Origin of the sequence: Roseateles depolymerans, assembly GCF_003387155.1 — a bacterium.
Classification (GTDB): Bacteria; Pseudomonadota; Gammaproteobacteria; order Burkholderiales; family Burkholderiaceae_C; genus Roseateles; species Roseateles depolymerans.
Genome location: NZ_QUMT01000001.1, coordinates 1 through 114,451, shown reverse-complemented (window position 1 = coordinate 114,451; position 114,451 = coordinate 1). Strand labels below are relative to the sequence as shown.

At 67.5% G+C, this 114,451-nt stretch carries 96 protein-coding genes, 1 rRNA gene, 1 pseudogene and 1 riboswitch (1 of these 99 cut by a window edge); of the genes and pseudogenes, 46 read left to right on the top strand and 52 right to left on the bottom strand.

All coding sequences use genetic code 11. The features are described from left to right. The 10 genes from DES44_RS00480 to DES44_RS00435 form a co-directional block, all read right to left on the bottom strand. Positions 1–855, bottom strand: partial view of a hydroxymethylglutaryl-CoA lyase gene (locus tag DES44_RS00480; protein ID WP_269465239.1) — the 5' portion only. Its footprint begins 81 nt before the window's first position; 855 of the gene's 936 nt are visible here — the first part of the coding sequence; its start codon is at positions 853–855; its stop codon lies off the left edge, out of view. An 11-nt stretch (positions 856–866) separates the two neighbouring features. Then, the gene (locus DES44_RS00475; RefSeq protein WP_058936675.1) at positions 867–2,855 is read right to left on the bottom strand and encodes an acetyl/propionyl/methylcrotonyl-CoA carboxylase subunit alpha; all 1,989 of its coding nucleotides are present in this window, start codon (positions 2,853–2,855) and stop codon (positions 867–869) included. Positions 2,856–2,984: 129 nt separating this feature from the next. Then, positions 2,985–4,091 carry a biotin synthase BioB gene (gene bioB / locus DES44_RS00470; RefSeq protein WP_083525886.1) on the bottom strand — a complete coding sequence of 369 codons (1,107 nt, stop codon included), beginning with the start codon at positions 4,089–4,091 and terminating at the stop codon, positions 2,985–2,987. Further along, on the bottom strand, positions 4,088–4,819 hold the full coding sequence (bioD, locus tag DES44_RS00465; protein ID WP_058936676.1) for a dethiobiotin synthase: 732 nt from the start codon (positions 4,817–4,819) through the stop codon (positions 4,088–4,090). Before bioD ends, bioB begins: the two co-directional genes overlap by 4 nt. Continuing rightward, positions 4,816–6,021: an 8-amino-7-oxononanoate synthase gene (gene bioF, locus DES44_RS00460; RefSeq protein ID WP_058936677.1), complete on the bottom strand. Its 1,206-nt coding sequence runs from the start codon at positions 6,019–6,021 to the stop codon at positions 4,816–4,818. Before bioF ends, bioD begins: the two co-directional genes overlap by 4 nt. Next, complete coding sequence (bioA, locus tag DES44_RS00455; RefSeq protein WP_058936678.1) at positions 6,011–7,330, bottom strand: adenosylmethionine--8-amino-7-oxononanoate transaminase; 1,320 nt, start codon at positions 7,328–7,330, stop codon at positions 6,011–6,013. The genes bioF and bioA overlap by 11 nt, the downstream gene beginning before the upstream one ends. A 71-nt stretch (positions 7,331–7,401) precedes the next feature. Continuing rightward, entirely contained in the window at positions 7,402–8,205 is an 804-nt protein-coding gene (locus tag DES44_RS00450) for an enoyl-CoA hydratase/isomerase family protein (RefSeq protein ID WP_058936679.1), read from the bottom strand. Next, positions 8,202–9,491 carry a dienelactone hydrolase family protein gene (locus DES44_RS00445; protein WP_147306907.1) on the bottom strand — a complete coding sequence of 430 codons (1,290 nt, stop codon included), beginning with the start codon at positions 9,489–9,491 and terminating at the stop codon, positions 8,202–8,204. Before DES44_RS00445 ends, DES44_RS00450 begins: the two co-directional genes overlap by 4 nt. Next, positions 9,488–10,090, bottom strand: coding sequence for a GNAT family N-acetyltransferase (locus tag DES44_RS00440; RefSeq protein WP_083526116.1), 603 nt, complete (start codon positions 10,088–10,090; stop codon positions 9,488–9,490). The genes DES44_RS00445 and DES44_RS00440 overlap by 4 nt, the downstream gene beginning before the upstream one ends. Positions 10,091–10,190: 100 nt before the next feature. Further along, positions 10,191–11,798: a carboxyl transferase domain-containing protein gene (locus DES44_RS00435; RefSeq protein WP_058936682.1), complete on the bottom strand. Its 1,608-nt coding sequence runs from the start codon at positions 11,796–11,798 to the stop codon at positions 10,191–10,193. Positions 11,799–12,028: 230 nt separating this feature from the next. Here DES44_RS00435 and DES44_RS00430 point away from each other — a divergent pair, with 230 nt between their 5' ends. Beyond that, positions 12,029–12,874, top strand: a complete 846-nt coding sequence (locus DES44_RS00430; protein ID WP_083525887.1) for a TetR/AcrR family transcriptional regulator — start codon at positions 12,029–12,031, stop codon at positions 12,872–12,874. A gap of 23 nt (positions 12,875–12,897) precedes the next feature. On the opposite strand, the gene DES44_RS00425 is transcribed toward DES44_RS00430, so the two are convergent. Next, positions 12,898–13,344 (bottom strand): helix-turn-helix domain-containing protein, encoded by a 447-nt coding sequence (locus DES44_RS00425; RefSeq protein WP_083525888.1) that lies wholly within the window; start codon positions 13,342–13,344, stop codon positions 12,898–12,900. Continuing rightward, complete coding sequence (locus DES44_RS00420) at positions 13,341–13,793, bottom strand: type II toxin-antitoxin system RelE/ParE family toxin (RefSeq protein ID WP_232309855.1); 453 nt, start codon at positions 13,791–13,793, stop codon at positions 13,341–13,343. Before DES44_RS00420 ends, DES44_RS00425 begins: the two co-directional genes overlap by 4 nt. Positions 13,794–13,948: 155 nt before the next feature. Here DES44_RS00420 and DES44_RS00415 point away from each other — a divergent pair, with 155 nt between their 5' ends. The 3 genes from DES44_RS00415 to DES44_RS00405 all read left to right on the top strand — a co-directional run bounded on the left by DES44_RS00415 (position 13,949) and on the right by DES44_RS00405 (position 17,006). Next, positions 13,949–14,188, top strand: a complete 240-nt coding sequence (locus tag DES44_RS00415; RefSeq protein WP_058936684.1) for a hypothetical protein — start codon at positions 13,949–13,951, stop codon at positions 14,186–14,188. 182 nt (positions 14,189–14,370) lie between these two features. Continuing rightward, positions 14,371–14,847 (top strand): (2Fe-2S)-binding protein, encoded by a 477-nt coding sequence (locus tag DES44_RS00410; RefSeq protein WP_058936685.1) that lies wholly within the window; start codon positions 14,371–14,373, stop codon positions 14,845–14,847. Further along, entirely contained in the window at positions 14,844–17,006 is a 2,163-nt protein-coding gene (locus DES44_RS00405; protein WP_058936686.1) for a xanthine dehydrogenase family protein molybdopterin-binding subunit, read from the top strand. The genes DES44_RS00410 and DES44_RS00405 overlap by 4 nt, the downstream gene beginning before the upstream one ends. A 167-nt stretch (positions 17,007–17,173) precedes the next feature. Here DES44_RS00405 and DES44_RS00400 read toward each other — a convergent pair whose 3' ends face one another. Beyond that, positions 17,174–17,368, bottom strand: a complete 195-nt coding sequence (locus DES44_RS00400; RefSeq protein WP_058936687.1) for a heavy-metal-associated domain-containing protein — start codon at positions 17,366–17,368, stop codon at positions 17,174–17,176. Positions 17,369–17,508: 140 nt separating this feature from the next. Here DES44_RS00400 and DES44_RS00395 point away from each other — a divergent pair, with 140 nt between their 5' ends. Genes DES44_RS00395 through DES44_RS00385 form a run of 3 tightly spaced genes read left to right on the top strand, consistent with a single transcriptional unit; the run spans position 17,509 to position 21,388 of the window. Then, positions 17,509–19,980 (top strand): heavy metal translocating P-type ATPase, encoded by a 2,472-nt coding sequence (locus tag DES44_RS00395; protein WP_058936688.1) that lies wholly within the window; start codon positions 17,509–17,511, stop codon positions 19,978–19,980. 5 nt (positions 19,981–19,985) lie between these two features. Continuing rightward, positions 19,986–20,447: a Cu(I)-responsive transcriptional regulator gene (gene cueR / locus DES44_RS00390; RefSeq protein WP_083526118.1), complete on the top strand. Its 462-nt coding sequence runs from the start codon at positions 19,986–19,988 to the stop codon at positions 20,445–20,447. Beyond that, positions 20,444–21,388 (top strand): pirin family protein, encoded by a 945-nt coding sequence (locus DES44_RS00385; protein ID WP_058936690.1) that lies wholly within the window; start codon positions 20,444–20,446, stop codon positions 21,386–21,388. Before cueR ends, DES44_RS00385 begins: the two co-directional genes overlap by 4 nt. On the opposite strand, the gene DES44_RS00380 is transcribed toward DES44_RS00385, so the two are convergent. The 3 genes from DES44_RS00380 to DES44_RS00370 all read right to left on the bottom strand — a co-directional run bounded on the left by DES44_RS00380 (position 21,313) and on the right by DES44_RS00370 (position 24,254). Then, positions 21,313–22,647 carry a hypothetical protein gene (locus DES44_RS00380; RefSeq protein ID WP_147306906.1) on the bottom strand — a complete coding sequence of 445 codons (1,335 nt, stop codon included), beginning with the start codon at positions 22,645–22,647 and terminating at the stop codon, positions 21,313–21,315. The two genes, DES44_RS00385 and DES44_RS00380, sit on opposite strands and share 76 nt — an antisense overlap. Positions 22,648–22,703: 56 nt before the next feature. Beyond that, entirely contained in the window at positions 22,704–23,579 is an 876-nt protein-coding gene (locus DES44_RS00375) for a pirin family protein (protein ID WP_058936692.1), read from the bottom strand. Between the two features lie 63 nt (positions 23,580–23,642). Next, a complete protein-coding gene (locus tag DES44_RS00370) occupies positions 23,643–24,254 on the bottom strand; it encodes an FMN-dependent NADH-azoreductase (RefSeq protein WP_058936693.1) in 612 nt (203 codons plus the stop codon). Positions 24,255–24,387: 133 nt separating this feature from the next. Between DES44_RS00370 and DES44_RS00365 the strand changes: the two genes are divergently transcribed. Further along, complete coding sequence (locus DES44_RS00365; RefSeq protein WP_058936694.1) at positions 24,388–25,329, top strand: LysR family transcriptional regulator; 942 nt, start codon at positions 24,388–24,390, stop codon at positions 25,327–25,329. Positions 25,330–25,432: 103 nt separating this feature from the next. Here the strand turns inward: DES44_RS00365 and DES44_RS00360 are convergent, their stop codons facing one another. Continuing rightward, on the bottom strand, positions 25,433–26,275 hold the full coding sequence (locus tag DES44_RS00360) for an energy transducer TonB (RefSeq protein ID WP_058936695.1): 843 nt from the start codon (positions 26,273–26,275) through the stop codon (positions 25,433–25,435). 383 nt (positions 26,276–26,658) lie between these two features. Then, positions 26,659–26,781, top strand: a riboswitch (TPP riboswitch). Positions 26,782–26,919: 138 nt separating this feature from the next. Between DES44_RS00360 and thiC the strand changes: the two genes are divergently transcribed. The 8 genes from thiC to DES44_RS00320 all read left to right on the top strand — a co-directional run bounded on the left by thiC (position 26,920) and on the right by DES44_RS00320 (position 38,273). Next, complete coding sequence (gene thiC / locus DES44_RS00355; protein WP_058936696.1) at positions 26,920–28,851, top strand: phosphomethylpyrimidine synthase ThiC; 1,932 nt, start codon at positions 26,920–26,922, stop codon at positions 28,849–28,851. A gap of 3 nt (positions 28,852–28,854) precedes the next feature. After that, the gene (locus DES44_RS00350; RefSeq protein WP_058936697.1) at positions 28,855–29,952 is read left to right on the top strand and encodes an FAD-dependent oxidoreductase; all 1,098 of its coding nucleotides are present in this window, start codon (positions 28,855–28,857) and stop codon (positions 29,950–29,952) included. 6 nt (positions 29,953–29,958) lie between these two features. Further along, positions 29,959–30,183, top strand: a complete 225-nt coding sequence (gene thiS / locus DES44_RS00345; protein ID WP_198164835.1) for a sulfur carrier protein ThiS — start codon at positions 29,959–29,961, stop codon at positions 30,181–30,183. A gap of 1 nt (position 30,184) precedes the next feature. Next, entirely contained in the window at positions 30,185–31,027 is an 843-nt protein-coding gene (locus DES44_RS00340; RefSeq protein ID WP_083525890.1) for a thiazole synthase, read from the top strand. Beyond that, positions 31,027–32,673 (top strand): bifunctional hydroxymethylpyrimidine kinase/phosphomethylpyrimidine kinase, encoded by a 1,647-nt coding sequence (locus DES44_RS00335; protein ID WP_083525891.1) that lies wholly within the window; start codon positions 31,027–31,029, stop codon positions 32,671–32,673. Before DES44_RS00340 ends, DES44_RS00335 begins: the two co-directional genes overlap by 1 nt. Before the next feature lie 235 nt (positions 32,674–32,908). Next, positions 32,909–34,819 carry an efflux MFS transporter permease gene (locus tag DES44_RS00330; RefSeq protein ID WP_198164837.1) on the top strand — a complete coding sequence of 637 codons (1,911 nt, stop codon included), beginning with the start codon at positions 32,909–32,911 and terminating at the stop codon, positions 34,817–34,819. 698 nt (positions 34,820–35,517) lie between these two features. Continuing rightward, a complete protein-coding gene (locus DES44_RS00325) occupies positions 35,518–36,699 on the top strand; it encodes an HlyD family secretion protein (protein WP_232310072.1) in 1,182 nt (393 codons plus the stop codon). Continuing rightward, a complete protein-coding gene (locus DES44_RS00320; RefSeq protein ID WP_083525893.1) occupies positions 36,696–38,273 on the top strand; it encodes an efflux transporter outer membrane subunit in 1,578 nt (525 codons plus the stop codon). The genes DES44_RS00325 and DES44_RS00320 overlap by 4 nt, the downstream gene beginning before the upstream one ends. Positions 38,274–38,285: 12 nt before the next feature. On the opposite strand, the gene DES44_RS00315 is transcribed toward DES44_RS00320, so the two are convergent. Both DES44_RS00315 and DES44_RS00310 read right to left on the bottom strand, forming a co-directional pair. Continuing rightward, positions 38,286–40,325, bottom strand: a complete 2,040-nt coding sequence (locus DES44_RS00315; RefSeq protein WP_058936699.1) for an alkaline phosphatase — start codon at positions 40,323–40,325, stop codon at positions 38,286–38,288. A 79-nt stretch (positions 40,326–40,404) separates the two neighbouring features. Next, positions 40,405–40,986, bottom strand: coding sequence for a hypothetical protein (locus DES44_RS00310; protein WP_058936700.1), 582 nt, complete (start codon positions 40,984–40,986; stop codon positions 40,405–40,407). A gap of 254 nt (positions 40,987–41,240) precedes the next feature. Here DES44_RS00310 and DES44_RS00305 point away from each other — a divergent pair, with 254 nt between their 5' ends. Then, the gene (locus DES44_RS00305) at positions 41,241–41,876 is read left to right on the top strand and encodes a class I SAM-dependent methyltransferase (RefSeq protein ID WP_058936701.1); all 636 of its coding nucleotides are present in this window, start codon (positions 41,241–41,243) and stop codon (positions 41,874–41,876) included. 9 nt (positions 41,877–41,885) lie between these two features. On the opposite strand, the gene DES44_RS00300 is transcribed toward DES44_RS00305, so the two are convergent. Next, positions 41,886–42,296 carry a PspC domain-containing protein gene (locus tag DES44_RS00300; protein WP_058937638.1) on the bottom strand — a complete coding sequence of 137 codons (411 nt, stop codon included), beginning with the start codon at positions 42,294–42,296 and terminating at the stop codon, positions 41,886–41,888. 263 nt (positions 42,297–42,559) lie between these two features. Here DES44_RS00300 and DES44_RS00295 point away from each other — a divergent pair, with 263 nt between their 5' ends. Continuing rightward, entirely contained in the window at positions 42,560–43,246 is a 687-nt protein-coding gene (locus DES44_RS00295) for an alpha/beta hydrolase (RefSeq protein ID WP_058936702.1), read from the top strand. A gap of 279 nt (positions 43,247–43,525) precedes the next feature. After that, a pseudogene (locus DES44_RS00290) lies at positions 43,526–46,984 on the top strand (S9 family peptidase); the annotation flags it as partial. Between the two features lie 125 nt (positions 46,985–47,109). Here the strand turns inward: DES44_RS00290 and DES44_RS26110 are convergent. The 4 genes from DES44_RS26110 to DES44_RS00275 all read right to left on the bottom strand — a co-directional run bounded on the left by DES44_RS26110 (position 47,110) and on the right by DES44_RS00275 (position 49,864). Further along, positions 47,110–47,649, bottom strand: coding sequence for a DUF7092 domain-containing protein (locus DES44_RS26110; RefSeq protein ID WP_445677795.1), 540 nt, complete (start codon positions 47,647–47,649; stop codon positions 47,110–47,112). A gap of 10 nt (positions 47,650–47,659) precedes the next feature. Beyond that, the gene (locus tag DES44_RS00285; RefSeq protein WP_083525895.1) at positions 47,660–48,766 is read right to left on the bottom strand and encodes a DUF898 family protein; all 1,107 of its coding nucleotides are present in this window, start codon (positions 48,764–48,766) and stop codon (positions 47,660–47,662) included. A gap of 255 nt (positions 48,767–49,021) precedes the next feature. After that, positions 49,022–49,402, bottom strand: a complete 381-nt coding sequence (locus DES44_RS00280) for an S-adenosylmethionine decarboxylase family protein (RefSeq protein ID WP_058936705.1) — start codon at positions 49,400–49,402, stop codon at positions 49,022–49,024. Positions 49,403–49,450: 48 nt separating this feature from the next. After that, the gene (locus tag DES44_RS00275; protein ID WP_058937639.1) at positions 49,451–49,864 is read right to left on the bottom strand and encodes a MerR family transcriptional regulator; all 414 of its coding nucleotides are present in this window, start codon (positions 49,862–49,864) and stop codon (positions 49,451–49,453) included. A 158-nt stretch (positions 49,865–50,022) separates the two neighbouring features. Between DES44_RS00275 and DES44_RS00270 the strand changes: the two genes are divergently transcribed. Continuing rightward, positions 50,023–51,078 carry an MBL fold metallo-hydrolase gene (locus tag DES44_RS00270; RefSeq protein ID WP_058936706.1) on the top strand — a complete coding sequence of 352 codons (1,056 nt, stop codon included), beginning with the start codon at positions 50,023–50,025 and terminating at the stop codon, positions 51,076–51,078. A 469-nt stretch (positions 51,079–51,547) separates the two neighbouring features. Here the strand turns inward: DES44_RS00270 and DES44_RS00265 are convergent, their stop codons facing one another. The 7 genes from DES44_RS00265 to DES44_RS00235 all read right to left on the bottom strand — a co-directional run bounded on the left by DES44_RS00265 (position 51,548) and on the right by DES44_RS00235 (position 59,751). Continuing rightward, a complete protein-coding gene (locus DES44_RS00265) occupies positions 51,548–52,660 on the bottom strand; it encodes a M48 family metallopeptidase (protein ID WP_083525897.1) in 1,113 nt (370 codons plus the stop codon). A 15-nt stretch (positions 52,661–52,675) separates the two neighbouring features. After that, positions 52,676–53,461: a lysophospholipid acyltransferase family protein gene (locus tag DES44_RS00260; RefSeq protein WP_058936707.1), complete on the bottom strand. Its 786-nt coding sequence runs from the start codon at positions 53,459–53,461 to the stop codon at positions 52,676–52,678. Next, the gene (gmhB, locus tag DES44_RS00255; protein WP_232309856.1) at positions 53,461–54,111 is read right to left on the bottom strand and encodes a D-glycero-beta-D-manno-heptose 1,7-bisphosphate 7-phosphatase; all 651 of its coding nucleotides are present in this window, start codon (positions 54,109–54,111) and stop codon (positions 53,461–53,463) included. The genes DES44_RS00260 and gmhB overlap by 1 nt, the downstream gene beginning before the upstream one ends. 19 nt (positions 54,112–54,130) lie before the next feature. Continuing rightward, positions 54,131–56,281 (bottom strand): glycine--tRNA ligase subunit beta, encoded by a 2,151-nt coding sequence (gene glyS / locus DES44_RS00250; protein ID WP_058936708.1) that lies wholly within the window; start codon positions 56,279–56,281, stop codon positions 54,131–54,133. A 14-nt stretch (positions 56,282–56,295) separates the two neighbouring features. Next, positions 56,296–57,249 carry a glycine--tRNA ligase subunit alpha gene (gene glyQ, locus DES44_RS00245; RefSeq protein ID WP_058936709.1) on the bottom strand — a complete coding sequence of 318 codons (954 nt, stop codon included), beginning with the start codon at positions 57,247–57,249 and terminating at the stop codon, positions 56,296–56,298. A gap of 64 nt (positions 57,250–57,313) precedes the next feature. Further along, positions 57,314–58,867: an apolipoprotein N-acyltransferase gene (gene lnt / locus DES44_RS00240; RefSeq protein ID WP_083525898.1), complete on the bottom strand. Its 1,554-nt coding sequence runs from the start codon at positions 58,865–58,867 to the stop codon at positions 57,314–57,316. Further along, positions 58,867–59,751: a CorC family transporter gene (locus DES44_RS00235; protein WP_058937642.1), complete on the bottom strand. Its 885-nt coding sequence runs from the start codon at positions 59,749–59,751 to the stop codon at positions 58,867–58,869. The genes lnt and DES44_RS00235 overlap by 1 nt, the downstream gene beginning before the upstream one ends. A 120-nt stretch (positions 59,752–59,871) precedes the next feature. On the opposite strand from DES44_RS00235, the gene DES44_RS00230 reads away from it, so the two are divergent. The 6 genes from DES44_RS00230 (at position 59,872) to DES44_RS00205 (ending at position 66,693) form a co-directional block, all read left to right on the top strand. Further along, positions 59,872–61,014 carry a CobW family GTP-binding protein gene (locus DES44_RS00230; protein WP_083526119.1) on the top strand — a complete coding sequence of 381 codons (1,143 nt, stop codon included), beginning with the start codon at positions 59,872–59,874 and terminating at the stop codon, positions 61,012–61,014. Between the two features lie 108 nt (positions 61,015–61,122). After that, complete coding sequence (gene dksA / locus DES44_RS00225; RefSeq protein ID WP_232309857.1) at positions 61,123–61,776, top strand: RNA polymerase-binding protein DksA; 654 nt, start codon at positions 61,123–61,125, stop codon at positions 61,774–61,776. 59 nt (positions 61,777–61,835) lie between these two features. Further along, entirely contained in the window at positions 61,836–63,578 is a 1,743-nt protein-coding gene (locus DES44_RS00220; protein WP_058936710.1) for a hypothetical protein, read from the top strand. Positions 63,579–63,809: 231 nt separating this feature from the next. Continuing rightward, a complete protein-coding gene (gene hslV / locus DES44_RS00215; RefSeq protein ID WP_116001384.1) occupies positions 63,810–64,346 on the top strand; it encodes an ATP-dependent protease subunit HslV in 537 nt (178 codons plus the stop codon). After that, positions 64,343–65,689 (top strand): ATP-dependent protease ATPase subunit HslU, encoded by a 1,347-nt coding sequence (gene hslU / locus DES44_RS00210; protein ID WP_058936712.1) that lies wholly within the window; start codon positions 64,343–64,345, stop codon positions 65,687–65,689. Before hslV ends, hslU begins: the two co-directional genes overlap by 4 nt. A 215-nt stretch (positions 65,690–65,904) precedes the next feature. After that, positions 65,905–66,693 (top strand): nucleotidyltransferase domain-containing protein, encoded by a 789-nt coding sequence (locus tag DES44_RS00205; RefSeq protein WP_058936713.1) that lies wholly within the window; start codon positions 65,905–65,907, stop codon positions 66,691–66,693. A gap of 74 nt (positions 66,694–66,767) precedes the next feature. Here the strand turns inward: DES44_RS00205 and DES44_RS00200 are convergent, their stop codons facing one another. Continuing rightward, positions 66,768–67,547: a type III pantothenate kinase gene (locus DES44_RS00200; protein ID WP_058936714.1), complete on the bottom strand. Its 780-nt coding sequence runs from the start codon at positions 67,545–67,547 to the stop codon at positions 66,768–66,770. A gap of 180 nt (positions 67,548–67,727) precedes the next feature. Here DES44_RS00200 and DES44_RS25875 point away from each other — a divergent pair, with 180 nt between their 5' ends. Continuing rightward, positions 67,728–69,269, top strand: coding sequence for a methyl-accepting chemotaxis protein (locus DES44_RS25875; RefSeq protein ID WP_083525899.1), 1,542 nt, complete (start codon positions 67,728–67,730; stop codon positions 69,267–69,269). A gap of 324 nt (positions 69,270–69,593) precedes the next feature. On the opposite strand, the gene DES44_RS00190 is transcribed toward DES44_RS25875, so the two are convergent. After that, entirely contained in the window at positions 69,594–70,403 is an 810-nt protein-coding gene (locus DES44_RS00190) for a rhomboid family intramembrane serine protease (protein WP_211326915.1), read from the bottom strand. A gap of 502 nt (positions 70,404–70,905) precedes the next feature. Continuing rightward, positions 70,906–71,475: a DUF3617 domain-containing protein gene (locus DES44_RS00185; protein ID WP_058936717.1), complete on the bottom strand. Its 570-nt coding sequence runs from the start codon at positions 71,473–71,475 to the stop codon at positions 70,906–70,908. Between the two features lie 463 nt (positions 71,476–71,938). Here DES44_RS00185 and DES44_RS00180 point away from each other — a divergent pair, with 463 nt between their 5' ends. Further along, on the top strand, positions 71,939–73,111 hold the full coding sequence (locus tag DES44_RS00180; RefSeq protein ID WP_058937645.1) for a YbfB/YjiJ family MFS transporter: 1,173 nt from the start codon (positions 71,939–71,941) through the stop codon (positions 73,109–73,111). A gap of 36 nt (positions 73,112–73,147) precedes the next feature. On the opposite strand, the gene cobA is transcribed toward DES44_RS00180, so the two are convergent. The 8 genes from cobA to DES44_RS00140 all read right to left on the bottom strand — a co-directional run bounded on the left by cobA (position 73,148) and on the right by DES44_RS00140 (position 83,924). Beyond that, the gene (gene cobA / locus DES44_RS00175; RefSeq protein ID WP_058936718.1) at positions 73,148–73,963 is read right to left on the bottom strand and encodes a uroporphyrinogen-III C-methyltransferase; all 816 of its coding nucleotides are present in this window, start codon (positions 73,961–73,963) and stop codon (positions 73,148–73,150) included. Beyond that, on the bottom strand, positions 73,960–76,785 hold the full coding sequence (locus DES44_RS00170) for a nitrate reductase (protein WP_058936719.1): 2,826 nt from the start codon (positions 76,783–76,785) through the stop codon (positions 73,960–73,962). The genes cobA and DES44_RS00170 overlap by 4 nt, the downstream gene beginning before the upstream one ends. Positions 76,786–76,795: 10 nt before the next feature. Beyond that, the gene (nirD, locus tag DES44_RS00165) at positions 76,796–77,176 is read right to left on the bottom strand and encodes a nitrite reductase small subunit NirD (protein WP_058936720.1); all 381 of its coding nucleotides are present in this window, start codon (positions 77,174–77,176) and stop codon (positions 76,796–76,798) included. A gap of 9 nt (positions 77,177–77,185) precedes the next feature. Further along, entirely contained in the window at positions 77,186–79,696 is a 2,511-nt protein-coding gene (gene nirB, locus DES44_RS00160; protein ID WP_058936721.1) for a nitrite reductase large subunit NirB, read from the bottom strand. 58 nt (positions 79,697–79,754) lie between these two features. Further along, the gene (locus DES44_RS00155; RefSeq protein WP_058936722.1) at positions 79,755–80,558 is read right to left on the bottom strand and encodes an ABC transporter ATP-binding protein; all 804 of its coding nucleotides are present in this window, start codon (positions 80,556–80,558) and stop codon (positions 79,755–79,757) included. A 10-nt stretch (positions 80,559–80,568) separates the two neighbouring features. Beyond that, entirely contained in the window at positions 80,569–81,579 is a 1,011-nt protein-coding gene (ntrB, locus tag DES44_RS00150) for a nitrate ABC transporter permease (protein WP_058936723.1), read from the bottom strand. Positions 81,580–81,659: 80 nt separating this feature from the next. Further along, complete coding sequence (locus DES44_RS00145) at positions 81,660–82,877, bottom strand: CmpA/NrtA family ABC transporter substrate-binding protein (protein ID WP_116001382.1); 1,218 nt, start codon at positions 82,875–82,877, stop codon at positions 81,660–81,662. A gap of 450 nt (positions 82,878–83,327) precedes the next feature. Continuing rightward, the gene (locus tag DES44_RS00140; RefSeq protein WP_058936725.1) at positions 83,328–83,924 is read right to left on the bottom strand and encodes an ANTAR domain-containing response regulator; all 597 of its coding nucleotides are present in this window, start codon (positions 83,922–83,924) and stop codon (positions 83,328–83,330) included. Positions 83,925–84,175: 251 nt separating this feature from the next. Between DES44_RS00140 and icmF the strand changes: the two genes are divergently transcribed. The 3 genes from icmF to DES44_RS25865 all read left to right on the top strand — a co-directional run bounded on the left by icmF (position 84,176) and on the right by DES44_RS25865 (position 90,910). Next, positions 84,176–87,469 (top strand): fused isobutyryl-CoA mutase/GTPase IcmF, encoded by a 3,294-nt coding sequence (gene icmF / locus DES44_RS00135; RefSeq protein ID WP_058936726.1) that lies wholly within the window; start codon positions 84,176–84,178, stop codon positions 87,467–87,469. A gap of 153 nt (positions 87,470–87,622) precedes the next feature. After that, positions 87,623–89,167: a methyl-accepting chemotaxis protein gene (locus DES44_RS25870; protein WP_058936727.1), complete on the top strand. Its 1,545-nt coding sequence runs from the start codon at positions 87,623–87,625 to the stop codon at positions 89,165–89,167. A 186-nt stretch (positions 89,168–89,353) separates the two neighbouring features. Then, entirely contained in the window at positions 89,354–90,910 is a 1,557-nt protein-coding gene (locus DES44_RS25865; protein ID WP_058936728.1) for a methyl-accepting chemotaxis protein, read from the top strand. Between the two features lie 21 nt (positions 90,911–90,931). On the opposite strand, the gene DES44_RS00120 is transcribed toward DES44_RS25865, so the two are convergent. From DES44_RS00120 to DES44_RS00105, 4 genes are all read right to left on the bottom strand, one after another. Beyond that, positions 90,932–92,044, bottom strand: a complete 1,113-nt coding sequence (locus DES44_RS00120; protein ID WP_058937646.1) for a calcium:cation antiporter — start codon at positions 92,042–92,044, stop codon at positions 90,932–90,934. 48 nt (positions 92,045–92,092) lie between these two features. Further along, positions 92,093–93,322 carry a GGDEF domain-containing protein gene (locus DES44_RS00115; protein WP_083525902.1) on the bottom strand — a complete coding sequence of 410 codons (1,230 nt, stop codon included), beginning with the start codon at positions 93,320–93,322 and terminating at the stop codon, positions 92,093–92,095. A 184-nt stretch (positions 93,323–93,506) separates the two neighbouring features. After that, complete coding sequence (locus DES44_RS00110; protein WP_058936730.1) at positions 93,507–94,334, bottom strand: DUF72 domain-containing protein; 828 nt, start codon at positions 94,332–94,334, stop codon at positions 93,507–93,509. Continuing rightward, positions 94,331–95,029, bottom strand: a complete 699-nt coding sequence (locus DES44_RS00105) for an ArsR/SmtB family transcription factor (RefSeq protein ID WP_058936731.1) — start codon at positions 95,027–95,029, stop codon at positions 94,331–94,333. Before DES44_RS00105 ends, DES44_RS00110 begins: the two co-directional genes overlap by 4 nt. Before the next feature lie 85 nt (positions 95,030–95,114). Between DES44_RS00105 and DES44_RS00100 the strand changes: the two genes are divergently transcribed. The 3 genes from DES44_RS00100 (at position 95,115) to DES44_RS00090 (ending at position 97,070) form a co-directional block, all read left to right on the top strand. Further along, complete coding sequence (locus DES44_RS00100; RefSeq protein ID WP_116001238.1) at positions 95,115–96,104, top strand: cytochrome P450 family protein; 990 nt, start codon at positions 95,115–95,117, stop codon at positions 96,102–96,104. Then, positions 96,101–96,466, top strand: a complete 366-nt coding sequence (locus DES44_RS00095; RefSeq protein ID WP_058936733.1) for an antibiotic biosynthesis monooxygenase family protein — start codon at positions 96,101–96,103, stop codon at positions 96,464–96,466. Before DES44_RS00100 ends, DES44_RS00095 begins: the two co-directional genes overlap by 4 nt. A gap of 121 nt (positions 96,467–96,587) precedes the next feature. Further along, on the top strand, positions 96,588–97,070 hold the full coding sequence (locus tag DES44_RS00090) for a CreA family protein (protein ID WP_058937647.1): 483 nt from the start codon (positions 96,588–96,590) through the stop codon (positions 97,068–97,070). Positions 97,071–97,305: 235 nt separating this feature from the next. On the opposite strand, the gene DES44_RS00085 is transcribed toward DES44_RS00090, so the two are convergent. Next, on the bottom strand, positions 97,306–97,734 hold the full coding sequence (locus DES44_RS00085; RefSeq protein ID WP_058936734.1) for a rhodanese-like domain-containing protein: 429 nt from the start codon (positions 97,732–97,734) through the stop codon (positions 97,306–97,308). A 97-nt stretch (positions 97,735–97,831) separates the two neighbouring features. Between DES44_RS00085 and ftrA the strand changes: the two genes are divergently transcribed. The 4 genes from ftrA to DES44_RS00065 all read left to right on the top strand — a co-directional run bounded on the left by ftrA (position 97,832) and on the right by DES44_RS00065 (position 101,482). Further along, entirely contained in the window at positions 97,832–98,779 is a 948-nt protein-coding gene (gene ftrA / locus DES44_RS00080) for a transcriptional regulator FtrA (protein WP_058936735.1), read from the top strand. A gap of 102 nt (positions 98,780–98,881) precedes the next feature. Further along, positions 98,882–100,075 carry a GGDEF domain-containing protein gene (locus tag DES44_RS00075; RefSeq protein WP_058936736.1) on the top strand — a complete coding sequence of 398 codons (1,194 nt, stop codon included), beginning with the start codon at positions 98,882–98,884 and terminating at the stop codon, positions 100,073–100,075. Between the two features lie 136 nt (positions 100,076–100,211). Then, positions 100,212–100,844 carry a GNAT family N-acetyltransferase gene (locus DES44_RS00070; RefSeq protein ID WP_058936737.1) on the top strand — a complete coding sequence of 211 codons (633 nt, stop codon included), beginning with the start codon at positions 100,212–100,214 and terminating at the stop codon, positions 100,842–100,844. A gap of 128 nt (positions 100,845–100,972) precedes the next feature. After that, the gene (locus DES44_RS00065; RefSeq protein ID WP_058936738.1) at positions 100,973–101,482 is read left to right on the top strand and encodes a GNAT family N-acetyltransferase; all 510 of its coding nucleotides are present in this window, start codon (positions 100,973–100,975) and stop codon (positions 101,480–101,482) included. Positions 101,483–101,590: 108 nt separating this feature from the next. On the opposite strand, the gene DES44_RS00060 is transcribed toward DES44_RS00065, so the two are convergent. Next, entirely contained in the window at positions 101,591–102,772 is a 1,182-nt protein-coding gene (locus DES44_RS00060) for a PQQ-dependent sugar dehydrogenase (protein WP_198164847.1), read from the bottom strand. Positions 102,773–103,144: 372 nt separating this feature from the next. Here DES44_RS00060 and fusA point away from each other — a divergent pair, with 372 nt between their 5' ends. Further along, positions 103,145–105,238 (top strand): elongation factor G, encoded by a 2,094-nt coding sequence (gene fusA, locus DES44_RS00055; RefSeq protein ID WP_058936739.1) that lies wholly within the window; start codon positions 103,145–103,147, stop codon positions 105,236–105,238. Positions 105,239–105,339: 101 nt separating this feature from the next. Further along, on the top strand, positions 105,340–106,002 hold the full coding sequence (locus DES44_RS00050; RefSeq protein ID WP_058936740.1) for a hypothetical protein: 663 nt from the start codon (positions 105,340–105,342) through the stop codon (positions 106,000–106,002). A gap of 12 nt (positions 106,003–106,014) precedes the next feature. On the opposite strand, the gene DES44_RS00045 is transcribed toward DES44_RS00050, so the two are convergent. After that, a complete protein-coding gene (locus tag DES44_RS00045) occupies positions 106,015–106,446 on the bottom strand; it encodes a beta/gamma crystallin domain-containing protein (protein WP_058936741.1) in 432 nt (143 codons plus the stop codon). 499 nt (positions 106,447–106,945) lie between these two features. Between DES44_RS00045 and DES44_RS00040 the strand changes: the two genes are divergently transcribed. From DES44_RS00040 to DES44_RS00030, 3 genes are all read left to right on the top strand, one after another. Next, complete coding sequence (locus tag DES44_RS00040) at positions 106,946–107,131, top strand: hypothetical protein (protein ID WP_058936742.1); 186 nt, start codon at positions 106,946–106,948, stop codon at positions 107,129–107,131. A 67-nt stretch (positions 107,132–107,198) separates the two neighbouring features. Further along, positions 107,199–107,459, top strand: coding sequence for a hypothetical protein (locus DES44_RS00035; RefSeq protein WP_147306904.1), 261 nt, complete (start codon positions 107,199–107,201; stop codon positions 107,457–107,459). A gap of 117 nt (positions 107,460–107,576) precedes the next feature. After that, complete coding sequence (locus tag DES44_RS00030; protein ID WP_233441625.1) at positions 107,577–108,455, top strand: HDOD domain-containing protein; 879 nt, start codon at positions 107,577–107,579, stop codon at positions 108,453–108,455. Positions 108,456–108,532: 77 nt separating this feature from the next. On the opposite strand, the gene DES44_RS00025 is transcribed toward DES44_RS00030, so the two are convergent. Next, positions 108,533–109,015, bottom strand: coding sequence for an Lrp/AsnC family transcriptional regulator (locus DES44_RS00025; RefSeq protein WP_058936745.1), 483 nt, complete (start codon positions 109,013–109,015; stop codon positions 108,533–108,535). A 120-nt stretch (positions 109,016–109,135) separates the two neighbouring features. Between DES44_RS00025 and hppD the strand changes: the two genes are divergently transcribed. After that, positions 109,136–110,260, top strand: a complete 1,125-nt coding sequence (gene hppD, locus DES44_RS00020; RefSeq protein WP_058936746.1) for a 4-hydroxyphenylpyruvate dioxygenase — start codon at positions 109,136–109,138, stop codon at positions 110,258–110,260. Here the strand turns inward: hppD and DES44_RS00015 are convergent. Then, a complete protein-coding gene (locus DES44_RS00015; RefSeq protein WP_058936747.1) occupies positions 110,193–111,176 on the bottom strand; it encodes an esterase/lipase family protein in 984 nt (327 codons plus the stop codon). The genes hppD and DES44_RS00015 overlap by 68 nt on opposite strands. Positions 111,177–111,420: 244 nt before the next feature. Between DES44_RS00015 and DES44_RS00010 the strand changes: the two genes are divergently transcribed. After that, positions 111,421–113,148, top strand: coding sequence for a long-chain-fatty-acid--CoA ligase (locus DES44_RS00010; RefSeq protein WP_083525905.1), 1,728 nt, complete (start codon positions 111,421–111,423; stop codon positions 113,146–113,148). 18 nt (positions 113,149–113,166) lie between these two features. Then, complete coding sequence (locus tag DES44_RS00005; protein ID WP_058936748.1) at positions 113,167–114,177, top strand: MBL fold metallo-hydrolase; 1,011 nt, start codon at positions 113,167–113,169, stop codon at positions 114,175–114,177. A gap of 181 nt (positions 114,178–114,358) precedes the next feature. On the opposite strand, the gene rrf is transcribed toward DES44_RS00005, so the two are convergent. Then, positions 114,359–114,451 (bottom strand): 5S ribosomal RNA (gene rrf / locus DES44_RS26105); the annotation flags it as partial.

The following is a 114,451-nucleotide window of genomic DNA, read 5'->3' as shown; positions in this document are numbered from 1 at the left end:
AGCGTCCACCAGCAGATCGAGGTCAATGCCTGTCTCGATCCCCAACCCGTGGAGCATGAACACCACGTCCTCGGTCGCCACATTCCCTGTGGCGCCCTTTGCGTAAGGGCAGCCCCCCAGCCCTGCCACGCTAGCGTCGAAACTGTGAATGCCCATTTCCAGACAAGCGTAGATGTTGGTCAACGCCTGCCCATAGGTATCGTGGAAATGCCCGCTCACCTCCACCAACGGGAAGTGTTTGAGCGCCCGTTCCATCGCAGCCTGAACCTGACGCGGCGTCCCCACCCCGATGGTGTCGGCCACGCCGAGATGGTCCACCCCCACCGACCGGAGCAACCCCGCCACCCGGTCCACCTCATCGGGTGACACGGCGCCCTGATACGGGCACCCCACCGCGCAGGACAACGCCCCCCGCACCTTCAAGCCTGCCTCATGCGCAGCCGCCACCACCGGAGCGAACCGCTCGATGCTCTCCGCGATCGAGCAATTGATGTTCTTCTGCGAAAACGCCTCCGACGCCGCGGCAAACACCACCACCTCGTCCGGCCGCGTCGGCAGGGCGGCCTCCAGCCCTTTCATATTGGGCACCAGCACGCTGTAGCGCACGCCGGGCCGCCGCTCCACCGCCGCCATCACGGCGGTGTTGTCGGCCATCTGCGGGATCCACTTGGGCGACACGAAGCTGGTGACCTCGATCTCCTTCAGCCCTGCCGCCTGCAACATCCCCACGAGCTGCGCCTTCTCGGCCGTCCCGACCTGGGCCTTCTCGTTCTGCAGCCCATCCCGCGGCCCCACATCCACGAGTGTGACCCGGCTCGGTAGCGACCCGGACGAGCGATTGAACATCGCATTCATCGACGACTCCTTCAGCCCTGCGCCCGCAGACGAAGCAGCTCGGCACCGTCCCCGACCTGATCCCCGACTGCAAACAACAACTCGTCCACCACCCCATCCCGCGGTGCGGTGATCGTGTGTTCCATTTTCATGGCCTCCATCACCGCCAGCGGCTGACCCTTCGTCACGGCCTCCCCGGGCTGCGCCAGAAACGCAATCAGCTTGCCCGGCATCGGCGCACTCAGACGACCGCCCTCGCCGCTGCTCTGGCCCGCATGCGCCAGCACATCCACCTCGGTCACCAGGGCCGAGCCGTCCGCGCCGAACACCGCCACCTGCTCACCCACCTTGTAGGTCCGCACCCGAACCCGCTGGCCGTCCAGGAACAGCTCGTGGTGCTCAAGACCGTCCGAGCGCAGGCTCAGCGGCAAGGTCTGCCCCGCCACCGTCAGCGTCTGGCTACCGTGATGGTGACGCGCCAGCAGCACCGTCTGATGGTCGCCATGGATCTCCAGCTCAAACCGCCGCTGCGCCGCGCCAAACAGTCGCCAGCCATCACGACGACTCCAGGGATCGGCGCTTTCCGTCAGGCCTTCCTCGGCCAGCGTATGCGCCACCACGGCAGCAGCGGCTTGCACCACCGGCAGGCCGGGCTGATCGAACAGCACGTCCCGCTCCCGCTCGATCAAGGCGGTGTCCAGATCCGCGCCGGTGAACGACGCGGTCGCCGCACAGCGCCGCAAAAACGCCACATTCGTCTGCAGCCCCACGATATGCGTGTCCCGCAGCGCCGCATCCAACCGGGCCAGCGCCTGCTCACGCGTGTCGCCATGCACGATCAGCTTGGCGATCATCGAGTCGTAATAGGGGCTGATCTCATCGCCCTCCCCCACGCCCGAGTCGATGCGCACATCCGCCGGACGGAAGGCCACATGCTCGGGCCACCGCGCCACCGACAGCCGTCCAGTGGCCGGCAGGAAGCCGCCATCCGGATTTTCGGCGCAGATGCGCGCCTCGATCGCATGCCCCTGAATGCGCAGGTCCTGCTGCCGCATCGGCAGTGGCTCTCCCGCCGCCACGCGCAGTTGCCACTCCACCAGGTCCAGCCCGGTAATGGCCTCGGTCACCGGATGCTCCACCTGCAGCCGGGTGTTCATCTCCATGAAGTAAAAGCGCCCGTCCTGCTCCGCGATGAACTCCACGGTGCCTGCGCCCTGATACCCCACCGCACGCGCCGCCGCCACCGCGGCAGCACCCATCTCGGCGCGCCGCTCGGCCGTCATGCCGGGCGCCGGTGCTTCTTCCAGCACCTTCTGATGGCGCCGCTGCACCGAGCAATCGCGCTCGAAGAGATACACGCACTCGCCGTGCGCATCGCCAAACACCTGGATCTCGATGTGCCGCGGACGCTGCACATAACGCTCGATCAACACCGCGTCATCGCCGAAACTGCTGATCGCCTCACGCTTGCACGAAGCCAGCGCCGCATCGAACTCCTCATCGCGATGCACCGCCCGCATGCCCTTGCCACCGCCACCGGCGCTGGCCTTGATCAGCACCGGATACCCGATGCGCGCCGCCTCCCGACGCAGCAGCGCCGGGTCCTGGTCGGCCCCGTGATAACCGGGCACCAGCGGCACGCCGGCCTGTTCCATCAAACGCTTGGATTCCGCCTTCAGCCCCATCGCCCGGATGGCCGACGGCGGCGGGCCGATGAACACCAGGCCCGCCTCGGCGCAGGCCTGGGCGAATTCCTCGTTCTCGCTCAGGAAGCCATAGCCCGGATGCACCGCTTCCGCACCGGTGCTGCGGGCCGCCTCCAGGATGCGCTGCCATTGCAGATAACTGTCACGCGGCGCGGCGCCGCCCACGTGGACCGCTTCGTCACAGACCCGCACATGGCGGGCCTGCGCATCGGCGTCGCTGTAGACCGCAACGGTCTTCACGCCCAGGCGCCGGGCCGTGGCGGCCACGCGGCAGGCGATCTCGCCGCGGTTGGCAATCAGGATCTTCTTGAACAAGGTTGTCTCCTCAAGCCCCGGGTGCCTGGCGCGCCGCCGCTTGTGGCTGCGGCTGCCGGCACGCTCCGGTGGTGGTGGTCGGGAATCGGGCCGCCCGACGCGGCCTGGGTCGTTCGACCCGTTCAGCCCTCAGTGGCGGTGGCCGCAGGCGGCCGATGCGCCGGCACTGTCGGCCTTTGCACATGCGGCTGAGCCTGCGTCCGAATGCGATGCGTCCGCGCTCAAGTCCGCCTCGGTCGCGCAGTGCATGCCCAGCCGGTCGATCAGCTTGCGGTCCTTCTCCGCCTGCGGATTGCTGGTGGTCAGCAGCTTGTCGCCGTAGAACATGCTGTTGGCGCCGGCCAGGAAACACAGCGCCTGCATCGTCTCGGGCATCTCCTCGCGGCCGGCCGACAGGCGGACCATGGCACGCGGCATGGTGATGCGGGCCACGGCGATGGTGCGGATGAACTCGAACGGGTCCAGCGCCTCGGTGCCGGCCAGCGGCGTGCCTTCCACCTGCACCAGGTTGTTGATGGGCACCGATTCCGGATAGGGATCCAGATTGGCCAGTTGCGCAATCAGGCCGGCGCGCTGGCGACGGGTTTCGCCCATGCCCACGATGCCGCCCGAGCACACCTTCAGGCCCACGCCGCGCACACGGTCCAGCGTGTCCAGACGGTCCTGGTACGTGCGGGTGGTGATGATCTGGCCGTAGAACTCCGGCGAGGTGTCCAGGTTGTGGTTGTAGTAGTCCAGGCCCGCGTCACGCAGTTGCTCGGCCTGGCCGTCCCCCAGCATGCCGGCGGTCAGGCAGGTCTCCAGGCCCATGGCCTTGACCTCGGAGATCATCTCGCCGATGGCCTCCAGATGACGCTCCTTGGGCGAACGCCAGGCGGCCCCCATGCAAAAGCGCGTGGCGCCGCTGGCCTTGGCGGCCCGGGCGGCTTCCAGCACTTCCTCCAGCGGAATGAGCTTCTCCGCCTTCAGGCCGGTGTCGAAATGCGCCGACTGCGGGCAGTACTTGCAATCCTCCTCGCAGCCGCCGGTCTTGATGGACAGCAGCGTGGACAGCTGCACCGCATTCGCATCGAAATGCTCGCGGTGCACCTGCTGCGCGCGGAAGAGCAGGTCATTGAAGGGCAGCTCGAACAGGGCTGCGATCTCATTCACCGTCCAGGGCTTGGCGTTGCGGCGCTGCTCGTCGGTGGTGGGCGTCAGCGTCTGGATCTGGTTGACGGTCTGCTTCATCGTCATGCTTTCAAGGCGTTCAGCAGCCGAGGCTGCTGGAGATGCGCGGCCACGGCCGCAGGAGAGGGATCGGTCAGTCGGGGCACATGGCCCCAGCACGGCCCGCCCGCGATCGGGTCCAGGCGCGCGCTCAATGCGGACAGATTGTCCGCCACATGGGGTTGGTGCGGGTCGGCGGTGTTGGCCACCCAGCCTGCCAGGCGCAGGCCGCGCGCGAGGATGGCCTCGGCGGTGAGCAGCGCATGGTTGATGCAGCCCAGGCGCAGCCCCACCACCAGCACCACCGGCAGGCCCAGGTCCACGGCCAGGTCGGCGGTGTCCCAGGTGTCGGTGAGCGGCACGCGGAAGCCGCCGACGCCTTCGACAAGCGTCAGGTCGGCCTTGGCGGCGGTGGCCTGGAGGGCGGCGAGCAAGGCCTCGCGATCGATGCTCCGGCCTTCCAGCCGGGCGGCGATGTGCGGCGCGCAGGGTTCGCGGAATTGCAGCGGGCCGACTTCGTCCAGGGTCAGGCCCAGGGTCTGCGCGGCATGCAGCTGAGCCACATCCTCGTTGACCCAGTGCCCCTGCGCGTCCAGGGCCTGCCCGGCGGCCAGCGACTTGATCGGCGCCACGCGCCGGCCCAGTTGCTGGAAGGCATGGGTCAGGCCGGCGGTGATGCAGGTCTTGCCGATTTCCGTGTCGGTGCCGGTGATGAAGAACCCGTTGAAAAGTCCTTGGGATGGCGTGGCGCTCATGCGCAGTCCTCCAGAGCGGCCAGCAGCCGGTCAACGTCGTCGTTCGTGTGGGTGGCGCACAGGGTGACGCGCAGGCGCGCCTCGCCCTTGGGCACCGTCGGCGGACGGATGCCGGGCACTCGCAGGCCCTTCTGCTCCAGGGCCGCCGCCAGCGCCATGACCTCCGCATTGCCACCGATGATCAGCGGCTGGATGGGTGTACTGGAAGGCGCCAGGCGCCACGGCAGGGCCGGATGCCGGTCCAGCAGCGCCGTCATGCCCTGGCGCAGGCGCGCCTGCAGGGCCGTGAGCTGCTCGCGCCGCTGCTGCCCTTGCGAACCGCGAATCAGGGAAAAGCTGGTCAGCAGCGCATGCTCGACCGCAGGCGGTGAGGCGGTGGAAAAGATGTAGTTGCGGGCCGCTTGCAGCAGGTAGTCGGTGATGGTGGCATGGGCCACCACAAAGGCGCCCGCCAGCCCGGCCGACTTGCCCAGCGTCCCCATGACGATCAGCCGCTCACTGCGCAGACCGAAATGCTCCACCGCGCCCGCGCCGGAGGCGCCCAGCACGCCGAAGCCATGCGCATCGTCCACGATCAGCCAGGCATCGAATGCCTCGGCCAGGGCCAGCAGGCCCGGCAGCGGCGCGATGTCGCCGTCCATGCTGAACACGGCATCGGTGACGATCAGCTTGATGCGGGCGGTGCTGGCCGCCAGCCGTGCTCGCAGGTCCTCCAGGTCCACATGGGCATAGCGGGTCACCGTGGCCTTTGCCAGCCGGGTGCCGTCGATCAGCGACGCATGGTTCAGCGTCTCACTGAAGATCTCCGCCTGCGCATCCCCCAGGGTCGCCACCACCGCCAGATTGGCCATGTAGCCGGTGCAAAAGCCGATGGCCTTGGCGTTGGGGATCCAGGGCGAGAACCAATCGGCCAACTGGCTCTCCACCTCATGGTGCGCCCGCGAATGGCCGCTCACCAGCGGCGAGGCGCCGGAGCCGCCGCCATAGATCTGCGCGCCCTCGGCCAGCGCCTGCGCAATCTCGGGATGCGCGGCCAGACCCAGATAGTCATTGCTGCAGAACATCAGCAGCTCACGGGCCAGGCCATCTGCGCCGCGCACGATCTGGCGCGGCGCGGTGCCCGTCTCCGCCACCCGCGTGAAGCGCGTCAGGCTCTGCGCACGCAGGTCATCCAGCTTGGCCTGCAGGTGATCAAGCAGCATGCAGGACCTCCTCCAGCGAGGCCTGCACCGCACCGGCCAGGAAGGCCGCCGCGCCTTCATCGATGAGGTAGGGCGGCATCAGGTAGACGGTCTGGCCGATGGGGCGGATCAGCAGTTCGTGCTCGCGAGCGGCGAGGTGGAAGCGTTCGGAAAAACGCTCGACCTTCGTTGTGACGTCGAACGCCAGGATTGTGCCCCGCTGCCGCAGATGCGACACCTGCGGATGCGACGCCAGCGGCGCAAAGGCCGCAGTGAGCAGACCGGCCTGCTGCTGGTTGGCGGTGAGCTGGCCGGCATCGAAGCGGTCCAGCACCGCATTGGCCGCGGCGCAGGCCAGCGGGTTGCCGGTGTAGCTGTGGGAATGCAGGAAGCCGCGCGCCACGTCGTCCGACCAGAAGGCCTGGTAGACCTCGTCGGTGGTCAGCACCAGGGACAGCGGCATCGTCCCGCCGGTGATGCCTTTGGACAGCAGCAGGAAGTCGGGCCAGTCCTGTGCCGATGCCGGAGCCACCTGGTCCCACGCGAAGAAGGTGCCGGTGCGGCCGCAGCCCACGGCGATCTCATCGGCGATCAGGTGCACGTCGAATTCGCGGCACAGCGCCCGCACCTGGCGAAGATAGGACGGCGCATGCATCACCATGCCGGCGGCGCCTTGCACCAGCGGCTCGACGATCACCGCTGCGACATGGTGGGCCCGCTCGCTCAGCAGGGCCCGCAGGTCGTCCAGCGCCTGCTGCTCATTGCCCAGGCGCTGGTCCGGCGAGGTCACGATGTGGGCCTGCATCAGCAACGGGTCGTAGGCATCGCGGAAGACCGCGACATCGGTCACCGCCAGGGCGCCGATGGTCTCGCCGTGATAGCCGTTTTTCAGGCACACGAATTCGCGCTTGGTGTCCCGGCCCCGGTTGCGCCAGCTGTGAAAGCTCTGCTTCAGCGCGATCTCCACCGCACTGGCCCCGTCGCTGCCGAAGAACAGATGGCCCAGCACGCCGCCGGTGCGGGCGGACAGGCGTTCGGCCAGCCGCACGGCCGGCTCGTGGGTGCAGCCGGCCAGCATCACATGCGGCAGGGTGTCGAGCTGATGCTTGATGGCGGCGTTCAGCGCCGGATCCGCATGGCCGAAGAGATTCACCCACCAGGAGCTGTTGGCATCGAAATACCGGCGGCCCTGGTGGTCGTACAGCCAGGGCCCTTCGCCGCGAGCAATCGGCAGCGGTGGCACGCGCTCGGCGCGCGCCATCTGGGTGCAGGGATGCCACACCGCGCGGAGGCTGCGGCGTTGCCAGTCGTGTTGTACTGCTTCAGACATGGAAAACGGACATCAGAAGGTCACCGGTCCCGGGCGAGGCGCTGGGTCGCGACCTGCCAGAGGCCTGGACATCAGCCCAGCCAGGCGGGGCGGGACTTGTTGAGAAAGCTCTGCACACCGTCGCGGCCTTCCGCGCTGGCGCGGATATCGGCGATGCGGCGGGCGGTGTCGTCCCGCAGCGCCTGGGTCAGCGGCGCATGCGCCACGTCCTGCACCAGCCGCTTGCAGGCCCGCACGGCCATTGGGCCATTGGCCACCACGGCGTTGCACAGCCCCTGAACGGTCTCTTCCAGCGTCTCGGCGGTGGCCAGCGCATGCACCAGGCCCAGGCGGTGCGCCTCGGCCGCGGAGAACCGTTCAGCGGTGACGAAGTATCGCCGGGAAGCCTGTTCTCCCATCGCCCTCACGACATACGGGGCGATGGTCGCCGGCAGCAGACCCAGCTTGGCCTCGGAGAGGCAGAACCCCGCCGTGTCCACGGCCACCACGATGTCGCACACCGACACCAGGCCCACGCCGCCGGCGTAGACGTCGCCCTGCACCTGGGCGATCACCGGCACCGGGCAGTTGTAGAGGGTCCAGAGCATCTGCGCCAGGCGGGACGCATCGGCATGGTTGTCCTCCCAGCTGTAGCCGGCCATGGCCTTCATCCAGTTCAGGTCGGCGCCGGCGCAGAAGGCCTTGCCTTCCGCAGCCAGCACCACGGCGCGCAGCGAAGTGTCCTGGCCCAGCGCCTCGAAGGTCTGCGTCAGCTCCTGGATGACGACGTCGTTGAAGGCATTGCGCACATCGGGCCGGGCCAGGGTGACATGGGCCACCGCCCCCTCGCGGGACAGCCGCAGCGTGGTGGTGGGAGGCAGGGGGGGCAGGCTCATGGCTGGCTCCAGACAACGGTTCGGTTGATCGCGTAGAGGCGACAGGGTTCTTCGGCCTGGGCGCCCTCTTCGCAGCGGGCCAGGGCGCGGGACGGCGCGTCGTCCCCGGTGGCGAATGCGGAGCGCGACTGGCCGTTCATGGCGAAGGCCCGCGGTAGCGGCGCGGCAAGGAAGGCGCGATACAGGCGCTGCAGCTCCGGCGTCGGCACGGGCAAGGCGGAGAGGTCCGCCACATCCGCGCGGCCCGTGTCGTGGTCGGGCGGGTACAGCAGGGCGCCGGGCAGGTCCACGCCCAGGGGCCGCAGGAAGCTGTCCACGACGGGTTGCCACTGGTCGTTGGCATCGGTGAAGAGGCGGTGGCCTTCCTGGCCGACGGGTGGCAGCAGCTGCCAGCTCATCCGGCCACCGGCCGCCTGGTAGGCCTGTGCCCACTGACGGGGCCAGCGGGTGCCGAAGAGATGGTCGTTCTCGGCATAGAGCCAGAGCGTAGGGACGGCACGCGGCGCCAGCCGTTGCAGGCTGCCCAGGCGGGCGATTTCCTGCTCCAGCAGATCGGGGCGGCAGGGACTGGCGGCAGCATCGGGCCGGCCACCGTGGCCGCCGGAGACGTTGACGACGGCCAGGACCGACGCGCGGCCGCCAGCCGCCGAAGAGGCACCGGCATCACGCCCGGTGTCGGACAGCTGGGCCAGCGCCGCGAGCGAGGCCAGCCCACCCACGGACTGCCCGACCAGCACGGTGCGGGAGGCGTCGATGTCCGGCTGCGCGGCCATGAAGCGCAGCACTTCCGCCACCTGCTGGCCTGCGGCATTCAGCGCAGCGGTGTAGCGGGGCTGGTCACAGCGCAGGTTCGATTCAGGGTCACCGACCGAGGCCAGTTCTCCATATCCCAGCCGCAGGGGAACCGCCACCGCATAACCCTTGCGGACGAAGAAGCGCGCGGCCGATTCGTAGCGCTGCCGCTCATAGCGGGCGCGTTCGCGCCAGTCACGTCCGTGGTTGATGAGGGCCAGCGGGAAGGGGCCGCGGCCGGCAGGACGGAAGACGGTGACCGGCAGATCGCCACTCACCACACGGCCGGCCGAATCGGTGACCCGCACCGGCACTCGCTCGATGCGCTCACGCAGATCCGGCGCCCACGGGCCTGCGGTGCGTACGGGGACGGCTCGGGCGGAGGACGCTGGCACGGCTTCCGTCTGGGCGTGGACGGAACGCGCCGGGCCGAAGAGCGCGAGCAGCGCTCCCAGGAGGGTCGCCATCAGCAGGCCTGTCCGCTCGGACCTCATGCCTGACCCGCTCCTGCTTGCGGCGCGTGCCCCAGCGCCTTGCGCATCAGCACGCTGCGGTAGGTCTTGCCTTCCCACTGCACGTCCCCCAACAGGGCATAGCCGCGGCGCTCATAGCGCTGACGCAGAGCCATCGCCGGCATGGCGGTGTCCAGTGCGACGGCGGTGTAGCCCTCCCGCCGGGCCCAGTCCTCGGCCGCATCCATCAGGCGCTCGCCAAGGCCTTTGCCCCGGCAATCCGGATGAACCGCCAGTTGCGACAGGATGGCGGTTCCTGCCTCGGTGAAGCAGGGCGCATCCAGACTCCACGCGTCCACGCCGGGTCGATAGGGGCCGCGCACCATCACCGTGCCCACCAGACGCCACCGACCGGGCGCATTCCCGGACACAGTCTCGGGCACATGCTCCTGCTCGGCCACGATGCATTGCCCGACCGACACCCGCTTGGCAGTGAGAGACACCGGCTGATCGACTGCGGTGAAGTTCCAGCCTTGCGCCGCAAGCGACGCATAGGACTGATGCAGCAGCGCGGTCAGGGCTTCCAGCGAGTCGGCGGCGGTCAGCGGGCGCAGACGGATGTCTGACGTTGCGGCTGTCATTGCCACAGTGCTCGTAGAAGTGCTCGTGGCAGTGCGGGCGACGATGGGCGTGGAAGCAGCGGTCATGGAGGCCATCCAGGCAGTTCAAGTCCCGGGATCTTCACATGCGGAAGACCCCGAAACGGGTCTCCGGAATCTCCGCGTTCAGCGACGCGGACAGGCCCAGGGCCAGGACACGCCGCGTATCGGCGGGGTCGATCACACCGTCGTCCCACAGCCGCGCGCTGGCGTAGTAGGGATGCCCCTGCGATTCATACTGCTCGCGGATCGGTGACTTGAAGGCCTCTTCCTCCTCGGCGCTCCACTGCCCGCCCTTGGACTCGATGCCGTCGCGGCGCAGCGTCGCCAGCACCGAGGCGGCCTGCTCGCCGCCCATCACCGAGATGCGGGCATTCGGCCACATCCACAGGAAGCGTGGCGAATAGGCCCGGCCGCACATGCCGTAATTGCCGGCGCCGAAGCTGCCGCCGATGATCACGGTGAACTTGGGCACCTGCGCGCAGGCCACGGCGGTGACCATCTTGGCGCCGGCACGGGCGATGCCTTCGTTCTCGTACTTGCGGCCCACCATGAAGCCGGTAATGTTCTGCAGGAACACCAGCGGGATCTTGCGCTGGCAGCACAGTTCGATGAAGTGGGCGCCCTTGTTGGCACTCTCCGCAAACAAGATGCCGTTGTTGGCGACGATGCCCACCGGCATGCCCTCGATATGGGCGAATCCGCACACCAGCGTGTTGCCGTAGCGCGCCTTGAACTCATCGAATTCGCTGCCATCGACGATGCGGCTGATGACCTCGCGCACGTCGAAGGGCTTGCGGGTGTCGGTGGGAATGACGCCGTGCAATTCGGCGGGGTCGTGCAGCGGCGCCCGAGCGGGCTGCATTAGCAACTCGCCCTGCTTGCGCCAGTTCAGCCGGGCGACGGACTTGCGGGCAATCGCCAGCGCATGGGTGTCGTCTTCCGCCAGATGGTCCGCCACGCCGGACAGACGCGTGTGCACATCGCCGCCGCCCAGGTCTTCGGCGCTCACCACTTCGCCGGTCGCGGCCTTCACCAGGGGCGGGCCGCCCAGGAAGATGGTGCCCTGGTTGCGCACGATGACGGTTTCGTCGCTCATGGCCGGCACGTAGGCGCCGCCGGCGGTGCAGGAGCCCATCACCACGGCGATCTGCGGAATGCCCTTGGCGGAGAGGTTGGCCTGGTTGAAGAAGATGCGGCCGAAATGGTCGCGGTCCGGGAAGACCTCGTCCTGGTTGGGCAGGTTGGCGCCGCCGGAGTCCACCAGATAAATACAAGGCAGGCGGTTCTGGTCCGCAATCTCCTGCGCCCGCAGATGCTTCTTGACGGTAATCGGGTAGTAGGTGCCGCCCTTGACCGTCGCGTCATTGCAGACGATCACGCATTCCACGCCGGACACCCGGCCGATGCCAGCGATCACGCCGCCGCCCGGTGCCGCGTTGTCGTAGAGGTCCAGGCCCGCGAGCGGGGCGATTTCCAGGAAGGGGGTGCCCGGGTCCAGCAGCATTTCCACCCGGTCGCGCGGCAGCAGCTTGCCGCGCGCCACGTGCTTGGCGCGGGCCGCTTCACCGCCCCCCTGGGCGATGGTGGCCAGCTTCGCATTGAGATCGTCGATCAAGGCCTGCATGGCGGCGGCATTGGCCTTGAAGTCGGCCGAGCGGGCATTCAGCTGGGTGGACAGCACGGGCATGAAGTCTCCTGGGCGCCCGGCTCCGTCGGTGGGATCCGGGCTTTGTGAGTAAGGCTCAAATTTTTGCGGATACTCTTGCAGACACCGCCTTGTGGGCGATTTCCGCACCCAGCCTCCGGGGCCACCTGACGGAGCCGGAAGCGGGTCGCGGCGCGAAGCATACGCGAGAAGAGGGTAGGCCAACAACCACACTTGAGCTTGGCTCAATAACTGGCCACAATCCGGCCCTCATGAGCCCCCCTGCCCCCTTGCGTCCCTCCTGTGACGGCGTTCCCTCGCCTGACAGCGCCGCCAGCGTCTCCAGTGCCGCCGGCGTCGTCAGCGGCGCCAGCGCGCTCAGCACCTCCGGCAGCCTGCCGACGCAGCGGCGCTCACCGGTGGGCGCTAAGGCCGAGCAGCGGGTGCGGGACATCCTGCGGGCCAGCCGCGCGGTGTTTGCAGAACGTGGGTACGAGCGGGCCACCACGACGGAGATCGCCCAAAGGCTGGGGATCTCCGAGGCCACGGTGTTCACCTATTTCCGCGGCAAGCGCGAGCTGTGCATGCGGGTGATCGGGGACTGGTACGACGAGATCATCGACGCCATCGAGTCCGGGCTGCCACGGGAGCGGCCGGTGCGGGACCAGCTGGAATTCGTGGTCCACACCCACTTGCGGCTGTTCCTGATTCAAGGGACGGGGCTGTGCGAGCTGGTGCTGTCGGAGGGACGCAAACGCGAGGCGACGCTCACGCTCAGCCAGGATGAGGGTCAGTCCTTCGGCGCGGCATTCGTGGAACTGCAGCGTCGCTACACGGCGCCGCTGATGGACCTGCTGTCACGCGGCCAGAAAACTGGGGAAGTGCGGCAGGACATTCCGCTGCGCATGCTGCGGTCGCTGGTGTTCGGCCCGATGGAGCACCTGCTGTGGGAGGTGATCATCGCCGGCCGAGAGATCCAGGTGGACCGCGCCGCGCGTGATCTGGTCGCGCTGCTGTGGCCGGCGCTGCAGGCGCCGGACCATGAACTGCAGTCGCTGCGCAGACTCAAGGCCCAGGTGGGCGCCGCGCTGGCAGAAGCGGACAGCGGGGCGCGCTGAGGCCTGCCCCAGCACTCCGTTCGCTAGCGACCCCGCACTAACGGCTTCACAGCCGATCGTGATGCGGTGGACCGAGTCTTCAACGATACAGAGGGCGATCGAGGGCGTTTGAGCGAGGGCGTGTCCGCTGATTCTGATATCTGGGCCAATGAACTGAGACTGTCCAGCATGATCACGTTGCCAGCGCGCGTACGCACGGCGACTGCGAGCTCGCCGCCCATCGCTTCAACATATTTACGCAGAGTGGAGAGCAGCAGGTCCGACCGCTTCTCCAGCTGAGCCACTGCGTTTTGCTTGACGTTCAGGATCCGCGCCACTTCGTCTTGCGTCTTGAGAAACGCGGTCCGCACTTGGGCCAACGAGTCCGCGTGACTGATCATGTCTTGCGCCAATCGCTCGGCCTTTTCCTCAACGAACTGCTGGTCTTCGGGGGAGAGCTCTTCAATGAGGCTCTTCAGCGTGGTGGTCATAGACATCCCTTCTTGCTGCTGCCCAGTGCCTTCAAGTGGTGGTCAAAGCGTTGATCGGCCTTTTTAATCAATGCCCTGTAGAAAGCGGCTTCGTCGCGCCCTTGCTTGTCTCCTGCAACAAGCAGGCAGGCGTTGCGTTCAGAGTCAAAGGCAAATGCCGTTCGCCATACCTGTTGGCCTTGATGCGACTTAAAACGAAGCTCCTTCATGTTGCTATGTCTCGACCCATTCAATGTATCAACGTGAGGGCGTCCGAGCTTGGGGCCTGCTCGTTCCAGCGATCTGGCTGCCGCCAGCAACTCACGTCGGACTTCGGGGTCGAACAATCTGAACTCTGTCAGGAAATCCTCATGAAAGATGACTTGCCAATCGTTTCGGGGCGCGTCTGCTGTCGTCGATGGCCCAGGACGATTGGAGTCTGAAGTGCCTGATTTTGCCACGATCATCATTCCTACGTGATATCACTCTAAGATTATTCAGATCCATCCAGGAAAGCGCACCAGGAACGGTCAAAGTTCCTCCATCAGGCCGCTGGCTTTCGCGGGCCTGTGGGTGGGCCGCTCGACGCTGTTACCCTTGTGTCCACTCGAAGGTCTCTCTCCCGATGCAGAAGCTCTCCCCCGTCAAGGTCGTTGCCGCACTCACCGCCATCCTGATGGCCGTTGTCTTCCTGGTGGTCGCCACCCGGATGCGTGAAGGCGCCGCCGGCATGTTCTCGGCCGCGCGGGCCAACACGGCCAAACGTCCCCCGGCTTCGGCGCCTGCGGTGGAGCCAGGCGCCCGGGCCTCCGGAAGCCGCGTCATCCCCATCGGGGTGGTGCCAGCCTCCGCGCCGACGCGCTGACCCCGCCCTCCGCTCTCCGCCATCCGCCATCCGCCCTCTCCCGCCAGCCCGGGCGATCACGCAACCCGTCCGTAGGATCAGGCAAGCAAACCCATCCGTTTTTGGATACGCTTGCCCACCTTCGCCCCGGCGCCGCCGCCCATCCGGGAGGAACGACCGTGGCAATCCCCCGGAGGAGAGTCATGACAATCAAGCTGACGGTCAATGGAAAGCCGGTCTCGCTGGACGCGGACCCGCAAATGCCCCTGCTGTGGGCCCTCCGTGAGCAGCTTCAGCTCACCGGCACCAAATTCGGTTGCGGCATGGCCCTGTGCGGCGCCTGCACCGTGCATCTGGACGGCCAGCCCGTCCGCTCCTGCCAGACGCCGCTCGAAGCGGCCAACGGCAAGAAGATCACCACCATCGAAGGCGTCGGCGCCACACCGGCCGGCAAGGCGGTGCAATACGCCTGGCTCAAGATCGACGTGCCTCAGTGCGGCTACTGCCAGAGCGGCCAGATCATGAGCGCTTCGGCCCTGCTGGCCGGCAACCGCAAGCCCACCGACACCGACATCGACAACGCCATGAGCGGCAACATCTGCCGCTGCGGCACCTACAACCAGATCCGCGCTGCCATCCACGACGCGTCGGCCCAACTGAACAAGGGAGGCCGCGCATGAGCACCGACCTCCTCACCCCGGCCGGCGCCAGCCGCCGCTCGCTGCTCAAGGGCGGCGCCGCCCTGACCCTGTCCTTCACGCTTCCGCTGGCCGCCGGCCGCCTGGCCCAGGCCGCCCCAGCACCGGCCGGCACGCCCAGCAACACCTTCGCACCCAACGCCTGGCTGCGCATCACCCCGGACAACCGCGTCACCGTGGTCTGCGGCTCCGCGGAGATGGGCCAGGGCGTGCTCACCGCCATCCCGATGATGGTGGCGGAAGAGCTGGACGCCGACTGGTCGCAGGTCAGCGTTGAGCAGGCGCCGGTGGACCAGGCCTACAACAATCCGATGTTCGGCATGCAAGCCACCGGCGGCAGCACCACCGTGCGCGCCCACTGGACGCCGGTGCGCCAGGCCGGCGCCGCCGCGCGCCAGATGCTGGTGGCCGCTGCGGCCCAGCAATGGAAGGTGCCGGCTGGCGACCTGCGTGCCGAGCGCGGATTCGTCATCGGCCCGGGCGGCAAGAAAGCCAGCTACGGCTCGCTGGTCGGCACCGCCGCCACGCTGCCCGTGCCCGAGAAGCCCGCGCTGAAGGACCGCAAGGACTTCCGCATCATGGGCAAGCCGACCAAGCGGCTGGACAGCGCCGCCAAGATCAACGGCACCGCCAAGTTCGGCATCGACGCGCAGGTGGACGGCATGCTGATCGCCGTCATGGCCCGCGCCCCGATTGCCGGCGCCAAGCCCAAGGCCTTCGACGAGGCCAAGGCCAAGGCCGTGCCCGGCGTGCGCAAGGTCATCACCCTGCCCTCCGGCGTGGCCGTGCTGGCCGACGGCTATTGGGCCGCCCGCCAGGGGCGTGACGCCTTGGCCGTGGAATGGGACCTGGGCGCGCATGCGGATCTGTCGCAGGACAAGATCTCCACCACGCTGGACCAGGCCCTGGCGGACGCCAAGGCGGTCGCCCGCGAAGAGGGCCAGGCCCCCGATGCCGCCGCCACCCGCATCGAGGCGCAGTACGACGTGCCCTACCTGGCCCATGCCTGCATGGAGCCGCTGAACTGCCTGGCCTGGGTGCAGGGCGACTCGGTCACCATCTGGGCCGGCACGCAGAGCCAGGGCCCTGCGCAGGGCATCCTGGGCCAGGTGGCGCAGGTGACGCCGGCCAAGGTGAAAGTCAACACCCTGCTGCTGGGCGGCGGCTTCGGTCGGCGCTTCGCCCCAGACTTCACCATCGACGCCACGCTGCTCTCCAAGATCAGCGGAAGCCCGGTCAAGCTGATCTACGCCCGTGAAGACGACATGGGCGCCGGCTTCTACCGGCCCACCTCGCGAGTGCGGTTCGCCGCGGCGCTGGATGACCAGGGCCGTCCGTCGCAACTGAAGGCGACCGTGGCCAGCCCGTCCATCATGGCGGCGTCCGGCTTCATGAAGATTCCGGACACCGGCGTGGACAGCATGGCCGTGGAAGGCCTGGCGGACCACCCCTACAGCATCCCCAACCAGCGCATCCTCTACGGCCGCGCCGAGCCGGGACCGCAGGTGTGGTTCTGGCGGTCGGTGGGCCATTCGCAAAATGCCTTCTTCATCGAAAGCTTCATCGATGAACTGGCGCACACGGCCAAGGCCGACCCGCTGCAATACCGCCTGGCGCTGCTGGACAAGCAGCCTCGCGCCAAGCGGGTGCTGGAGCTGGCGGCCAGCAAGGCGGGCTGGAAGACCCCGGCGCCCAAGGGCCACTTCCGTGGCGTGGCGGTCGCGGAGAGCTTTGGCACCTTTGTGGCGGAAGTCGCCGAGGTGTCCGTGGGGGACGATGGCGCCATCCGCGTGCACAAGGTGACGGCGGCGGTGGACTGCGGACAGACCGTCAATCCGCAGACCATTGCCCGCCAGATCGAAGGCGCGGTGGTCTACGGGCTATCCGCCGCCCTGTATGGCCGCATCAGCTTCAAGGACGGCAAGGTCGAGCAGAGCAACTTCCACGACTACCCGGTGCTGCGCATGAACGAGATGCCCAAGGTTGACGTGCATATCGTGGACAGCAACGAAGCGCCCGGCGGCATCGGCGAACCCGGCACGCCGCCGATCGCGCCGGCGGTGGCCAATGCCATCTTCGCGGCCACCGGCAAGCGGCTGCGTGCGCTGCCGTTCGACACGGCGGCCTTGAAGAAGGCTTGATGCACGCACGGCGTCCCTGACCAGGTGACCCGCTGATCCGCTGACCGGGTTAACGGGCTACCAGGTTAACGGGCTGCCGGGTTACCGGGCGACCGGGACCAGTCGGCCAAGACCTAGGCGCCTCCTGCGTGGAGGCGCCTTTTTTTTCGGCCGCCAGTCCACGCGCTTCAGCCTGCGGGCGGGTAACCGGCTTCCGTCAGCACCGCCGCCAGTTGGTCACGCGGCAGGCCGCTCTGGACCTTGACCGTTTTCTGCTCCAGGCTCACCTGCACGTCCGCATGGCCGTCCGCGCTCTTGAGGGCCTCGGTGACGGCGGCCAGGCAGTGGCCGCAGCTCATGTCGGGCAGTTTGAATTCATGCATGGATCACTCCCGGCGTCAGTTCAACAAACAAGGCGCCAAGCCTAAACCTTTCCACCATGGGAAGGTCAAGCGCATCCGCCCCTCTCCCGGGAGGGGCATGGTCTTGACCTTCCCATCATGGCAAGCTTGAGACTTCCGCCATGAATACCGCTGCCCCTACCCTCCCCTCGCCGTCCGCCGGCGCCAACGCTGGCGTCCCCCTGGTGGAACTGCGCCTGCCCATCCAGGGCATGACCTGCGCCAGTTGCGTGCGACGCGTCGAAAAGCGGCTCAACGCGGTGCCCGGTGTGGCCGCGGCGGAAGTCAACCTGGCGACCGAGCAGGCCACCGTTCGGGCCGAGGCCGCGCTGCCGGTCCAGGCCCTGAGGGAGGCGGTGCAAGCCGCAGGCTTCCAGGTACCGGAGCAGTCGACGCAGCTCGTCATCACCGGCATGACCTGCGCCAGTTGCGTCGGCCGGGTGGAGCGCGCCCTGCGAAAAGTGCCTGGGGTGCAGCAGGCCGACGTGAACCTGGCCACCGAGACCGCGCATGTCAGCACCCTGGGCGGCGTCAGCCCGGACGCCTTGATCGCGGCGGTGACCCAGGCCGGCTATGCGGCGAGGGAGGCCGGTGGCGAGACCACCGGCGAAGCAGCAGCCCCCGCCCGGCCGCCGTGGTCCCACACCGGTGGGCCGGTGCTGGTGGCGGCGCTGCTGTCCGCCCCGCTGGTGCTGCCGATGCTGGGCATGCTCGTTGGGCAGCACTGGATGCTGAGCGGCGGCTGGCAATGGCTCCTGGCCACCCCGGTGCAGTTCTGGCTGGGCGCCCGTTTCTACCGGGCCGGCTGGGCCGCCCTCAAGGACCGCAGCGGCAACATGGACCTGCTGGTGGCCCTGGGCACGAGCGCGGCTTATGGGCTGAGCGTCTACAACCTCCTGACGGCCTCGCCCCACGCCGGGCACGACGGGGCCCCGCTCCCGCTGTACTTCGAATCGTCCGCCGTGGTCATCACCCTGGTGCTGCTGGGCAAATGGCTGGAAGCCCGGGCGAAGCGGCAGACGCTGGGCGCCTTGGCGGCGCTCAAGGCCCTCCGTCCGGAGACCGCCCGGGTGCGACGCAACGGTCAGGATCTGGACCTGCCGATGGCCCAGTTGCAGCAGGGAGACCTGCTGGTGGTCCGGCCCGGAGAGCGTATGCCCGCGGACGGCCGCATCACCGAAGGGCAGAGCCTGGTGGATGAGTCGATGATCACCGGCGAAAGCATGCCGCAGTCCCGCGGCCCCGGCGACCGGGTGGTCGGCGGCTCGGTGAATGGCGAAGGACTGCTGCTGGTGACGGTCACTGCGCTGGGCGCTGAATCCACCTTGTCGCGGATCGTGCGCATGGTCGAGAACGCACAGGCCGGCAAGGCGCCGATCCAGCGGATGGTGGACCAGGTCAGCGCGGTCTTCGTGCCGGTGGTGATCGCACTGGCGCTGCTGACCGCGGCGGCCTGGGGCCTGCTGGCTGGCGACGGGTCCCAAGCCGTGATCCACGCTGTGGCCGTCCTGGTAATCGCCTGCCCGTGCGCCCTCGGGCTGGCCACGCCGGCGGCGATCATGGTGGGCACCGGGGTGGCCGCCCGCCACGGCCTGCTGATCAAGGATGCACAAGCGCTGGAGCAGGCCCGCAGCGTCACCACCGTGGTCTTCGACAAGACCGGCACGCTCACCGAAGGGCGGCCGCAGCTCGAAGCGCTCAGGCCCTTGAATGGCCTGACGGAAGCGGACGCGCTGAGCCTGGCCGCGTCGCTGCAGCAAGGCAGTGAACATCCGCTGGGCCGCGCGGTGCGCGAGGCCGCTGCAGAGCGCGGCCTGCAGGGAGCGCCCGCCACGGACGTGCGGGCGGTCGCCGGCCGCGGCATAGAGGGGCTGGTGCAGGGACGCCGGCTGATACTGGGCAGCCGCCAGTGGCTGGTGTCGCTGGGAACACCCGCCGCCACGCTGGACGACGCGGCCGCCAGCGCCCACGCGCAGGGCATGACGGTGTCCTGGCTGGCCGAACACCCCGGCGACTCGGCGCCGTTGCCGCTGGCGCTGCTGGCCTTTGGCGACCGCCTCAAGCCCGAGGCCGCTGCGGCCGTGCGGCAGCTGCGCGAGATGGGCCTGCGCACCGTCATGCTGACCGGGGACAACCGTGCCGCCGCACAGACCGTGGCGGACACGCTGGGACTGGACGAAGTACACGCCGAGCTGCTGCCGGAAGACAAGGCCCGCCACGTGGCACAGCTGCGCAGCGCCGGTGCTCAGGTGGCAATGGTGGGAGACGGCATCAACGATGCCCCCGCGCTGGCCGCAGCGGATGTGGGGATGGCCATGGGCGGCGGCACGGATGTGGCGATGGAAACCGCCGGCATCACGCTGATGCGCGGTGACCCGCGTCTGGTGGCCCAGGCCATCGGCATCTCCCGGGCCACCGTGCGCAAGATCCGCCAGAACCTCTTCTGGGCCTTTGTGTACAACCTGCTGGGCATTCCGCTGGCCGCGCTGGGGCTGCTGAGCCCGGTGATCGCGGGCGCGGCCATGGCGCTGTCCAGCGTCTCGGTGCTGGGCAACGCGCTGCTGCTCAAGCGCTGGAAAGGAGACGCCCGATGAGCGCCATGCCGCCCGTCAAGGACTCCGGCACCGGCCCGGCCGGCGCGCCGGTCCACCCCGAGGCCCGCTGGACCATCAAGGAAGCGGCGGAGCGCTCCGGCGTTTCCGCCAAGATGCTGCGCCACTACGAGCAGCTCGGCCTGCTGCCGCCCGTCGCCCGCACCGAGGCGGGGTACCGCCTCTATGGCGAGCGGGAGGTCCACCTGCTGCGCTTCATCCGTCGCGCCCGGGACCTGGGGTTCTCGATGGCGGAGATCACCGAGCTGCTGGCCCTGTGGCGCAATCGCCGCCGCGCCAGTGCCCAGGTCAAGCGGATTGCGCAGACCCATATTGCCGACCTGGACCGTCGCCTGGCCGAGATGCAGGCGATGCGGCGCACACTGGCCGAGCTGGCCGACTGCTGCCGCGGGGACGACCGCCCCGACTGTCCCATTCTTGACGATCTTGCCGAAGGAGGCTCCCGATGACTCTCGACCCCGATGCCGTCCCTGCCCGCTGGGAGCGCCTGCAGGCGCACCTGGGCGATGTGGGGGGACTCACCATCCGCCGCGCCCTGCCCACGCCCAAGCACCGCATGGTGGGGGCCTGGTGTTTTCTGGACCATGCCGGCCCGGCGGACCTCGCACCGGACCGTCCGATGCGCGTGGGTCCGCATCCCCACACCGGGCTGCAGACCTTCAGCTGGTTGATCGAAGGCGAAATCCTGCATCGCGACAGCCTGGGCTCGGAGCAGGTGCTGCGTCCCGGACAGGTCAACCTGATGACAGCCGGACGCGGCATCAGTCACTCGGAAGAGTCGCTGACCTCACGCCTGCAACTGGCGCAGCTGTGGATTGCCCTGCCCGATGCGGTGCGGCACATGCCGCCCGCCTTTGAGCATTTCCCGGTCATGCCGCACTTCAAGACCGGCGACTTTGACACCATGCTGTTGATGGGTGAGTTCGGCGGTCACCGTTCTCCGGTGCCCAGCCACACGCCGCTGCTGGGCATGGATCTCAGCGCGACCCATGCGGCGCAGGCGGAGCTGCTGCTGCATCCCGACTATGAATATGGCTTGATGGTGCTGGAGGGCGAGATGGTCGTCACGGTGGGGGATGAATCCACCGGCCTGAGCACGCCCGGGCAACTGCTGTATGTGGCGCCGGGGGCCCGGTCGCTGAAGCTGCTGTCGGGTGGGGGCCGCAGCCGCGCGCTGTTGCTGGGCGGGCCGCCGTTCAATGAGCCGGTGTTGCTGTGGTGGAACTTCGTGGGCCGCAGCCGCGAGGAGATGCACGGCTATGCGGCCGAATGGAACCAGCATGAGGACGGCAGCGTCTTCGGGGCCGTGCACGGTTATGTGGGCCCACGCCTGTTGGCGCCGCCCGTGCCTGCACTGAAGGTGCCGGTGGCGCCGGAGCCCCTGTCCTGACGAGTGGCGCTTCGCAGCTCCATCTCCGGGGAGCTGTTGGCGGACGAACTGGTGGACCCATCGCCCTCGGACGGAGGCGCCAGCATCACCAGGGCATCCGCCAGGGGATTGATACCCGGCTCCCGATCGGGGGGCGACGGCGCGTGGGACAGCTCCGGCAACAGCTCCTTGATGCGCTGGGCCAATTGCGCCATGTCAACAAGGCTCCAGGATGAGCTCGAGGGCGTGTTGAAGGCGCGCAGGGTGGTCATGAGATCGACGCCCATCGCGTCCTGCAAGAACTTCAGGGTCTGCGTCAGCGCCGTCTGCTGTGCAGCGGACGGTGGCGTCGACGGCCCGAGCGGGTAGCGATAGGCGATCTCGAAGACGTCCCCGACACGGTTGAGGATGTCGTGGGCCACGGGCAAGACCAGCGAAGCGAGCCGGTTTTCGATGGCGCCGGCCGCCTGGTTCAGCTCTTCCGCCGTGACGGTCGGCAGCGGCCGGTTCAAACGAGCCCGGTCGGGGCTGAAGCCAAAACCGTCCAGCAGCGCAGCGACCATCCTGTCGGTGCCAAAATTCTGGACCCGCTGGGCCATATTGGCTTGTCCGGCAATCCAGATCGTCAGCGCGCGCTCTTGAAGCAGGGCGCGAAAGCCGTTCGCAGCGCTCCCCCCCGGGACTCGCGCCTGCAGCGCGTGGAGGGCGCAACCAAAGGCTCTGCCGGGCGGCATGCTATGGGTGACCAGCGCCCGGGTGAGCTCTCCACAGAGGTGGGCGCGATCGCTGCTGCTCACCGGGGCGGCGGACTCCAGCTGATGGATCAAACGTTCGAGCCAGCGTTTGCCGTGCCCCATCATTTCGGCATTGATCTTGTCGCTGCGTTCCATGTCCCGCCGCAGCTGGGCTGTGGCGGTCGTCAGCGACTGCTGCTGACCCGGGCCCGGCAGGACGTGCGCCAGCCTTTCCAGCGAAGCGTCCAACTGGGCTCTCACCTGCTCGGCATTCGCAGTGCGCAGGTAGGTGCACATGGGCATGTCGCCCGTGTAGTACTCGCCGCGCAGCAGGTCTGAACCGCCCGAGGAACGCCCGGCCGAAGAGGCCAGGGCCGCAGCCCCCGGTGACAGCGTGGACCGTTCCACGAGCGCAGCCGATGGGCCCGAACGAGTGTGGGAGCTGGGTCCCGGGTCGGTGGAGTCGCTGGGGTCGCTGGTGTTGTGGGGGGACGCAGGGTCCAGCCCCGACCCGGACGGTGCGCCCCCCGAGATCGGAAACGACATGAGCCGCCCTCCTGAAGTACCGAAAGTCCTTCAGTCAGGGCGGCGCCGTCAGAAGTTCAGGCGAAGCGACCCGCCTGGAAATCCCGAACCGCCTGCAGCAGCTCCCCTTCGGTGTTCATGACAAAGGGGCCGTACTGCGCAATCGGCTCGTTCAGCGGCTTGCCTGCGATCAGGATCAGCCGCGCGCCCTCCTCGCCCGCCTCGAAGCGCACGCCATCCGCGCCGGCCGTGTTGGCCAGGATGGCCATGCGGCCCGCGGGCACCTTGCAGCCGGTGTCAAAGCGCACGTCGCCCCGGTAGACATACAGGAAGGCGTTGTGCGTGGACGGAATCGCCTGCTCGAAAGACGTGCCGGGCTGCAGATGGATGTCCAGGTACAGCGGCTCGGTGGTCTCGCGCTGCATGGCGCCGTCCACCCCGTGGCTGCTGCCGGCAATCACGCGCACCGTGGCACCGGGCAGCCGGGCTTCCGGGATCTCGCTGCTGGTGATGTCGCGGTACCAGGGCTCGCACATCTTGTCCCGGCCCGCCAGGTTCAGCCACAGCTGGAAGCCCTCCATGCGGCCTTCCTGCTGCTCCGGCAGTTCCGAGTGGACCACGCCGCGGCCGGCCGTCATCCACTGCACGCCGCCGCTGCCCAGCAGGCCTTCATGGCCTGCCGAATCACGGTGGCGCATCTGGCCTTCGAGCATGTAGGTCACGGTCTCGAAGCCGCGGTGCGGATGGTCGGGGAAGCCGGCGATGTAGTCGTCGGCATTGTCGGTGCCGAAGGCGTCCAGCATCAGGAAGGGATCCAGCCGCCGCTGCAGGTCATGGGTCAGCACGCGGGTGAGCTTGACGCCCGCCCCATCGCTGGTGGCCATCCCCTGCACCAGGCGCTCGACCTGACGGGGCCTCGCAACGGTGAAGTTCGGGGAAACAACGGCAGACATGACAAGGTCCTTTCCTTCAGAGGAGTCGGTCAGACCGCCCAGCGGCGGGCGGTCGGGGAACGATCAGGCCAGCACCGAGGCGATTTCGGCGCGTGCACCCGCCAGGCCTTGGGCGGTGGCTTCAGGGCCCATGTTCAGGCCTTCGGCGTAGATGAAGTCCACGTCGGTCATGCCCAGGAAGCCCAGGGTGACCTTCAGGTAGGGCACGACGTTGTCGGTCGGCTGGCCACGATGCACGCCACCACGAGTGGTCACCACGATCACCTTCTTGCCGGTCACCAGGCCTTCAGGGCCGTTGGCGCCGTAGCGGAAGGTCACGCCGGCACGGGCCACGGCGTCGATCCAGTTCTTCAACTGCGAGCTCACGCCGAAGTTGATCATCGGCGCGGCCAGCACGATCACGTCGGCAGCCTGCAGTTCACCGATCAGGCTGTCGTTCAGGGCGACGCGGGCCTGCTGGTCGGTGCTGCGCTGCTCGCCCGGGGTGAACAGAGCGCCCAGCGTGGCTTCGTCCATCGGAGGCAGCGGATTGGCCGCCAGGTCATGCACGGTGGTCTTGGCGCCGGGGTTGCGGGCCACGAGGCCGGCCACGACTTCGTTGGCCAGCAGGGTGGAGACCGAACCTTGGCCGTCATGCAGGCGGCGGGCGCTGGAGTTGATTTGCAGAATGTTCATGGTGACTCTCCGGTTGCATCAGGGGTGTGAGGGAATGGCTTCACTGTATTGAGAACCCCGGAGCATCAGAAGCCCACCGATTGGATAAGATTGTTCCATTGAACGAACAATCGGGCCGAGCGCCCCTGTGGCCATGAGTCTGGATGCCGATGACCTGCTGGTGTTTGCCCGTGTGATGGAGGCCGGCAGCTTCAGCCGCGCGGCGGAGCGCCTGCATCTGCCCAAGTCCACCGTGTCGCGGCGCATTGCCGCGCTGGAGGAGCGCCTGGGAGAGAAGCTGCTCCAGCGCAGCACCCGTCGCCTCACGCTGACCGATTTCGGCCAGGGCGTGCTGGACCATGCCCGCGCGCTGGCCGGCGAGGTGGACAGCGCCCTGGCGCTGGCCCTGCACCGGCAAAAGCGCCCCACGGGTCGCCTGCGGGTGTCGATGCCGGCGGACTTTGCCCATCAGATGCTGCGCCCGATGCTCAGCCAGTTCGTGGGCGACTATCCGGAAGTGCAGCTGGAGCTGGACCTGTCTCCCCGCCGTGTCGACCTCATCGCCGAGGGCTTCGACCTGGCGGTGCGCATGGGAGAGTTGCCCGCAGACAGCCAACTGGCCGCCCGCCGCATGGCCGTTTTCGGCAGCGGGCTGTATGCCTCACCGGCGTATCTGCAGCGGCATGGCGAGCCGCAGATGCCCGAGGGCCTGATCAGCATGCATGGCCTGATGATCCTGAGCCGCGGTGGGGATGCCTTGCCATGGCGCCTGTTCGCCCATCACGAGGCCGCCCCGGAGGACCAGCGCACCTGGGTGGGCGTGCCGGAGCGGCGCACCCTGGCCAATGCGCCGGACATGCTGCTGCAGATGGCCCGGGACGGCCTGGGCATCACCTGGGTGGGCAACCAGTACGCGCAGACCTTTGTGGACAACGGGGAGCTGGTGCGGGTGTTGCCGCAGTGGTGTGCGGAACCCAGCACCTGCTGGGCGGTGTTTCCGCAGCGGCGCTTGATGCCGCTGCGCACCCGGGTGTTCCTGGATGCCATGGCGGCGACGCTGACGCCGCTGGATCAGTCGGCGATCTTCGAGCGCTAGACCTGCAGCGCTGAAGCTTCAGTGCCAGAGGCTCAGCGCCAATGGTTCAGCGCGACGGCTCCAGCGCTGACACATCCCTACGAGCGGGCCATTGCCGGCGTCGTCACTCCATCTGGAAACCGATCTCCACGCTGACCGGTCGAGGCTTGGTCACCGGTGCGAAGCGCCACTGCTTGACGGCGGCCACTGCGGCGGCGCTGAGCTTGCGGTCCGGCGACTTGAGGGCTTCCACGCCATTGACGGTGCCGTCCGGCTGGACCACGAACTTGACCATCACCGAGCCATTGCGCTGCTGCGCCAGCAGGGCCCGGGGATATTCCGGATCCACCTTGGTGATCAGGCGCAGGGGCGACTCTTCTTCCGGCAGCGGGGCCGGTTCAGGCTCCGGCTGCTGGGCCGGTGCGGCGGGCACGCCCACGGTCGGCGTCGTGGCGGGGGCGGCCATGGCCATGGTCTCGGGGATGCGGCCGGTGTAGGCCGGGTTGGCCTGCGCGACGGTCGCGGCGGCACCACTGCCGGACCCACTACCGGACCCATTGGCTGAGGCACTGCCTGAGCCCGCAGCACCAGACGTCAGCGAGGTGCGGGTCAGTCCACCGGCATCACCACGCTGCGCATCGGCCGGGCTGGCACTGGCCACGGTGCGGCCGTCGTCACTGTCCGCCTTCTTCGCGGGCGCCACTGCCTTGGCCACCTGGGCCTGCGGCTGCGGCTTGGGCTCCGGCTTGGCGTCGCTCTTGGCCTGATGCTCGGGTTTCTTGGTCTCGCCCTTTTCCGCGTGGAACTTGATCCACTGGAAGACCTTGTCGGCATCGCGCTTGGCGCGCTCGACGTCACTGAGCTGGGCTTTGCCGTCGGCAGTGGCGGCCCCCGAGGCGGCGGCGCCGTTGGCCCCGGGCGAGCTGGCACCGGCCGCCTGCGCCCACGCGCCTGCACCTGCCAGCATCAAGCACACGGACAGACAGCTGGGTACCAGGACCCTGCGAGAACGACTGCTCATGATTCCCACCCTCTTAAGGCAATGCCGCTTCTTCTTTGTAAGCAAACCCGCGGCGAGTAGCGACAAAGTGTAAGAAGTCACCCCCGCGACTGCTGCTCGGTATTTGCCCGAGGTTTGTGCCCTCTTTGCTGCACTCGTCGGAAAAATCACAACTCGGGTCCGATCCCGTGCAAGCCCCATGGCGACGGGTTTGTAACGGAGACAGCCCCAGACCGCCCCATACCGGCCCTGACCGCCATGCTGCGGTGCACATGGCCCTGCGACGGTGCAGGGCCAGGCCGTGCGCGGCGCCACCGCTTGAGCCCGGGCACCAGCGCCCCCTATACTGCGCGCCTGCTCCGGGGAGCCCTGGGCCGCACAACGCGGCACGGGCTGAGACATGGCGATGAAGCCGTGGACCCGCTGAACTTGATCCGGTTCGTACCGGCGTAAGAAGAGCCTGCCCCTCGCGCCCATTGTGGTGGCCATGCAGGGACCCTCCCATCCGCGGCGGGTCCGCGACATGCGCCCCGGCGGCGCGGCCGGGTCCGGGCCACTCGCGCCCGCGACCGGCCCAGGCCCAGCCTCCGGTGCTCCACCGGAGACCCCTGATGTCGCAACACCTGTCCCCTGCTACCAGCGCGCAATCCGCGCCGCTTCCCTCTTCGTCCACCCCGGCGGCTGAATCGTCGCCCCTGGATGTGCAGCAGCGCCTGGCCGCCAGCCGCGCGCCGCTGCCGGCGTCCACCAAGACCTATGAGCCGGGCACGCTGTTCCCCGACCTGCGGGTGCCGCTGCGCGACATCCAGTTGACCAACGGGGAACGCATCGCGGTGTATGACACCTCCGGCCCCTACACCGACCCGGCCCAGGCGACCGACGTGCGCCGGGGCCTGCCCACGCCCCGCGCCGCCTGGATCCAGTCGCGCGGCGACACCGAAGCCTATGAAGGCCGCCCCATCCAGCTGTTCGACGATGGCCTGCGCGAAGCCACCCAGCAGCAGGCGCTGCGCGCGCAGACCGACGCGCTGACCCGCCAGCCGCGTCGCGCCCTGCGCGGCGGCAACGTGACGCAGATGCACTATGCCCGTCGCGGCATCATCACCGCCGAGATGGAATACGTGGCCATCCGCGAAAACGGCCGGCGCGCCTGGATGAAGGAGTACTGCGCCGATGCCGAGCGCGAAAGCCGCCTGCGGGGCCAGGGGCTGGGCGCCAGCATCCCCGGCTTCATCACGCCGGAATTCGTGCGGGACGAGATCGCCCGCGGCCGCGCCATCCTGCCGGCCAACATCAACCATCCCGAGCTCGAGCCGATGATCATCGGCCGCAACTTCCTGGTGAAGGTCAACGCCAACATCGGCAACTCGGCGGTGAGCTCGGGCATCGAGGAAGAGGTCGAGAAGCTGGTGTGGGCCACCCGCTGGGGCGCGGACACGGTGATGGACCTTTCCACCGGCCGCAACATCCACACCACGCGGGACTGGATCATCCGCAACAGCCCCGTGCCCATCGGCACCGTGCCCATCTATCAGGCGCTGGAAAAGGTCGGCGGCGTGGCCGAGGACCTGACCTGGGCGCTGTTCCGCGACACGCTGATCGAGCAGGCCGAGCAGGGCGTGGACTACTTCACCATCCATGCCGGCGTGCGCCTGCCCTTCGTGCCGATGACGGTCAAGCGCCGCACCGGCATCGTGTCGCGCGGCGGTTCCATCCTGGCGAAGTGGTGCATTGCCCATCACCGCGAGAACTTCCTCTACACGCACTTCGAAGAGATCTGCGAGATCATGAAAGCCTATGACGTCAGCTTCTCGCTGGGCGATGGGCTGCGGCCGGGCTCGCTGGCCGATGCCAATGACGAGGCGCAGTTCGCCGAGCTGCGCACGCTGGGCGAGCTGACCAAGATTGCCTGGAAGCATGATGTGCAGACGATGATCGAAGGCCCGGGCCATGTGCCGATGCACATGATCCAGGCCAACATGACCGAGCAGCTCAAGCATTGCGACGAAGCGCCGTTCTACACCCTGGGCCCGCTGACCACCGACATCGCGCCGGGCTATGACCACATCACCAGCGGCATCGGCGCGGCCATGATCGGCTGGTTCGGCTGCGCCATGCTCTGCTATGTGACGCCGAAGGAGCATCTGGGGCTGCCCGACCGCGACGACGTCAAGCAGGGGCTGATGGCCTACCGCATCGCGGCCCATGCGGCGGACATTGCCAAGGGCCATCCGGCAGCGCGGGCGCGGGACGATGCGCTGTCCAAGGCGCGCTTTGAGTTCCGCTGGGAAGACCAGTTCAACCTGGGGCTGGATCCGGAGACGGCACGGGAATTTCACGACGAGACGTTGCCCAAGGACAGTGCCAAGGTGGCGCATTTCTGCTCGATGTGCGGACCCAAGTTCTGCTCGATGAAGATCACGCAGGACGTGCGGGACTACAGCGCCAAGCTGGAGGCGGACGCCGAAGCCGGCATGCGGGCCAAGAGCGAGGAATTCCGCACCGGCGGCAGCGAGCTCTACATCCCCATCCAGCCGGCCTGAGCCATGGCCCGCATCGTGATCGCGGGGGCGGGCCTGGCCGGCCGTCTCTGCGCCTGGGCGCTGGTTCGCAGCGGTCATGCGGTGACGGTGTGCGACCCGTCGCCGGATGCGCAGCCGCATTTCGACGGCACCGGGGCTGCCGCCTTTGCCGCCGCTGGCATGCTCAGTCCACTGGCCGAGCAGGAACAGGGCGGTGCGCGGGTCGCCGCCTGGGGCTGGCGTTCGCTGACGCTGTGGGCGGGGCTGGTCCAGGCCCTGCGACCGGCCGAGGTGCCGTTCCGGCGTGACGGCAGCCTGCTGCTGGCGCATCGCAGCGACCTGGGCGCGGCGCAGCGCATCCTGGCCTTGATCCCTGGCGCGCAGGCGCTGGATTCCAACGCACTGCACAGCCTGGAGCCGGCGCTCGTGCCGGGTCTTCACGGCTGGCTGCTGCCGGGAGAGGGCCTGATCGGTCCGGTCGCGGCCATGCACGCGCTGGCGCAGGCGCTGACGCCGGCGCCAACGCAGTCGGGGATCAGCGTGGACTGGCGCTGGGGCTGCCCGGTGCTGTCCGTGTCGCCAGGCCAGGCGCGGCTCGCTTCGGGCGAATGGCTGCGGGCGGACTGGGTCATCGATACCCGGGGCCTGGGCACCGCGCCGGATCTGCCCGTGCGCGGCGTGCGGGGCGAGATCGTCACGCTATCGCTGCCCGGCCACGGGCTGCGCCGCCCCGTGCGGCTGCTGCATCCCCGTCACCGGGTGTACCTGGTGCCCCGGACCGATGAGGAACTGGCGGTCGGCGCCAGCGAGATCGAAAGCGGGGACCGCAGCCCGGTCTCGCTGCGCTCGGCGGTGGAGCTGATGGCCGCGGCGCACAGCATCGTGCCGGCGCTGGCGGAAGCCCGCATCCTGCGTCTGGATCGGCATCTGCGGCCGGCCCTGCCGGACAACCTGCCGATGACCCATCACGAGCCCGGTCTGCTGCGGCTGAACGGCCTGTACCGACACGGCTGGCTGCTGGCGCCAGCGCTGGTGGAGCAGTTGCTGGCCGCGGCCGGGCTGGCGCAGCTCCACGCACTGGTGAACGTGCGCCCTCCAAGCCTTTCCTTATCTGCTCCGTGATCCCCCATGACCACCGCCCCCATCACCATCCGGCTGGATGACCGCGAACTGCAGTTGCCCGCAGGCAGCCACCTCTCCGACCTTCTTGCGCTGGAGGCGCTGCAGCCGCTGCCGCCCGCCGGCGTGGCCACCGCCCTGAACGGACGCTTCGTTCCCCGTGCAGCACGCTCGACCACGCCCCTGTCCGACGGTGACCAGGTGCTGCTCTTCCAACCCATCGTCGGAGGCTGACATGTCCGCTTTCCACTCTCAGCCCGCACAGCCGCCCTCTCTTTCATCGGCGGCCGATCCCCTCCGCATCGGTGACGTCTCGTTGACCAGCCGTTTCTTCCTCGGCACGGCCGGTCACCCCAGCCCGCAAGTGCTGCGCGAGTCGATCGAAGCCTCGGGCAGCGAGGTGCTCACCGTCGGCCTCAAGCGCACCCTGCAAGGCGACAACGGCGCCCTGGCCCATGCGCTGGCCGACGCCCGTGCCCGCGGCGTCCGGCTGCTGCCCAACACGGCCGGCTGCCGCAGTGCCCGGGAGGCCGTGGCCCTGGCCCATATGGCCCGTGAGCTCTACGACACGCCGTGGATCAAGCTCGAGGTGGTCGGTGACGACCACACGCTGCAGCCCGATCCCATCGAGCTGCTCAGCGCCGCCACGGAGCTGGTGCGCGAAGGCTTCGTCGTGTTCCCCTACTGCACCGAGGACCTGGTGATGGGACGGCGACTGCTCGACGCCGGCTGCCCGCTGCTGATGCCGTGGGGCGCGCCGATCGGCTCCGGCCAGGGGCTGCTGCACCTGCCTGGCCTTCGGACCCTGCGGGAGCGCTTGCCGGACACGGTGCTGGTGGTGGATGCCGGCATCGGCGCGCCGTCCCAGGCGGCGCAGGCGATGGAGCTGGGCTTCGATGCGGTGCTGCTCAACAGCGCGGTGGCGCAGGCGCGGGATCCAGTGCGCATGGCCGGCGCGTTTCGCCAGGCCGTCGCGGCGGGTCGTCAGGCCTGGCGTGCCGGGCTCATGGCCCCGCAGTCGATGGCGGTGGCCAGTACGCCGGTCAGTGGTCACGCCTTCCTGCTGGGGGACGCGTAATGCCGCCACTGGTCCCCCATCCCTCGCTGCCCTCTCCCTGGTCCCCCGATGTCGATCCGTGGGCCCTCTCCCTTCGTCCCTGGACGCAAGACCCGACGCCACCGCTGATGTGGAGCGTGGCCGGCACCGACAGCGGCGGCGCCGCAGGCCTGGCGGCGGACACCCGCGCTGCGGCGGCCCTGGGCGTGCACCTGTGCACCGTGGTGGCGGCCGTCACAGCCCAGCATTCCGAAGGCGTGCAGGGCGTCTTTCCCGTTCCTACGGCGACCTTGCGAGCGCAGCTCCAGGCGCTGCGGTCGGACCTGCCGGCGCGTGTCATCAAGACCGGCCTGCTGGCCAGCGCGTCCGCGGTGGACGTGCTGCTGGCGCAGCGCGGGGATGCCTGGCTGGTGGTCGATCCAGTGCTGGGGGCCACTGCCGGTGGCGCCAGTTTCTGCAACGACGAGCTGCTGGCGGCCTACCGGCATCAATTGCTGCCGCAGGCCGTGCTCATCACGCCCAACCGCCGCGAGGCCGAGCGGCTGCTGGGCGTCGCGGCGGGGCAGTGGCCTGTGCCGGAACTGGCCCGTCGGCTGCGGCGACTGGGCGCGCAGGCCGTGTGCATCACCGGCGGGGACGACGAGTCGTGCGGGGCCCTGCCGGACGGCACCGCACTGGCGCTGGACTGGCTGGACTCGCCGCTGGCCACCGGCTGGATCGCCTTGCCGCGCCTGCAACCGCCCCCCGGTCAGCGGCTGCACCACCATGGCTCCGGATGCACTTTCGCCACCGCGGCCGCCGCCGCGCTTGCACGCGGCTTCCCGCTGCCGGATGCGGTGATCCTGGCCAAAATGCTGACGTGGACAGCCCTGCGCGACGGCCATGCCGCCGGCGCCGGGCCTGGTCCGCTGCGGCCGAACGCCGCCTTCATCGCAGACGCTTCAGCGATGCCGGTGATGTCCCAGTCGGATGAGGAGCTGCTGTCGCCAGCGCTGCTGCAGCAATGGACGCTGGCGCTCCAGGGCCGGCCGGCGCAGGGCGGCGACTTCACCCACGGCCTGTACGCCATTACGGACCGACCCGAGCAGGTGGCGGCGTTTGCGCAATCGGGCGTGTTCAGCCATGTCCAGTTGAGGATCAAGCGCGGCGCCGCCCAGGAAGGGGCCGGGCCGCATGACGACGCGTCCTTGCGAAGCAGCATCCGGCAGGCCCTGGCGAGCGGCGCCGACCACCGCTGCGCCGTCTGGATCAACGACCACTGGCAACTCGCGCTGGACGCAGGTGCGACCGCCCTGCACCTGGGACAGGAGGACTGGGCCGGCCTGACGCCGGCGCAGCGCCAGGACTTGCAGCAACGCTGCCAGCAAGGTCGCCTGCAACTGGGACTCTCCAGCCACAGCCTCTGGGAGCTGTGCCGGGCGCGCGCGGTGGCCCCCACCTACATCGCCTGCGGCCCGCTCTGGCCCACCACCACCAAGGACATGCCCTGGCAGCCGCAAGGCCTGGCGCAACTGGGTTGGTGGACCCGGATGGCCGGTCGGCCCGTGGTGGCCATTGGCGGCATCCTGGACGACCACCAGGTGCAAGCGGCCTGGGAGGCGGGGGCGTCCGCCGTGTGCCTGGTGCGGGCGGCGCCGGACTGGCTGGCACGCTCGCCGCAACGATGAGCGGACCGACCTGGCCCACCAGGCCTCCCTGACCCACCGTGTGCCGACCGGCCAACCGCGCGTCAGCCGGTCCCCCACCCCGGCATGCGACGGTCGTTGCGGTCCCGGCGGCGAGGATGGCTCCGATGCGCCATCGTTGAGGGGATGGCGCATTTGTCCGGCTTCCGAATAATGGGCCCGTCGCTTGCCCTGCTGCCCGGCATCTCTTGTCGTCGCACTCCATTCGGGAACATTCGTGGCCTGGTCCTCCGCATCGCCGCCCTCCCCTGCGCCGTCGCCGCCTCCGGTCGTGACGCCGCCGCTGCTCAAGCCGATCCCGGACTGGCAGGAGCATGAAAAACCGTCGATGCCGGGGTCCCCCTCCATGCCCTGGCATCCGCCCTGGCGGCGGGCCGCCTATGCGCTGGTGGCGGTGCTGGTGGGCATTACCGGCGCACTGGGCAGCGGACTGGTCACCGCCAATCTGCCGGTGCTGCAGGGCCAACTGGGCTTGACGCCTTCGCAGGGGGCCTGGCTCTCAGCCGCCTACGTGATGGTGAATGTGACGGCCAACCTGCTCGTCTTCAAATGCCGCCAGCAATTCGGCATGCGCTGGTTTGCCGAGGTGGGACTGGGCATCTACGCCATGCTGGCCCTGCTGCATCTGGCCGTGGGTGGCTTTGCCACCACGCTGATGGTGCGCGCCGCCAGTGGCCTGGCCGGCGCTGCCTGCAGCACGCTGTGCCTGCTCTACATGCTGCAGAGCATGCCCCGGACCCACACCGGCAAGATGCTGGTGATCGGCGTCGGCATTGGCCAGTTGGCCGCGCCGCTGGCCTGGGTGGTGTCCCCGGCGCTGCTGGATCAGGGCGGCGGCACCTGGCACAACCTCTATCTCTTCGAGGCCGGACTGGCGCTGTGCGCCTTCGCCAGTGTGGTCATGCTCAAGCTGCCGCCGGGCGTGCAGATGAAGGTCTTCGAGCCGCTGGACTTCCTCACCTTCGCCCTGATGGCGCCCGCTGTGGCCATGGTGGTGGCGGTGCTGGTGCAGGGCTACCTGCACTGGTGGCTGGACACGCCGTGGCTGGCCTGGCTGCTGATCGCCGCGCTGGTGCTGGTGACGACGGCGGTGCTCATTGAGCATCACCGGGTGAATCCGCTGATCCAGACGCGGTGGTTTGCCAACGGCGCCACGCTGCGTTTTGTGCTGGGCGGGCTGATCCTGAGGTTCCTGACCGCCGAGCAGTCGGTGGGCGCGGTCAACTTCCTGCGTGCGCAAGGCATGGGGCCGGACCAGCTCCAGCCGCTCTTCGCGGTGGTGCTGGCCGGCATGGTGCTGGGCATGCTGGCCTGCTCCATCACCTTCACGCCCAAGACGCTGATTCCGCAGATCCTGCTGTCCATCGTGCTGTTCGCGGTGGCGGGGCTGCTGGACCACCACCGCACCAGCCTGGACAGGCCGCAGGACTTCTTCCTGAGCCAGTTCCTGCTGTCGGTGGGGGCCGGCATGTTCATGGGGCCGCTGATGCTGATCGGCATCGGCCAGGCGCTGAAGAACGGGCCGGCCTACATGGTGACCTTCTCGGTGATGTTCTCGATCACGCAGACGCTCGGGGGGTTGGTGGGGTCGGCGCTGCTCAACACCTACCAGTTGCATCGGGAGCATGAGTTTTCCGCGTCGCTGGTGGCGACACTGGACCGGACCGATCCGATCGTTTCGCAGCGCATCGCGGCGCAGGGCGCGGCGCTGTCGGGCGTCATCAGCGACCAGGTCCTGCGAGCGGCGCAAGGCGCGGCTCAACTGGCGCAAGTGGCCCGGCGGGAATCGAATGTGCGGGCCTACAACGATGTGTTCATGTTCAGTGCCATGACGGCCATCGGGTTCCTGCTGTGGCTGCTGGCACTGCTGGGGCGGACGGCCTGGGCGAAACGGCGCGAGGCGGCGAGGGTGGCTCGGGACGCCGTGGGGCCTTCGGCGTCCGGGCCGACGCCGCCTTCGGGGTCGGCCGTGCCTCCACCTACATCCGGGTCCGCGTCTGCTTCCGCGTCCGGGTCTGTGTCCGCGTCCGTGCCCGTGCCCGCGCCCGCGCCTGTGAGCGTGGCCGCACCGCACCCATCGGCGCCATCGTCGCCCTCCGCTGTTACTGCCGGGAGTCGTCCTGCATGAGTCCAACGCCGCCCTCCAAAGACCCTCGCCCGGATCAGGGACTGCCCGCGCCCGGTGCTGCTCCCGCTGCAGTTCCAACTTCAACTCCAGGGCCCGCTTCTGCTCCAGCGCCCGCTTCTGCTCCAGCGCCCGCTTCTGCTCCAGCTCCAGCTGCTGCTCCGGAGACGCCGACGTCCTCGGCGCCTGCGACCCCAGCGCCTGCGGATCCGCCCGTCCGCCCGATTCCGGGCTACCCGCCGGAGCGCTCCACCTCCACCGCCCCCGCCGATGCTCAAGCGGCCGCCGCGCTCGATCTGGCGTCGTCGTCCACATCGACGGCCAGCGCGGACATTGCGCTGCCGACGGACAGCACCTTGCCTGAGTCCGCCGCCTACGCGCCCGCTTCCGCGAACGGGGCAGGCGTTCCTCCTCCCTCACCGCTCTTGCAGTCGTCACCGACGCCCTCTGCATCACCGACCCCTCCTGCAGTTTCTTCTCCGATGGCTTCACCTGCTTCTCCACAGTCCGCTCCGACAGCCACTCCGTCGGCAACACCGTCTGCTGACCCAGCGACTCCAGCGGCTCCGGCGTCTTCAGCGGGTTCGGCGCCCGCTCCAGCGGCTCCAGCGGCCCCTGCGCCTTCTGCGGCTGCAGCACCCACTCCGTCGCCTGCCTCACCGCCCAAATATCTGAAGGCCTCCACCACCGCCATCGTGCTGATGCTGGTGGTGATGGCGGTCGGCATCGTCCTGATCCTGCGCGCCTGGGAGCTCGGCCCCTTCAACAGCAGCGTCGAGACCACGGACAACGCCTACGTGCGCGGCGCGGTCACGGTGCTGTCGCCGCAGGTGAACGGCTATGTGGTGGAGGTGCTGGTGAGGGACTTCGAGGACGTGCAGGCGGGACAGCCCCTGCTGCGCATCGACGACCGGCTCTACCAGGCCGCCGTGGACCTGGCGCAGGCGCAGCGCGCCAATGCCGCCGCGCAACTGGACAACTTTGCCCAGTCCCAGGCGCAGAACCAGGCAACGCTCTCCGCGTCACGCGCGACCCTGGCCTCGGCCCAGGCAGAACTTGCCCGCGCCGACGCGGAGCTGGGCCGTGTGGAAGCGCTGGCCCAGAGGGGTTCGGTCTCCCTGAATGAACGCGACCGGGTGCGCAGCAGCCATCGTCTGGCGCAGGTCAATGTCGAGAAAGCCAAGGCCGACATCCGCATTGGCGAAGAACGGGTCAAGGCCACCACCGTGGGCCGTGCCGGACTGAAGGCGCAGGTGGAGGCGGCGGATGCGCAGTTGGCGCAGGCCCGCATCAATCTGGCCAACACCGTGGTGAAGGCGCCGGCCAGCGGGCAGGTGAGTGAGGTGTCGGTGCGGCTGGGCCAGTATGTGTCGGCGGGCTCGCAGCTGCTGTTCCTGGTGCCGCGGCAGTTCTGGGTGGTGGCCAACTTCAAGGAAACGCAGACCGGACACATGCAAGTCGGGCAGCCGGTGAGCTTTCGGGCGGATGCGCTCAAAGGCGTGACCTTCACCGGACGAGTGCAGCAGCTCGCACCGGCGACCGGCTCCGAATTCAGCGTGCTCAAGGCGGATAACGCCACCGGCAATTTCACGAAGGTGGTGCAGCGCCTGCCGGTGCGGATCGCGCTGGATCCGGATCAGTCGATGGCTTCGCGGCTGCGGCCGGGGATGTCGGTGGTGGTGAGCGTGGACACGGCCGCCAGTGGGGCCGCGAGTGGCGCCGCAAGTGGCGTCGCAAGTGGCGCGGCAGGCGGTGCGGCAAGTGGTGCGGCAAGTGGTGCGGCGAGTGGTGCGGCGAGTGGCGCCGCAAACTCCGGTGCGACAGGTCGGAGGACCGAAAGCGCGCCGGGCGCTTCGGTACGCAGTGAAGGAGCTTCGCGATGAGGAGCAGGCCTGTCAGGGGGTGTGGCCCTGTCCTGCCGCTGGCCTTGTGGATCGGAACGGGCCTGTTGACCGGATGCGCGCCGACGATTCCACCGCCGCCTGAAACCGCACAGGTCACCGTTCCGGCTCATTGGCGTCACGACGCGCCCGATCCGCAACGTGCTGGCCCAGGCGCTGCTCAGAGCGCCGCTCAAGGCGCAGCTCAGAGTCCTGCGCCAACTGCTCCTCAGGGCACCGCGCAAGGCGCAGCTCAGCCCACTTCGCAAAGCATGTTGGCGAGCACGCCGCCCGGCAGTTCGCAGGACTCGTCGCAAGGCACTTCGCAAGGCACGTCACCCGGCGCAACCTTGGTCGCCCCTTGGTGGAAGGTTTTCGGAGACCCGGTGCTGGACGCGCTGGTGGACCGCGCCCTGGCCCACAACAGCGACCTGCTGCTGGCGGGTGCCCGACTGGAGGAAGCCCGCGCCACGCTGAGCGCCAGCCGCGCAACGGAATATCCGACGCTCAATCTCCAGGTTCCGTTCCAGGCCACGCGCACGCTGCAATCGACCGGTGTCTCCGACAGCCGCGTCATCCAGCCGGCCCTCGCTGCCAGTTGGGAACTGGACTTGTGGGGCCGCAACCGGGACCTGACCCGCGCCGCTGCGCTGCGCCTGCAAGCCAGCGAGGCGGACCAGCGCGGCGCGGCGCTGAGCGTGTCCGCCACCACGGTGCAGTCCTATGTGGCGCTGCTGGCGCTGGATGCGCAGTTGGCGCTCTCCCGCGCCACGCTGGTGTCCCGCCAGGAGGCCCTGCGCCTGGCGGAGGATCAGGCCCGCGTGGGCTACATCTCCCAGCTGCAACTGACCCAGGCGCAGGCGGAGTATGCCTCGGTGGCCCAGACCATTCCCCAGCAGGAGCTGGCCATCCGCCGGCAGGAACATGCGCTCGCCTTGCTGACGGGGGACACGGCCCGGGACCAGCCGCGCGGCCTCGCTTTTGATCAGCTCAGCCTGCCCGCGCCACCGGCCTTGGTGCCGTCAGCCCTGCTGGAGCGGCGGCCCGACATCGTGCAGGCCGCACGCCAGCTGGCCGCCACCGACGCCACGCTCGCCGCGCGGCAAAGCGCCTTTCTGCCGCAGGTGTCGCTAAGTGCGTCTGCGGGCCGTCTGTATGTGAATGCGCTGGACTACGACCCGATTCGCGTCTGGTCCATCGGCGCGAGTGCGCTGGCCCCGATCTTCGATGCCGGCCGCCTGCGGTCCCAGTTCGACATTGCCGCTGCACAGCGAGATCAGGCGGCCTTCACCTACCGGTCCCGAGTGCTGACGGCCTTGTCGGAAGTGGAGAACGCACTGGCCGGTCTGGATCGACTGGCCGAGCAACAACGCTTTGCGCTGCAGCGGCGAGATGTGCTGGCCCGTTCACTGCAGTACGCCCATGACCGCTATGAAGCCGGCTACGCGGGGTATCTGGAGGAGCTGGATGCGCAGCGCAATCTATTTGCGCAGGACAATGAATTGATCCGGATTCAGCAGACGGCGCTGGAGAACCGCATTGCCTTGATCCGGGCCTTGGGGGGGCCGCTGCCTTGACCCCCCCTGCGCTTAGCGACGCCCCTTCGCCGGCCGCTTCGCACCCGTGGTGTCTGCCGGCGCGGTCGTGCCCTTCACGGCCGCCTGTGCCAGCTTGAAGAACACATCGGTGTTGTCGATCACGCCGGTGAACGCCAGCGCGCCGGGACCAAAGGCCGACAGCGGAATGTCGGTCGCGGTGTGGACCGCCGACTCGCCAGGCACCTGCCCCGTCACCAGGTAGTCTCCCAGCGCATCGTCGCGCTCCAGCGGCGCGGGCGGGTACCACTTCAGCGGCTCGGTCTTGGCCATCGGCTGCTGCGAGTCCCGCATCGGCGTGGCATTGGTGCGCCAGTCTTCATAGCGGTCTGCATTGGCCCCGTAGCCCACCAGCAGGCGGTAGTCGATGTCCGTGGCCTCCGGATAACCATCCGCTGCCAGACGGTAGCGCGGGAAGCCGGCCTTCTCGTAGACACCCACCACCTTGTCGCGCAGATTGGCCGCGCCCTTCTTCTGGATGGCTTCCTGCAGCGCCTTGTCGGTCAGCATCGAGCCGCCGATCAGTGCAGCGCCGGAGCATTCATGGTCGGCGGTGACGATGACCAGCGTGTCGCCATTCTCACGGGCGAAGTCCTGCGCCACCTGCACCGCACGGTCGAACTCGATCGTGTCCAGCATCCAGCGCTCGGTGTCCATGTTGTGAGCCTGCTTGTCGATGGACGCGCCTTCGATCATCAGCACGAAACCCTTGGGCTGCTTCTTGAGCGTGTTCAGCGCCGCACGGGCCATTTCGTCGAGCATCGGCTGGTCGGGGAAGCCATAGTCCTCCACCACCGTGCCGGTCAGCCCTTTCTTCGCGCCGCGCCGGCCGTCGATCTTGTCCAGCGCCACATTCATGTTGGAGAAGGAGAACAGGCCCAGCAGCTTGTCCGCGCCGTCCGCGGCCATCAGCGCGGTGCGGGTGGGGGCATAGCGGTAGCCGGCGGACTGGAAGTCCTTGATCAGGTCGCGGTCCTTGTCCTTGGCGCCCGGCGCCACGCCCCAGCGCTTGACGATGTCGGCGGTGTGCGCATCGGTGCTGGAGAAGGCGTAGTCGTTGGCTTCCGCACGCTCGGAGCCCGGCGTGCCCGCAGGCAGGAACCACTTGCGGCCGCCGCCCAGCAGCACCGTCAGGCCGGTGCGCTCACGGTCGTCGAAGAACTGGTCGACGATGCCGGTGCCGGCGCCGCGGTTGCTGGTGTGCACGGCATTGCCGGCCGGCGTGGCATCGAACACGTCGGCCGTGGTCACGATGCCCAGCGCCTTGCCTTCGGTGCGGTGCAGATATTCGGACAGGTATTCGATGCGCGGATTGTCGAAGGCATCGGTGGTGTCGTCGGGGAACACCCCCTCTTCATTGTTGTTGTTCTTGTTGCCGGACACATAGGAGGTCATGCCCGGCGACGAATCGGTGACCACCGAGTTCAACGATGCGGTCTTCACCAGCGCGGTGGCCGGGAAGCTGTCCATCGCCAGCGGCGTGATGACCTTGCCCTGCGCATAACCACCCTTGACGATACGTGCCGCCGTGCGCTGGGCCGCGCCCATGCCGTCACCCAGCAGGATGATGACGTTCTTGACCTTCGGGCCCATCGCGGTGGCGAAGGGCACAACGTCGAAGTTGCCGCGGGCCGTCGCGGTCTGGCCATCGGCCTGCGTGGCTTCGATGCGCAGTTCATGGCGGCCGGGCTTGTCCAGGCTCACCGCGCGCACGGTGGCGATGGCCGTTTCGGCGGTGATGCCCTTGACGCAGCCGCTGGCGCAGTCGCGCAGGGCCACATTGGCGGTCACCGGCTTGCCATCGATGAAAAAGCGGGCGGCGGTGATGCGCTGGCCGGCATCGGGCTTGATGGTGGCCTGCAGGTCAAAGCGCTGGCCTGGCAGGAAGCGGGCGATCACCGGCTCGGGCTGGCCGCTGGCGAACAGCTCGCTGGGCGGCGTGAGTCGGGTGACCGTGGGCGCCGCCTGAGCAGCCGTCACGGCAAGGAGGGCGCTGGCGGCGGCCAGCAGGGTCGGCAGAGGTTTGGAGATCATGGCGCCTGGAGGTTCGTGGAGGAGACTGTGGTCAGCCGATGGCGCCGTGCAACGCACGGCACGGCACGGCTGTAGAGGATCAATGCGCGTGAGGCGGAGAGGACGGGGCCGGGGCCACGGGTTGGGACTGCAGCGCCTGCGGCGGGAGTTCGAGGCGGACCCAGGACACACGTCCGGTCTCGTCCTCGACACGCCCGACCCGCAGGCGACCGGTCAACACCAGCAGTCCGTCCTGATGCGGGACGAGACGGTCTTTCTGCGAAGGGTCCAGCTGAACCGTCACCGTGGACGGCGGCAGGTCGTCGGCTTCACCGTCGGCATGCTCGCTCATGCGCACCGGACGGGGCGTCAGCCAGAAGCGACCCGGCCGCGGCTGTTCCTGCGCCACCATGTAGCCGACCAGGCGCACGTTGCGGCCGTCGGCCGCCAGCAGCGCCTCGGACAGGGCCAGGCCGTGGTCGCCGATGGGCTGACGGAAGAACTGCGAGAACTTGAGCTCCAGGGCTTCGCCCGACGGGGCCGCAGCGGGCGACGGTTCTGACGCGGGAGCGGCTTGAAGCCCAGCGGCGAGCAGCGCGGCCGACAGGCCGACGAGCAGGCGGATGGGAAGACGGACGGGGCGGCGGGCAAGCGTCATGCCCAGGGAGCGATTGGCACACATGCGCGCGGATTCTTACGGGGCGCTGTGACAGATCAGTGACAGCGCGCCAGCGCAGCGGTCCTTGGCCCACGCTTCGCCGGACCTGTACGGCGGCGCAAGCAGCCACCGTACGAATCCCCCAAGAGAAACTCTGTTGACCCTTTCGACGCGACAAGGCTTGACGTCGCAGGGCCCCACCGCGAAGCTTGGGTGCGTCCACCGACGCTGCGCGGTCCTTCGCAGTCATGGGCCCATCACGGGTCCGCAGGAATGCCATGAGCTTGTCGACACAGCGGCTGCAAGCCCTGTATACGCGCCGCGCCCCCGTCTACGACTACGAACTGATGGCCGTTGCGCCCTTGCGCGAGGAGGCGATCCGGGCGCTCGAGCTGTCCCCAGGAGAGACGGTGCTGGACATCGGCACGGGCACCGGGCTGAGCCTGCCGGGCCTGGCCCAGGGAGTGGGCGACAGCGGCCGCATCGTCGGCATCGAGCCGTGCGAGGCCATGATGGCGCAGGCGAGGCGACGTGTCTCCGCAGCGCCTTGGCACACGCCGGTCGATCTGCTGGACAGCCCGGTGGAAGAGGCGCTGCTGGAGGGCGTTCTGCCCGCCCGCAGCGCCGATGCTGCCCTGTTCTTCTTCACCCATGACGCCCTGCAGCAGCCGCAGGGGCTGGATCGCGTGCTGAAGGCGCTCAAGCCGGGCGCCCGGGTGGTGGCGGCGGGCCTGGTGTGGGCGTCGCCCTGGTGGCCGCTGAGCAACTTTTTCGTGTGGAGCGCCGCCCTGCATTCGATCGAGCATCTGGACCGGCTGGACCAGCCCTGGCATGACCTGTCGCCGCGGCTGGCCAGCGCCGAGGTGGAGCGGCGCTGGCTGGAGTCGGTCTACCTGCTCAAGGGACGGGTCTGAAGGCCCGCCTCAATCCTCCAGCGGCACGAAGATCCAGAGCAGCAGGTAGAGCAGGAAACCGCTGCCCGCGCAGGCCACCAGCAGCACGAACACGATGCGCCAGAACCACGACGGCAGGCCACTCAGCCGGCCGATGCCGCCGCACACGCCGCCCAGCCAGCGGTCCCAGCGGCTGCGTCGCAGCGCATTGAGGGCATCCACCGCGGGTGCGCGCGGGCTGCTGCCATACGCCGTGCGCGGACCTTCGCCGGCCGTCCAGGACCCGGAGCCGCCAGGGCCTTCGAAGCGGCCTTCCTGGCGCCCGCCAAAGGGGCCTTCCTCGCCCAGCACACGCGCCTTGGCACGGGCGAATTCCTCGTCGCTGAGGACACCGCGTTGATGCAGGTCGGCAAGTCGCTGGAGTTCTTCGCTGGCGGACATGATGGGCTCCTTGTCGCTTCGGACGCTGCCGGGATGGCTGGCGTTCCGTTCATTTCCTTCCATGCTTCGCAGCGTATCGATCGGGGCAGATTCCTCGAGTCGATTGCGATCAACTGCGGACACCCGCGACACAGTGCAGCGCGCAGGGGCTGAACCGGTCTGGATGGCCCTGCGCGCCTGTGGCGGGTCGGTCCTGCACTAGCATGGGCCCTGTTGCCCTGTTGCCCTGTTGCCCTGTTCCCCTGCGCTTGATCGCCACGCCCATGACACTCGACACCCTTGAAATGCAAACCCGCGAGACGCCGCGCTTCAGCATCATCGTGATGCATGGACTCGGCTCGTGCGCGGACGACCTGGCCCCGCTGTGCCAGGCCCTGGACCTGCGGCCCGTGGTGCAGCGCGCCGGCGGCTTGCGCTTCGTGCTGCCCAATGCACCGCAGATCCCGGTGACCATCAACAGCGGCATCCGCATGCCCGCCTGGTACGACATCCGTCATGGCGACCTGAGCCAGCGGGAAGATGCCCAGGGCCTGCGCCAGTCCCAGGCCCTGATCGAGCAATTGATCCAGCAGGAAGAGCAGGAGCACGGCATTCCGCCGGAGCGGGTGGTGCTGGCCGGGTTTTCGCAAGGCTGCGCCATGACGCTGCTGACGGGGCTGCGCCATCCGCGACGGCTGGCCGGGCTGGTCGGCCTCAGCGGCTACCTGCCGCTGCTGGAGAGCACCGAGGCCGAACGCCACGCTGCCAACGCGCAAACGCCCATCTTCCTGGCGCATGGCGACCACGATCCGGTGGTGCAGCCCGCCCGCGCCATGGCCGCGCTGGCGGAGCTGCAGCTGCTGGGTTATCCGGTGCAGTGGCAGACCTACCCCATGGGCCATGAGGTCTGCCAGGAAGAGATCAGCGACCTGCAGCAGTGGCTCTGCGAAGTGCTGGTGAAGGCGGGCTGAGGACACTGCGCTGCCATCGCAGCCATCGCAGCCATCGCAGCAATTGCTGGCTTGGGCACCGCGGCGGTGGCTTGTACAAGCGCTGCGATGGCGATCAGACCGCAGGTTCGGTTTTGGAAACCTGCCGGTGCGCCAGTTGGCGCCATCCGCACGACCGGTCCACCCATCGACCCGACCTGAGGGCGGCTTCGGGAATGTCTTTGTTCCGAAGGCCGCCGCGGTTGATATAACGCGCCATCCCTTGCCTTGCCGGACGCGTCCGGTTTTCACCTTCGGCCCATGACTTCCCAGCTCTGCCCCATCTTGCCGACCCTGCCGCTGCCGCCGGTCTCGACCTCTTCGCCACTGCTCACCGCGTCGACGTCGGCTCATGCCCGGATGACGGCGCTCTGGGCTCGACCCCTGTTCGTGTTGCCAGTGGCTCTGTCACTGGCGCTGTCCGGATGGCATGGCGGCGTGAATGCTGCAACGACTGGCCCGACAAGCGCAAAGGCGGACGCTAGCATTCCAGCGGCCGATGCGAGCGACGCGGCCGCTAATGCCGCTAATGCCGCTAATGCCGCTAAGGCTGGAAAGGCGGCTGTGGCACCCACCACACCGCCCGCCCAGCTCACCGCCGTGGCCGCTGCCGTGGCTGCGCAGACCACTGCCGCACCGCGCCCGCTGACTTACGACGTCTACGCCAACTGGCGCAGCATCCAGGGCACCCAGCTCAGTCGCGACGGCCAGTGGGTCGCCTACGCGCTGGTGGCCCAGGAGGCGGACGGTGAGCTGGTGGTGCGTCACCTGACCGATGGCCGCGAATGGCGCGCACCACGCGGCACCGCCCCCGTGTTCAGCGCTGACGGCCATTATGTCGCCTTTGCCGTGCAGCCGACACGCGCGGTGCTCGACCAGGCGAAGAAGGACAAGAAAAAGGGCGACGACGCGCCCAAGGCCGGCGCGGCCGTGATGGACCTGAGCACCGGCACCGTGGAGACGGTGGAACGGGTGAAGCGCTTTGCCTGGCCGAAGGACGGCGGTAGCGTGCTGGCGATGCTGCTGGAGGCGGTTCCGGCGAAGAAGGACGCCGGTAAGGAAGCTGAGGCGAACAAAGCCGATGCCAGCCGGGACGCCGTTGGAGACGCCGAGGAAGATGCGAGCGGTGAGCTCGATCGCGCCGCTGTTGTGAGCAGCGACGCCGACCTCTTCGCCGACCAGGAAGCCAATCCCGAGGCCGCCGCGCTGGCGGCCACCAAGAAGACACCGGGCACCGAGCTGGTGGTGCTGGATGCGGCCACCAATACGCGTCAGACGCTCAGGGACGTGGCCGACTTCGTCTGGTCCGACGACGGGCGTCGCCTGGCCTACGTAGTCTCGGTGAAGGAATCACCTGCGGCCAAGCGCAAGAGCGGGGAAGGCGCTGGGCCGGTGGCGTCCGGCGCCGCTGCTGCGGCCGGTGCATCGGCAGCATCCACGGAGACCAGCCCGACCGGCATGCCGGCCGCATCGGCACCCGCGTCCGCATCCGCATCCGCATCTACATCCACATCTGCACCGACATCCGCAGCACCAGCACCCGCATCCGCCAGCACCGGCACCGTCGTCCCCCTGCTGGCCGACATCGGAGCCGCCCGCGAAGGCGTTTATCTGCTGGACCCGGCCCGCCCGGACCACAGCTCCGCCGTGCTGCGCGGCGCCGGCAGTTATCGGCAGTTGAAGTTCGATGCGCAAGGCGAGCAACTGGCCTTCGTCAGCAACCGCGATGCCATTGCCGAACGGGCCGCCACGCGGATGAGTGACACCAAGGCGGCGGACAAGACCTCGGACAGCAAGCCCGCCCCCACCCCCTACAAGCTCTACCTCTGGCGCAGCGGTGGGCCCGCAGGCCTGTCCACCGACGTTGCTGCCGCTGCGGCCCAGCCGCTGGTCAGCGCCGACACCGCCGGCATGCCCACCGGCTGGAGCCCGAGCGAATTCGCAGCGCTCAGTTTCAGCAAGGACGGTCAGCGCCTGTTCCTCGGCACCTCGGAGACGCCCAAGGCCGAACCCGCCGATGCGCCCGAGCCGGTGAAAGTCGACCTGTGGCACTGGAAAGATCCGGAGCTGCAGTCCGCGCAGAAAGCCAAGGCCGAACGGGAGAAGCAGCGCAGCTACCGCGCCGTGGTGCATCTGGCCTCGTCGCTGGACCAGGCCCGCTTTGTCCAGTTGGCCCGCAAGGACCTGCCCACCGTGCAAGTCAATGAAAACGCCGACTTCGCCCTGGGCCTGAGCGACCTGCCCTACCGCCCGCTGCGGTCCTGGGACGGTGAGTTCACCGATGCTTATGCCGTGAACCTGCGCACCGGCGAAGCCCGGCTGGTGGCCCGGCAGCAGCGCCAGGTGCCGACGCTGTCACCGGCCGGCCGCTACATCCTCGGTTTCGAAGCCGCACAGCGCCGCTGGACGGCGTGGCGCACCGACACCGGCGCAGCCAGCGTCCTCACCGCCCGCCTTCCCGCCCGCTTTGACAACGACGAGCGCGACGTCCCCGACCTGCCCGAACCCTACGGCATGGCCGGCTGGACCGACGGCGACCGGAGCGTGGTGCTCTACGACCGCTACGACCTCTGGCAGGTGGACCCGCAGACCCTGCAGGCCTCGAACCTGACCCAGGGCTGGGGACGCCGCCAGCAGCTGCAACTGCGCCTGGTACCGCTGGACCCGGAAGACGCCGACAAGCGCCCGCTCGACAGCGGCGCATGGACCCTCTCGGGCACCAATGACCGCACCCGCGACAGCGGCTACTACCGGGTGGCGTCCTCCGGTGGACAGCCCGCGGTGCTGATCCAGGACCAGAAGATGATCGGCGGCCTGATCAAGGCCAAGTCCGCCGACCGCATCGTCTTCACCCAGCAGACCTTCCGCGAATTCCCGGACCTGTGGACCTCCACGCTGGACCTGCGCCAGCCGGTGCGCATCAGCCAGGCCAATCCGCAGCAGTCGCAATTCGTGTGGGGCACGCAGGAGCAGATCGAGTACACCGCCGCCGATGGCCGCAAGCTGCGTGCGCTGCTGACCCGGCCGGACAACTTCGACCCGTCGAAGAAGTATCCGCTGATGGTCTACATCTACGAAAAGCTGTCGGACAACCGCTATCGCTACGTGCCGCCGGCGCCCGCGCAGAACATCAACGTGACGCGCTATGTGAGCAACGGCTATATCGTGCTGCGCCCGGACATCGTCTACACCACCGGCCATCCCGGCCGCAGTGCGATGAACACGGTGCTGCCGGCCATCCGGCAGGTGGTCGCCAAAGGGTATGTGGACCCCAAGCGCATCGGCATCCAGGGCCACAGCTGGGGCGCCTACCAGATCAACTACCTCATCACCCACACGACGATCTTCCGTGCGGCGGAGGCCGGTGCGTCGATGGCCAACATGGTCAGCGGCTACGGCGGCATCCGCTGGGGCGCCGGCATCAGCCGCGCCTTCCAGTACGAGCATGGACAGAGCCGCATCGGGGCCACGCCCTGGGAGCGCCCGGATCTCTATGTGGAGAACTCACCCATCTTCCGCGTGGACAAGGTGCAGACGCCCTATCTGACCATCCACAACGACGACGACGATGCCGTGCCCTGGTACCAGGGCATCGAGTTCTTCACCGCCCTGCGCCGTCTGGGCAAGGAAGCCTACTGGTTCAACTACAACGGCGAGAAGCACGGGCTGAAGGACCGGGACCACATGAAGCACTTCACCGTGCACATGGGAGAGTTCTTCGACCACTATCTGCTGGGGTCGCCGCGGCCGGCGTGGATGGACCAGCCGGTGCCCTACCTGGAGCGCGGCAAGCGGGATGTGATGGGGATGTTCAAGCCGAAGGACGGGGAGCCGTCGGCGACGGTTCAGGCCCTGACGTCCTCGGGGACGCCTTCGAGGACTGCGGGGACCGCTGCAGGCGCGGCTGCAGCAAGCGGCTCCGGGGCTGCCTCGGAAACTGCACCGACGAGTGCCTCCCAGGCCGTGCGCCCGTAAACGTTCAGCACCAGCGCGGCGCCGGTGAGCAGCACCAGCAGCAGCACCAGGGCCGCCGCAACGGCAGCCCAGCGCCCCATCAGCCGCGTCGCCAGGCTCTGGGGCGCCAGCGCCTTGGCCAGCGCGCTGTCCGCGCTCAGCAGCAGGCTGCCACCATCGGGCAGTTGCACCGGCACCGGCGTGCCGCGCCAGCGCTCGCCGACCTTCAGGCGCTTGCGGGCATAACGCCGGGGCGCGCCGTCCATGGCAGCCGCCAGGCTGGTGTCCATCTCGCGAGCCCACGCCGCCGTTGATTCGCTGGAATGCGGCACCAGTTCGAGGTGCTGCCCGTGGATGCGCACCAGGGCCATTCGGGGACGCGGGTCCCGGCCGTTGAACCAGCGCGCATTGGTCGAATAGACCTCGGTCACGGCAAAAGGCTCAGGCCAGGCCCAGCGCGCGACCGGATGGCCCGGTCGCGTTGGCACGGGCCAGGGCCGGTGTGTCGAGCGCGGTGCGCAACTCATCGGCATGGGCGTTCATGGCCTCGACCCGCAGGCGGGCCAGGTGGACCGCCAGGAACGGCCAGTACAGCCCCATCGTGGGCACCAGCAGCCAGCCACGGCTCAGCAGCAGTTGGGTGGCCGGGGAATGTCCGCCGCGATGACTCGCGCCGGCACCAGCCCAGCGAAGGCGTGAGCGGGCAGTGAGGACCGGCGGGAGCACGGCGACGGCACGCGGTGCAGCGCCCAGCCGTTGGCCCAGGCGCATGCCGCGCCAGCTCAGGTGGTGGAGACGAAAGCGCCGGATGCGCATGGACAGCGCAGCAGCCCCCAGCATCATCACGCCCAGCATGGCCGCGCCGGTCCACAGCGGTTGCAGCAGCGACAGCCACACCCCCACCACCAGCACCAGCCCCATCAGGCGGTGAGCCAGCATGCGATGGGGGGCGCCGTGGAAATTGAAAGGGTCGCCGTCCAGCAGGGTGTGACGCGCCCACCATTGCAGATCGCGGCGCTGGGCCCAGGGGGCGTACAGGCCCAGGGTGGCCACGCACAGCAGCAGATGGATGACCCACAGGCGGAAGTATTCGCTGCCGGTGCCGGTGAAGCGCAGCCGGGGCGCCGCGCTGTCAGTCCATGCGCCGGGCTCGGTGGCTCGGATCTCGGTCGCGGAAGGCGCCGCGGACAGTGCAGTGGCGCTGCCGGTGGCGAAAGCGCCGGCGGACGCGGCGGCGGACGCACGGGCGGCCTCCTCGACTCTGCGGCTGCCCGCCTGGGCATGGCTCCAGGCCACCACCGCGTCAAAGCGGACCGGGCCCGGGGCGCGGCTGGGGGTCGCCTCCACGTTCAGCACGATGTCCACGTCTTCCTCGTCGAAGAGATCCGACGGAAGCGTGCTGACGAAGTCCTCGTTCTCGTCGGCGCTTTCTTCCATGCGAAGCGCCGGCGCTCGCTCGACGGGGGATGGTGCGTCCCACGACGGGGGCGCACCGGACGCGCGTCCGGTCGGCGACCAGGACGCCCCGGTCCGGGCGATGAAGTTCATGTCGGGTCCTGCGGTTCCAGGCGACGGCAGATGCCGCGGCCCAGCCTCCCACTGGCGGGTGTTGCTCTCTTCCACGTCACACTCCCCTGAGTCCCGTCTGCGCGGGCAATGGCGGTGAGTCTAGGAGAGCGCCGAAAAAGGTGTGCGCAGCAGGCGGTGGTGGAAACCCGGGTGGTACCGCTACACCTGTGACGGAAACCGCTGATTCGTTGATTTCGGCACACCCTGCGCGGCTGGCGGACCGGTGGACTTGAATCAGGCGGGAAGACGACCGCGCTGCAGGGATTGCAGGTCGGCGCTGCTGGGCTGGAAGTGGGTGACCAGGGCGTCCATCAGGGCGCGCGCCTTGGCGGAGTTGTCGGTGCCGTAGTTGCAGACATAGACGTCCAGGGTGACGGCGGCCAGTTCGGGCCAGGTGTGAAGGGCCACATGGGATTCCGCCAGCAGCAGCATGCCGGTGAGGCCGCCCGGCTGGCCGTCGGCGCCGTCCGGAAAGCGGTGCCAGTGCTCGCCCACGACGGTCAGGCCTGCGGCCTCGGTGATGCGTCGGCACTGGACCGCCAGACCGGTGGCGTCCACCAGGCGCGCGAGGTCGGCGCAGCCACGCAGGTCGGCGGTGAGATGCAGTCCGTTCATGGACGGGCAGTGTAGGACCGCCGCGGCCCGCGGTGCTGCGGCCGGACCTCAGCGTTCGGCAGGATGTCCCGCTTCGGCCAGCAGGGCGAGGCAACGCTCTTCATGCTGGCTGATTTCGGCGAGGGTGACCTCGATGTCGCTGAGCTGCTGGCGCAGTTGGCGGCGGTGCTGGTCGAGCACGGAGAGAAAGGCGCGCAATTGCGGCGCGGTGTCGGACTGGCTGTCGTACATGTCCACAAGCTGTTTGACGTCCTGCAGCGAGAGGCCCAGGCGCTTGCCCCGCAGGGTGAGCTTGAGCCGGGTTCGGTCGCGCTGGGTGTAGACGCGGTTGCGGCCCGCACGGGCCGGGGTGAGCAGGCCCATGTCTTCGTAGAAACGAATGGCGCGCGGGGTGATGTCGAATTCGTTGGCCAGCTCGGTGATGGTGAACAGAGGGCCGGCGCCGACATGGGCTTCGGGCAGGCCGTCGTTGCTGTCCGCCAGCAGCCCGGCGGGTTCGCCACCGGAGAGCCCGCCCCCAGGAAGCTCAGGGAGGTCGGGCGGAAGGGTCGGGCGGGACTCGGTGCTCATGGCTACACTGCGGTGACGTTGACGTAAACGTAAACCTGAAGTCTACCGCCATGGCCAATCCGCGCGAATCCGAACTGTCCTACCCCCTTGGTGATCAGCTGCCCGCCCCCGGTGAGGTGCTGGAGGTGTTGCCCGGGCTGCGCTGGTTGCGCATGGGGCTGCCGTTTGCGCTGGACCACATCAATCTGTGGCTGCTGAAGGATGAGGTGGACGGGCAAAGCGGCTGGACGATCGTGGATTGCGGGATCCACAGTGAGCCGACGAAGGCCAACTGGGAGACGATCTTTGAGCGGCATCTGGACGGGCTGCCGGTGCTGCGGGTGGTGGTGACGCATTTCCATCCGGACCATATGGGGCTGGCAGACTGGCTGACGCAGCGGTGGAACTGCCGGTTGTGGATGAGCGCGACGGACTATCAGCTGGCGCGGGTCGCCTCGTCGTCGACGGTGGGGATGGGCGGCGAGGCAGCGGCCGCGTTCTTCGGAAGCCACGGGCTGTCGGATCCGGCGTCGCTGGAGAAAATCCGCGGGCGGGCCAGTTATTACCCGAACATGGTGCCGGCCGTGCCGCCTGCGTTCCGGCGCTTGATGGACGGGATGGAGCTCAAAATCGGCGACCACGCGTGGACCTGTCTGGTGGGCCATGGGCATGCGCCGGAGCACATGAGTCTGTGGTCGGAGTCGCTGGGGGTGATGATCGCCGGCGATATGGTGTTGCCGCGAATTTCCACGAACGTGTCGGTGGTGGACGTGGAGCCGGAAGCGGATCCGCTGCGACAGTATCTGGATTCATTGGCGCGGCTGTTGCCGCTGCCGGAAGACACGCTGGTGCTGCCGGCGCATGGCAAACCATTCAAGGGGCTGCATGCGCGGATCGATCAGTTGCAGCAGCATCATGCGGAGCGGCTGGCGGAGGTGCTGGCCGCCTGTACGGCCAAGCCCAGTCACGCGGCGGAACTGCTGCCGATGATGTTCCGGCGGCCGCTGGATTTACACCAGACCACATTTGCCATGGGGGAAGCGGTGGCCCACCTGAACCATCTCTGGTTGGGAGGACAGTTGCGGCGCCATCTGGGTGATGACGGGGTGTATCGGTTCTCGGCTTGAAACCAGTCGCCGCCGCCCCTTCCGGGGGCGGCGGCGCTGAGCCTTGTATGCATCAATTAACGTCAGCGCGGATCGACCGAACACAGCGCAGGCTGCGGAAATCGTGGCGCCGCACGGAGCAGGCTCCAATCGTGCTCAGATGCGGTGATGACAGCGTTGGCGAGTGTGCATCCCACCAGGAATGGGGGACAAGCCCCCCCTAAGGGGGAAAACCCGGCAGAGGGGCCGGGGGGCGGGCAATCTTGGGCTCCTGGCAAGGGTAAATACCGGGGGCGTGGGGGGGGGGTGCACTGCCCATCGAAGACGGGGAGGCGGGGTCTGTTTGCTACGTGTCCCTCCTGTCCGGCTTCGCCGGCCATTCCTTCCTTAACCTCCGCAAACAGACCCCGCCTCCCCGTCTTCTCACACCCAGGACTTCCACCAGTCCAATCGGACGTTGCGGATCAGCGAGGGCTCACCCACGCTGCTCTCAATATCCAACCATCGGTGCGTGGTCGTGGTCGTGATTCGGTGCGCCGCTCTGGACGTCCGAGTCGTCACCGTCTGCATCCATCAACGGGAGCACAGCCTGCTTGAGACGGTCGCGCGCCAACTCATAGTCCGGCATGACGGAACGGACCACCGCCCAGAAACGAGGACTGTGGTTCATCTCCAGCAGGTGCGACAGCTCGTGTGCGACCACATAGTCAATCAGCGCCGGAGAAAAATGAATCAGGCGCCAGTTCAGTCGGATGATGCCGTCCGCATTGGCACTGCCCCAGCGCGTCTGGGCCGATGACAGACGCAAGCCCGTCATCGTGACCCCCAGCTGCTGAGCAAAATGCCGGCAGCGCGGCTCGAACCAGGCCTTGGCCTGCCTCTGCAGCCAGGCCTGCACCGTGTCACGGATCTGGTGCGGCGTGGCCGTTTGCGGAAGCCCCAGGTACAGCATGCGACGCGCCACCGTGGACAAGGTGCCCTGCGCATCACTGCGCCCTTCGTCCAGACGCGCCCCAGTCAGGCTCGGGTCCAGCACAACGATCAAGGGCTCACCCAGGTAAGGCAGGCTGCAGCCATCGCCCCAATGCACCCGCGCAGCCTGGGTTCGGCGTGCTCGCTCGCGCTGTTCGACCAGCTTGCGCAGGATCCACTCCGCCTTCTGCTGCAAAGCCTTGTCGATGTCGCCCAGCGCCACCCATTTGGGCGCAGAGACACGCAGGCCATCCTCGCTGACCGTAAAACCAATGCTGCGGCGTCGCGCTCGCTTGAGCTCGTAAGGCACCGGCTGACCATGCAGCACGACCTGGCGCAGCGCAGCGCCGTCCGCACGCGGACGGGGCGAAGGCGTCAACGTCGTGGCATCCGGTGAGAAAAAGGACGGTTGCCGGGTGAGCGGGGGCTGAGGCCCCTGCGGTCGCGGCGGCTGCGCCGGCGCAATGGATGCGAGGTCCTGTCCAGGCCCGGCAGCCGGCCCGGACACCGGCACGGGCGCCGCGGCAGGCGGTACAGCGGGGGAAGAGGCAGGAGGCGGGGCGCTGTCAAAGAGGGACAGCTGGGTGAACTTCAGCAGTTCGGCCAGGCCCCGCAGCTTGGAAGGCGGCATGGGCGCAAAGTGTACTCAGACCGGTGCCGATGCGGGAGGGGCCGCGACCGGAGCCGGGGCGCTGGCCGGATAGGCGTCCGGGTCGAGGCGGCGCATTTCCGCTTCAATCCAGCCCTGGACTTCCTGCATGAGTTCCGCCGGCGCACGGCCCGTGCTCGGAATCTGCGGGCCAATGGAGATGTCCACCACACCCGGACGCAGCAGGAAGCTCTTGCGCGGCCAGCAACGGGCAGCGTTCACCGCAATGGGCACCACCGGCTGTCCCGTCTCGACCGCCAGGCGTGTGCCGCCAGTCTTGTAGTCGCCCGCCGTGCCGCGCGCCACACGCGTACCCTCAGGGAACATGATGACCCAGGTGCCCTGCGCCGCCAGGCGCTTGCCCTGCGCCAGAACCTTGGACCAGGCTTCGCTGCGCTTGCTGCGGTCGATGTGGATCATGTCCAGCCGCGACATCGCCCAGCCAAAGAACGGCACGTAGATCAGCTCGCGCTTGAAGACGTAGGCCAGCGGACGCGGCATCAGCATGGGATACGCAAAGGTCTCCCAGGTCGATTGATGCTTGGACAGCAAGATCACCGATTCCTTGGCACCCGTGGGCAGATGCTCCATGCCGCGCACCTTCCAGCGCACGCCGCAGATGACCCGCGCGCCCCACATCGCCACCGTGAGCCAGCCGGCACACATCCAGTAGAGCCGGGTGCTGCTCAGGAAGGGAGAGACCAGCACCACCGCCGTTCCCCAGGGAATGACGGTCACGGTGAGCCAGAGGACAAACAGCAGGGAACGCAGGGCAGCGAGCATCAGCTCAGGTCTCCAGGACGGGATTCGGGAACAGGCGTCACGCCCCGCGCATCCGCACGGGCACGACGCTCTTCTTGGATCAGGGTTTCAGCAAAGGACGCCAGGTCCGGATGGACCCGCACGCCCGGCACCAGCGCCAGTTGCTCCTGCAACTGCTGCTCGTCCACGCCCGCCATGCGCTCGCCGCGCAGCAGGTGCGGACGGCAGCCAGCCGCCATCGCGGTCTGCACGTCCCGCATGGACGCGCCCACCATGTGCACCTGCGGCAGATCGACGCCAAACCGCTCGCCAATCTGTTCGATAAGCCCAGGCAGCGGCTTGCGGCAACTGCAGTTGTCTTCCGGTGCATGCGGACAGAAGAAGGCCGCATCCAGCCGGCCGCCCTTCTCCGCCAGCAACTGGTTGAGCCTCAGGTGCACCGCATTAAGCGACGCCATGTCCAGCAAGCCCCGCCCGATGCCGGGCTGGTTGGTGGCCATGACGGTGTGCCAGCCCGCGTGATTCAGCCGCGCCACCGCTTCCAGCGCCCCCGGCAAAGGCTCCAGCTCTTCCGGTGCCTTCACATGGTCGTCGCGATAGCGGTTGATGGTGCCGTCCCGACCCAGGATCACCAGCTTCATGCCATGCGAATGCTCGGACCGGTTGGGCATCTTGTCTGTCCTTGGCCGATCAGGCCGCCAGGCGGGAAAGGTCGGCCACGCGGTTCATGGCGTCATGCAGACGCTTGAGCAGCGCCTGGCGGTTGGCCCGCAGCGCCGCGTCGTCGGCATTGACCATGACATGGTCGAAGAAGGCATCCACCGGCGCCTTCAGGGCCGCCAGGGCCTTGAGGGAGCCCGCGTAGTCGTGCTGCTCAAAGCGCTCGTCCGCCTGCGGACCCACCGACGCCAGCGCCTCCGCCAGGGCCCGCTCGGCCGCTTCCTGCAGCAGCTCGGGCTTGACCTCGGTCGGCAGCTCGCCTTCGATCTTCTTGAGGATGTTGCCCACCCGCTTGTTGGCCGCCGCCAGCGACGCAGATTCGGGCAGCGCCGCAAAGCTGCGCACCGCTTCCAGACGACGCGGAACGTCCCCCAGCCGCGCCGGCGCCAGGGCCAGCACGGCATCGACTTCCTGGGCGCTGAAGCCCTGGTCGCGCAGGCTGACCGCCAGGCGGTCGGCGAAGAAGCTCAGCAACGCATCGGTCGGGTCCTGGATCAGCTCGCCAAAGGCCGGCAAGGCCGACTGGATCAGCGCCGGCAGCTCCAGCGGCAGATTCTTTTCCACCAGGATGCGGATCACACCCAGCGCATGGCGGCGCAGGGCAAAGGGGTCCTTGTCGCCAGTGGGCAATTGGCCGATGCCGAACAGGCCCACCAGCGTCTCGAGCTTGTCCGCCAGCGCCACCACCGTGCCAGTATGGTTGCGCGGCAGCGCGTCGCCCGCAAAACGCGGCTTGTAATGGTCTTCGATGGCGATGGCGACCCCGTCGCGCAGGCCTTCATGACGGGCGTAGTAGCCGCCCATGATGCCCTGCAGCTCGGGGAACTCGCCCACCATGTCCGTCAGCAGGTCGGCCTTGGCCAGCAGCGAGGCTTCCTTGACCTTGCTGTCCAGCACATCGAATTCGTCCTTGGCTTCCACCGTGTAGGGCAGCGTGGCCATGCGCAACTGGTTGACGATGCCGTGGGCAATCGCCCGCACCCGCTCGCTGCGGTCGCCCTGGCTGCCCAGCTTGCCGTGGTAGACCACCTTGGCCAGGCCCCCCACCCGGTCCGCCAGCGTGCGCTTGCGGTCCTGGTCGAAGAAGAACTTGGCATCGGCCAGGCGCGGACGCACCACACGCTCATTGCCTTCGATGACCGCGCTGGCATCTTCCGGATGGATGTTGCTCACCACCAGGAAGTGGTTCGTCAACTTGCCGTGCCCGTCCAGCAGCGGGAAGTACTTCTGGTTGGCCTTCATCGTCAAAATGAGGCATTCCTGCGGCACCGCCAGGAACTCGGCTTCGAACTGGCAGGCCAGCACATTGGGCAGCTCGACCAGGGCGCAGACCTCGTCCAGCAGCTCCGGCGCGTCGATCGGGGTCAGGCCCAGCGGCTCGGCCTTGGCCTGCAGCTGGCGAACGATGTCCGCGCGGCGCTGCTCGAAGGAGACGATGACGGCGCCCTCTTCCCGCAGTTGCTGCTGGTAGCTGTCGGCCTGGCGCAGCTCGATCTGCGACTGGCGGGCTTCGAAGCGATGGCCGCGCGTCGTCCGGCCGGCCTGCAGCCCCAGGGCCGACACGGGCACCACCGCGTCCCCATGCAGCGCCACCAGACCATGGGCGGGACGCACGAACTTCACGTCGCTCCAGCCATCGGCCAGTTGATAGGTCATGACCTTGGGAATGGGCAGGCGGGCCAGGGCCTCGTCCAGCGCCTTCTGCAGGCCCTGCACCAGCGTGACGCCGGGCACGACCGTGTCCAGGAACAAGGCTTCGGCCTTGCCGTCCGGCGCGCGCTTGAGCTGCGGCACCACCGACGCATCCGCCCCCGCCGCCGCCAGCTTCTTCAGCAGCGCCGGCGTGGGCTGACCCGCGGCGTCCAGCGCCACGCTCACCGGCATGAGCTTTTGCTGCACCGCGCGGTCGGCCGCCTTGTCAGCCACCTGGCCGATGTGCACCGCCAGCCGGCGCGGCGTCGCGAAAGGGGTGACCACGGCATCCGCCGCGGCCAGGCCCTGGCTGCGCAGGCTGTCGGCCAGCACGGCAGCGAAGGACTCGCCGAGCTTCTTCAGCGCCTTGGGCGGAAGTTCTTCGACAAACAGTTCAACCAGCAGAGGGGAGGTGGGGATGTGGCTCATGTCGGTCGTCGGGCTCAGGCCGCCTTCTTGTCGCTGTTCTTCTTCTCGATCTGGGCGAGCACGTCGTCCGCCCAGTCCTTGGGCGCCATCGGGAAGCCCAGCCGCGCCCGGCTGTCCACATAGCTCTGCGCCACGGCACGGGCCAGGTTGCGGATGCGGCCGATGTAGGCGGCACGCTCGGTCACGCTGATGGCGCCCCGGGCGTCGAGCAGGTTGAAGGTGTGGCCGGCCTTGAGCAGTTGCTCGTAGGCGGGCAGCGCCAGTTGCTGCTCCATCAGGAACTTGGACTGCTTTTCATGGGCGCCAAAGGCCTGCAGCAGGAAGTCGACGTCGCTGTATTCGAAGTTGTAGGTGGACTGTTCCACCTCGTTCTGGTGGAACACGTCGCCGTAGGTCAGCACACGACCGGACGGCGAGGTGGCGTCGGAATAGACCAGGTCATAGACCGAGGCCTTGTTCTGCAGGTACATCGCCAGCCGTTCCAGGCCGTAGGTGATCTCGCCGGTGATCGGCTTGCAGTCGATGCCGCCCACCTGCTGGAAGTAGGTGAACTGCGTGACTTCCATGCCATTGAGCCAGACCTCCCAGCCCAGGCCCCAGCAGCCGAGGGTGGGGTTCTCCCAGTCGTCCTCGACGAAGCGCACGTCGTTCTTCTTCAGGTCCAGGCCCAGCGCTTCCAGCGAGCCCAGATACAGCTCGAGGATGTTGTCCGGTGCCGGCTTGAGCACGACCTGGTACTGGTAGTAGTGCTGCAGGCGGTTGGGGTTCTCGCCATAACGGCCGTCCTTGGGACGGCGGCTGGGCTGCACATACGCCGCCTTCCAGGGCTCCGGACCGAGCGCGCGCAGGAACGTGGCGGTGTGACTGGTCCCCGCGCCGACTTCCATGTCGTAGGGTTGCAGCAGGGCGCAGCCTTGCTTGGACCAGTATTCCTGCAGGCGAAGAATCATTTGCTGGAAAGTCAGCATGGAGCATCGACCCCTGGACAACGGGGCATATTGGAGAAAGCGCCCATTCTAGGGAAGTTCTGGCTCAGGCCGACCGCCGCGCACGCATCCCGGACTGCCCCCGGGACGGCATCCGGCCCCCCGCGAGGCCCAGCCCCACGCCCAGTACCGCCACCAGCCACAGCGGCCACAACCCCGCCGCAGCCAGCCAGCGGGCATACGGCGTCTCGCCGCGACGACCTTCGACGGTCACTTCCAGCACGCCCGCCTGCTCCGCCGGCAGACGCGCCCGCACCTGCCCCTGATGGTCCACCAGCGCAGTGGCCCCGGTATTGGTGGCCCGCACGATCGGACGCTGGAACTCCAGCGCCCGCATCTGCGAGAACTGCAGATGCTGGTCCTGCACCATGCGGGGCCCGAACCAGGCCAGGTTGCTGGCATTGACAAACACAGTGGCCGACGCCTCGCCCTGGTCCAGGGCGCTGGCCACCACATCCTCGCCGAACAGATCCTCATAACAGATCAGCGGACGCAGCCGCTGCCCGCCCAGCACCAGCGCCCGTTGATGGGTGCCGTGGGCCTGGTCATCCATCGGGATGCGCATGGCGCGGACAAACCAGTGAAAGCCCGGCGGAATGAATTCCCCGAAAGGCAGCAGGTGGCGCTTGCCGTAGTCGTACGGCTGGGCCACGCCCAGGGCGACCAGGGAGTTCACAAACCCTTGCTGCTCATTGCCCAGGAAGGTGCCCAGCAGCAGCGGGCGCTGTTGCGCGGCCTGTTGCAGGCGCGCGACCGAGGTCGGCTCCAGCCAGGCCAGGGGCAGCGGCAGCACCGATTCCGGCGTGATCACCACCTGGCCACGGGCGGATTCGACCAGGGCCGACAAGCGGTTCAGGTTGTCGTCGAAGCGGTCCTTGTCGAATTTCTGGTCCTGCGGAATGTTGGGCTGCACCAGGGAGACGGCCAAGCTGCCGGCCGGCTGCGTGAAGTCCCGGGGCAGCAGCGGCCCCAGCGCGCCGATGCCCAGCAGCAGGACGCCCAGCTGACGCCAGGCCCCCAGGGCCAGCGACGCCGCCAGCGCAGCGCTCAAGGCGGCGATACCGTAGACGCCTATCCACGGCGCAAAAACCGCCAGCGGCCCCTGGGTGTGGGCATAGCCGCTGGCAATCCACGGGAAACCGGTGAACAGCGTCGCCCGGCCCAGCTCGGCCGCCAGCCACAGGGCCGCAGCCCCCAGCGCGCGGGTCCAGGCCGGCCCCGACAGGCGTGCCGCCAGGCCCAGCGCCAGCGCGTAATACAGAGACAGGAAGGCCGCCAGCAGCAGCACCGCCAGCGCCGAGACGGCCGCCGGCAGATGACCGAAGTCATGCATGCTGATGTAGAGCCACCACAGTCCGGAGGCCAGCCAGCCTACGCCGAACAGTCCGCCCAGCAGGGCGGCACGGCGCGGCCGACTGCCCAGCGCGGCCCAGAAGAGCGCCGCCAGGGCCAGCGGCTGCAACCACCAGGCGGGGCTGGGCGCGAACGCACCGGTCTGCAGCACGCCCGCCAGCAGCGCCAGCAGGGGGTGACGCAGCACGGACAGGCGCGAAGGGGCGGGCAGACCGCCCTGCCCCAGGAAAGAACCCGCGCCGCGCATCAGCCGCTGCTGTCGTCGGCTTCAGTGGCGGGTACGCGGATCACCTTGAACCAGCGCACCGCACCGCCGCGGTTGATCATGACCGCAAAGCGCAGGCCGGCCAGATCGACCGACTCCCCCCGACGGGGCACCCGGCCATGCTCATGGGCGACCATGCCGCCGATGGTGTCGAAGTCCTGGTCCGGCAGGGTCAGGCCGAACGCCTCGTTCACCGCGCCGATGGTGGCGTCCCCGGCCACCCGGAAACTGCCGTCGGCCAGGGTGTAGATGCCGGCATCGCTATGGCCGACGTCGAATTCGTCCTCGATCTCGCCAACGATCTCCTCCAACACGTCCTCGATCGTGATCAGGCCGGCGGTGTTGCCGAACTCGTCGATCACGATGGCCAGATGGTTGCGGTTGGAGCGGAAATCCCGCAGCAGCTCGTTCAGGCCCTTGCTCTCAGGCACGAAAACTGCCGGGCGCAGCAACGCACGCAGGTTCAGCTCGGGCGCCCGCTGGAGCTTGAGCAGATCCTTGGCGAGCAGAATGCCGATGATGTTGTCCCGCTGCCCGTCATACACGGGGAAGCGGGAATGGCCGGTGTCGATCACCGCACCCAGCAGTTCATCCACACTGGCGTGGATGTCCAGCAGGTCCATGCGGGGCGCTGCCACCATCACATCGCCGGCACTGAGCTCGGCCATGCGCAGCACGCCTTCCAGCATCTGCCGGGACTCGGGCGCGATGAGCTCACGTTCTTCGGCCTCCGCCAGGGTCTCCATCAACTCGCTGGTGGAGTCGGGGCCCGGATGGAGGAATTCAAGGACGCGGTCCAGAAGACCGCGATGGTCGTTGCCACGCCCGCCATGTTTGGCGGGCCGACTAGGCTGAGGTTCAGACACTGCAGTGTGTGCCGTGGTGGAGGAGGCGTCAGAATAACGCATTGACATTGACATTCGCTTGAACCACAGTCTTTCGCCCCCATTTGCCGGGCCCAAGCTCCTTACTTTTGGTTGTACACCATGTCGACAGCAGCATCGAATGCACCCGCAGCCTCAGCAGCCCCAGCGGAGGGACCCTCGGCCGCTCCCGGCCTGATCCCCGCCACCATCCTCACCGGGTTCCTCGGGTCGGGCAAGACGACGCTGCTCAAGCGCGTCCTGACCGAAACCCATGGCCAGAAGATCGCCGTGATCGAGAACGAGTTCGGCGAGGAGAACATCGACAACGACATCCTGGTGAGCGACACCCAGGAACAGATCATCCAGCTGAGCAACGGCTGCGTCTGCTGCACCATCCGCGAGGACCTGCGCACCACCCTGACCGACCTGGCGCGCCGCCGCCGCACCGGCGAGCTGGATTTCGAGCGCGTGGTGATCGAAACCACCGGCCTGGCCGACCCCGGCCCGGTGGCCCAGACCTTCTTCATGGATGACGAGATCGCGGAAACCTTCCTGCTGGACTCCATCCTGACCCTGGTGGACGCCAAACATGCCGGGGACCAGCTCGACACCCGCCAGGAAGCGCGCCGCCAGGTCGGTTTTGCCGACCAGATCTTCCTGAGCAAGACCGATCTGGTGGACGACGCCGCCGTGGACGCCCTGGCCCACCGCCTCAAGCACATGAACCCGCGCGCGCCGCAGCGCCGGGTGCATTTCGGCGAAGTGCCCATTTCCGAGGTGTTCGACCTGCGCGGCTTCAATCTGAATGCCAAGCTGGAGATCGACCCCGAATTCCTGAGCGTGGAGGAGCATGACCACGACCACGATCACGACCACGATCACGGTCACGGCCATGACCACCATGGGCATGACCACGACCATGAACACGGGGAGCACTGCAACCACCCCCACCATCACCACCATGACGACGACGTGAAGTCCTTCGTCTTCCGCTCGGACCGGCCCTTCAACCCGGCCAAGCTGGAAGACTTCCTGGGCGCGATCGTGCAGGTCTATGGTCCGAAGATGCTCCGTTACAAGGGGGTCCTGAACATGAAGGGCACCGACAAAAAGGTCATTTTCCAGGGCGTGCACCAGCTGATGGGCTCGGACCTGGGCCCAAAGTGGGCGCCGGAAGAACCCCGAATCAGCAAATTGGTCTTCATTGGTATCGATTTGCCGAAAGACATCCTGCTTCAGGGGCTGGAAGGCTGCCTGGCTTAGTGACACACTGTTTGATCGGTCCGGGATGCGGGACGTGGCTACAATCGCCGCGCCCATGCCCGGACTGGCAGGTCCGCCCTCGCTGATAAGCGCCGCTAGGAGAGTAACGTGAGCAAGACCCCGGCCTCCAAGACCAGTGCACCGAAGGCAGGCGCCAAGGTTGCCAAGCCTGTGGCGGCCAAGGCCGCAAGTAGCGCTGACGCCCCCGAGGCGGACGCTCCTGACAGTTCGGTCGCCACGCTGGACGCTCCCGTCCAGCGCGCGACTGCCTCTTCAACCCTGAATCAGAACACCCGCACCGCCGTGAAAGCCGACCCCAAACTCGCCAATGCCTGGAAATCCAAGCCCGGTGCTGAACTGACTGACGCTGAAGTGCTGGCCATGCCGGACAGCGAATACATGAACGACAAGCAGGTGGAGTTCTTCCGCGCCAAGCTGACCCAGCTCAAGGAAGACATCCTGTCCAACGCCGGTGAAACCACCGAGCACCTGCGTGAAGACACCTCCATCGTCCCCGATCCGGCCGACCGTGCCACCATCGAGGAAGAACACGCCCTGGAACTGCGCACCCGCGACCGCGAGCGCAAGCTGCTGAAGAAGATCATGCAGTCGCTGACCCGTCTGGACAGCGGCGAATATGGTTACTGCGACGAAACCGGTGAACCCATCGGCCTGGGCCGGCTGATCGCCCGCCCGACCGCCACCCTGTCGCTGGAAGCTCAGCAACGCCGTGAACTCAAGCAGAAGATGTTTGGGGACTGAGGTCTGCTGACCTGACCCGCATCGATGTCCGGAACTGTCCAGAGAGAAGCCACCAAAGCATGACCGACTCCACCACCAAAGACGGCGAGAGCTTCTTCCGCAAGGTGGCTCGGTTCGTCGCCAACCCGACGACGGACTGGGCGGAAATCAACTCGCGCCAGGACGACCCGGAAGCGGACGCGGCCAAGGCCGAGCTGCGCGCCATGGTCGAGCGCAAGCGGCGCAACGACTTCGTCCGCAAGCGCGAGCTGGACATGCTGCGCCGCATCCGCCGGGAAGGCCTGACCCCCGAGCAACTGGCGGCGCTGGGCGGTCATGCCACCTCCGGCATCGACGAACTGGGCCGCATCAGCGAGATCAACGGCAGCCAGACCAGCATCAAGTCCAAGATCGACCAGATCGAGCAGCAGATGGTGGGCGAGAGCTTCGCGCCCACCCAGGTGCAGGGCCAGCATCCGCCGGCTTTCTTTGAAACCAGCACCCGGCCGGTCAATTTCAATCCCACCCAGCCCGCTGACAACATCGGCGCCCGTGCCCCGGCCTTCGCCCCGCCGCCCGCCACCGTGGAGCGGCTGGACCTGTCCCCCGCGCCGTCGGCCGCCAACATGGGCTCGGGCCTGTCGCCGCAGAGCACCGGTGCCGCAGCGCCCATCCCCGAACTCAAGGCCGCCATCCCGACCCTGACCTTCCCGGTCGCCGACCCGAGCGATGTGGAAGTCAACGAGGTGGTGCACGACGCCGAACTGGACGAAGCCGTCATTGCCTTCGCCAACGGCGACTACGAACACTGCGAACGCAGCCTGGCCGACCTGACCCGTGAAGGCGGCCCTCGCCACACCCATGCCGACACCTGGCTGGTGCTGTTCGACCTCTACCGCGCCACCGGCCAGCAAGCCAAGTTCGAAAATCTGGCCAACGACTACGCCCAGCAGTTCGGCCTGTCGTCGCCGCAGTGGTTCTCGCTGCCCAAGCTGGTGGCCGAAGCGGTGCAGCAGGAACGCGCCCCGCGCGGCAACAGCACCACGGTGGCCTGGTCCTGCCCGGAATATCTGGACGTGGACGGCGTGCTGCAGATGCGCAGCCGCTGCGAGAACCTGCCCCTGCCCTGGGTGCTGGACTTCCAGAACCTGCGCCAGATCGATCCGGAAGCCTGTGCCCGCCTGCGGGAAGTCTTCCGCGCCTGGGCCCCGCAGGCGCTGGACCTGCGCTGGCTGGCCGGCGACCACTTCTTCCAGGTCCTCAAGGACCAGGCCCCGGTCGGCGCGCGTGATGCCGACCCGGTCTACTGGATGGTGCGCCTGGAGGCGCTGCGTCTGGCCAACCGTCCGGACCAGTTCGACGAAGTTGCCATCGACTACTGCGTCACCTATGAAGTCTCGCCGCCCTCCTGGGAAAAGGCGGAGGCCCATGTGCGGGTCAGCGGCAACAGCCTGTCGACCGCGTCGCCCCATTCGTCGGTGCAGCCGGCCATGGACACCGGCATCAGCTTCCTCGAATCGACCATCACCGATGCGCTCAGCACGGCGGCCCAGATGGAGCTGTCCGGCCAGCTCAGCGGCGACATCAGCGAAACCCTGAAGCTGATGACGGATCAGCTGGGCCCCGCCTCGCTGGTCAACATCGCCTGCCCAAAGCTGATCCGCCTGGACTTCATGGCCGCTGGCGACCTGCTGAACTGGGTGCTGGCCCGCCGCAGCGAAAACCGCGCGGTCCAGTTCACCGACGCCCACCGCCTGGTGGCCCTGTTCTTTGGTGCCATGGGCATCAATGAACATGCCCGGGTCAAGGTCCGGCACGTCTGACGGCAGACGGCTCCTGAAACGCCCCCAAAGAACGGTCTCCAGGGTCCCCCGGAGACCGTTTTTCATGGGGTGTCTGTCAGGCCTGGCCGAAGTGTCGGCGTGCACCGCGCACAACCCTGCCGCCGTGTCTCCTTTCGTCCGTTTTCCCTCTTGTGAATCCCGCATCCGCCCCACACTTGGAGAGTCCAAGGCTGTTTGCCCGGCTCCGCCATGTCACAAGAATCCTCCCCCTTGCCGCCCTATCACGGCACCACCATCGTCAGTGTCCGCCGCGGCAACCAGGTTGCCATCGGCGGTGACGGCCAGGTGACCCTGGGCACCATCGTTGTCAAATCCACCGCCCGCAAGGTGCGCAAGCTCTATCAGGGCAAGGTCCTGGCGGGTTTTGCCGGTGCAACGGCGGATGCGTTCACCCTCTTCGAGCGCTTCGAGGCCAAGCTCGAGAAATACGAGGGCAACCTCACCCGGGCCGCCGTGGAGCTGACCCGCGACTGGCGCACCGACCGCGTGCTGCGCCGCCTGGAAGCCATGCTGGCCGTGGCGGACCGCACGACCTCGCTGATCATCACCGGCAACGGCGACGTGCTGGAGCCGGAACAGGGCATCGTGGCCATCGGCTCGGGCGGCGCCTATGCGCAGGCGGCCGCCAAGGCCCTGCTCAACCACAGCGAGCTCAGCGCCGCTGACATCGTCAAGCAGTCGCTGGTCATCGCGGGTGAGATCTGCATCTACACCAATGGCAACCACACGCTGGAAGTACTGGAATGAGCGCTAGCATGACGCCGCAGGAAATCGTCTCCGAACTGGACCGCCACATCGTCGGCCAGGCGGATGCCAAACGGGCCGTGGCCATCGCGCTGCGCAACCGCTGGCGCCGTCAGCAGGTGGACGACAAGCTGCGCTCGGAAATCACCCCCAAGAATATCCTGATGATCGGCCCCACCGGCGTGGGCAAGACCGAGATCGCCCGCCGTCTGGCCAAGCTGGCCGACGCCCCCTTCATCAAGGTGGAAGCCACCAAGTTCACCGAAGTGGGCTATGTGGGCAAGGACGTGGACAGCATCATCCGCGACCTGGTGGACATCGCCGTGAAGCAGGAGCGCGAGCGCCAGATGCGCCTGCAGCGCACCCGTGCAGAAGATGCCGCCGAGGAACGCATCCTGGATGTGCTGGTGCCCCCGCCCCGCTCCACCGGCTTCACCCCCAGCGACAGCACGACCGCAGCGACCGGCGAAAACACCGCCCGCCAGACCATGCGCAAGCGCCTGCGCGAGGGCTCGATGGACGACAAGGAAATCGAGATCGAGCTGGCCGAGCCCAAGCCCACCATGGAGATCATGGGGCCGCAGGGCATGGAAGAGATGACCGAGCAGCTCAAGGGCCTGTTCTCGCAGATGGGCCAGGCCCGTCGCAAGACGCGCAAGGTGCGCATCGGCGAAGCCATGAAGCTGCTGGTGGAGGAAGAAGCCGCCAAGCTGGTGAACGAGGACGAGATCAAGACCACCGCCCTGACGAATGCGCAGGACAACGGCATCGTCTTCATCGACGAGATCGACAAGGTCGCCAGCCGGTCCGAGCACGGCGGTGCGGATGTCTCCCGCCAGGGCGTGCAGCGCGACCTGCTGCCGCTGGTGGAAGGCACCACCGTCAACACCAAGTACGGCATGGTGAAGACGGACCACATCCTCTTCATCGCCTCGGGCGCCTTCCATCTCAGCAAGCCCAGCGACCTGATCCCCGAGTTGCAGGGGCGTTTCCCCATCCGGGTGGAGCTCAAGTCGCTGTCGGTGGCCGACTTTGAAGCGATTCTCTCCAGCACGCATGCCAGCCTGGTCAAGCAATACCAGGCGCTGCTGGCCACCGAAGGCCTCACGCTGGAGCTCAGCCAGGACGGTATCCGCCGACTGGCGCAGATCGCCTACGAGGTGAACGAACGCACCGAGAACATCGGCGCGCGGCGCCTGTCCACCGTGCTGGAGCGGCTGCTGGACGACATCAGCTTCGACGCCCACAAGCACGCCGGCCAGACCATCACCCTGGACGGCGCGGCCGTGGACGGCAAGCTCGGCGCCCTGGCGCAGAACGAGGATCTGAGCCGCTTCATCCTCTGATCAGGGATCGGCGGGGATCAACGCGAGTCCTTGGGCGGGACGCCAGTCGGGACTTCCCACCACCCGTCGTGAAAACAAGACGCCAGGGCGACCCCCTGGCGTTTTTTCTATTGGCTTCACTTCGGAAATGCCTACAGTGCCCGGCCAGCGCATCAGGCGACTCCGCTGCGCACAGCCCGGACAACCGCCTTGCTCCCTCGCCCGTTTGAAGCCTCATGATTGACGATACCGCCCGACGAGAAGTCCTGGCCCGCCTGCGGCGCGCCGAAGTTGAACACGACGCCAAGGTGTTGCTGGCGGTGGAGTCCGGGAGCCGGGCCTGGGGATTCGCGTCGCCCAACAGCGACTACGACGCCCGCTTCATCTATGTGCATCGACCGGAGCGCTACCTGTCGGTGGGGCTGGAGGAGCAGCGGGACGTCATCGAATATCCGATCGTGGATGACATGGACATCAACGGCTGGGACCTGCGCAAGGCGCTTCGCCTGTTCTGGAAGTCCAACCCGGGGTTTGTCGAATGGGTGCAATCGCCCATCGTCTATGAGAAGAACGGCAGCTTTCACCGCCGTGCGCTGGCGCTGCTGCCCACCGTCTATTCGGTGGAGCGCGGCATCTACCACTACCGCAGCATGGCGCAGACCAACTTCCGGGGCTACCTGCAGAACGAGCAGGTGCCACTGAAGAAGTACTTCTACGTGCTGCGTCCGCTGCTGTCGGTCCGGTGGTTGGAGCGTTATCAGCGGCCGGCGCCGATCGAGTTCCAGCGGCTGCTGGAGATGGCGGACAAGGTGCCCGGCCTGGTGCCGGCGATCCAGGACCTGCTGGTGCTCAAGCAATCGTCCCCGGAGATGGGCTTGTCGCCCCAGGTGCCGGTCATTCAGCGCTTTATCGAGCAAGAGCTGCAGCGACTGGAGCACATCCGCCCCGACCCGCAGCCGCGTGCGGAAGTGGAGCCGTTGCTGTCGGAGCTGTTCCGGACGGTGTTGAAGGAAACCTGGGGCTGAGCGCAGCCCCGGCGGTGCGGGCCACGCGAGCCATGCAGGCCTGCGGGCTTACGGGCCTGCGCTGGGCGCAGCGCTCAGAGCGCCAGTCGATGGGACTGCAAGGCCAGCAGTCCGTCGAAGATGAGCGAGTCGATCAGCTCATGCGGGATGTCCAGCGAGGGTGACACCTTCCAGCCCGCGCCACCGGTCATCAGCGTCACCGGCACCTGACCGCAGCGGCGCACCATGTGGCGGTGCATCCGCTCGATGGCGCCGGTGATGGCGTAGTTGCCGCCGCTGGTCAGCGCATCGGAGGTGTTGGTCGGGAACTCGCGCACCTCCCCGGTTGGCACACGCAAACCCGCCGTGCCACCTTCCAACGCCCGCAGCATGATGCCGTGGCCGGGGAGGATCAAGCCGCCAAGGAAGCGGCCATCGGCGTCCAGAGCGTCCACGGTGACGGCCGTGCCCACCATCACCACCAGCGCCGGCTGCGGGGGCCGGCCCGGGTTGCGGGCCAGCACGTGGTGGCGGGCGCCGATCATCGCCACGAAGCGGTCCGTGCCCAGGCGGGTGGGATGGTCGTAGCCGTTGGTCACGCCGCCGGCCTGCGCCGAGGAGGCGACCCAGCGCGGCTCCAGGTCCCAAAGTTCCTCGAGCTGCTCTTCCACGCGGTGGCGCATGCCATCCCCCGCCACATTGCAGCCCAGCAGGCTGCCAGGCGCGGGCAGGCTGGCCCAGTCATGCTCGGCCAGTTTTTCGATGTTCTCCAGGAACTGCGCCCCATGCGCCAGCATGGGACTGCCTGGTTGCGGCCCGGCATACAGCGCCCACTTGAGGCGGGTGTTACCGATGTCGATGGCCAAAAAGCTCATAAGTTCACGCGACGCTGGGACAGACGGCAGGTTAGCAGCGTTTCTCCTCAAGACGGTGCGCGCGGGCGTCGAAGAGACTGGGGTTGGAGAGCTGACTCTCCATTTTTCTGCGTTTGATGCACCATACGGGGGCAGGTGTGGACCCAGGTCCACCGTCTCCGACTTCCGAAAGTGCCGATCATGAAGATGTCGATAGCCACCCGCCTGTGGATTCCCGTGATCGTGATGGCCACGATGACGGTGCTGATGTCCACCGGCGCTGCGGTGCGCACGCGGGCGCTGCTGGCGGCCTCGCAGGTGACGCAGGAGAAGCAGCAGCAACGCTTCGAGCTGGCGCTGCGATGGCGCGGTCTGACGGAGGCCAATGCCAGCCGTGTGCAGGGCGGGCTGGCCGCCAACGACATGGCGGTGGCCGAGGCGATGAAGGCGGACATTGCCCGCACTACCGAGACCATCACCGAGGTGCAGAAGCAGCTCGAAGCGCTGGTGGATGACGATGCCGACAAGGCCGCCATGGCAACCGTGGCCGAACGTCGCAAGGCCTACATTGCGGCGCGCAATGAAGCGATGAAGCTCAAGTCCGACGGGCAGGTCGAGGCGTCGCATGCCGCGCTCAAGCAGAAGGTGGTGCCGGCCATCGAGCAGTACCTGGAAGCGCAACAGGCGTTTGTGAAGCTGCAGCAAGCCAAGGCCACGGCGCTGCGGGAAGCCGCCGGCGCGGAGCGCATGCGCACGGTGTGGGGCGTGGCGGCGGTGATGAGTGTCATCGTGCTGCTGCTGGCGGTGGCGACGGCGTATTTCGTGCGCACCATTTCCACGCCGCTCAAGCAGCTGGTGGTCCAGGCGGGACGGATCGGGGACGGGGATCTGTCCGACCAGACGCAGCAGGTGCGCGAAGATGAAATCGGCGAGGTGCAGCAGGCCCTGGCGCAGATGACGGCCTCGCTGCGCACGATGATGATGGGCTTTCGCGGCAGTGTCGAAGCCATGCAGACGGCCAGCGCGGAAATTGCCAGCGGCAATGCGGACCTGAGCCATCGCACCGAGCAGACGGCCTCGAATCTGCAGCAGGCGGCGTCTTCGCTGGCGCAGCTCACCGGCACGGTGCAGCAAAGTGCGGACAGTGCGCGGACGGCGAATCAGTTGGCCGGCAGTGCTGCGGAAGTCGCGCAGCGAGGGGGCGCGGTCGTCGGACAGGTGGTGGGCACGATGGGCGCGATCGATGCGAGCGCCAAGAAGATCAATGACATCATCGGCGTGATCGACAGCATTGCTTTCCAAACCAACATCCTGGCACTGAATGCGGCCGTGGAGGCGGCACGGGCCGGTGAGCAAGGTCGGGGATTTGCCGTGGTGGCCAGCGAGGTGCGGGCGCTGGCGCAGCGCAGCGCGGGGGCGGCGCGCGAGATCAAGAGCCTGATCGGGGACAGCGTGTCGAAGGTGGAGGCTGGGTCTCAGCTGGTGCGGGAGGCCGGCGAGACGATGCAGGAGATCGTGGCCAGCGTGCAGCGGGTGTCGGACATCATCAGCGAGATCAGCGCCAGCACGGTGGAACAGAGCCAGGGCATCGGCAGCGTGAATGGCGCGGTGGCACAGCTGGATCAGATGACGCAGCAGAATGCGGCGCTGGTGGAAGAGTCAGCGGCCGCAGCGGAGTCGGTGAATGAGCAGGCGAGGAAGTTGACGCAGCTGGTGGCGCATTTCAGGACGGGGGAGCGGTAGTGTCTCCCCAGGCAGTCCCGGTGTACTTCGTGCGGGCTGACAACGACGACGGAGAAAGTCTGGACCTGATCGTCCGTGCACATTCCTCCGCGCAAGCCGTGGCCCTGTAGCGCGGCTATTACGAGCTGGCCGATGGGGCGCGTCCTTTATGGGCTGGCGTCGTGCCTGGCGTCACCGGCGAGGGCGTGGGTGCGGTGAGCTGGGCTGACATTCACCCCGGCTGAGGACGTAGACGGCCCGCCCCGAAAAGGCAGCCGGATGCCGCCATTACCGTCCGTCGGACTTGAGCAGGTCCACCAAGGACGGAGCGTCGAGCACCGGATGTCAGACAGCCCCACGCCTAGACGCTGCTCCACTGACACGATGGTCTTCAGCAAGCGTAGGAACTCGAAGACCAAACAGTACGCCCACCGCAAGACCCGCCACGTGCGCGGACGAAGCGACACGCTCGGAGAGCAGCTCGGCGCCCACCACGGACACGGTGACGATCCCGATGAGAGTCAGCGGGAATCCTTTTGGCAATACGCGCGGATTGCGCCACGCTGAAGCAATGAGCAGCCCGAACATCGCGAGCACGGGTGAGGAGAGGCCCAAATAGCTGTCGAATTCCGGCGTTCCAAACGCCATCTGTGCCAAGGGTCCGACGACCGTCCCGGAAGCAAAGATGATGAGAGACCTGCCGGCCCCGAACAGCCCCCAAACGATAGGTCCCGTAAACAGCAGCAACATCGCGTTGTTTGCGTAATGAGCAAGCCCTGCATGGAGGAAGCTTCCGCTCAATACACGCCACCACTGCCCCTGCTGAAGCACCTCGCTGTAGACAATCCCATACTGCTCGACCACCGACTCCAGACTGCCCAGCCTATCCTGAAGAAGCAGCTGCGTTGCTCCCGACAGTCCCAATAGCAGCGACCAGGCGACGAGCCCGACTCTTGGTGCTGCAGCCGTCTGCATCCATCGGAAGAAGAGCGCTCTTTCCCCGATACCGGAGGCGGTCCTCAATGCGGCAAAGTAATCAGTTGCGATGGTTGCTGCAACCAGCCCAAAGAGCAGTGCGTAGCTTGCATAGCGCGGTGTTCGTGTCATCAACGCAAGACCGATGAGCACGAGACAAAAGCCGGTCCAGCTAGACACGGCAAGCCGACAGCTTCGTCTCACGGCATCCATTGCGCGACCTCGAAACTGGCGCTGATAGACCGGTGGGAGAAACCTGCGGTCTCCGGGCCCCGCCACCAATGTCAGGCTGGTGGGACTCCATGAACGGAGATCGGATTTGAGCGTGTCGGCGTCTGCGTCGCGAGACACGCGATGGCGCCACTGCGCCCAGCCCTGCCCGTCATGCCTGGGCAATGATTTCAGTTCCCGCCACACGATTCCTTGTCCTTCAGAGAAGCACCGTCAATGAAAGCTCGGTCTGTAAGCCAGCGAATCTGAATGCTGCTGTTTTGCGGCTTGCTCCGTCAATGACAAAGATCGGCAGGGAGCGTGAGCGCTAGTGCCACTGGGCATCTTCGACAATCGCGTCGGCGGCGGAGTCGGTGAATGAGCTGGGAGCGGAAGCTGACGCAGTGGGTGGCACGGTTCAGGATCGGCGCGTGGCGCGCCGCGCCCCCATCACCCACCCGCCGGATCTGCTTTACCGTCCGTCGGACTTGAGCAGGTCCACCAAGGACGGGTCCAGGCCCTTGGGCGGCTGGCTGCAATCGGCCTCCACCCACTTGTAGACGGTGGTTTGCTCCATCTTCACGGGCGTCCCCTGGGGCGTGGTGCCTTCCATCTTCCAATTCAGCGTCGCGCTCGTTTTGCCGCTGACCTTGTAGGTGCCTCGCCCGCTACCCTTGAGCTGCCCATTGCAGCTCATCTGGATGGTGCCGCTGTTGGCGTCGCTGGGGGATGCGGTGAAGGTGCACTGTTCCGTGCTTTGCGGCTTGGGCAATGCGAAGCTTTCGGTCTCCTGGCAGGCCAGGCTCGGAGACCCTACGGGCAGGCCGAGTTGCTGCATGCCGGACACCAGCGCGCTTTTCTGCTGCGCAGTGAGCGCGCCCTTGATGTCCAGGATCGAAGGCAGCTTCTGTCCGTTGATGGTGCCGGCTGTGCTGCTCGCCCACAGACCGGGCTTGACGTTCACCGTCTGGGCGTTGACGCCGCCAAAGGCCGCGCACAAAGCGGCGCCCAAGGCTGCCCCGCGAAAGAAATTCTTCGTCATCCCGAGTCATCCGTTGAAGTGATGGGTCCAGCTTAAGGGCGCCGGGAGGGCCGCCAGCCCCCGCTATGAGGGACTTCCGTGAGTCCGAAGCGCCATCAATGTCAGCGTTCGTTACGCACAGGCCCCGTGGCGCGTTTGGGAAGCTGCACCACCTCCACTGAAGTGCGCGCGCGCAAGGCAGCTTGCGCCTCCAGGACCGTCACGGGTCGCCGGGTCGCCGGGTTCTTACATGGGCGCCCCGTTCATGGGTGGCGTCCTGTTGCACCGATGCGCTGGTGCGCGACCATCATGAAAGACGATCGGATCCCGAGCCCTGCCAGGACAAACACACGATCCGCGAGCGCAGCGGCGCCGCTGACGTTACCCTGTGCGCCTTGTTCCACAAGAACGGGCCGACTCTGCGGAGGGACACCTGGTGCGCGGCACCAGCTTCTTCGCAGGTCCACGCCCCGCAGACCGCCTGATGACCGCTGCATCCCTACGCCCCTGGCAGGTCTCCGTCGGCGGCATCACTGCGCTGATGCTGACCGTGGGCATCGCCCGTTTCGCCTACACCCCCTTGCTGCCGCTGATGCATGCCCAGGCCGGTGTCGGGGATGCGCTCGGTGGCGGGCTCGCCGCCATCAACTACGCCGGCTACATGAGCGGCGCCTTGATCGCATCGCTGGTGGAGGCGCCGCAGTGGCGCTACCGCCTGTATCTGGCGGGCCTGCTGCTGGGCCTGCTGTCCACGGCGCTGATGCCGCTGGCGCCATCGGTGCCCCTGTGGGCGCTATCGCGGTATCTCGGCGGACTGGCCGGTGCAGCCGGCATGCTGCTGGGCTCCGGCCTGGTGCTGGGCTTTCTGATCCGGGCGGGCCGCCGGCCTGAGCTTGGGGTGCATTTCATGGGACTGGGCCTGGGCATCGTGCTCTCGGCCATCGGCGCCATGAGCATGGACGCCTTGCGATGGGACTGGGCCGCGCATTGGTGGGGATTCGTCGCCATCGGCGTCGCCCTGCTGGCCCTGGCCTGGCATTGGCGCCCTCCGCTGCCGCCGCCCCTGGCGCCAACGGCCCACACGCAAGGCACCGCGCCGAGCACCACCTGGATGCGCCTGATGCTGGCCGCCTACTTCTGCGCTGGCTGGGGATTTGTCATCCACGCCACCTTCACCGTCGCCATCGTGGAGCGACAACCCCTGCTGCAAGGGCAAGGGCCGTGGGCCTGGCTGCTGGTGGGGGTGGCGGCGACACCAGCGGTCTTCCTGTGGGACCGGATCGCACGGCGTTTTGGTGATCTGGAGGCGCTGATCGCAGCTTTCGCGTTGCAGACGCTGTCCGTGGTGTTGCCCGCCATGTCCGACGGGTTGGCCGCGGCACTCACCGGCGCACTGCTGTATGGCGCCACCTTCATCGGCCTGGTCAGCCTGACCCTGGCGCTGGTGGGCCGACGCTCACCCGGCAATCCGGGCAAGGCGATGGCTCGGCTGACACTGAGCTATGGCGCTGCACAGGTCTCGGCGCCTGCGCTGGCCGGTGCCATGGCTCAGGCCAGCGGCAGCTATCGCGGGGCGCTCTGGATCACTGCGGCGGTGCTGGTGGTCGGGCTGGTGCTGGTGGTGGCCCTGCGCAGGCTGGAGCAGCAGCGGCCTTGAAGGATCGCCACGGCCTCGGCACTCACGGGTCGCTCGTCAGGCGGCCGGCTCCCATGCCCGGCTCACCGCCTCGCCCACATGCGCACGCCAGCTCTCTGACAAGGCCACCACCTTGCCGATGACCAGCAGCCCCGGGCTGGGCATGCCATGGCGCTCGATGTCGCCGGGCAATGCCTCCAATGTCGTGAAGCAGTCGCGCTGACGCGGCGTGTGGGCAGCGCTGACGATCACCGCAGGCGTCTGCGGCGACAGCCCGCCATCGATCAGCGCGCGGCAGATCACGCCGGCTCGCGTCAGTCCCATGTAGACGACCAGCGTCAGCCCGCTGCGCGCCAGCGCTGACCAGTCCGGTTGCTGCCCATGTTCCCCGTTGTGGCCCGTCACGAAGGCCACCCCGGGCGTGCAGCGCCGGTCCGTGACCGGCACTCCCACCGAGGCCGGCGCCGCCAGCCCCGCGGACAAGCCGTTGATCACTTCAACCGCCAGCCCCGCTTCCCGCAGCGCATCCACCTCTTCACCGCCCCGCCCGAACACAAACGGATCGCCGCCCTTGAGCCGCACCACGCGGGCGCCTGAGCGGGCTTCCCGGATCATCAGCTCGTGGATGAAGCGCTGTTCGGTCGACACGCAGCCGCCCCGCTTGCCCACCTTCAGCACCCGCGTCCGGGAGGGCAGGCATTCCAGTAATCGGGCATCCACGAGATCGTCGGTCAGCACGACGTCGGCCTGTTGCAGGCAGCGAAAGGCCTTGATCGTCAGCAGCTCCGGGTCACCCGGACCGGCTCCCACCAGCCAGACCGGACCGGTGCGGCCGGGCGACGTCGCGCCATGGGGGTTCTGGGCTGAACTCATATCACCTCCTCCGTGGACTGGGCCCATCGACGCAGCGTGGGCAGGCACGAGCCGCAGGACGTTCCGCAGCGGAGCGTGGCCTGCAGATGGGCCAGACGCTCGCTGGGGGGTGCGTCCGCATGACGGGCGAGACACGCCTTGATCGCGTCTTCCCGGACGTTGAAGCAGTTGCAGACTTGCGGACTGAGCCCCTGGGCCGGACCTTCGGCCTCGGGTGCCAGCAGCCGGCGACTGAACGGCGCCACTGGCACTTGGTCCCGCCAGAGCGCGTCCAGCCACTGAGCCTCCTGGCCTTCGCCCACGCGCAGCATCGCCTGGAGTCGCGCATCGGCGCCGGTTCCGGACAGGCGCAGCAGGCGGCTGCGTCCTCGCTGGCTGTCGGCATATCGCAGAACGCCCACGCCGGTGAGGCCCAGGACGCTGGCCAGAGCCTGCACGACGGCGTCCGAGGGACGATCGGCGAAGGCCAATTCCAGGGACCAGCCTTCCAGTGGCTCCTCCGTGGCAGCCTCGGTGTGCGTCAGTGTTGTGGCAGTCGCTGTCGCGGTCCCAGCCGCACTGACCGGCGCAGGCAGGCAGCACGCATACGCCGCCTGGTCCATCAACCCACGCAACTGGCGTCTCAGCGCCGCCCCCTCACCCGGCCCCACCCAGGCCGCGCCCACCAGGCGCCACGGCAACTCAACTGGCGTCACCGCCACGGCGGCAAACTTCAATTCCGGTTGGCGCGCATCCGGGCAGAACGCCGGCTGCGTCACGGCATTCACCCCGAGTTGCCCTTGTCCCCCGACGAACTCACTCCCCCAGTGCATCGGCAACCAGGCGGACTGCGGCGTCAACACAGCGTCCGATTGCAGCGGCAGGATGACCGACCCGCGGCGGGACGTGACCCGCACCAGCGCCCCATCCTTCAACCGACGCCGTTCCATATCCGCCGGATGAAGATGCAGCGCCGGCGTAGGCGCATGCGCAAACAAGCGCGGCACCGTACCGCTGCGGCTCATGCCGTGCCATTGATCCCGCAGGCGACCCGTGCTGAGCGCCATCGGAAACCGGGCGTCCTGCCGGTCCGCCGGCATCGCAAACGGCCGCACCACGAAACGGGCCCGACCATCCGCATGGGCGAAGCGCCGGTCCTCGTACAGCCGAGCCCGCCCCTGCTCCGCCCCCGCGGGGAACGGCCATTGCTGCGGCGCCGCCTCCAGCCGTTCATAACTCAGGCCGGAGATATCCAGGTCCTTTCCGCACGTGGCCGCCCGATGCTCCTCCCACAGCTGCTGCGGCCGGTCCCAGGCAAACAGGCTGTCGGCCCCCGGGCGGAGGACGGCTTCCATGCGCTGCGCCACGTCCCGCACGATCTGCCAGTCCGGTCGGGACGCGCCAGCGGGCGGCACTGCGGCGCGCACGCGGCTGATGCGGCGCTCGCTGTTGGTCACCGTGCCGTCCTTTTCACCCCAGGTGGCGGCGGGCAGCAGAATGTCGGCGAAGTCGGCGGTGGCCGTGCCGCCGAAGGCTTCCTGCAGCACCACCAGCTCGCAACGGGACAGCGCCTCACGCACCAGCGCCTGGTCCGGCATCGACTGGGCAGGATTGGTGCAGGCAATCCACAGCGCCTTGATCTCCCCGCGCGCAGCCGCCTCGAACATCTCCACCGCCGTGCACCCAGGGCGATCCGACAGCGGATCACAGCCCCACAGCGCGGCGATGGCGGCCCGGTCCTCGGCGGACGCAGGATCCCGATGCCCCGGCAGCAGTGTGGCCATGCCGCCGGTCTCGCGTCCCCCCATCGCATTGGGCTGGCCCGTCAACGAGAAGGGCCCAGCGCCGGGCCGGCCAATCTGTCCGGTCGCCAGATGCAGGTGGATCAGCGCCGTGTTCTTCGCCGCCCCGCTGCTGCTCTGGTTCAGGCCCATGCAGTAGAGAGACAGGCTGGCCGGTGAGCGGGCAAACCACTCTGCCGCCTGCAGCACCTGCGCCTCCTTCAGCCCCGTCAGCCGCGCGGTCTCGGCAGGCGTCATGGTGCGCACCAGGGCCTTGAGCGCGTCAAAGCCCTCGGTATGTTGGTCGATGAAGGGCCGGTCGATCCAGCCCTCCCAGATGCACGCATGCAGAAGGCCCTGAAACAGCGCCACATCGGTGCCGGGACGCAGCGGCAGGTGCAGGTCGGCGAACTCCGCAGTCTCCGTCCGCCGCGGGTCCACCACGATGATCTTCAGGTCTGGCCGGGCCGCCCGCGCCGCCTCGATGCGACGGAACAGCACCGGATGCGCCCAGGCCGTGTTGGTGCCGGCCAGGAACAGGCAGCTCGCCAGGTCCAGGTCCTCATAACAGGCCGGCGGCGCATCCGCGCCCAGCGTCTGTTTGTAGCCCACCACCGCCGCACTCATGCACAGCCGTGAGTTGCTGTCGATGTTGTTCGTGCCGACCAGACCCCGGGCCAGCTTGTTGAAGGCGTGATAGTCCTCGGTCAGCAACTGGCCAGAGATGTAGAAGCCGATGGCATCGCGACCATGACGGGCCCGCAGGTCCAGCAGCCGGTCCGCGATCTGCTGCTGCGCCGTGTCCCAGTCCACCGGCTGGAAGGACGCGCGCCGGTCCGCTCGCCACGCCGGCTGCAGCAGGCGCTGATGTTGCCGCACCATCGGACTGGCGGTGAGATGCAGCGTGGCGCCCTTTGTGCAGAGCCGCCCCGCATTGGCAGGATGGTCCGGATCCCCCCGCACGCCGGTGATGCACGGCCCGTCCGGCGTCTCGGTGGTGTCGATCAGCACACCGCAGCCGACGCCGCAGTAGGGGCAGGTCGATCGCGTGGTGCGGCCCATAACGCGGTGCTCAGCAGTTGACGCGGGTGCAGGGGCCGGCCTTCACCGGAGGCAGGTCCACGCCCACTGTGTCCAGTTCCTCGCCATCCAGCCACACCTGCCCCGCTTCGACCTTGACCCGAAACACCGGTGTGCGGCCTTCATCGGGCTCACGGGCACAGCCGCTGTCCAGCGAGATGGTCCAGTTGTGCAGCGGACAGGCCACTGCGCCGCCGAAGACGATGCCCTGGCTCAGCGGTCCGGCGCGATGCGGGCAGCGGTCCAGCAACGCGTGCACCTGATCGCCCGAGGTACGGAACAGAGCCACTTCCGGGCCCCGCTGGCGGGAGACACGGCGGGCGCCGAGCACGGGGATGTCGGTGACGGCGCAGATGGAGATCCAGGTCGGCATGGCGGCTCCTCAAGGGTGGGACTGCAACGCAGGTGAGGGGGCGGAGGCGGCTGAGACAGGCATCGCAGAGGAGGCAGGCAGAGCGGGCACCGCCAGCAGCGGATCAAACTGGCGCAGATCCACCTGCGCCTTGGTGAATTCAAACCAGGGGTCCGGCTCTCCATCGAGCGCGAACTGCAGCTCGGCCCACAAGGCACGGCGGCCTTCGTGGTCTTCCAGGATGCGCTGCTTCACGTGGTCCAGGCCCACCCGGCTGACGTAATGAACCGTGCGCTCCAGATACCAGCCCTCCTTGCGATAGAGCTGCATGAAGGCGCCGGTGTACTCCAGCACCTCTTCCGCGGTCCGGAGCTTGGTGAAGAAGTGGGCGACCTCGGTCTTGATGCCGCCGTTGCCAGCGATGTACATCTCCCAGCCGGAGTCCACGCCGATGATGCCGACATCCTTGATGCCGGCCTCGGCGCAGTTGCGCGGACAACCGCTGACCGCGAACTTGACCTTGTGCGGCGCATACATGCGCCACATGGCTCGCTCCAGGTCCTTGCCCATCTGGGTGCTGTCCTGCGTGCCCATGCGGCACCATTCGGAGCCCACGCAGGTCTTCACCGTGCGCAGGGCCTTGGCATAGGCATGGCCGCTGGGCATGCCGATGTCCCGCCAGACATGCACCAGGTCTTCCTTGCGCACCCCCAGCAGATCGATGCGCTGGCCACCAGTGACCTTGACGGTCGGGATGCGGTATTTGTCCACCGCATCGGCAATGCGGCGCAGCTCGGCGGCCGAGGTCTCTCCGCCCCACATGCGCGGGATCACTGAGTAGGTGCCGTCCTTCTGGATGTTGGCGTGGCTGCGCTCGTTGATGAAGCGCGACTGCGGGTCGTCCACCGCTTCCTTCGGCCAGGAGGAGATCAGGTAGTAATTGAGCGCCGGCCGGCAGGTGGCGCAGCCATTGGGGGTGGACCACTGCAGACGCTCGAAGACATCGCTCATGCGCACCAGATGGTCGCGGAAGATGGCGTCGCGCACTTCCTGGTGGCTCAGCTCGGTGCAGCCGCACACCGCCTTCTTGCGCGGCGTGGCGGAGTAGTCGCCGCCAGCGGTGAACATGATCAGTTGCTCCACAAGGCCGGTGCAGGACCCGCAGGATGCGCTGGCCTTGGTGTGCTTGCGGACCTCCTCCAGCGTGAACAGGCCCTTGTCCTTGATCGCCTTGCAGATGGCGCCCTTGCTCACGCCGTTGCAGCCGCAGACCTCGTCGCCATCGGCCATGGCGGCCGCCTTGTTGTGGCCCTGGTGGCCGACATCGCCGATGTTGCTCTCGCCAAACATCAGCCGGTCGCGGATGTCGCTGATCTTGCGGCCCTCCCGCAGCAGCTTGAAATACCAGCTGCCATCGACGGTGTCGCCATACAGGCACGCCCCCACCAGCCGGTCGTCCCGGATGACCAGCTTCTTGTAGACCCCGGCGAAGGGGTCGCTCATGACGATTTCTTCGGTGCCCGCCCCGCCCATGAAGTCTCCGGCGGAGAACAGGTCGATGCCGGTCACCTTGAGCTTGGTGCTGGTCTGGCTGCCCAGATAACGGCCGATGCCGAACTGCGCCAGATGATTGGCGCAGACCTTGCCCTGCTCGAACAGCGGCGCCACCAGGCCGTAGGCGATGCCACGATGCGCGGCGCATTCCCCCACGGCGTAGATGCGGGGGTCGGTCACCGTCTGCAGGGTGTCGGTCACCACGACGCCGCGCTGGCAATGGAGGCCGGCGCTCTCCGCAAGCGCGGTGTTGGGACGGATGCCGGCGGCCATCACCACCAGATCGGCCGGAATCTCCTGCCCATCCTTGAAACGCACCGCCATGACGCGGCCGTCTGCACCGCCGATCAGGGCCTCGGTCTGCGCCCCCATCAGGAAACGCAGGCCGCGGTCTTCCAGCGACTGGCGCAGCAGCGCGCCCGCCTGGTCGTCCAGCTGGCGCTCCATCAGCCACGGATGCAGATGGACCACGCTGACCTGCATGCCGCGCAGCATCAGCCCGTTGGCCGCTTCCAGCCCCAACAGGCCGCCGCCAATGACCACGGCGTGGCGGTAGCGCTGCGCCGCCTCGATCATGGTGTTGGTGTCGGCAATGTCGCGGTAGGCGATCACGCCGTCGAGCTCCTTGCCGGGCACCGGCAGGATGAAGGGCGACGAACCGGTGGCCAGCAGCAGCCGGTCGTAGACGGCTTCGGTGCCGTCGTGCGCCACCACGCGGCGGTTCACCCGATCAATCGTCTCCACCCGCTTGCCCAGGTGCAGCGTGATGCCGTGCTCCTCATACCAGGACAACGGGTTGAGGATGATCTCGTCCAGCGTCTGCTCCCCGGCCAGCACCGGGCTCAGCAGGATGCGGTTGTAGTTCGGATGCGGCTCCGCGCCGAACACGGTGATGTCGTAGAGATCCGGGGCGATCTTGAGCAGCTCTTCCAGCGTGCGCACGCCGGCCATGCCGTTGCCCACCATCACCAGTTTCATCTTCTTCATGCGGACACTCCAGAGAGGAGAGAACCAACGCCTGACGCCAGGGATCTAGGCCTGCGGCTCAGGCCGCCGACGCCTCGCCGTGACGGTGGCGGGTGTAGAGGAAGTCGATCACCGCCTTGCGGGCCTGCATGTAGACCGGGTCCTCCGCCAGTGCCACCCGGTCCCGGGGGCGTGGCAGCGTCACTGGATGGATCTCGCCGATGGTGGCGGCCGGGCCATTGGTCATCATCACGATGCGGTCGGACAGCAGCACCGCCTCGTCCACATCGTGCGTCACCATCACCACGGTGCTTTGGGTGGCGGCGACGATCTTCAGCAGCTCGTCCTGCAGATGCGCACGGGTGAGCGCATCCAGCGCGCCGAAGGGCTCGTCCATCAGCAGCACCTTGGGCTCCATGGCCAGCGCGCGGGCGATGCCCACTCGCTGCTTCATGCCGCCGGAGATCTCATGCGGGCGCTTGCTCATTGCATGCGCCATGCCGACCAACTGCAGGGCCGCTTCGGTCCGGGCGACGAGCTGCGGCCGGGCTTCGCGCGCACCAAAAACGGTCTCCACCGCCAGCATCACATTGTCGAAACAGCTGAGCCACGGCAGCAGCGAATGGTTCTGGAAGACCACCGCGCGCTCCGGCCCCGGGCCGGCGATTTCGCGGCCGTCGCACAGCAGTCCACCGCGGGTGGGCCGCAGCAGGCCGGCGATCAGATTCAGGAGCGTCGATTTGCCGCAGCCGGAATGGCCGATCAGCGAGACGAATTCCCCACGGGCGATGTCGAGGGAAATGTCCCGCAGCGCCGGGAAACGGCCCTGCCGGGTGATGAAGGTCATCTCGGCCTGCTGCACGCTCACAAAGGCTTGAGTCATGTCGCGCTCCTCATTCAAAGCGGCGGGCCAGCGAGACCAGCGCCCATTCCAGCAGCATGCCCACCAGGCCGATCACGAAGATGGCGATGATGATGTGCTGGACATTCAGGTTGTTCCATTCATCCCAGACCCAGAAGCCGATGCCCACGCCCCCGGTGAGCATCTCCGCCGCCACGATCACCAGCCAGGCGGTCCCCACCGACAGGCGCACGCCCGTCAGCAGGTAGGGCAGCACGGCCGGCAGCAGGATGCGGGTGACCAGCTTCCATTCGGACAGGCGCAGCACACGGGCCACATTGAGATAGTCCTGCGGCACCCGCTGGACCCCCACCGCCGTGTTCACCACCATCGGCCATATGCTGCAGATGAAGATGGTCCAGATGGCGGCCGGATTGGCGCTCTTGAACACCAGCAGGCCGATCGGCAGCCAGGCCAGCGGAGACACCGGCTTGAGCAGGCTGATGAGCGGGTTGAGCATGCGGCTGGCGAATTCGAAACGGCCGATGACAAAGCCCAGCGGAATGCCCACGGCTGCAGCCAGGCCGAAGCCCAGGCCGACGCGCTGCAGCGAATTCAGCACGTTCCAGCCGATGCCCTGGTCGTTGGGGCCGTTGCGGTAGAACGGATCGGAGAAGAGCTTGACCGCGGCGTCCCAGGTCACGCCTGGCGTGGGGAAGGCGCCGCCCTTCTGCGTGGCAATCTGCCAGCACAGCAACAGCAGCGCCATGCCCGCGACGGGCGGCAGCAATTGCCAGGCCCATGCGCGCAGCGCCGTGAGCATCCGGTCGCGAAACGGCGGGACGCCCGAGGCACTGCCAGCCGCAGGGCCGCCTGCGTCGGTGGCGCGCGTGGCAAGCGCTGCGGGCGTTGCGTGTGTGGCTGCGTGCGTGGCGGACGTTACGGACGACGCGCCATCGCCTGCGCCCGCCTCCTTGGCCATCAGCGGCACGACGTTTGCAGCGGGGACTGCCGGCGGCGCCGGGCTGTCGTCACGCGGGGAATGGAAGACGGCACTCACCATGTCTTGCTCCGGGTTGGATGGAAGCGGTGGAAGCGAGGGAAGCGGCGAAGTCGATAGAGCAGGCAGCGGGGCTGCGGCGTTCACGCCTTGACCTTGAAGCTGTCGGCATACCGCGCCGGGTCCTTGCCGTCCCACACCACGCCGTCCATCAGCTTGCTGCTGCGCATGCTGTCCTTGGGCACACTCACCCCAAGGGCCGACGCCGCGGACTTGTAGAGGTCGATCTGATTGATCTGCCGCGCCACGCCGAGATAGTCCGGATGCTCCTTGATCAGGCCCCAGCGCTTGTGCTGGGTCAGGAACCACATGCCGTCGGACAGGTACGGGAAGTTCACCGCCCCGTCGTTGAAGAACTTCATGTAGTGCGGGTCGTCCCAGGTCTTGCCCAAGCCATTCTGGTAGCGACCCAGGATGCGCTGGTTGATGGCGTCCACGCTGGTGTTCACATAGGCCTTGTCCGCAATCGTCTCGGCCATCTTCTGCTTGTTGGAGAGGCTGGCGTCGATCCAGCGGCTGGCCTCCAGCACGGCCATGACGACGGCGCGCGCGGTGTTGGGATACTTCTTGACGAAGTCACCGGTCGTGCCCAGCACCTTCTCCGGGTGGTCGCGCCAGATGTCCTGCGTGGTCACGGCGGTGATGCCGATGTTGTCGATGATGGCCCGGTGGCCCCAGGGCTCGCCGACGCAAAAGCCATCCATGTTGCCCACCCGCATATTGGCCACCATTTGGGGCGGCGGCACGGTGATGACCTTGGCCTCCTTCATCGGATGGATGCCCGCACTGGCCAGCCAGTAATACAGCCACATCGCGTGCGTGCCGGTGGGGAAGGTCTGGGCGAAGGTGTAGTCCCGCTTGTCCTTCTGCATCACCTTGGCCAGCGAGGTGATGTCGCTCGCGCCGGCATCGGCCAGCTTGCGGGAGAGCGTGATGGCCTGCCCGTTGTTGTTCAGGGTCATCAGCACGGCCATGTCCTTCTTCGGACCGGCCACGCCCAGGTGCACGCCATAGACCAGCCCGTACAGCACATGGGCCATGTCCAGCTCGCCGTTGACCAGCTTGTCGCGCACACCCGCCCAGGAAGCCTCCTTGGTCGGCACGATCTTGATGCCGTATTTCTTGTCGAAACCCAGCGCGGCGGCCATCACCACCGAGGCGCAGTCGGTCAGCGGAATGAAGCCGATGCGGACTTCCTCCTTCTCCGGCTTGTCCGATCCCGCAGCCCAGGCCGTGGGCAAGGCCGACAGGCCTGTGAGTGCCGCGCCGGTGGCGAGCAACTGGCGACGCTCAGCACTCATCAGACCCTCCTGTGTGGTGGTGGAACGCTTGGAATCCTTCGAACCTGGATGCATGCGGGGACCTCCGGATCCGCGGGGGCTGCAACCCGCGGAAGGCAGACAGACAAAACAAAAAGGCGCCTCGATCACTGGCCTGCCGCATGGAGCGGCAGACACCGGATCGGACGCCTTTGTCCAATTTCGCCGATGGCTTCGAGGGTCACGCCGTTGTGGCCCTCACTCAGTCCTTTGCAGGAAGCGTGCCAGCGGGGCTCAAAGCGATGGCATGCTGCGGGGGTTCTCCTCTGAGAGCCGTTCCATCACAGGCAGGCACGCGGCCAGCATGCCTCGGCGCTGGCTGGCCCCGCCATGCACGATTGCGTGGCATCGCGCGTTGCATTGGTGCGTGGCCTTGGTGCGCTGGATGGGTGCGCGGCGGCGATGCGTCCATGTGCTGCCGCCCGCCTCGCGTCAGCCGGGCCGCAGCAGGTCGTGCGCATCGATGACCCGCTGCGCTACCTGCACCAGCGTCTCTCCGCGGTCCATGGCCAGCTTGCGCAGGCGTTGATAGGCCTTGTCCTCGTCCAGGCCCATTTCGCTCATCAGGATGCCCTTGGCCCGCTCGATGTGCTTGCGGGAGGCCAGCTGTTCCTGGGCCTTGTTCAGCTCGTCGCGCAGCGCCCGGTCTTGCTCGAAGCGGGCAATGGCCACGTGCAGCACCGGCGCCAGGCGCTGGGTCTGCAGGCCCGCCACGACATAGGCGCTGACCCCGGCCTGGATGGCGCGGCGCATGGGGGTCTGGTCGGCGTCTTCGGCGAACACCACGACCGGACGCGGCATGCGGGCCGACAGGGTCGCCAGGTTCTCCAGCGTGTCCCGCGTCGGAGACTCCGCATCCACGATCACCACATCCGGCTGCAGGCGCAGCACGCAGTCGTGAATGAGGGTGGCCTGCTCGATCACGCCCACCACCTCGCAGCCCTGGCGCGCCAGCTCTTCGCTGATCAGATGCACCCGGTGGGCGCCATCATCGATCAGCAAAACCCGCAGGCCCTGGGTGGCAGGCAAAGGGACGCCGGCGCCCTCTGGGGAGGGATCCGGCGCAGCAGTGGCGGGGGGACGTGGGGCTTTCACATCGGGCCGCGGGCGCAAGTTCCATGCCGTCGGCCCGATCGCTGCTTTCAAGGGTATACCCTTGGATCCCGTTTACGTTAACGTCAATCGACGCCTAGAATCGGCCGCATCGGGATGCCCAGCGTCGCCACGAGCGACACGGTCCGCACACAGACGGGCGCGGGCGACCCAGCAGGAGACTATCCATGACCGAGCTGTCCGCCGAGTACAAGGCCCTGGCCGAGTACCGCCCCACCCACAAGGTCCGCTTCGTGACCGCCGCCAGTCTGTTCGACGGGCACGACGCCGCCATCAACATCATGCGGCGCATTCTTCAGGGCATGGGGGCGGAGGTGATCCACCTCGGCCACAACCGCTCGGTGGACGAGGTGGTGACCGCCGCCTTGCAGGAAGATGCCCAGGGCATCGCCGTCAGCAGCTACCAGGGCGGCCACGTCGAATACTTCAAGTACATGGTGGAGCTGCTGCGCCAGCGCGGCGGTGAAGGCATCCAGGTGTTCGGCGGGGGCGGCGGCGTGATCGTGCCGGCCGAGATCCGCGACCTCAATGAACACGGCGTGCGCATCTACAGCCCGGAGGACGGGCAGCGCATGGGCCTGCAGGGCATGATCGGCGAAATGCTGATGCGCTGCGACAAGGCGCTCGCTGCTCAAGCGCCCTACTCCCTCGATGCGCTGCAGGGCCACGATGAAGCAGCCTGGCGTGCGCTGGCGCGCGTCATCACGGCGCTGGAGAACGAGCAATCCGACCCCGGGTTCCAGGCCTTCACCCAGTCCCTGCGCGACGCCGCCGCCGGCCTGCGGGTGCCTGTGCTGGGCATCACCGGCACCGGCGGTGCGGGCAAGTCCAGCCTGACTGATGAGCTCATCCGCCGACTGCGTCTGGATGAGGACGATCGCCTGCGCGTGGCGGTCATCTCCATCGACCCGTCGCGGCGCAAGAGCGGCGGTGCGCTGCTGGGCGACCGCATTCGCATGAATGCCATCAGCCCCTGGGCAGCGGGGCCGCGCGTCTACATGCGCTCGCTGGCGACGCGAGACTTCGGGTCCGAGATCTCCAAGGCGCTGCCGGATGTGATCGCGGCGGCCAAGGTGGCCGGCTTCGACCTGGTGATCGTGGAGACGTCCGGCATCGGCCAGGGGGACGCCGCCATCGTGCCGCATGTGGATGTGCCGATGTATGTGATGACGCCGGAGTTCGGCGCGGCCAGCCAGCTCGAGAAGATCGACATGCTGGACTTCGCCGAGTTCGTGGCCATCAACAAGTTCGACCGCAAGGGCGCGGCGGATGCCTGGCGCGACGTGGCCAAGCAGGTGCAGCGCAATCGCGAAGCCTGGGGACGCAAGCCGGAAGAGATGCCGGTCTTCGGCACCATGGCCAGCCGCTTCAATGATGACGGCGTGACGGCGCTCTACCAGGCCCTCAAGCCGCGCCTGGCCGAGCTGGGCCTGGGCCTGACCGGCGGCCGCCTGCCGGTGGCCAGCACCCGCTTCAGTACCCACCAGACGCCCATCGTGCCGCCGGCCCGCGCCCGGTACCTGGCCGAGATCGCCGATGCGGTGCGCGGCTACAAGCGTCGCGCACGGGCCCAGGCCCGGCTGGCGCGTGAAGTGCAGCAGTTGCAGGCCAGCGCCACCATGCTGACCGAGTCGGATGGATCGTTCGACGTCACCGCGCTGCAGACGCTGGCGCAGGCCCGCCAGGCGCGGCTGGACGCCGATGCCCGCGAGCTGCTGAGCCGCTGGCCGCAGGTGCAGCAGGCCTATGCGGGCGATGAATTCGTCGTGAAGATCCGCGACCGCGAACAGCGCACCGCCCTGGTCTCCACCAGCCTCTCCGGCACCCGCGTGCGCAAGGTCGTGCTGCCGCAGTATGAAGATCACGGCGAACTGCTGAAGTGGCTGATGCTGGAGAACCTGCCCGGCTACTTCCCGTTCACCGCCGGGGTGTTCCCCTTCAAGCGCGAAGGCGAGGACCCGACCCGGATGTTTGCCGGCGAAGGCGATGCCTTCCGCACCAACCGCCGCTTCAAGCTCGTGTCCGAAGGCATGCCGGCCAAGCGCCTGTCCACCGCCTTCGATTCGGTGACGCTTTACGGCGCCGACCCGGCGCCGCGCCCCGACATCTACGGCAAGGTGGGCAACTCCGGCGTAAGCATCGCCACGCTGGACGACATGAAGGTGCTCTACGACGGCTTCGACCTTTGCGATCCGGCCACCTCGGTCTCGATGACGATCAACGGCCCGGCGCCCACCATCCTGGCGATGTTCATGAACACCGCCATCGACCAGCGCCTGGAGCGCTTCCGCGCCGAGGAAGGCCGCGAGCCGAGCGCGGAAGAAGCGGCTCAGCTGCGTGCCACCGTGCTGTCGCAGGTGCGGGGCACGGTGCAGGCCGACATCCTGAAGGAGGACCAGGGCCAGAACACCTGCATCTTCTCGACCGAGTTCTCGCTGAAGGTGATGGGCGACATCGCCGACTACTTCGTGCGGCACAACGTCCGCAATTTCTATTCGGTCTCGATCAGCGGCTATCACATCGCCGAGGCGGGCGCGAACCCCATCTCGCAGTTGGCCTTCACCCTGTCCAACGGCTTCACCTTCGTGGAAGCCTATCTGGCCCGGGGCATGCACATCGACGACTTCGCGCCCAACCTGAGCTTCTTCTTCAGCAACGGCATGGACCCGGAATACACGGTGCTGGGCCGGGTGGCGCGCCGCATCTGGGCGGTGGCCATGCGCGACCGCTACGGCGCCAACGAGCGCAGCCAAAAGCTCAAATACCACGTGCAGACATCGGGCCGCAGCCTGCATGCGCAGGAGATCGCCTTCAACGACATCCGCACCACGCTGCAGGCGCTGATTGCCATCTACGACAACTGCAACTCGCTGCACACCAATGCCTACGACGAGGCCATCACCACCCCCACCGAGGAATCGGTGCGGCGGGCCATGGCCATCCAGCTCATCATCAATCGCGAGTGGGGCCTGGCCAAGAACGAGAACCCGAGCCAGGGCGCCTTCATCATCGAGGAGCTGACCGAACTGGTGGAAGAAGCGGTGCTGGCGGAATTCGAGCGCATCGCCGAACGTGGCGGCGTGCTGGGCGCGATGGAGACGGGCTACCAGCGGGGCCGCATCCAGGAAGAGTCGATGCACTACGAGATGCTCAAGCACACCGGCGAGTACCCCATCATCGGCGTGAACACCTTCCGCAATCCGCATGGGGACCCGGTGCCCGAGCACATCGAGCTGGCCCGTTCCACCGAGCAGGAGAAAACCAGCCAGCTGCAACGCCTGGCGGCCTTCCAGTCCCGCCATGCCGACGCCAGCCCGGCCATGCTGCAGCGCCTGCAGCAGGCGGTGATCGACAACGGCAATGTGTTTGAAGTGCTGATGGACGCGGTGCGGGTCTGCTCCCTGGGTCAGATCACGTCGGCACTGTTCGAGGTGGGCGGCCAATACCGGCGCAGCATGTGACATCGGACACCCTGGGGAGGACCCTCCCCCCCTTGGCACGAGGACTGCATTCTGGCACCTTAGGGCGCCCCGCACGACCTGGCGCTTCGGATCGCCAGGCGCCAGGTATCCTCGTCAGCCAAGCTCCAAAGGCGCGCACTCGGGAGGTGCACGATGGGACTGCTCCGGAATGTCAATACAGGCACCCGCCTGGCCCTGGCCTTTGGCCTGATGCTGGTGCTGCTGGTGTTGATCTCAGCACTCGGCATCCGTGGCAGCGGGCGCGTCTTCAGCGAGCTCAAGACGCTCTATGAGGACCGCACCCTGCCGCTGAAGCAGATCGGCGACATCGACGGCCTGATGCTGCGCAACCGCATCCTGGTGATGGAGATGCTGCGCGAGCCCGCCCGTCTGCCCGAGCTGGACGCACAGCTGCAGACCAACATCGGCAAGGTGTCCGAGATCTGGAAGACCTACCTGGCCACTTACCTCACCGACGAAGAGCGACGCCTGGCGTCGGCCTTGACGGAGGTCCGCACCCGCTATGTCAAGGAAGGCCTGCTGGCCGCCCGTGACGCGCTCAGGAGCGGCGACGTGGCGGGAGCGCAGGCGATGTACGGCGAACGCATCGTGCCGCTGGGCAACCAGGCCAAGGCCGCGATTGATGCGCTGCTGGACCTGCAGGTCCGGGTGGGCGCCGAGTCCTATCGTGAAGCCGAAGCCACCAGCGCTTCGGTGCGGCTGTGGTGTCTCACTGCAACCGGCCTGGCCGTTCTGCTGGCAATGCTGGCCGCCTGGATGACCACCCGCTCCATCACCGAGCCGATGAAGGAAGCGGTGACCTTCGCCGAGGCGGTGGCGGAAGGCGACTTGCGAGAACGCAGCGCGAGCACCGGCGCGGACGAAGCGGCTCGCCTGGTGGCGGCCCTCGCGGCCATGACCGACTCCCTGCGAGGCATCGTCACGCGCGTTCGCGGCAGCAGCGAAAGCATCGCCACCGGCTCCAGCGAGATCGCCACCGGCAGCCTGGATCTGAGCCAGCGCACCGAGGAACAGGCCAGCAGCCTCCAGGAGACGGCTGCGTCCATGGAGCAGCTCACCAGCACGGTCCACAACAACGCGGCTACGGCGGGACAGGCCAATACCCTCGCATCAGAAGCAGCCCGCGCTGCAGATGCCGGCGGGACCGTGGTGTCCGACCTCGTCAAAACCATGGACGGCATCAGCGCCTCGTCGCGCAAGATCGCCGACATCATCGGGGTGATCGACAGCATCGCCTTCCAGACCAACATCCTGGCACTGAATGCGGCGGTCGAGGCCGCGCGCGCCGGAGAACAGGGTCGAGGGTTTGCGGTGGTGGCCTCCGAGGTGCGGGCCCTGGCCCAGCGGTCGGCGCAGGCAGCGCGCGAGATCAAGACCCTGATCACCCATAGCGCCGATCAGGTGGCCTCCGGCTCCCAGCGGGCGGGCGATGCGGGTCAGGCGATGCAGGGCATCGTGGGGCAGGTCCGCCAGGTGAGCGTACTGATCGAGGAGATCGCGTCGGCCAGCCAGGAGCAGTCGCGCGGCATCCAGCAGATCGGTCTGGCGGTGACGCAACTGGACCAGGTCACGCAGCAGAACGCCGCCCTGGTCGAGGAAAGCAGCGCGGCCGCGGACAGCCTTCAGCAACAAGCCGCGGAGCTTGCGGATCTGGTGCGGGTCTTCAAGCTGGCCTAGTTCTGGGTAGCGCATTCGTAAGCCTGGCGTAGGAACTGTGAGGACAGCGCTGCCCCGCGCAGCGTTGTCCCGGACGGCGGCCTCCGGCCGTGACAAGTGGCTCAGTCGCCCCTGCCCGTGCGCTTGCCGCTCGCGTCCCCCGACTCCCATAATCAACGTACACATCATGAGACGTTGGGGGTTGCGATGCTGTTCCAGAAACTCAACCGGATGAAGATCACCACGCTGCTGCAGGTCGGCTTTGCGGCGGTGCTGGCGATGGCGGCCTTGATGACCGGCGTCGGCGTCTACAAGCTGCGCGAGATGATGCGTCTGAGTGACGCGCTGCATGAGCAGGAGCAGCGCCGCACCATGGCCTTCCAGTGGCGCGGCTCCACCGAGCTCAACCTGAACCGGGTGATGTCCATCGCCAAGTCCGGCGGTCAGCAGCAGCTGATCGACTATCTGGGCGGGCAGATGAGCAAGACCACCGAGCGCATCAATGAGCTGCAGGCCAAGCTCGAGTCCGACATCGAGGACAAGGACCAGAAAGCGCAGATGGCCCTCATCGCCCAGGCCCGCAAGCGCTACGTGGACATTCGCAAGTCCGTGATGGAGGCCATCAAGGCAGACCCGGCCAGCGGCCAGCGCCAGGTGGACCAGACGCTCGCACCTGCGGCGGCCGACTATCTGGCCACCGTGGACAAGCTGACCGCGTTGATCGCCGAAGACACCGACGACTTCGCCAAAGAGCAGGCGCGGCAGGCCCGTGAGGCCGCCAGCCTGATGATCGTGCTGACCGGACTGGCCGTGGTGCTGGGCGTGCTCATCGCCTGGCGCATCACGCGCTCGGTACGGGCACCGATGGTGCATGCCGGCGAGGTGGCCGCCACCATCGCCAGCGGGGACCTGAGTCAGGACATCCATGTCGAGCGCAGTGACGAGATCGGCGTGTTGCTGCGGGAACTCAGCCGCATGCAGGACTCGCTGCGGCGCATGGTCAGCCAGGTGCGGGAAGGCACCGAGACCATCAACGTCGCCACCCGGGAGATCGCCACCGGCAACCAGGACCTGTCCGCACGGACCGAGTCGACGGCGTCCAATCTGCAGGAGACGGCGTCGTCGCTGGAAGAGCTCACCGGCACGGTGGCCCACACCGCCAGTTCGGCCCGTCAGGCCAATGACCTCGTCAGCGAAGCCCGCAATTCCGCGTCCAAGGGGGGCGCAGTGGTGGGTGAGGTGGTGCAGGTGATGCAGCAGATCGAAACCAGCTCGCGCAAGATCAACGACATCATCGGCGTGATCGACGGCATCGCCTTCCAGACCAACATCCTGGCGCTGAATGCGGCAGTCGAGGCGGCCCGGGCGGGTGAACAGGGTCGCGGGTTCGCCGTGGTCGCCGGCGAGGTGCGGGCGCTCGCCCAGCGCAGTGCCACGGCCGCCAAGGAGATCAAGGCGCTGATCGGCGAGAGCGTGGAGCGGGTGTCCGCCGGCACCCGTCTGGTGACCGATGCCGGCGAGACGATGAGCGAGATCGTGCAGGGCGTGCGACGGGTGGCGGAAATCGTCAATGAGATTGCCACCGCGGCTGCGGAGCAGAGCGGCGGCATCGGGCAGGTGAACGTGGCCGTCCAGCGGCTGGACGAGATGACGCAGCAGAACGCCGCCCTGGTGGAAGAGTCCGCGGCGGCCGCCGGTTCCCTGCAGAACCAGGCCCAGCAGCTCAATGAGCTGGTCAGCGCGTTCCGGTTGGTCAGGCGCTGAATGCTCCAGCAAGCCCACCCATCAAGGAATCACGGCCAGGAACAGAAACACCACAAACACGACCATGTGGACCGCCCCCTGCAGGACGGTGGCTCGCCCACCGCCCAGGGTCAGGCCGCCTACGATGAAGGTCAGGAACAGCAGCACCATGCTCAGCGGCGAGAGCCCCAGCACCAGCGAATGCGGGAACAGGGGTGAGAGCACCGCCACCGTTGGAATCGTCAGGCCAATGCTGGCCAGACCCGACCCCAGCGCGAGGTTCAGACTGGTCTGCAGCCGGTTGTGAAGCGCCGCGCGAACGGCGGCCACCGTCTCGGGCAGCAGCACCAGCAGCGCCACGATCACCCCCACCAGCGACGGCGGCGCGCCGATGCTGCTGACCGCTTTCTCGATGGTGGGTGCCAGCAGTTTGGCCAGGCCCACCACCCCCACCAGGCACGCCATCAGCAGTGCCAGGCTCACCAGCGCCACCCGGTTGCTGGGCGGCTCGGCGTGGGTGTGCTGGTCGTCCGCACCGGTGACCGGCAGGAAGTAGTCGCGGTGGCGGACGGCCTGCACGAACACGAAGGCGCCATAGAGCACCAGCGACACCGCGCCCGCGAAGAACAGCTGGCTTCGGGTGAAGGTGGGGCCCGGCGAGCTGGTGGTGAAGGCGGGCAGCACCAGCGTCAGGACCGACAAGGCAGCCAGCACCGCCAGCGTGGGGCTGGTGCCGTCCACCCGGAATCGCAGCACCTGATGCTTCCATCCGCCGACCAGGATGCACAGTCCCAGCACGCCGTTGCACACGATCATGATGGCGGAGAAGACGGTGTCTCTGGCCAGCGTATTGGTGGTTTCGCCGCCTGCCAGCATCAGCGAGACGATCAGGGCGACCTCGATCACGGTCACCGCCACCGCCAGCACCAGTGAGCCGTACGGTTCACCGACCCGATGGGCGACGACCTCGGCATGGTGCACCGCCGCGAGCACCGCGGCGATCAGCAGCACGCTGACCAGTGACAGGACCAGCCATCCTCCACCGCCGCCAAGTCCCAGCAGCGCGCCAACGGCGGCCACGGGAGCCAGCAAGGTCCAGAGGGGCAATGCCGCGGGCAGGCGGCTCAGGAAGGAGGAGGTGGTGGTGGCAGACATGGTCCGAGCATAGACCACGCCGCGCGGGGGCCGACGCGGGCCCAGGCTTCAGGCGCTTGCGTCCGGCGCGAAGGGCGGCCTGCCGGGGTGGGCACCGGTGGACGATGCAGGCGCCGGCGCCGCGCTGTCCTGCACATGGACGCGGTTGCGTCCCGCGCCCTTGGCTTGGTAGAGCGCCTGGTCCACCAGCGTGAAGAGCTGTTCCGCGCTCAGATGCTCATGCGGCTGCGCGATGACCACGCCGGCTGACACGGTGATCCGAAAGACCTCCCCGCATGCATGCCGGATCTGCAGCGCCTGGACGCCCTCGCGGATCTGCTCGACCAGCCGGGAGGCGCCGGCCTGGTCGGTGGACGGCAGCACCAGCACGAATTCTTCGCCGCCCCATCGGCCCATGACATCGGACGCCCGCAGCCGTCGCCGCACCTCCGCCACGAAGCATTGCAGCGCCGTGTCGCCGGCGCTGTGGCCGTGGGTGTCGTTGACGACCTTGAAGTGATCGAGATCCAGCAGCACGAAGCCCACTGGCGTGTTCTCACGGCGCCCGCGTTCCAGTTCATGGCGCAGCAGCGCATCGGCGGTGGCGCGGTTGAGGCAGCCGGTCAGCGCGTCGGTGGAGGCCATGTCCTCCATGCGCCTGGCCACGCGCTCGAAGTTGGCCAGCACGAAGCCGAAGCCGGCGCCGATGAGGCAGATGAAACTGAAGAGGAAGGTCAGGCCCTGGCCGAGGCTGCTTTGCAGAAGGTGCTGATAGTCCTCGGGATGGCGCGCGGCATGGACCGCTCGCAGCAGCAGGCTGCCCGTGGCCAGGATCAGGGTGAGGGCCACGCTGCGCAGCGAGTATTCGGCGCGCCAGCCGGGACCCAGCAGCACCCCGATGCCGGGCAGCAGCAGCGTCGCGAACAGCAGCGAGATGCCGATGGTGCGCAGATACAGGGGCCAGGCCAGCATCCAGGCGATGAGCAGGCAGGCGACGGCCGGGGCGCCCCACAACCACCAGCGGGGCAGGCCGCGCCCGGTGACGTGGCGATGGATGCCTTCGCAGTACATCACGATGCCGACGGCGATGAGGCCGTTGCCCCCGACGGCAGAGAACCAGAGCGGGAGGAAGATGCGGGACGCGAGGAGGCAGAAGCCGAAGAGCAGGAGCCAGGAGCCCCAGGTCCAGACGCCCAGGTCGAGATAGCGCAGACGGCTCCGACGGGCTATCCACAGTTGAACACCCAGCATCGCAAAGCCGCTGAGCAGTGCCAGCATCAATGTGGGGATGTGAATCATCACCGCAAATTATGCGCTCTGTGGATACAGGCCCCCCAGTCGCTTCGCTCCTGCCCCCGAGGGGCGCCACCCGGCGGTCTGGCAAAGCCAGTCCCGCGGGTGTGGCTTGATGGGCACGGCCACGGGGGCCGTGCGGGGGGCGGCGGAGCGTGGGAGCTTTGGGCAGGAGCGAAGCGACTGGGGGCTACATTCTTGTGATCAGGGCTTGGGCGGCGGCGGGGGCGCGTTCCTTGGCGCCGCTGATGAAGAGGAGGTAGACGTCGCGCGGCTGGGGCGCGGGGACGTGGCTCGGGTCGATCAGGGGCAGGCCCGTCGGCTGGGAGCCGGATTGCCAGGTGCGCACGCTCGCGGCAAGGGCGTCCAGTGTCGGCGCGTCAACGCCCGTGGTCAGCTCGGAGCGGGTCCGCATGATGCGGGTGTAGACAAAATCCGCGGTGAGATCCGGGAGGGGCGGGTAGTCGTCGGATTCGGTGAAGACCACTCCCACCCCATGTCGGCGTGCCAGCGACAGGAAGGCCGGCGTGCGGAAGCTGTCGTGACGGACGTCCACCGCATGTCGCAGCGGCAGGCCCGAGAGCTTCGCCGGCAGCAGGTCCAGGAATGCCGCGAAATCGTCCGGGTCGAAACGCTTGGTCGGCGCAAACTGCCACAGGATCGGGCCCAGCTTCTCGCCCAGCTCCGACAGCCCACTGTTGAGGAAATGCTGGACCGACTCGCCCGCCTCGGCCAGGACGCGCCGGTTGGTCGTCAGGCGGTGGGCCTTGATCGAAAATTCAAAGCCGTCCGGCGTGGCCTCGCGCCATTTGGCAAAGGTCGCCGGACGCTGCGTGCTGTAGTAGGTGCCGTTGATCTCAATGACGCTCAGCCGGCGGCTGGCGTAGTACAACTCCTTGGCCGCTGAGACCTCCGGCGGGTAGAAGGTCTCGCGCCACGGTGCATAGGTCCAGCCCCCCACACCCACCCGGATCGATGCCGTCCCTGCAGCGGAGGAAGCTCCGCGAAGCTCGCTCATGTCGTCTCCAAGAGTTGATTCAGGCGGCTGCGGCCCCGCCGAGTCACCGTCAGCGCCCGGCTGTCCAGCGCCGGCTCCAGCCAGCCCTGCGCCAACAAGGTCTGCAGCCACACCGCTCCCAGCGCACCGCCCAGATGCGGCCGCCGCTCGCTCCAGTCCATGCAGGCACAGGCCGGGCGCCGACGCCCCTGCTGTGCCGCCCCAAGATCCACCCCGAGTGCCTGCCAGGCCTCCAGACCCAGAGGCAGGATCAGATAACCACCGGGGCTGCCCTCCTGCGGCTCGATCCAGCCGCGACTCAGCGCATGGTCATGCAGGCGCACGCCCCATTGGCCCGCCAGGTGGTCGTAGCACCGCCGGGCCTCACGCAATGCAATCGGTGTGCTCGGCTCAAAGCTCGGGCGGGCTTGACCCGCCACCACCAGCAGGGCCTCCAAAGCCTGCCCGACCGTGTCGTCCGCCAAGCGGTAGTAACGGTGCCGCCCCTGCGCCATGCAGACCACCAGTCCCTGCGACAGCAAACGTGCCAGATGCGCACTCGCCGTCGAAGCGGCGACCTCGCCGACCGCCGCCAGCTCGGTCGCCGTCCGTGCATGTCCATCCATCAGGCAGCACAGCATGCGCGCTCGAACGGGCTCCGCCATGCTCCCCGCAATGTGGGCCAGCGCTTCGTCCGCGGTCAGGTGCGCATTCATGTTTCGATCCTAAGCGAAGCATGCTCGTCGGCAGTGGCAGACCATGTCGGTGTCCCCGGTTTCACTCCCTTCCCACCTGTCACCCATGCCCCCCACGACGCCCTGCCCCCATGCCTTGCTGCATCACCCCGATCTGGGCGTGCGCCCGCCCGGTCAGCCGCGGCCCGCCACGCTGGCCCGTGCAGGCGGCCCCCTGGCTGACGTGTTTGTCCGATGGTTGCGGCAACGGGATGACGCACGGCATGCCGGGGAGAAAGCGCTGCTTACCCAGGTGCTGCGATCCCTGCCCGATGAAGCGGTCCGGCGCGAGGCGCAGCGGCAGGCTGCTATGGCGGCGGGGGAGCATGGCTGGGACCACTGGGTCTGGGCCGTGCCTGCTGCGACCGTGGCCGGGCTGCTTGGGATGAACATGGGCTCGGTGGATGAGCAGCGTGCGTTGGTGCGTCGCCTTCGAGCGGTCGCAGCGGCGCTGGCGGAAAACGCTTCGCCCTGCGCGGTGCAAGCCGGGAATCAGGCGACCGAGGCGCTGCTGCTGGCCCTGCGTGACGCCGAGGCCACGGCCCCGGATGCTCCGCTGCAGCATTCCTGGCTGCATGGCACCGCTGGCTATCGCTGGGCCGATGCGCTGACCGGCCAGGCCCATCGGCTGTCGATGCTGTGGCAGAGCCATGAAGCCGGGACGGCGCTGTTGGGGCATGGGCTTCTTCATCTGGTGAGGACCGGGTTGGCGCCGGGTCGCGAAGGGCTTCGCGACATCGCCAGTGGCGGCGGTGCCGTGCGGCTGACGCGTCGGTTTGCGCAGCGGACGACCGAGGTGTCAGGGCGCCTGGTGGCGGCCGGCACGCTCTTGGCGGTCTCGCTGACAGACCGGTCTCTGATCTTCGGCGAAGGCCCCCATCGGTGCCCCGGCGAAAGCCTGGCCCTCACGACCGCGGAGGCTGCGCTGGAATGGGCGGCTGGGCAGACGGTGCGTGCGCTGCCTGCGGGCCATTACACAGTTGCGTTGCCCAATATGGCGCTGGTGATGTTTGAATCGGGGGCGTCTCCAACGCTCGACCAGGGAGACGTCGCATGATCGCGGTGATCTTCGAGGTGGTGCCGGCCGATGGCCAGCGTGAGCACTATCTGCAACGGGCCGCGGACCTGCGATCGGTTCTGGAGACGATGGATGGGTTCATCAGCATCGAACGTTTCCAGAGCCTGAGCGACTCGCGCCGGATGCTGTCCTTGTCGTTTTGGCGTGATGAGGACGCGGTGCGGGCCTGGCGGCAGTTGGACGAGCATCGGGCCGCGCAGGTGGCCGGGCGCGCAGGGGTGTTTCACGACTATCGGCTGAGAGTGGCGGAGGTGGTGCGAGACTACGGGCTGCATCAGCGCGACGAGGCCCCGCGCGACAGCCAGCAAGTGCACGGCGGAGCGACTCCGCGGTCACGGTGAGGCCACAGACTCCGTACGCGAGGCAGGCATGCGCCGTGCTACAACGCCGTATTCAAGGAGAGCCTGCATGTCCCGTTCTGATCGTTTCCCTTTCGCTTCCCAGCGCAAAATCCTGCAGACGATGGCCGCCACCGGCCTGGTCGTCGCCGCCCTGGCAGTTGTCTGGCCCGGCAGCGCCCACGCTGCCGAGTCCGATGCCATCGGAGAGGTGGACACGGTGTTCAAGCTGATCGGGCCCGATCACAAAATCGTGGTGGATGCCTATGACGATCCCGGCGTGCAAGGGGTCACCTGCTTTGTGTCTCGCGCCAAGACCGGTGGCGTCAAGGGTGCGTTGGGGTTGGCCGAAGACAAGTCGGATGCGTCGATCGCATGTCGTGCCGTCGGGCCGATCAGTTTTCCGAAGCCGCTGCCGCGGCAGGAAGAAGTATTCTCGGAACGACGCTCGCTCGTCTTCAAGCGGCTTCGAGTGGTCCGAATGATCGATCCGAAGCGCAATACGCTGGTGTATCTGACGTATTCGGATCGGGTGATCGAAGGGTCGCCGCAGAACAGCGTGACAGCAGTGCCGGTGGATCGGGGGACGCCGATTCCGTTGAAGTAAATGCTTCTTTGCCTTCGCTCGAAAGTCACGGCCGGGGGCTTCTTTGCTCCATGTCATTCCTGTCCGGCTGCGCCGGCCATTCCCTTCTTAACTTCCGCAAAGAAGCCCCCGGCCGCGCCTTTCTGATACGGTGGTCCGCCACGTACTTTAAGGAGCGGCTGTCCTCCGGTAGTGGCCTGCCTCGCTTTGTTTGCGGCGCAAATCAATCGGTCGTGGGGGTCTTGTGCGCTGTGTTCTAGGCAGTGCGGTTCAAAGCGAATCCTTCATCCAACCAGCCAGTGATGCCGCCGATCATCAACTTGACCGGTCGGCCCAGTCGCGCCAGGCGCACAGCGCCACGGTGCCCACCGTTGCAGTGTGGGCCCGCGCAATAGACCACAAACAGCGTGTCCTTCGGGTATGCGGCCATCTTGCCCTCGGTGATCTTGCCGTGCGGCAATGACATCGCGCCCGGGACATGCCCCTCCGCATACAACGCAGCACTGCGCACATCCACCAGCACAAAACCCGGCTCCCCGCTCGACATCGCGTCATGCACGTCCCAGCAGTCCGTCTCAAAGCGGAAGGCCTGCTCGAAGTGCGCCAATGCGTCCGCGCTGGCTGCTGGCGGCACAGCAGTCACAGCATTGGTTGGGCTTGTGGGCAGAGGGGGGGTCGGGATCATGCCTGCTCCTGCGTTGGCGCTTTGAATGCAGTCAGTGTCTCGTTGGATCACCGGGCGGGCCAGTGGCGCGCGCGACAGGGATCGGTAAGATCCCGCCATGCCGCATCTCGTTGCCATCCTCGCCTACGACCGTCTGTGCATGTTCGAGTTCGGCTGCGCCGTGGAGCTGTTCGCGCTGGAGCGGCCCGAGCTCGGCGTGGACTGGTATCGGCATGCGGTGTGTGCCGTTGAGCCAGGCCCGCTGCGCGGGACCGGCGGGGTGCAGGTCCAGGCCCCCTATTCCCTCGCCATGCTGCGGCGGGCAGACACCATCGTGGTGCCCGGGTGGAGAGATGCCCGTGAACGCCCGCCCGAGGCCCTGCTTCGGGCGCTGCAGAAGGCCCATGCGAGAGGCGCCCGCGTCTGCAGCATCTGTTCCGGCGTCTTTGTGCTGGCCCATGCAGGACTGTTGGACGGTCGCCGCGCCACGACGCATTGGCGCTACGCGCAGCAACTGGCCGAAGCGTTTCCGTTGATCGAGGTGGACCCGTCGGCGCTGTACATCGACGAAGGGACGGTCATCACGTCCGCAGGTTCAGCGGCGGGGTTAGACATGCTGATGCATCTGGTCCGCAAGGATCACGGCAGCCCGGTGGCCAATGCGGTGGCCCAGCGGCTGGTGATGGCGCCGCAGCGAGATGGCGGGCAGGCGCAGTTCGTGCCGCGTCCAATGCCCAGCAGCAGCGATAGCCCCATGGCCCGTTTGCAGGCCCATCTGCGCGCGCATCCGCGAGAGGACCATCGGGTGGCGACGCTCGCCCGTCATGTGGACATGAGTGAACGGTCCCTGCAGCGGCACTTCAAGGCAGCCACCGGCATGGGCGTGATGGACTGGCTGGTGCAGGAACGGGTCGCACTGGCCAAGGAACTGCTGGAAACTCGCCCCGCGCTCGACGTGGAAGCCGTGGCCGATCTGTCAGGACTCGGGTCGCCAGAATCGCTGCGCCATCACTTCCGACGCCTCGGCCTGCCCGCCCCCTCTCGTTACCGTCGCCAATTCGGATGACGCTCGTCAAGTGGGGGGCCCACCGGGTCGGTAGCGGGGGCACGGTGGGGCCACAATGGGGCAGCTCCATCCTGGCAGGCCCTCGCGGTCAGCCCCTTTGCGATGCGCTTTGACGTCCCGACGCTCTTCAGCCTGCTGTTGATCCTGTCCCTGGCACTGGCCGTTTTGCTGCCCCTGCAACTGGGCTGGCGGGACAGCCCCGGCGCCCGCTTCGCACAGCTGGCCGCAGCGACCCAGGCCGCCGGCTGGGCCCTGCTGTTGCTGCCGCCCGAAGGGCATGCGCTGGTCGCCACCCTGGCGCTGGGACTGCTGAGCCTGAGTCTGAGCCTGCTGTGGATGGCCACGCGACAGTGGCTGCCGGACCGCTGGGGCCGCTGGCTGCATGCAGGCCTGCCCATGGTGCTGATGCTGGGCTATGGGCTGGGATGGCGCGACCAAGGCTTTCGGCTGGCATGGTCCAACGGATGCCTGGGCCTGCAGATGCTGGCGCTGGCAGCCAGCGTGATGCAGCCCGTGAAACCCGTCATCAAGCGCGCCCCCTCGGACCACCTGCGCTGGCGCCTGCTGCTGGCCGTGAGCCTGGGAGGCGCCGGCCTGCTCAATCTGGCCCGGGCCTGGCTGGCCGGCATGGGCGCCGATGCCCTGCCCCGCTTCGATGCGCCGCATCCGCTCAACACGGTGTTCGCCGTGACGGCCAATGTCTGCGTGCTGACCGTCGGCATGGCAGTGCTGGTGGCCTGGCGCGGCCAGACAGAAGCGGAACTGCGCCGGCTCAGCCAGGTGGACAGCGCCACCGGCCTTGCCAACCGCCGCGCTTTCCAGCAGCGGTCGGTGGACATGATCTCCATGGCCCGGCGCTACAACGAGCCGCTGATGCTGCTGGTGATGGATTTGGACGGGCTCAAGACCCTGAACCAGACCCTGGGCGAAGACAAGGGCGATCAGGCCATCCAGCTGTTCGCCCGCTGCCTGGATGAGCAGAAACGCCTGGGTGATCTGGTGGCCCGCATCGACGGTCAACGCTTTGCCGTGCTGATGGCACGTTCCGATCTGGTCGGCCCCCCTGCCCTGGACCGGCGACTGCGCCATGCGCTGCAGGAGGCCGCAGGCCCGACGCTCGGGGCGCCGCTGAGCTTCTCCGCCGGGTGGGGGAAACTTCGCCCCGGCGATCGCAATCTGGACGATCTGCTGCAGCGCACGGAAACCGCCCTCTACGCCGCCAAGCATCAGGGTCGGGCACGGCTTTGCGCAGAGCCAGGACTCGAGGCCGAGCTGAGCATCGCGGCATCCGCCTGAATCCATCGCGCGAATACCGCCCACCCTTGCACAAAAGCGCCCGCCCGGAGGGTGCGCTGGCACACGGCTTGCGTCAGGGTTTTCCAGGTCCCGTCCACAAGACGGACAAGTCGTTTCGACCTGGAGTTGCCCGTTCATGTTTGCTGCCCTCAGTTCCGTCTCCGCTCCTGTCCGCGCCGCCCGTGGCGCCAGTGCCAAGGCCAGCGACGCCCTGCTGGCACCCGCCGAGCAGCGCGCACCGATCCAGATCGTCCAGCTCAACTCGCGTGACCTGCAGTGGCTGCCGGCGCTGACCCATTTGCTGATCGACAACGTCCATCAGGGCGCCACCCTGGGATTCCTCGCCCCGCTGTCCCGCTACGCAGCGCTGGATTACTGGCACGGGGTGTTCGCCCGGCTGGGCCAGCATCACAGCCTGTGGATCGCCTGCGAGTCGCAAGCGCCCGGGCGCCTGCTGGGCGCCGTGCAGCTGTCACTGTGCCCGCTGGCCAATGCGCACCATCGTGGGGAGGTGCAGCGGCTGATGGTGCACACCCAGGAACGGGGCCGGGGCGTGGCCAGCCATCTGATGAGCCGGGTGGAATGCACGGCCGCCACGCAAGGGCGCTACCTGCTCCAGCTGGAGACCTGCGCGGACTCTCAGGCCGAAGCCGTGTTTGCCCATCTGGGCTGGCAGCGGGCCGGCCAGATTCCGGATCACTGCCACGGCGCCGAAGGTCAGCTGCAGAATGTGGCCATCTACTACAAGCGCCTGCCTCACCTGGTCTGAACGACTGGAGGCGGCGGGCCCTCGCCCCGTACGTCGCCGCGGCTCATTCCGTGCCGCCGCGGGCGCCCGTCCTGGACCGTTGCGGGCCCTTCTGAACCTTTCTGCGCCTTCGGTGGCGCCCCTCCCCCATGCCCTTGATCACCTTGACTGCACAGGACCGTGACTGGATGCCGGCTCTGGGAGAGCTGTTCTTCCAGGTGGTGGACGAGGGCGCCTCCCTCGGCTTCCTGGCGGATGTGGACGAGCCGCAGATGCGGGACTACTGGGAGCAGGTCTTCGACCAGATCGGGCCGCGGCACCGGCTGTGGCTGCTGCACGAAGGCTCGCAGGTGCTGGGCACGGTGCAGTTGTCCCTCTGCGGCAAGCCCAATGGGCGCCACCGTGGCGAAGTGCAGAAGCTGATGGTGCATCCGTCGGCGCGCCGCCGCGGCGTCGCCGTGCAGCTGATGGCCGCTGTTGAAACCGCCGCCCGCGAGGCCGGCCTCAGCCTGCTGGTGCTGGACACCACGGCCCAGTCGCCCGCCGAGCATTTCTACCAGTCTCAGGGCTGGCAACGCACCGGCGAGATTCCGCGCTTTGCCGCCAACCCGGACGGCACGCTGCACGCCACGGCGGTGTATTGGAAATTGCTGGACTGAGCGGACAGCGCCGCGACCGTACCGGGCGGCAGCGGGCCGTAGCGGAACGTAGCGGCCCGTAGTGGCCTATAGCGGCATTTAGCGGCCTAAGGGGCCCGCAGCGGGGCTTCAACGCGCCAACCGCAGCAGCTTGCCACTGTCGGTGAGCATCAGCAGCGCGCCGTCCTGCGCCTGGATCACATCCCGGATCCGTTCCCCCAGGCTGCCGTAGAGCTTCTGCCGGGCCACGACCTTGTCCCCGTCCAGCGTCAGCCGCCACAGCGCCTGGCCGCCCAGCGCACCCAGGAAGAGGTTGCCGCGCCAGGCCGGGAACATGGCACCGGTGTAGAAGGTCAGGCCCGAGGGGGCGATGGAAAGCGGCACCCAGGTGGTCAACGGTTCCTCGAAGGTCGGGGCCTGAGTCCCGCCGCCGATACGGCAGGCCTCCCCGACCGGCGAGCCATACGGGCAGCCGTAGCTCTTCACCGGCCAGCCATAGTTCTTGCCCGCCCGGGCGATGTTGATTTCGTCGCCGCCTTGCGGGCCGTGTTCGCTGATCCACAGCTCGCCGGTGACCGGATGCAGCGCCGCACCCTGGACGTTGCGGTGACCGTAACTCCAGATGCCGGGACGGGATGGCTTGCCGAAGTCCGGATTGCCCGCAGGGATGCTGCCGTCGCGCTGGATGTGGATGATCTTGCCCAGCGTCTGCATCAGGTCCTGCGACGGCTCGCCCTTCATCCGCTCGCCCGTGGTGATGAACAGCGTCTTGTCGCGCGCGAACACCAGGCGCGAGCCGAAATGCCCCCCACCGTCCACCTTGGGCTGCTGGCTGAAGATGACCTGCACATCGACCAGGGCCTGGCCCACCAGCTTGCCGCGGGCCACCGAGGTGCCCACCAGGCCGGATTCCTTGCCTGCACCGGGTTCGGAATACGACAGATAGACCCAGGGGCTGCCGCTGCTGAAGTCCGGGTCGATGGCGATGCCCAGCAGGCCGCCCTGGCCCTTGTCGGCAACGGCCGGCACGCCGCTGATGGTGGCCAGCGTCTTGCCGGTGGCCGACAGGCGCAGCAGGGAACCGCCCTTTTGCGTGACCAGCAGGTCACCGCCCGGCAGCTGGGCCATGCCCCAGGGACGGTCCAGGCCCGTGGACAGGGTCTGCAAAGGGATCTCCGCTTCGGCCTTGTCGGCCGCCGCGTTGTCCTGCATCAGCGGTGGGGCGGCCAGCACAGGCGGGCTGATGAGAACGGCCAGGGTGGACAGCGTCAGCGCGGGCCCCAGCCCGGACAGCAGGCCAGACAGCAGCATCGACACGGTCCTGCGGCGCCCGGCGCGCGGCATCGTGTCCCTCTGCGGGCCGACGCCGGTCGGTGCACCACTGCTGTTTTGAAGGCTGCCTGCCTGCCGCATCACCATCACTGTCGTCACTCCTGGTTGGGTTGGGTGGGGTCGGGTTGAAAGGCGCAGTCTATGTCGAGCCTGGATCGATCGGGCGGCTCCTGCGCCCTCTCCTTCTGCGGCCGGCCACGGGATTTCCTCGGTTCCAGGGACAGCACGCCGTTGGCGGCAGCGGCCGGACCCTTGTGCCGCAGCGGCGCATCCTCTACGCTGGCCGCAATCAGGCATCAGCATCCAGGCTCCGAGACCTTCCACAACGCACGACAGCGAGAGGAGCGAGCCATGTCCCCATCCTTAGCCCTGACCCCATCGGGGCCAGTGGATGCCATTGCGTCCATCAGAACCCTGGCCTTGACCGGCCCGGCCGGCGCCGGCAAGACCACGCTGGCCGAGGCGCTGCTGCATGCGGCCGGTGCCGTCAAGACCGTCGGCTCCGTCGAAAAAGGCAGCACCGTCAGCGATGACGACTCGCAGGAGCGGCGGGCCCAGCACTCGCTGCACACCGCCATGCTGCACGTCGAGCACGACGGTCTTCACCTGCAGATGCTGGACACGCCGGGGTCCCCGGATTTCATCGGCCAGGCGCTGCCCGCGCTGGAAGCCGTGGAGACGGTGGCGGTGGTGATCAATGCGCAGACCGGCATCGAGCTGATGGCGCTGCGCATGATGGAAGCAGCGGCCCGGCGCGGGCTGACGCGGCTGGTGATCATCAACAAGATCGATGTGCCCGGGGTGGATCTGCCGGGGTTGCTGGCGCAGGTGCGCGAGACCTTCGGCCGAGAATGCCTGCCGCTGAACATGCCCGCCGCCGGCGGGACCCAGGTGGTGGACTGCTTCTTCGGCTGCAGCGGCAGCGGGGACCTGGGATCGGTCGAGGACGCGCACCGGGCACTGGTGGAGCAGGTGGTGGAAGTGGACCCGGCCTTCGTGGACCGCTATCTCAACGACGGCGATGTGCCCGCCACCGAGCTGCATGCGCCGCTGGAGCAAGCCTTCCGGGAAGGGCATCTGATCCCGGTGTGTTTTGTGTCGGCCCGCCAGGGCGTGGGCCTGAGTGAGCTGCTGGGCGTGATCGAGAAGCTGCTGCCCAATCCTTACGAGGCCAACCCGCCACAGTTTCTCAAAGGCGAAGGCGATGAGGCCGAGCCCCTGCAGGTGACGATGGATCCGCAGGCCCATGTGGTGGCCCATGTGTTCAAGATCCTCTCCGACCCCTATCTGGGCAAGCTCGCGATGCTGCGGGTGCATCAGGGCACACTCAGGCGCCATGCCCAGGTGTTCGTGGGGCATGCCCGCAAGCCGGTGCGGCTGGCCCATCTGATGCGCTTGCAGGGGCGCCAGCATGTGGACATCGAGCAGGCCTTGCCGGGTGAGCTCTGCGCCCTGGCCAAGCTGGACGAGCTGCACTTCGATGCGGTGCTGCACGACGCGCCGGAAGACGAGCATCTGCATCTGGCGCCGGTGGAGCTGCCGATCCCCGTGCACGGCCTGAGCCTGCGCCCCACCCGCCACGGCGACGAGCAGCGCCTGTGGGATGTGCTGTCCCGCCTGGTGGAGGAGGATCCCTGCCTTCGCCTGGAACGCGCGGCGGATCCCGAGGCCGGCTCCGCACAGTCCGGCGAGACGCGGGTCTATGGACTGGGCGACCTGCATCTGCGCTCCCTGCTGGAGCGGCTGAAGGAGCAGTACAAGGTGGACGTGGTGGCCCAGCCGCCACGGGTGGCGTATCGGGAGACGATCTCCGCGGTGGCGCAAGGTCATTACCGGCACAAGAAGCAGACCGGCGGCGCCGGGCAGTTCGGAGAGGTGTGGCTGCGGGTGGAACCGCTGGCCCGGGGTGCAGGGTTCGAGTTCCAGGATGAGGTCAAGGGGGGCGCCATTCCCGGCGCCTTCATGCCGGCGGTGGAAAAAGGCGTGCGGCAGGCGCTGGCACGGGGCGTGGTGGCCGGATATCCGCTGCAGGACCTGCGGGTGACGGTGCTCGACGGCAAGCACCATGCGGTGGACTCCAAGGAGGTGGCTTTCATCACCGCCGCCCGCAAGGCGCTGGTGGCCGCGGTGAAGGAGGCCCGGCCCCTGGTGCTGGAGCCGATCGTGACGGTGGAGATCACCGCGCCCGCCGCCGCCACCGGCGACATCACCGGGGACCTCGCCGCCAGGCGCGGCCAGGTGACGGGTACACGCAGCCCGGTGCCCGGTCAGATCGTGGTGCTGGGGTCGGCGCCGATGGCTGAGCTTTCGAGCTATCAGAACCGGCTCAATGCCTTGACCAGCGGCCAGGGCCGCTACACCGTGGCACTGTCCCATCATGAGCCGGTTCCGCCCTCGGTCCAGGCGCAGTTGGCGTCGCAGCATCAGGTGCAGGACGACGAATAGCGGCTAGCAATAGCGGCTAGTGATTGGGGGAAGCCTCAGGACGCGTGCGGCTGTTGACGCAGTCGGACGGGGCCTGGTGAACGAAGCTTTATCATGCCGGCATGTGTTCCGCCCCCCGCGACGTCGCGCAGATCCGTTTGGACAACGCGATGCGCCTCTTCGAAGAATTCGTTGCCGCCACCGTCAAGCACCCCGATGCCGCCGCTCTGCGCGGGCTGGAGCGGCGCTTCGCGGAGCGTTTGCAAATCCAGCCCAGTTACTGGAGCCAGATCAAGAGCCGCTCCCGGCAGATCGGCGAGCGGCTGGCGCGCCAGTTCGAGCAGTTGAGCCACAAGCCCATGGGGTGGATGGATCAGGAGCACGGGGGGGCCAGCGGCGGCACGGCCGGTGCCTCCACCCTCTCGATGGCGACACCTGGCGCCGCGCCGGAGCCGTCGCCCGGACTGCCGCAGGATGATGATGAGCGGTTCATCGTTGGCCTGGTGCTAACCTACTACCGCCGGCATCCTCAGCGGGCGCGGACGCGCTTGCTGGATCTGCTGGGGGAAGTCCTGACGCCCGGGGCCGCATCGGCCGCGCCTGCGCCTGCTGCGGGGGGTGCAGCGGGGCGGGCGAGCGTTGGGGCTGGTGCTGCGGGGAAGTCGGCGTCAGGTTCTGCGGCCGGGAAGCCAGCGGGGGCCGCTGCTGCTTCCGGCGTCTCCGAAGCGGACGCGTGGCGCAAGCTGCAGCAGAGCGTGGCACCGCTCAAGCCTAAGAAGCGCTGAGCGGGCACGGTTCTATTGCGGGCACCGGCAGGCGAAGGATGAAATCCTGTCGTTCCAAGCGTCACCGACGTACTCCGCATCGCTGTTGAAGGTGATCTCCTCCCCCTTCTGGTCGCGGTGTTCCCAGGCAACGATCTTGCAGCCTGGCGAGACTCTGAACGACGAAATCTTGTCGTTGAATTTGCCGCCGACGTACTTGGCCATCTTCTTTCGCCCCAGGGTGTATCGGTCTCCGTGAAAGCCGCGGTGCTCGTAGGCGTAGCAAGCACCGTCACGGCCAGTGAATTGGCCGGTCTCATTCGGGCCGTGAACTTCTCTCCCGTTCTCGTCAACACCGATGCCGACGACGTCGTTGCAAGCTTTTGGCGGCGTCGTGGGGGTGCACTGCGCCGCGGCGCCAGCACAGAACGACAACATCACGGCGGGTACCGCTGCGAGAGCCATCGATTGGAGCCAGCACCTCGAGCGCGAGCTGGAGAAACGTTGATCACTTGATACATCGGCCAAGGCGATCTCCTGAGGGAACGGTCGAAATTCATTCTCGACTCCGTTCTGTGGACGCTCAAGTCTCTGAGGTAGGGATGGCAATTGGGCATTGCAGGGTTTGTGCCCTCCGGGCCGAGCGAATCAAGCCAGTGCCGGAGCGACAACGCCGTGGGCCGAGCTGCCTGCGCGTCAAGGGTGTATTAGGCAGTCGCTGACGGTTCAGCCCTGCGCACGCAGCGATTGCGCAATCACTCTGGGGATGTGATCTCGCCAATGCGGCAGCTCCAACGACAACCCTGCCACGTCCCGTCGGCCAGCGACAACACTAGATAAAAACCACTTGCGCTTGATAATCGAGTGTTTATCATTTGCGCAACTTTTGAGGCGGACCGGTGCTTAAGCGCACTGCCACATCCGCCCTTGTTCCATCACCGCTGTCATCACCAGGAGGCTTCTTATGGCCAAGTTCACCTCACCACGCGCCCAGCAGACGCTGACGATGCGCAAGCCACGCAATCCGCATGTGGCCCCCAGCCTGAAACGCGCGGCCGGCCGACATGGCCCATGCGCCGGCGCCAAACGTCAGCAGGCCCAGCAGACGCTGCAACGCGAGTTGCGGCACATGCACGAACTCAGTCCATGAACGGCTGAGCTCCCGGCCCCCGGAGGAACATCCCCGGGCGTCAGGGAGGCAGCCCAGGGAGATCCCCATGTCTTCGATCATTTGCATGGCCGACGCCCATCGTCGTCTGGCCGATCCCCGCGGGTGGCGGGAAGTTGTTGCCAGTCGCCTGCTCCAGCTGGGCGGGCGGCTGATCCGCTGGGCCTGGCATCTGGCGCCGGCTCCTCGGCAGGCGATGGCAGAACCCCTTCTGGAGTTCAGTGCGCTCGGGGCGGGCGCGTCGGAACACGGCGCGCTTTATGTCAACGGTCAACTGGTGGGCACCCTCGCGGGCGTCCGGCGTCTGTGATGGCGCCCGTGTGGATCGCCCTCATCGCCGTGCTTGTGGGCATCAAGCTGGCGGATGCGGAGCCGATATACGATCAGAGCACCCCGTGCGTCACTGCCCACAAGGCCCAGCCCGATCATGAGCGAACTGCCTCCTCTTCCTGCGCCGGCACCCCCGGCCCAGCCCATGCTGGAGCAGCCGCTTCGCGACCTGGCCGCATGGACCGCCCACCTTCGCCATATGACTATTCCAGTCCTGGCGAGTACCAGCGAGCAGCTGGAGCTGTGGCGATCCAATGAGGACGCCGCAGACGCCCATCTGCTGGGCGAGATCCTGAACAAGGATCCGCTCATGACCCTGAAGCTGCTGGCGCATGCCGCGTCGCAGCGCTCCAGCCGGCTGCTGACCGACGCAGAAACGGTCACTGCCGCGCTGGTGCTCCTGGGCATCACCCCTTTCTTCAAGGCCTTCGGGCCGCAGCCCACCGTGGAAGAGCGGCTGGCCGGTCGCCCCGAGGCCCTGGCCGGTCTGCAACGCGTGCTGCTGCGGGCCGAACGGGCTGCGCGATTTGCGCTGGGCTTCGCCGCGCATCGGGCCGATCCGGATGCGGAGGTGATCCACAGCGCCGCGCTGCTGCATGACTTCTCGGAGATGCTGTTGTGGTGCGAGGCGCCGGCACTGGCGCTTCAAATCCAGCAGTTGCAGGCGGCGCAGCCTGGGCTGCGCAGCACCGCCGCACAGCGGCAGGTGCTGAACATCGAGCTGGGCGATCTCGAGCAGGCCCTGATGAAGGCCTGGCACCTGCCAGAACTGCTGGCACAGATTACCAACGACAAGAAGGCGCGGGACCCGCAGGTCCGCTGCGTCATGCTGGCCGTGAGGCTGGCGCGGCACACGGCGCTGGGGTGGGAGAACCCCGCCATTCCAGACGACCTGGCGGAGATTGGGGAGCTGCTGACGCTCTCCCCTGCTCATGCGCTCAAGCTGCTGCATGAACTGGACGGGACGCCTGGTTGATGGCCAGAGGTCAGTCGCTGATCGTTGGTTGCTAGTCGTTGGTTGCTAGTCACCGATCGTCGGCCACCGGTCACCGTTTATACGGGCAGTGCCGTGGTGTTCTTGAGTCGGTCCAGCACAAAGCTGGTCTTGCAGTCCTGCACACTGGGATGTTTCAGCAGCGTCTCGGTGATGAACCGAGCGTAGTGAGACATGTCTTCCACCAGCACCCGCAGCAGGTAGTCCATGTCCCCGGTCAGCGCTGAGCACTCCACCACCTCGGGCCAGCTTTGCACGGCCGCCCGGAACAGATCCATCGGGTTGCGTTTGTGGCTCTCCGTGTGCTTTTCCAGCCGGACATTGATGTAGGCGGTCAGGCCCAGGCCCACCCGCTCCGGGTTGAGCAGAGCCACGTAGCCCGCGATCACGCCCGCTTCTTCCAGGCGGCGCACTCGTCGCAGGACGGCAGACGCCGACAGGTTGGCTTCCGCGGCCAGCGCGTCATAGGTCATGCGGCCGTCCGCCTGGAGGGCGTGGAGGATGCGTCGGTCGATCGCATCAAGCTCGATCTGCTTGTCCATGGCGCCATTCTTGCAGGATTCCTGCGCAGATCCATCCGCCAGGCTTCATATCGCATGAAAACTGCGAGGGCCGACGCCTACAGTCTCACGAATTGATTTTCGACAATTCTGGAGACTCGCATGGCTTTCACCCCTTGGGACAACCCGATGGGCACCGACGGTTTTGAATTCATCGAATTCGCCGCACCGGATCCGGCCGCCCTGGGCGCCTTGTTCACATCGATGGGATTCGTGGCGGTCGCCCGGCATCGCCACAAGAATGTCACGCTGTACCGGCAAGGGGATGTGAATTTCATCGTCAATGCGGAGACCGATGCCTTCGCGCAGCGGTTTGCCCGTCTGCACGGTCCTTCCATTTGCGCCATCGCCTTCCGCGTGAAGGACGCCGCCTTTGCCTATCGTCGCGCACTGGAACTGGGCGCCTGGGGCTTTGATAACAAGGCCGGCCCGATGGAGCTGAATATCCCGGCCATCAAGGGCATCGGGGATTCGCTGATTTATTTCGTGGACCGCTGGCAAGGCAAGAACGGTGCGGCACCCGGCGAGATCGGCAACATCAGCATCTATGACGTGGACTTCGTGCCGCTGCTCGATGAGCAGGGCCAGCCGGTGGCCTCGCGACCCAAGGGCCATGGCCTGACCTACATCGACCACCTGACCCACAACGTGTTCCGGGGTCGCATGAAGGAATGGGCGGAGTTCTACGAGCGCCTGTTCAACTTCCGCGAGGTCCGTTACTTCGACATCGAAGGCAAGCTGACCGGTCTGAAGTCCAAGGCCATGACCAGCCCGTGCGGCAAGATCCGCATCCCCATCAACGAAAGCAGCGACGACAAGAGCCAGATCGCGGAATACCTGGACCTCTATCACGGCGAAGGCATTCAGCACGTGGCGCTGGGCACCGACAACATCTACGCGACGGTGGAAGGGATGATTTCCACCGGCGTGCAGTTCCAGGACACCATCGACACCTACTACGACCTGGTCAGCAAGCGGCTGCCGGAGCATCAGGAGCCGCTGGATGAACTGCGCCGGCTGCGCATCCTCATCGACGGCGCCGCTCATCAGGGCGCGCCGCATGAGTTGCTGCTTCAGATCTTCACCAAGGAAGTCATCGGCCCCATCTTCTTTGAGCTGATCCAGCGCAAGGGGAATGAAGGCTTCGGTGAAGGCAACTTCAAGGCATTGTTTGAGAGTATCGAGCTGGATCAGATCCGGCGCGGGGTGCTGAAGGCTGAGGCCTGATCCCCGGATCGACCGGCGCCGCGTGGACCAACTGGATCGCGCGGTCGTAGGCCTGGGGTTCGAACACCAGTTGCAGGTGGCCCCGGGCCGGCAGATGCAGCTCTCTCGCGCCCGGTAGCAGTGCGGTCTCGGACGGGAAGACGATCTGGTCGCAATGACCGTAGAGACAGTCAAAGTGACCGCCCAGGTTGTGTGGCTCTTCCTCGGCCAACTGGAGCAGCCAGGGGGAGTCGTCCCGCATCTGCCGTGCGTTCACGGTAGAGCCCAGCCGCGCCAGAAGGGTGCCGCGATGCGGCGTTCCCAACGTCAGAATGCGGTGAATGCGGTCGGGCGCATGGCCCACGCTGCGCCACCAGGCGCGGGCGCTTAAGCCGCCCATGCTGTGCGCCACGATGAGCGGCGGTGTGCCCGTGAGGGCCTGCAGGCGGCGCATCGCTTCGTCGATCGTCGGTGCGTACAGGTCGATGGACCCGAAGGCCGGCTCCTGCGTCACCGCGATGTAGGGAATGCCATCGGCGCGCAGCCGTTGCATCCAGGCATTCCACAACCCCCGATTGCAGCTATAGCCGTGCAGCAGCATCACGCCCCGCGGCGCGCGCGTGTCGGCCGGCAGATGGTCCGGGAAACGTTGGGCCCTCCAGGGCTGGTCCCAGTTGAAGACCCGCGTCACCGCGATGACCTCCCGCCACCAGGCGGCAAGCAGGTCACGCCAGGCGGCGGCAGGGAGACCAGGCGCCGGCGGGAAGAACCGCAGAGCCAGAAAGCTCGGCAGCATCACCAGCGCCGGGCCGGCCACAAAGATCGCCAGGACGGCCAATCCGGCCCCGGCTCCGTAGCGGGAGGCCACCCAGGCGGACAACAGGGGTCCCACCAGCCAGCGGAACAGGGAAGTGAAACGATGGATATGGCCGTTCATCAGGGAGCACGTGGCGCAGAGGAAGTGCGCGAAGTGTAGGGGCCGCGAGTGACCTGCCCTGTCCAGCAGACTTTTTGATCGGAGGTTTCAGGGGCAACTTGTGCCTCGAACGCAGGCCTGTCATTAAGGTGACGGTGGGCTTAGGGCAACCCCCTTTGCCCGAACCGCCCTGTGCCGCGAGCATAGGCTTTCATACTGCCTGGGGGACCTTCCGCCCGAGGCGCATAAAGAGAGCGACGGAGACATGACTGCTGTGACCATGACTGCTGAAACACCGACCGTGACCTATGCCGACAAGCCTTGGCTGGCGAGTTATCCGCAAGGCGTGGCGGCTGAGATTCCGCTGGATCGCTATGGCTCGCTGGTGGAGCTACTGGAAGAGGCGTTCCGTGTGCATGCTGGCCGGGATGCGGCGGTGTGCATGGACCAGCGGCTGACTTTCGCGCAGGTCGATGAGCATTCCCGGGCGCTGGGTGCCTGGCTGCAGGGGCGCGGGCTGGCCAAGGGCGCACGGGTGGCCATCATGATGCCCAATGTGCTGCAGTACATGGTGACCATTGCCGCCATCCTGCGTGCGGGGTATGTGGTGGTGAACGTGAATCCGCTGTACACGCCGCGGGAGCTGGAGCATCAACTCAAGGATTCGGGGGCGGAAGCCATCATCGTCCTGGAGAATTTTGCGAAGACTTTGTCCGAGGTCATTGAACGCACGCAGGTGCGGCATGTGGTGCTGACGGGGCTGGGCGACATGCTGGGCGTGCTGAAAGGGCCGCTGATCAATTTTGCGGTTCGGCATTTGAAGAAGATGGTGCCGGAGTTCCGGTTGCCGATGACACAAGGTCGCAGCGTGACGCGCTTCAAGCAGGCCCTGTCCCAGGGCGCGCATGCTCAACTGCAGCCGGTCACGTTGCGAGCCGACGATCCCGCATTCCTCCAATACACCGGCGGTACCACCGGCCTGTCCAAGGGTGCGACGCTGCTGCATCGCAATGTGGTGGCCAATATCCTGCAAAGCGAAGCCTGGTTCTCGCCGATGCTGGGCAAGCTCGGCAATAGGCCGCTCACCATCGTCTGCGCGCTGCCGCTGTATCACATCTTCGCGCTGACGGCCTGCTACATGCTGGGGGCGCGGCTGGGGATGATGAACCTGCTGATTCCGAACCCACGCGACATTCCTGGCTTCGTTGCGACCTTGCGGAACTACAAGGTCAATATGTTCCCGGCGGTCAACACGCTGTTCAACGCGCTGGCCAATGACCCGGCGTTTGCCAAGCTGGATTTCAGCGAGCTGGTCATCTCCAATGGCGGCGGCATGGCGGTGCAGCAGGCCACTGCCGAGAAATGGCAGCGCATCACCGGGTGCGCGGTGGTGGAAGGTTATGGGTTGTCGGAAACGTCACCGGTGGCCACCGTGAATCGTCTGGACCTCAGCAGTTTCAACGGGTCGATCGGGTTGCCGGTGCCCAATACCGAGATTGCGATCCGCGACGACGCCGGCCGGGATGTGCCGCTGGGGGAGCGCGGCGAGATCTGCATCCGCGGACCGCAGGTGATGGCGGGCTATTGGAATCGGCCGGAGGAAACGGCGCAGGCGATCGGCCCGGATGGTTTTTTCAAGACGGGCGATATCGGCGTCATGGACGAGCAGGGTTTCACCCGCATCGTGGACCGGAAGAAGGACATGATTCTGGTGAGTGGCTTCAATGTCTATCCGACCGAGATCGAGCAGGTGGTGAACATGCACCCCGGCGTGCTGGAGTGTGCGGCGGTCGGGGTGCCGGATCCCCACTCGGGGGAGGCGGTGAAGCTGTTTGTGATCAAGAAGGATCCCGCGTTGGCCGAGGAAGACCTCAGCGCCTATTGCCATGCCCAGTTCACGGGCTACAAACGCCCCAAATACATCGAGTTCCGGGATGACCTGCCGAAGACCAATGTGGGCAAGATCCTGCGGCGGGAGCTGCGGCAGCACTGATCAGGGAATAGCGCGGCCATGGCGATGGAGTGGGTGCCTGGTGTGGTGGTGTTGGAGCGCGGGTGGCTGTCTTCCAACAACATCGTGATACGGGCGCCTGCTTCGGCTGCGCCTGGCAACCCTTCTCACGGTGGGAATCCGGACGCTCCTGCGGGCGTTGCCGTCGTGGTGGACACGGGGCATGTGCGGCATGCCGCGCAGACGGTGGCCCTGATTGAGGAGGTGACGAAAGGCTGCGGCCTGGTCGCGGTGCTCAACACTCATCTGCATTCAGATCATTGCGGCGGGAATGCAGCAGTGGCCGCGAGGTTCAACGCGCCGGTCCTTATTCCGCCGGGCGACTTTGAGGCGGCTGCGAAGTGGGACGAGAGTCGCTTGAGCTTCAAGGAAACCGGGCAGTGGTGCGAGCGGTTTGCGCCAACAGGGCGCCTGATGCCGGGAAGCCACTTGCCGGAGCCTTTTGACCGCTGGCAGATCCATGCGGCGCCGGGACACGATCCGGCCTCGGTGATTCTGTTTGATCCACTTACCCGGGTGGTCATCTCAGCGGATGCGCTCTGGGAGAACGGCTTCGGCATCGTGTTTCCAGAGCTTCAGGGGCGGGATGCCTTCGCCGAAGTGGAGGCGAGTCTGGATCTGATTGAAGGCCTGCAACCGGCCTCGGTGATTCCAGGGCATGGGGCGCCGTTCACCGACGTCTCCGCAGCACTGTCGAAGGCGCGCGCCCGTCTGACCCATTTTCGGCGTGAACCGTGCCGCCATGCGCTGCATGCGGCCAAGGCGCTGATGGTATTCAAGGTGATGGAGTCGGGGGCAATCTGTCCTGACGACTTGGTTCGGTGGGCGGGGGAGACGCCGATCTTCGCCAGGATTCAGCATGTTGCCGAAGGCGGACCGGACGGCCGGGACGCTTTGCGTGAGGCCGGTCGTGCGGAATGGGTCCGTCCATTGATCCAGGAACTTCTGCGCGCGAGGGCGTTGGTGGTGGATGCGAACGCCGGCAGGGGCGATTGGTTGAAGGCGGGTTGAGTCTGGTTTGAGCTCAAAGTGCTCGGTAGATAACCGCTGAGTTGCAGCGTTAATCGGATGGTTTGCGCTATCTCAACGCCCCTGCCCTGCCCCGGCCAGTTTCCGTTGCACCATTCAGTTTTGACGCACAAAAAGCAAAACCCCTGAACTGCTGGAGTTCAGGGGGTTTGCAGGGTTAATAGCCTGACGATGACCTACTTTCACACGGGAATCCGCACTATCATCGGCGCTGAGTCGTTTCACGGTCCTGTTCGGGATGGGAAGGGGTGGGACC

Coding starts and splice junctions, on each gene's coding strand:
- bioB (WP_083525886.1), bottom strand. CDS start 4,091: ATGACGATGAAGCAGACCGTCAACCAGATCCAGACGCTGACGCCCACC.
- bioD (WP_058936676.1), bottom strand. CDS start 4,819: ATGAGCGCCACGCCATCCCAAGGACTTTTCAACGGGTTCTTCATCACC.
- bioF (WP_058936677.1), bottom strand. CDS start 6,021: ATGCTGCTTGATCACCTGCAGGCCAAGCTGGATGACCTGCGTGCGCAG.
- bioA (WP_058936678.1), bottom strand. CDS start 7,330: ATGTCTGAAGCAGTACAACACGACTGGCAACGCCGCAGCCTCCGCGCG.
- DES44_RS00450 (WP_058936679.1), bottom strand. CDS start 8,205: ATGAGCCTGCCCCCCCTGCCTCCCACCACCACGCTGCGGCTGTCCCGC.
- DES44_RS00445 (WP_147306907.1), bottom strand. CDS start 9,491: ATGAGGTCCGAGCGGACAGGCCTGCTGATGGCGACCCTCCTGGGAGCG.
- DES44_RS00440 (WP_083526116.1), bottom strand. CDS start 10,090: ATGACAGCCGCAACGTCAGACATCCGTCTGCGCCCGCTGACCGCCGCC.
- DES44_RS00435 (WP_058936682.1), bottom strand. CDS start 11,798: ATGCCCGTGCTGTCCACCCAGCTGAATGCCCGCTCGGCCGACTTCAAG.
- DES44_RS00430 (WP_083525887.1), top strand. CDS start 12,029: ATGAGCCCCCCTGCCCCCTTGCGTCCCTCCTGTGACGGCGTTCCCTCG.
- DES44_RS00425 (WP_083525888.1), bottom strand. CDS start 13,344: ATGACCACCACGCTGAAGAGCCTCATTGAAGAGCTCTCCCCCGAAGAC.
- DES44_RS00420 (WP_232309855.1), bottom strand. CDS start 13,793: ATGATGATCGTGGCAAAATCAGGCACTTCAGACTCCAATCGTCCTGGG.
- DES44_RS00415 (WP_058936684.1), top strand. CDS start 13,949: ATGCAGAAGCTCTCCCCCGTCAAGGTCGTTGCCGCACTCACCGCCATC.
- DES44_RS00410 (WP_058936685.1), top strand. CDS start 14,371: ATGACAATCAAGCTGACGGTCAATGGAAAGCCGGTCTCGCTGGACGCG.
- DES44_RS00405 (WP_058936686.1), top strand. CDS start 14,844: ATGAGCACCGACCTCCTCACCCCGGCCGGCGCCAGCCGCCGCTCGCTG.
- DES44_RS00400 (WP_058936687.1), bottom strand. CDS start 17,368: ATGCATGAATTCAAACTGCCCGACATGAGCTGCGGCCACTGCCTGGCC.
- DES44_RS00395 (WP_058936688.1), top strand. CDS start 17,509: ATGAATACCGCTGCCCCTACCCTCCCCTCGCCGTCCGCCGGCGCCAAC.
- cueR (WP_083526118.1), top strand. CDS start 19,986: ATGCCGCCCGTCAAGGACTCCGGCACCGGCCCGGCCGGCGCGCCGGTC.
- DES44_RS00385 (WP_058936690.1), top strand. CDS start 20,444: ATGACTCTCGACCCCGATGCCGTCCCTGCCCGCTGGGAGCGCCTGCAG.
- DES44_RS00380 (WP_147306906.1), bottom strand. CDS start 22,647: ATGTCGTTTCCGATCTCGGGGGGCGCACCGTCCGGGTCGGGGCTGGAC.
- DES44_RS00375 (WP_058936692.1), bottom strand. CDS start 23,579: ATGTCTGCCGTTGTTTCCCCGAACTTCACCGTTGCGAGGCCCCGTCAG.
- DES44_RS00370 (WP_058936693.1), bottom strand. CDS start 24,254: ATGAACATTCTGCAAATCAACTCCAGCGCCCGCCGCCTGCATGACGGC.
- DES44_RS00365 (WP_058936694.1), top strand. CDS start 24,388: ATGAGTCTGGATGCCGATGACCTGCTGGTGTTTGCCCGTGTGATGGAG.
- DES44_RS00360 (WP_058936695.1), bottom strand. CDS start 26,275: ATGCTGGCAGGTGCAGGCGCGTGGGCGCAGGCGGCCGGTGCCAGCTCG.
- thiC (WP_058936696.1), top strand. CDS start 26,920: ATGTCGCAACACCTGTCCCCTGCTACCAGCGCGCAATCCGCGCCGCTT.
- DES44_RS00350 (WP_058936697.1), top strand. CDS start 28,855: ATGGCCCGCATCGTGATCGCGGGGGCGGGCCTGGCCGGCCGTCTCTGC.
- thiS (WP_198164835.1), top strand. CDS start 29,959: ATGACCACCGCCCCCATCACCATCCGGCTGGATGACCGCGAACTGCAG.
- DES44_RS00340 (WP_083525890.1), top strand. CDS start 30,185: ATGTCCGCTTTCCACTCTCAGCCCGCACAGCCGCCCTCTCTTTCATCG.
- DES44_RS00335 (WP_083525891.1), top strand. CDS start 31,027: ATGCCGCCACTGGTCCCCCATCCCTCGCTGCCCTCTCCCTGGTCCCCC.
- DES44_RS00325 (WP_232310072.1), top strand. CDS start 35,518: ATGCTGGTGGTGATGGCGGTCGGCATCGTCCTGATCCTGCGCGCCTGG.
- DES44_RS00320 (WP_083525893.1), top strand. CDS start 36,696: ATGAGGAGCAGGCCTGTCAGGGGGTGTGGCCCTGTCCTGCCGCTGGCC.
- DES44_RS00315 (WP_058936699.1), bottom strand. CDS start 40,325: ATGATCTCCAAACCTCTGCCGACCCTGCTGGCCGCCGCCAGCGCCCTC.
- DES44_RS00310 (WP_058936700.1), bottom strand. CDS start 40,986: ATGTGTGCCAATCGCTCCCTGGGCATGACGCTTGCCCGCCGCCCCGTC.
- DES44_RS00305 (WP_058936701.1), top strand. CDS start 41,241: ATGAGCTTGTCGACACAGCGGCTGCAAGCCCTGTATACGCGCCGCGCC.
- DES44_RS00300 (WP_058937638.1), bottom strand. CDS start 42,296: ATGTCCGCCAGCGAAGAACTCCAGCGACTTGCCGACCTGCATCAACGC.
- DES44_RS00295 (WP_058936702.1), top strand. CDS start 42,560: ATGACACTCGACACCCTTGAAATGCAAACCCGCGAGACGCCGCGCTTC.
- DES44_RS00285 (WP_083525895.1), bottom strand. CDS start 48,766: ATGAACTTCATCGCCCGGACCGGGGCGTCCTGGTCGCCGACCGGACGC.
- DES44_RS00280 (WP_058936705.1), bottom strand. CDS start 49,402: ATGAACGGACTGCATCTCACCGCCGACCTGCGTGGCTGCGCCGACCTC.
- DES44_RS00270 (WP_058936706.1), top strand. CDS start 50,023: ATGGCCAATCCGCGCGAATCCGAACTGTCCTACCCCCTTGGTGATCAG.
- DES44_RS00265 (WP_083525897.1), bottom strand. CDS start 52,660: ATGCCGCCTTCCAAGCTGCGGGGCCTGGCCGAACTGCTGAAGTTCACC.
- DES44_RS00260 (WP_058936707.1), bottom strand. CDS start 53,461: ATGCTCGCTGCCCTGCGTTCCCTGCTGTTTGTCCTCTGGCTCACCGTG.
- gmhB (WP_232309856.1), bottom strand. CDS start 54,111: ATGCCCAACCGGTCCGAGCATTCGCATGGCATGAAGCTGGTGATCCTG.
- glyS (WP_058936708.1), bottom strand. CDS start 56,281: ATGAGCCACATCCCCACCTCCCCTCTGCTGGTTGAACTGTTTGTCGAA.
- glyQ (WP_058936709.1), bottom strand. CDS start 57,249: ATGCTGACTTTCCAGCAAATGATTCTTCGCCTGCAGGAATACTGGTCC.
- lnt (WP_083525898.1), bottom strand. CDS start 58,867: ATGCGCGGCGCGGGTTCTTTCCTGGGGCAGGGCGGTCTGCCCGCCCCT.
- DES44_RS00230 (WP_083526119.1), top strand. CDS start 59,872: ATGTCGACAGCAGCATCGAATGCACCCGCAGCCTCAGCAGCCCCAGCG.
- DES44_RS00220 (WP_058936710.1), top strand. CDS start 61,836: ATGACCGACTCCACCACCAAAGACGGCGAGAGCTTCTTCCGCAAGGTG.
- hslU (WP_058936712.1), top strand. CDS start 64,343: ATGAGCGCTAGCATGACGCCGCAGGAAATCGTCTCCGAACTGGACCGC.
- DES44_RS00205 (WP_058936713.1), top strand. CDS start 65,905: ATGATTGACGATACCGCCCGACGAGAAGTCCTGGCCCGCCTGCGGCGC.
- DES44_RS00200 (WP_058936714.1), bottom strand. CDS start 67,547: ATGAGCTTTTTGGCCATCGACATCGGTAACACCCGCCTCAAGTGGGCG.
- DES44_RS25875 (WP_083525899.1), top strand. CDS start 67,728: ATGAAGATGTCGATAGCCACCCGCCTGTGGATTCCCGTGATCGTGATG.
- DES44_RS00185 (WP_058936717.1), bottom strand. CDS start 71,475: ATGACGAAGAATTTCTTTCGCGGGGCAGCCTTGGGCGCCGCTTTGTGC.
- DES44_RS00180 (WP_058937645.1), top strand. CDS start 71,939: ATGACCGCTGCATCCCTACGCCCCTGGCAGGTCTCCGTCGGCGGCATC.
- cobA (WP_058936718.1), bottom strand. CDS start 73,963: ATGAGTTCAGCCCAGAACCCCCATGGCGCGACGTCGCCCGGCCGCACC.
- DES44_RS00170 (WP_058936719.1), bottom strand. CDS start 76,785: ATGGGCCGCACCACGCGATCGACCTGCCCCTACTGCGGCGTCGGCTGC.
- nirD (WP_058936720.1), bottom strand. CDS start 77,176: ATGCCGACCTGGATCTCCATCTGCGCCGTCACCGACATCCCCGTGCTC.
- nirB (WP_058936721.1), bottom strand. CDS start 79,696: ATGAAGAAGATGAAACTGGTGATGGTGGGCAACGGCATGGCCGGCGTG.
- DES44_RS00155 (WP_058936722.1), bottom strand. CDS start 80,558: ATGACTCAAGCCTTTGTGAGCGTGCAGCAGGCCGAGATGACCTTCATC.
- ntrB (WP_058936723.1), bottom strand. CDS start 81,579: ATGGTGAGTGCCGTCTTCCATTCCCCGCGTGACGACAGCCCGGCGCCG.
- DES44_RS00145 (WP_116001382.1), bottom strand. CDS start 82,877: ATGAGTGCTGAGCGTCGCCAGTTGCTCGCCACCGGCGCGGCACTCACA.
- icmF (WP_058936726.1), top strand. CDS start 84,176: ATGACCGAGCTGTCCGCCGAGTACAAGGCCCTGGCCGAGTACCGCCCC.
- DES44_RS25870 (WP_058936727.1), top strand. CDS start 87,623: ATGGGACTGCTCCGGAATGTCAATACAGGCACCCGCCTGGCCCTGGCC.
- DES44_RS25865 (WP_058936728.1), top strand. CDS start 89,354: ATGCTGTTCCAGAAACTCAACCGGATGAAGATCACCACGCTGCTGCAG.
- DES44_RS00120 (WP_058937646.1), bottom strand. CDS start 92,044: ATGTCTGCCACCACCACCTCCTCCTTCCTGAGCCGCCTGCCCGCGGCA.
- DES44_RS00115 (WP_083525902.1), bottom strand. CDS start 93,322: ATGATTCACATCCCCACATTGATGCTGGCACTGCTCAGCGGCTTTGCG.
- DES44_RS00110 (WP_058936730.1), bottom strand. CDS start 94,334: ATGAGCGAGCTTCGCGGAGCTTCCTCCGCTGCAGGGACGGCATCGATC.
- DES44_RS00105 (WP_058936731.1), bottom strand. CDS start 95,029: ATGAATGCGCACCTGACCGCGGACGAAGCGCTGGCCCACATTGCGGGG.
- DES44_RS00100 (WP_116001238.1), top strand. CDS start 95,115: ATGCCCCCCACGACGCCCTGCCCCCATGCCTTGCTGCATCACCCCGAT.
- DES44_RS00095 (WP_058936733.1), top strand. CDS start 96,101: ATGATCGCGGTGATCTTCGAGGTGGTGCCGGCCGATGGCCAGCGTGAG.
- DES44_RS00090 (WP_058937647.1), top strand. CDS start 96,588: ATGGCCGCCACCGGCCTGGTCGTCGCCGCCCTGGCAGTTGTCTGGCCC.
- DES44_RS00085 (WP_058936734.1), bottom strand. CDS start 97,734: ATGATCCCGACCCCCCCTCTGCCCACAAGCCCAACCAATGCTGTGACT.
- ftrA (WP_058936735.1), top strand. CDS start 97,832: ATGCCGCATCTCGTTGCCATCCTCGCCTACGACCGTCTGTGCATGTTC.
- DES44_RS00075 (WP_058936736.1), top strand. CDS start 98,882: ATGCGCTTTGACGTCCCGACGCTCTTCAGCCTGCTGTTGATCCTGTCC.
- DES44_RS00070 (WP_058936737.1), top strand. CDS start 100,212: ATGTTTGCTGCCCTCAGTTCCGTCTCCGCTCCTGTCCGCGCCGCCCGT.
- DES44_RS00065 (WP_058936738.1), top strand. CDS start 100,973: ATGCCCTTGATCACCTTGACTGCACAGGACCGTGACTGGATGCCGGCT.
- DES44_RS00060 (WP_198164847.1), bottom strand. CDS start 102,772: ATGCTGCTGTCTGGCCTGCTGTCCGGGCTGGGGCCCGCGCTGACGCTG.
- fusA (WP_058936739.1), top strand. CDS start 103,145: ATGTCCCCATCCTTAGCCCTGACCCCATCGGGGCCAGTGGATGCCATT.
- DES44_RS00050 (WP_058936740.1), top strand. CDS start 105,340: ATGTGTTCCGCCCCCCGCGACGTCGCGCAGATCCGTTTGGACAACGCG.
- DES44_RS00045 (WP_058936741.1), bottom strand. CDS start 106,446: ATGGCTCTCGCAGCGGTACCCGCCGTGATGTTGTCGTTCTGTGCTGGC.
- DES44_RS00040 (WP_058936742.1), top strand. CDS start 106,946: ATGGCCAAGTTCACCTCACCACGCGCCCAGCAGACGCTGACGATGCGC.
- DES44_RS00035 (WP_147306904.1), top strand. CDS start 107,199: ATGTCTTCGATCATTTGCATGGCCGACGCCCATCGTCGTCTGGCCGAT.
- DES44_RS00030 (WP_233441625.1), top strand. CDS start 107,577: ATGAGCGAACTGCCTCCTCTTCCTGCGCCGGCACCCCCGGCCCAGCCC.
- DES44_RS00025 (WP_058936745.1), bottom strand. CDS start 109,015: ATGGACAAGCAGATCGAGCTTGATGCGATCGACCGACGCATCCTCCAC.
- hppD (WP_058936746.1), top strand. CDS start 109,136: ATGGCTTTCACCCCTTGGGACAACCCGATGGGCACCGACGGTTTTGAA.
- DES44_RS00015 (WP_058936747.1), bottom strand. CDS start 111,176: ATGAACGGCCATATCCATCGTTTCACTTCCCTGTTCCGCTGGCTGGTG.
- DES44_RS00010 (WP_083525905.1), top strand. CDS start 111,421: ATGACTGCTGTGACCATGACTGCTGAAACACCGACCGTGACCTATGCC.
- DES44_RS00005 (WP_058936748.1), top strand. CDS start 113,167: ATGGCGATGGAGTGGGTGCCTGGTGTGGTGGTGTTGGAGCGCGGGTGG.